Origin of the sequence: Bradyrhizobium sp. S3.2.6 (assembly GCF_040546885.1) — a bacterium.
In the GTDB taxonomy this organism is placed as follows: domain Bacteria; phylum Pseudomonadota; class Alphaproteobacteria; order Rhizobiales; family Xanthobacteraceae; genus Bradyrhizobium; species Bradyrhizobium cytisi.
On the sequence record NZ_JBEPOS010000019.1, the window covers coordinates 57,672 to 153,257 of the forward strand.

The 95,586-nt window shown below is 64.0% G+C and carries 88 protein-coding genes, 1 tRNA gene, 3 pseudogenes and 1 riboswitch (1 of these 93 cut by a window edge); of the genes and pseudogenes, 60 read left to right on the forward strand and 32 right to left on the reverse strand.

Annotated features, from left to right (window positions below):
- From ABID58_RS27430 to ABID58_RS27445, 4 genes are all read left to right on the forward strand, one after another.
- Positions 1–815, forward strand: partial view of a urate hydroxylase PuuD gene (locus ABID58_RS27430; protein ID WP_354035892.1) — the 3' portion only. Its footprint begins 379 nt before the window's first position; only the last 815 of its 1,194 coding nucleotides appear in the window; its start codon lies beyond the left edge, outside the window; its stop codon occupies positions 813–815.
- Positions 816–972: 157 nt separating this feature from the next.
- A complete protein-coding gene (locus tag ABID58_RS27435) occupies positions 973–1,830 on the forward strand; it encodes a VOC family protein (protein WP_354035894.1) in 858 nt (285 codons plus the stop codon).
- A gap of 317 nt (positions 1,831–2,147) precedes the next feature.
- Positions 2,148–2,750 (forward strand): hypothetical protein, encoded by a 603-nt coding sequence (locus tag ABID58_RS27440; protein WP_354035895.1) that lies wholly within the window; start codon positions 2,148–2,150, stop codon positions 2,748–2,750.
- Between the two features lie 23 nt (positions 2,751–2,773).
- A complete protein-coding gene (locus ABID58_RS27445) occupies positions 2,774–3,025 on the forward strand; it encodes an HGGxSTG domain-containing protein (protein WP_354036018.1) in 252 nt (83 codons plus the stop codon).
- A gap of 97 nt (positions 3,026–3,122) precedes the next feature.
- On the opposite strand, the gene ABID58_RS27450 is transcribed toward ABID58_RS27445, so the two are convergent.
- Positions 3,123–3,860 (reverse strand): metallophosphoesterase family protein, encoded by a 738-nt coding sequence (locus tag ABID58_RS27450; RefSeq protein ID WP_354035897.1) that lies wholly within the window; start codon positions 3,858–3,860, stop codon positions 3,123–3,125.
- 324 nt (positions 3,861–4,184) lie between these two features.
- Here ABID58_RS27450 and ABID58_RS27455 point away from each other — a divergent pair, with 324 nt between their 5' ends.
- Both ABID58_RS27455 and ABID58_RS27460 read left to right on the forward strand, forming a co-directional pair.
- Entirely contained in the window at positions 4,185–5,696 is a 1,512-nt protein-coding gene (locus ABID58_RS27455) for a CYTH and CHAD domain-containing protein (RefSeq protein ID WP_354035899.1), read from the forward strand.
- An 87-nt stretch (positions 5,697–5,783) separates the two neighbouring features.
- Positions 5,784–7,403 carry an inorganic phosphate transporter gene (locus ABID58_RS27460; protein ID WP_354035901.1) on the forward strand — a complete coding sequence of 540 codons (1,620 nt, stop codon included), beginning with the start codon at positions 5,784–5,786 and terminating at the stop codon, positions 7,401–7,403.
- Here ABID58_RS27460 and ABID58_RS27465 read toward each other — a convergent pair.
- Positions 7,404–7,529: pseudogene (locus tag ABID58_RS27465) on the reverse strand (IS5/IS1182 family transposase); the annotation flags it as partial. It lies immediately after the preceding gene.
- Between the two features lie 68 nt (positions 7,530–7,597).
- On the opposite strand from ABID58_RS27465, the gene ABID58_RS27470 reads away from it, so the two are divergent.
- The 9 genes from ABID58_RS27470 (at position 7,598) to ABID58_RS27510 (ending at position 18,778) form a co-directional block, all read left to right on the forward strand.
- The gene (locus tag ABID58_RS27470; protein WP_354035903.1) at positions 7,598–8,569 is read left to right on the forward strand and encodes an MBL fold metallo-hydrolase; all 972 of its coding nucleotides are present in this window, start codon (positions 7,598–7,600) and stop codon (positions 8,567–8,569) included.
- Positions 8,570–8,991: 422 nt separating this feature from the next.
- Positions 8,992–10,239, forward strand: coding sequence for an MFS transporter (locus ABID58_RS27475; protein WP_354035905.1), 1,248 nt, complete (start codon positions 8,992–8,994; stop codon positions 10,237–10,239).
- Positions 10,240–10,342: 103 nt separating this feature from the next.
- Positions 10,343–11,536: a M20/M25/M40 family metallo-hydrolase gene (locus ABID58_RS27480; protein WP_354035907.1), complete on the forward strand. Its 1,194-nt coding sequence runs from the start codon at positions 10,343–10,345 to the stop codon at positions 11,534–11,536.
- Between the two features lie 40 nt (positions 11,537–11,576).
- Positions 11,577–12,665: a mandelate racemase/muconate lactonizing enzyme family protein gene (locus ABID58_RS27485; RefSeq protein WP_354035910.1), complete on the forward strand. Its 1,089-nt coding sequence runs from the start codon at positions 11,577–11,579 to the stop codon at positions 12,663–12,665.
- A 203-nt stretch (positions 12,666–12,868) separates the two neighbouring features.
- Positions 12,869–14,017 carry an amidohydrolase gene (locus ABID58_RS27490; RefSeq protein ID WP_354035911.1) on the forward strand — a complete coding sequence of 383 codons (1,149 nt, stop codon included), beginning with the start codon at positions 12,869–12,871 and terminating at the stop codon, positions 14,015–14,017.
- A gap of 69 nt (positions 14,018–14,086) precedes the next feature.
- On the forward strand, positions 14,087–15,238 hold the full coding sequence (locus ABID58_RS27495) for a caspase family protein (RefSeq protein WP_354035912.1): 1,152 nt from the start codon (positions 14,087–14,089) through the stop codon (positions 15,236–15,238).
- A gap of 225 nt (positions 15,239–15,463) precedes the next feature.
- Entirely contained in the window at positions 15,464–16,894 is a 1,431-nt protein-coding gene (locus tag ABID58_RS27500) for a sodium:solute symporter family protein (RefSeq protein ID WP_354035914.1), read from the forward strand.
- The gene (locus ABID58_RS27505; protein ID WP_354035916.1) at positions 16,891–18,096 is read left to right on the forward strand and encodes a sialidase family protein; all 1,206 of its coding nucleotides are present in this window, start codon (positions 16,891–16,893) and stop codon (positions 18,094–18,096) included. Before ABID58_RS27500 ends, ABID58_RS27505 begins: the two co-directional genes overlap by 4 nt.
- Positions 18,097–18,100: 4 nt before the next feature.
- Entirely contained in the window at positions 18,101–18,778 is a 678-nt protein-coding gene (locus tag ABID58_RS27510; RefSeq protein ID WP_354035918.1) for an SDR family NAD(P)-dependent oxidoreductase, read from the forward strand.
- A 16-nt stretch (positions 18,779–18,794) separates the two neighbouring features.
- Here the strand turns inward: ABID58_RS27510 and ABID58_RS27515 are convergent, their stop codons facing one another.
- Positions 18,795–21,902, reverse strand: coding sequence for a DEAD/DEAH box helicase (locus tag ABID58_RS27515; RefSeq protein ID WP_354035919.1), 3,108 nt, complete (start codon positions 21,900–21,902; stop codon positions 18,795–18,797).
- Here ABID58_RS27515 and ABID58_RS27520 point away from each other — a divergent pair.
- Entirely contained in the window at positions 21,901–22,098 is a 198-nt protein-coding gene (locus ABID58_RS27520) for a hypothetical protein (protein ID WP_354035921.1), read from the forward strand. The two genes, ABID58_RS27515 and ABID58_RS27520, sit on opposite strands and share 2 nt — an antisense overlap.
- A gap of 333 nt (positions 22,099–22,431) precedes the next feature.
- Here ABID58_RS27520 and ABID58_RS27525 read toward each other — a convergent pair whose 3' ends face one another.
- Positions 22,432–23,619 carry a CaiB/BaiF CoA transferase family protein gene (locus ABID58_RS27525; RefSeq protein ID WP_354035922.1) on the reverse strand — a complete coding sequence of 396 codons (1,188 nt, stop codon included), beginning with the start codon at positions 23,617–23,619 and terminating at the stop codon, positions 22,432–22,434.
- A gap of 186 nt (positions 23,620–23,805) precedes the next feature.
- On the opposite strand from ABID58_RS27525, the gene ABID58_RS27530 reads away from it, so the two are divergent.
- Entirely contained in the window at positions 23,806–24,693 is an 888-nt protein-coding gene (locus ABID58_RS27530; protein ID WP_148752451.1) for a VOC family protein, read from the forward strand.
- Between the two features lie 56 nt (positions 24,694–24,749).
- On the opposite strand, the gene ABID58_RS27535 is transcribed toward ABID58_RS27530, so the two are convergent.
- The 3 genes from ABID58_RS27535 to ABID58_RS27545 form a co-directional block, all read right to left on the reverse strand.
- Positions 24,750–25,811, reverse strand: a complete 1,062-nt coding sequence (locus ABID58_RS27535) for an ABC transporter permease (protein WP_354035923.1) — start codon at positions 25,809–25,811, stop codon at positions 24,750–24,752.
- Positions 25,808–27,334, reverse strand: coding sequence for a sugar ABC transporter ATP-binding protein (locus ABID58_RS27540; RefSeq protein ID WP_354035924.1), 1,527 nt, complete (start codon positions 27,332–27,334; stop codon positions 25,808–25,810). Before ABID58_RS27540 ends, ABID58_RS27535 begins: the two co-directional genes overlap by 4 nt.
- 61 nt (positions 27,335–27,395) lie before the next feature.
- A complete protein-coding gene (locus ABID58_RS27545) occupies positions 27,396–28,361 on the reverse strand; it encodes a sugar-binding protein (RefSeq protein WP_354035926.1) in 966 nt (321 codons plus the stop codon).
- A gap of 256 nt (positions 28,362–28,617) precedes the next feature.
- On the opposite strand from ABID58_RS27545, the gene ABID58_RS27550 reads away from it, so the two are divergent.
- The 6 genes from ABID58_RS27550 (at position 28,618) to ABID58_RS27575 (ending at position 36,526) form a co-directional block, all read left to right on the forward strand.
- Entirely contained in the window at positions 28,618–29,886 is a 1,269-nt protein-coding gene (locus ABID58_RS27550) for an ROK family protein (protein ID WP_354035927.1), read from the forward strand.
- Positions 29,887–29,993: 107 nt separating this feature from the next.
- Positions 29,994–31,094 (forward strand): DNA polymerase IV, encoded by a 1,101-nt coding sequence (gene dinB / locus ABID58_RS27555; RefSeq protein ID WP_354035929.1) that lies wholly within the window; start codon positions 29,994–29,996, stop codon positions 31,092–31,094.
- 182 nt (positions 31,095–31,276) lie between these two features.
- Entirely contained in the window at positions 31,277–32,929 is a 1,653-nt protein-coding gene (locus ABID58_RS27560; RefSeq protein WP_354035931.1) for an ABC transporter substrate-binding protein, read from the forward strand.
- A 38-nt stretch (positions 32,930–32,967) separates the two neighbouring features.
- Positions 32,968–33,978 carry an ABC transporter permease gene (locus tag ABID58_RS27565; RefSeq protein ID WP_354035932.1) on the forward strand — a complete coding sequence of 337 codons (1,011 nt, stop codon included), beginning with the start codon at positions 32,968–32,970 and terminating at the stop codon, positions 33,976–33,978.
- Positions 33,975–34,823, forward strand: coding sequence for an ABC transporter permease (locus tag ABID58_RS27570; protein ID WP_354035934.1), 849 nt, complete (start codon positions 33,975–33,977; stop codon positions 34,821–34,823). The genes ABID58_RS27565 and ABID58_RS27570 overlap by 4 nt, the downstream gene beginning before the upstream one ends.
- Positions 34,802–36,526, forward strand: coding sequence for an ABC transporter ATP-binding protein (locus ABID58_RS27575; RefSeq protein WP_354035936.1), 1,725 nt, complete (start codon positions 34,802–34,804; stop codon positions 36,524–36,526). Before ABID58_RS27570 ends, ABID58_RS27575 begins: the two co-directional genes overlap by 22 nt.
- Positions 36,527–36,619: 93 nt before the next feature.
- Here the strand turns inward: ABID58_RS27575 and ABID58_RS27580 are convergent, their stop codons facing one another.
- From ABID58_RS27580 to ABID58_RS27590, 3 genes are all read right to left on the reverse strand, one after another.
- On the reverse strand, positions 36,620–37,021 hold the full coding sequence (locus tag ABID58_RS27580) for a VOC family protein (RefSeq protein WP_354035938.1): 402 nt from the start codon (positions 37,019–37,021) through the stop codon (positions 36,620–36,622).
- A gap of 130 nt (positions 37,022–37,151) precedes the next feature.
- The gene (locus tag ABID58_RS27585; RefSeq protein WP_354035940.1) at positions 37,152–37,934 is read right to left on the reverse strand and encodes a class II aldolase/adducin family protein; all 783 of its coding nucleotides are present in this window, start codon (positions 37,932–37,934) and stop codon (positions 37,152–37,154) included.
- A gap of 16 nt (positions 37,935–37,950) precedes the next feature.
- Positions 37,951–38,943 (reverse strand): NAD(P)-dependent oxidoreductase, encoded by a 993-nt coding sequence (locus ABID58_RS27590; protein WP_354035942.1) that lies wholly within the window; start codon positions 38,941–38,943, stop codon positions 37,951–37,953.
- 218 nt (positions 38,944–39,161) lie between these two features.
- Between ABID58_RS27590 and ABID58_RS27595 the strand changes: the two genes are divergently transcribed.
- The gene (locus ABID58_RS27595) at positions 39,162–39,560 is read left to right on the forward strand and encodes a VOC family protein (protein WP_354035944.1); all 399 of its coding nucleotides are present in this window, start codon (positions 39,162–39,164) and stop codon (positions 39,558–39,560) included.
- A gap of 11 nt (positions 39,561–39,571) precedes the next feature.
- Here ABID58_RS27595 and ABID58_RS27600 read toward each other — a convergent pair whose 3' ends face one another.
- From ABID58_RS27600 to ABID58_RS27610, 3 genes are all read right to left on the reverse strand, one after another.
- On the reverse strand, positions 39,572–39,958 hold the full coding sequence (locus tag ABID58_RS27600; protein ID WP_354035946.1) for a 4Fe-4S dicluster domain-containing protein: 387 nt from the start codon (positions 39,956–39,958) through the stop codon (positions 39,572–39,574).
- Positions 39,955–41,517 (reverse strand): FAD-binding protein, encoded by a 1,563-nt coding sequence (locus tag ABID58_RS27605; protein WP_354035948.1) that lies wholly within the window; start codon positions 41,515–41,517, stop codon positions 39,955–39,957. Before ABID58_RS27605 ends, ABID58_RS27600 begins: the two co-directional genes overlap by 4 nt.
- Positions 41,518–41,578: 61 nt before the next feature.
- Positions 41,579–42,904 (reverse strand): O-acetylhomoserine aminocarboxypropyltransferase/cysteine synthase family protein, encoded by a 1,326-nt coding sequence (locus ABID58_RS27610; RefSeq protein ID WP_354035950.1) that lies wholly within the window; start codon positions 42,902–42,904, stop codon positions 41,579–41,581.
- Positions 42,905–43,157: 253 nt separating this feature from the next.
- On the opposite strand from ABID58_RS27610, the gene ABID58_RS27615 reads away from it, so the two are divergent.
- The 3 genes from ABID58_RS27615 to epsC are packed head-to-tail and all read left to right on the forward strand — an operon-like array spanning position 43,158 to position 44,819.
- Positions 43,158–43,295 (forward strand): hypothetical protein, encoded by a 138-nt coding sequence (locus ABID58_RS27615; RefSeq protein WP_354035952.1) that lies wholly within the window; start codon positions 43,158–43,160, stop codon positions 43,293–43,295.
- A gap of 44 nt (positions 43,296–43,339) precedes the next feature.
- A complete protein-coding gene (locus ABID58_RS27620; protein WP_354035954.1) occupies positions 43,340–43,912 on the forward strand; it encodes a flavin reductase family protein in 573 nt (190 codons plus the stop codon).
- Positions 43,902–44,819, forward strand: a complete 918-nt coding sequence (gene epsC, locus ABID58_RS27625) for a serine O-acetyltransferase EpsC (RefSeq protein ID WP_354035956.1) — start codon at positions 43,902–43,904, stop codon at positions 44,817–44,819. The genes ABID58_RS27620 and epsC overlap by 11 nt, the downstream gene beginning before the upstream one ends.
- On the opposite strand, the gene ABID58_RS27630 is transcribed toward epsC, so the two are convergent.
- From ABID58_RS27630 to ABID58_RS27645, 4 genes are read right to left on the reverse strand one after another with little or no spacing between them, the layout of a single operon-like run.
- Entirely contained in the window at positions 44,816–45,682 is an 867-nt protein-coding gene (locus ABID58_RS27630; protein ID WP_354035958.1) for an ABC transporter permease, read from the reverse strand. The two genes, epsC and ABID58_RS27630, sit on opposite strands and share 4 nt — an antisense overlap.
- Positions 45,675–46,535 carry an ABC transporter ATP-binding protein gene (locus ABID58_RS27635; protein WP_354035960.1) on the reverse strand — a complete coding sequence of 287 codons (861 nt, stop codon included), beginning with the start codon at positions 46,533–46,535 and terminating at the stop codon, positions 45,675–45,677. The genes ABID58_RS27630 and ABID58_RS27635 overlap by 8 nt, the downstream gene beginning before the upstream one ends.
- Positions 46,532–47,590, reverse strand: a complete 1,059-nt coding sequence (locus ABID58_RS27640) for an ABC transporter substrate-binding protein (protein ID WP_354035962.1) — start codon at positions 47,588–47,590, stop codon at positions 46,532–46,534. Before ABID58_RS27640 ends, ABID58_RS27635 begins: the two co-directional genes overlap by 4 nt.
- Before the next feature lie 19 nt (positions 47,591–47,609).
- Positions 47,610–48,536, reverse strand: a complete 927-nt coding sequence (locus ABID58_RS27645; RefSeq protein ID WP_354035963.1) for a TauD/TfdA dioxygenase family protein — start codon at positions 48,534–48,536, stop codon at positions 47,610–47,612.
- A 564-nt stretch (positions 48,537–49,100) separates the two neighbouring features.
- On the opposite strand from ABID58_RS27645, the gene ABID58_RS27650 reads away from it, so the two are divergent.
- The 5 genes from ABID58_RS27650 (at position 49,101) to ABID58_RS27670 (ending at position 52,561) form a co-directional block, all read left to right on the forward strand.
- Positions 49,101–50,444 carry an LLM class flavin-dependent oxidoreductase gene (locus ABID58_RS27650; protein WP_354035965.1) on the forward strand — a complete coding sequence of 448 codons (1,344 nt, stop codon included), beginning with the start codon at positions 49,101–49,103 and terminating at the stop codon, positions 50,442–50,444.
- 45 nt (positions 50,445–50,489) lie between these two features.
- Positions 50,490–51,305, forward strand: coding sequence for a MetQ/NlpA family ABC transporter substrate-binding protein (locus ABID58_RS27655; RefSeq protein WP_148752473.1), 816 nt, complete (start codon positions 50,490–50,492; stop codon positions 51,303–51,305).
- 9 nt (positions 51,306–51,314) lie between these two features.
- Entirely contained in the window at positions 51,315–51,641 is a 327-nt protein-coding gene (locus ABID58_RS27660) for a hypothetical protein (RefSeq protein ID WP_354035967.1), read from the forward strand.
- Between the two features lie 212 nt (positions 51,642–51,853).
- Complete coding sequence (locus tag ABID58_RS27665) at positions 51,854–52,006, forward strand: hypothetical protein (protein ID WP_187434980.1); 153 nt, start codon at positions 51,854–51,856, stop codon at positions 52,004–52,006.
- A gap of 45 nt (positions 52,007–52,051) precedes the next feature.
- Positions 52,052–52,561 (forward strand): Lrp/AsnC family transcriptional regulator, encoded by a 510-nt coding sequence (locus tag ABID58_RS27670; RefSeq protein WP_354035969.1) that lies wholly within the window; start codon positions 52,052–52,054, stop codon positions 52,559–52,561.
- Positions 52,562–52,700: 139 nt separating this feature from the next.
- Here ABID58_RS27670 and ABID58_RS27675 read toward each other — a convergent pair whose 3' ends face one another.
- From ABID58_RS27675 to ABID58_RS27690, 4 genes are all read right to left on the reverse strand, one after another.
- Positions 52,701–54,527, reverse strand: a complete 1,827-nt coding sequence (locus ABID58_RS27675) for a tannase/feruloyl esterase family alpha/beta hydrolase (protein ID WP_354035971.1) — start codon at positions 54,525–54,527, stop codon at positions 52,701–52,703.
- 287 nt (positions 54,528–54,814) lie between these two features.
- Positions 54,815–55,795 (reverse strand): tripartite tricarboxylate transporter substrate binding protein, encoded by a 981-nt coding sequence (locus tag ABID58_RS27680; protein WP_354035973.1) that lies wholly within the window; start codon positions 55,793–55,795, stop codon positions 54,815–54,817.
- Positions 55,796–55,869: 74 nt separating this feature from the next.
- A complete protein-coding gene (locus ABID58_RS27685) occupies positions 55,870–56,775 on the reverse strand; it encodes a VOC family protein (protein WP_354035974.1) in 906 nt (301 codons plus the stop codon).
- Between the two features lie 17 nt (positions 56,776–56,792).
- On the reverse strand, positions 56,793–57,785 hold the full coding sequence (locus ABID58_RS27690) for a zinc-dependent alcohol dehydrogenase family protein (protein ID WP_354035976.1): 993 nt from the start codon (positions 57,783–57,785) through the stop codon (positions 56,793–56,795).
- 113 nt (positions 57,786–57,898) lie between these two features.
- Here ABID58_RS27690 and ABID58_RS27695 point away from each other — a divergent pair, with 113 nt between their 5' ends.
- The 9 genes from ABID58_RS27695 to ABID58_RS27735 all read left to right on the forward strand — a co-directional run bounded on the left by ABID58_RS27695 (position 57,899) and on the right by ABID58_RS27735 (position 66,368).
- Positions 57,899–58,600 (forward strand): GntR family transcriptional regulator, encoded by a 702-nt coding sequence (locus tag ABID58_RS27695; RefSeq protein WP_148752479.1) that lies wholly within the window; start codon positions 57,899–57,901, stop codon positions 58,598–58,600.
- Positions 58,601–58,692: 92 nt separating this feature from the next.
- Positions 58,693–59,556 (forward strand): fumarylacetoacetate hydrolase family protein, encoded by an 864-nt coding sequence (locus tag ABID58_RS27700; protein WP_354035978.1) that lies wholly within the window; start codon positions 58,693–58,695, stop codon positions 59,554–59,556.
- A 6-nt stretch (positions 59,557–59,562) separates the two neighbouring features.
- The gene (locus tag ABID58_RS27705) at positions 59,563–60,144 is read left to right on the forward strand and encodes an amino acid synthesis family protein (protein WP_354035979.1); all 582 of its coding nucleotides are present in this window, start codon (positions 59,563–59,565) and stop codon (positions 60,142–60,144) included.
- A gap of 331 nt (positions 60,145–60,475) precedes the next feature.
- Positions 60,476–61,141 (forward strand): helix-turn-helix transcriptional regulator, encoded by a 666-nt coding sequence (locus ABID58_RS27710; protein WP_354035980.1) that lies wholly within the window; start codon positions 60,476–60,478, stop codon positions 61,139–61,141.
- 143 nt (positions 61,142–61,284) lie between these two features.
- Positions 61,285–62,229: an ABC transporter substrate-binding protein gene (locus ABID58_RS27715; RefSeq protein WP_354035982.1), complete on the forward strand. Its 945-nt coding sequence runs from the start codon at positions 61,285–61,287 to the stop codon at positions 62,227–62,229.
- Positions 62,226–63,029, forward strand: coding sequence for an ABC transporter ATP-binding protein (locus ABID58_RS27720; RefSeq protein ID WP_354035983.1), 804 nt, complete (start codon positions 62,226–62,228; stop codon positions 63,027–63,029). Before ABID58_RS27715 ends, ABID58_RS27720 begins: the two co-directional genes overlap by 4 nt.
- Complete coding sequence (locus ABID58_RS27725) at positions 63,010–63,792, forward strand: ABC transporter permease (RefSeq protein WP_354035985.1); 783 nt, start codon at positions 63,010–63,012, stop codon at positions 63,790–63,792. The genes ABID58_RS27720 and ABID58_RS27725 overlap by 20 nt, the downstream gene beginning before the upstream one ends.
- Positions 63,789–64,550 carry an ABC transporter permease gene (locus tag ABID58_RS27730; protein ID WP_354035986.1) on the forward strand — a complete coding sequence of 254 codons (762 nt, stop codon included), beginning with the start codon at positions 63,789–63,791 and terminating at the stop codon, positions 64,548–64,550. The genes ABID58_RS27725 and ABID58_RS27730 overlap by 4 nt, the downstream gene beginning before the upstream one ends.
- A 33-nt stretch (positions 64,551–64,583) precedes the next feature.
- Positions 64,584–66,368: an SDR family NAD(P)-dependent oxidoreductase gene (locus tag ABID58_RS27735; RefSeq protein ID WP_354035987.1), complete on the forward strand. Its 1,785-nt coding sequence runs from the start codon at positions 64,584–64,586 to the stop codon at positions 66,366–66,368.
- Positions 66,369–66,411: 43 nt separating this feature from the next.
- On the opposite strand, the gene ABID58_RS27740 is transcribed toward ABID58_RS27735, so the two are convergent.
- Together ABID58_RS27740 and ABID58_RS27745 are read right to left on the reverse strand one after the other, a co-directional pair.
- Complete coding sequence (locus ABID58_RS27740) at positions 66,412–67,311, reverse strand: MBL fold metallo-hydrolase (RefSeq protein WP_354035989.1); 900 nt, start codon at positions 67,309–67,311, stop codon at positions 66,412–66,414.
- Between the two features lie 47 nt (positions 67,312–67,358).
- A complete protein-coding gene (locus ABID58_RS27745) occupies positions 67,359–67,991 on the reverse strand; it encodes a DsbA family protein (protein WP_354035991.1) in 633 nt (210 codons plus the stop codon).
- A 113-nt stretch (positions 67,992–68,104) separates the two neighbouring features.
- On the opposite strand from ABID58_RS27745, the gene ABID58_RS27750 reads away from it, so the two are divergent.
- Complete coding sequence (locus ABID58_RS27750; protein WP_354036019.1) at positions 68,105–68,998, forward strand: LysR family transcriptional regulator; 894 nt, start codon at positions 68,105–68,107, stop codon at positions 68,996–68,998.
- Here ABID58_RS27750 and ABID58_RS27755 read toward each other — a convergent pair.
- Together ABID58_RS27755 and ABID58_RS27760 are read right to left on the reverse strand one after the other, a co-directional pair.
- Positions 68,990–69,088: pseudogene (locus ABID58_RS27755) on the reverse strand (GMC oxidoreductase); the annotation flags it as partial. The gene ABID58_RS27750 and the pseudogene ABID58_RS27755 overlap by 9 nt on opposite strands.
- A gap of 575 nt (positions 69,089–69,663) precedes the next feature.
- Positions 69,664–69,738: transfer RNA gene (locus ABID58_RS27760), tRNA-Gln, on the reverse strand.
- Between the two features lie 239 nt (positions 69,739–69,977).
- Between ABID58_RS27760 and ABID58_RS27765 the strand changes: the two genes are divergently transcribed.
- Positions 69,978–71,756 (forward strand): acyl-CoA dehydrogenase family protein, encoded by a 1,779-nt coding sequence (locus tag ABID58_RS27765; RefSeq protein ID WP_354035992.1) that lies wholly within the window; start codon positions 69,978–69,980, stop codon positions 71,754–71,756.
- A gap of 160 nt (positions 71,757–71,916) precedes the next feature.
- On the opposite strand, the gene ABID58_RS27770 is transcribed toward ABID58_RS27765, so the two are convergent.
- Positions 71,917–73,146, reverse strand: coding sequence for an MFS transporter (locus ABID58_RS27770; RefSeq protein ID WP_148752564.1), 1,230 nt, complete (start codon positions 73,144–73,146; stop codon positions 71,917–71,919).
- 299 nt (positions 73,147–73,445) lie between these two features.
- On the opposite strand from ABID58_RS27770, the gene ABID58_RS27775 reads away from it, so the two are divergent.
- The 8 genes from ABID58_RS27775 to ABID58_RS27810 all read left to right on the forward strand — a co-directional run bounded on the left by ABID58_RS27775 (position 73,446) and on the right by ABID58_RS27810 (position 82,415).
- A complete protein-coding gene (locus ABID58_RS27775) occupies positions 73,446–74,204 on the forward strand; it encodes an enoyl-CoA hydratase-related protein (RefSeq protein WP_148752565.1) in 759 nt (252 codons plus the stop codon).
- Between the two features lie 49 nt (positions 74,205–74,253).
- Entirely contained in the window at positions 74,254–75,912 is a 1,659-nt protein-coding gene (locus tag ABID58_RS27780; RefSeq protein WP_354035993.1) for a bifunctional metallophosphatase/5'-nucleotidase, read from the forward strand.
- Positions 75,913–76,046: 134 nt separating this feature from the next.
- Positions 76,047–76,976: a histone deacetylase family protein gene (locus ABID58_RS27785; RefSeq protein ID WP_148752567.1), complete on the forward strand. Its 930-nt coding sequence runs from the start codon at positions 76,047–76,049 to the stop codon at positions 76,974–76,976.
- A 74-nt stretch (positions 76,977–77,050) separates the two neighbouring features.
- Positions 77,051–77,302: an exodeoxyribonuclease VII small subunit gene (locus tag ABID58_RS27790; protein ID WP_148752568.1), complete on the forward strand. Its 252-nt coding sequence runs from the start codon at positions 77,051–77,053 to the stop codon at positions 77,300–77,302.
- 593 nt (positions 77,303–77,895) lie between these two features.
- Positions 77,896–79,824 (forward strand): 1-deoxy-D-xylulose-5-phosphate synthase, encoded by a 1,929-nt coding sequence (gene dxs / locus ABID58_RS27795; protein ID WP_354035994.1) that lies wholly within the window; start codon positions 77,896–77,898, stop codon positions 79,822–79,824.
- Between the two features lie 38 nt (positions 79,825–79,862).
- The gene (locus tag ABID58_RS27800) at positions 79,863–80,417 is read left to right on the forward strand and encodes a nucleoside 2-deoxyribosyltransferase (protein ID WP_354035996.1); all 555 of its coding nucleotides are present in this window, start codon (positions 79,863–79,865) and stop codon (positions 80,415–80,417) included.
- A 26-nt stretch (positions 80,418–80,443) separates the two neighbouring features.
- Positions 80,444–81,178 carry a TlyA family RNA methyltransferase gene (locus ABID58_RS27805; protein WP_354035997.1) on the forward strand — a complete coding sequence of 245 codons (735 nt, stop codon included), beginning with the start codon at positions 80,444–80,446 and terminating at the stop codon, positions 81,176–81,178.
- A complete protein-coding gene (locus tag ABID58_RS27810) occupies positions 81,171–82,415 on the forward strand; it encodes a class I SAM-dependent RNA methyltransferase (RefSeq protein WP_354035998.1) in 1,245 nt (414 codons plus the stop codon). Before ABID58_RS27805 ends, ABID58_RS27810 begins: the two co-directional genes overlap by 8 nt.
- Here ABID58_RS27810 and ABID58_RS27815 read toward each other — a convergent pair.
- Positions 82,412–83,002, reverse strand: coding sequence for a hypothetical protein (locus tag ABID58_RS27815; RefSeq protein WP_354036020.1), 591 nt, complete (start codon positions 83,000–83,002; stop codon positions 82,412–82,414). The genes ABID58_RS27810 and ABID58_RS27815 overlap by 4 nt on opposite strands.
- 253 nt (positions 83,003–83,255) lie before the next feature.
- On the opposite strand from ABID58_RS27815, the gene ABID58_RS27820 reads away from it, so the two are divergent.
- On the forward strand, positions 83,256–84,314 hold the full coding sequence (locus tag ABID58_RS27820) for a class I SAM-dependent methyltransferase (protein ID WP_354036000.1): 1,059 nt from the start codon (positions 83,256–83,258) through the stop codon (positions 84,312–84,314).
- A gap of 116 nt (positions 84,315–84,430) precedes the next feature.
- Here the strand turns inward: ABID58_RS27820 and ABID58_RS27825 are convergent.
- Positions 84,431–85,060, reverse strand: a pseudogene (locus ABID58_RS27825) (hypothetical protein).
- A gap of 125 nt (positions 85,061–85,185) precedes the next feature.
- Positions 85,186–86,064, reverse strand: coding sequence for a DUF1194 domain-containing protein (locus tag ABID58_RS27830; RefSeq protein ID WP_148752576.1), 879 nt, complete (start codon positions 86,062–86,064; stop codon positions 85,186–85,188).
- 239 nt (positions 86,065–86,303) lie between these two features.
- Positions 86,304–86,382: riboswitch (Fluoride riboswitch) on the forward strand.
- Positions 86,383–86,472: 90 nt separating this feature from the next.
- Between ABID58_RS27830 and ABID58_RS27835 the strand changes: the two genes are divergently transcribed.
- The 5 genes from ABID58_RS27835 to clpS are packed head-to-tail and all read left to right on the forward strand — an operon-like array spanning position 86,473 to position 89,215.
- On the forward strand, positions 86,473–87,678 hold the full coding sequence (locus ABID58_RS27835; protein WP_354036002.1) for an MFS transporter: 1,206 nt from the start codon (positions 86,473–86,475) through the stop codon (positions 87,676–87,678).
- 22 nt (positions 87,679–87,700) lie between these two features.
- Positions 87,701–88,099, forward strand: a complete 399-nt coding sequence (gene crcB / locus ABID58_RS27840; protein ID WP_354036003.1) for a fluoride efflux transporter CrcB — start codon at positions 87,701–87,703, stop codon at positions 88,097–88,099.
- Positions 88,096–88,524 (forward strand): fluoride efflux transporter CrcB, encoded by a 429-nt coding sequence (gene crcB, locus ABID58_RS27845; RefSeq protein ID WP_148752579.1) that lies wholly within the window; start codon positions 88,096–88,098, stop codon positions 88,522–88,524. The genes crcB (ABID58_RS27840) and crcB (ABID58_RS27845) overlap by 4 nt, the downstream gene beginning before the upstream one ends.
- A gap of 2 nt (positions 88,525–88,526) precedes the next feature.
- On the forward strand, positions 88,527–88,868 hold the full coding sequence (locus ABID58_RS27850) for a DUF190 domain-containing protein (RefSeq protein WP_148752580.1): 342 nt from the start codon (positions 88,527–88,529) through the stop codon (positions 88,866–88,868).
- A 41-nt stretch (positions 88,869–88,909) separates the two neighbouring features.
- Positions 88,910–89,215, forward strand: a complete 306-nt coding sequence (gene clpS / locus ABID58_RS27855) for an ATP-dependent Clp protease adapter ClpS (protein WP_148752581.1) — start codon at positions 88,910–88,912, stop codon at positions 89,213–89,215.
- A gap of 4 nt (positions 89,216–89,219) precedes the next feature.
- On the opposite strand, the gene ABID58_RS27860 is transcribed toward clpS, so the two are convergent.
- Complete coding sequence (locus ABID58_RS27860; protein WP_354036004.1) at positions 89,220–90,209, reverse strand: LysR family transcriptional regulator; 990 nt, start codon at positions 90,207–90,209, stop codon at positions 89,220–89,222.
- A gap of 82 nt (positions 90,210–90,291) precedes the next feature.
- Here ABID58_RS27860 and leuC point away from each other — a divergent pair, with 82 nt between their 5' ends.
- The 3 genes from leuC (at position 90,292) to ABID58_RS27875 (ending at position 93,687) form a co-directional block, all read left to right on the forward strand.
- Positions 90,292–91,716: a 3-isopropylmalate dehydratase large subunit gene (gene leuC, locus ABID58_RS27865; RefSeq protein ID WP_354036006.1), complete on the forward strand. Its 1,425-nt coding sequence runs from the start codon at positions 90,292–90,294 to the stop codon at positions 91,714–91,716.
- The gene (gene leuD, locus ABID58_RS27870; protein WP_354036007.1) at positions 91,713–92,312 is read left to right on the forward strand and encodes a 3-isopropylmalate dehydratase small subunit; all 600 of its coding nucleotides are present in this window, start codon (positions 91,713–91,715) and stop codon (positions 92,310–92,312) included. Before leuC ends, leuD begins: the two co-directional genes overlap by 4 nt.
- A gap of 61 nt (positions 92,313–92,373) precedes the next feature.
- On the forward strand, positions 92,374–93,687 hold the full coding sequence (locus tag ABID58_RS27875) for a 2-hydroxycarboxylate transporter family protein (RefSeq protein WP_148752584.1): 1,314 nt from the start codon (positions 92,374–92,376) through the stop codon (positions 93,685–93,687).
- Positions 93,688–93,726: 39 nt separating this feature from the next.
- Here ABID58_RS27875 and ABID58_RS27880 read toward each other — a convergent pair whose 3' ends face one another.
- Positions 93,727–94,221, reverse strand: a complete 495-nt coding sequence (locus ABID58_RS27880) for a GNAT family N-acetyltransferase (RefSeq protein ID WP_354036009.1) — start codon at positions 94,219–94,221, stop codon at positions 93,727–93,729.
- A 16-nt stretch (positions 94,222–94,237) separates the two neighbouring features.
- Positions 94,238–95,428 (reverse strand): adenylate/guanylate cyclase domain-containing protein, encoded by a 1,191-nt coding sequence (locus ABID58_RS27885; RefSeq protein WP_354036010.1) that lies wholly within the window; start codon positions 95,426–95,428, stop codon positions 94,238–94,240.
- Between the last annotated feature and the right edge of the window lie 158 nt (positions 95,429–95,586).

Sequence of the window (95,586 nt, forward strand, 5' to 3'; positions counted from 1 at the left end):
GTAGTCTCGCGCTGGCGTGGCTGCTTTACGAGGCTGCCTGCCGCACCGGGCTCGCACAGCGCGAGCTCCCGTTTGCCATCGGCGGCTATCTGTTCCTGGTCGCACTGACCTACGCCTTCACGCATGTCCTGAGCGGGCGCGGCGCCTTCAACCAGATCGCGGCGATCATCGGCACCATCATGGTCGCCAACGTGTTTGCGGTGATCATCCCGAACCAGAAGAAGATCGTCGCCAGCCTGATCGCGGGCTGGGCGCCCGACCCGAAACTCGGCAAGACCAGCAAGGAGCGATCGGTCCATAACAATTATCTGACGCTGCCGGTCGTCGTGCTGATGATCAGCAACCACTATCCCCTGCTCTATGCGACGCGCTTCAACTGGATCATCGTTGCGATCGTGCTGGCGCTGGGACCGGTGATCCGCCACTTCTTCAACGAGGGGCATGCGGGGCGCAAATCGCCGTGGTGGGTGTGGGGCGTCGCAGCAGCGGGCGCGATCGCGATCCTGTTCCTGTCTGCGGGCGGCCCGCGCGAGGCGAAGACGGGCGCGCTGTCGGCACAGCCGACGCTCGCCAATGTCGAGGAGATCGTGATGTCCCGCTGCAGCATGTGCCACGCGGCCGAGCCGGTCTGGGCCGGCATCGTCACCGCGCCAAAGGGGATCCTGCTCGACGCGCCCGAGCACATCCACCGCAACATCCGCCTGATCGGTCGCGTGGCGGCGTGGTCCAATGCGATGCCGCCGGGCAACATCACCGAAATGACCAGCGAGGAGCGCGCCATCCTCGCTGCCTATATCAGCGAGCAGGATCGCTGACGCCGTTGGCCTTCGCGTCGATGCAGCGTTTCGCGGAATGATATTCCGCATGTCCCGAAGATTTGAAAATGACTTGATCGCCCATCCGGCGTAGACAGGACCGGCGGCCACGGGCCGCCGTCCAAGCTCGGTTTGCATTCGTTGCGGGGAAATCACAGTGGCTCTCAAGAACATCATCGGTATCGACCACGCCGTGGTCATGGTGAAAGACCTCGACAAGGCCGCCGAAAATTACAGGCAGCTCGGCTTCACGCTGTCGCCGCGCGGCACCCACAGCGCGCACATGGGCACCGGCAACTACACCATCATGTTCGACCCGGACTATATGGAGCTGCTCGGCGTGCTGGTGCCAACCGAACACAACGCGCCTGCGCGCGCCTTTGTCGAGCGGCATGGTGAAGGCATCGAGCGCGTCGCTTTCACCGCAGTCGATTCCGCCGCGGGCGCGGAGGAGATCCGCGCGCGCGGGCTCACACCGATCGGTCCGACCGATTTCGAGCGGCCGGTCACGCTGCCTGATGGCACCGTCGCGGCCGCCAAATTCCGTACCTTCATGTGGCCGACGGCAGAAGCCCCCGGCGGCGTGCGCATCTTCGCCTGCCAGCACAAGACCCGCGAGACGGTGTGGATCCCCGAACTGATGACGCACGCCAATGCAGCGAAGCGGATCAGCGAGGTGCTGATCGCGACCCCCGAGCCCGCGAAGGAAGCAGCCCATCTGGCGCGGTTGATTGATCGCGAGCCGAAAATAGAGATCGACGGCGCGGTGACGGTGACATCGGGTGGCGACCGCGCCGACTTCGTTTATCTGACGCTCGACCAGCTCGGCCAACGCTATCCGGGCGTACCGCTCGCCGGCCTCTCCGAGCGCGGCGGCGCGGCGCTGGTGCTTGTCAGCGGCGATCTCGCCGCGACCGAGAAAACGCTGGGCTCGGCGGGCATCCGCAGCGGAGCCGCGGTCGTCGTGCCCCCGGCCAAGGCCAACGGCACCCTGCTCGCCTTCATTGCCGGCTGATTTTCCGGTCCCCGGACAAGACTCGCGAAAACAACCCCATGCACAGTAGCCGCCGCCAGTCGGAACCGGGACTTGCGAGGAGACGACTTACGTAATCCCGAAATTCCGTTTGACACGTCGGGCAAAACAGGCGCACGATGGCATCATCGCGACAATCGCCCGTGTCCACGCCCGCCCAATCATGGGCGCGCTCGATACATGGCCGCGCGTAAGCTTCTCATCGACATCTGAACATCTCAACCGCCGCATAGCAGGCACGCGATCGGCTTCGCGCGGCCTGCGAGCCCTCGCGCCTGCACCGGCAAAGGACCCGCCGCATGACGACACTTCCGACACTGACCGAGACGATGAACATCGCGCCAACCGATCATGCCCCGATCATCGCAAGCCCAAAGGTAAAACTCCGCCGCCGGCGCATCGTGATCGACCATCCCGACCCCAGCACCGGCGAAAAGCTGCTGGCCGAGGCGCTCGGCGCCGTCGATCGCGAGGCGCTGCATGGCCTGCTGAGCCAGCTGGTGAAAGCCAGCGCGGTTGCGTGCAGGCCGGACCAGGGCAATCTCGCCTTCATGGTCTCGATGCTGAAGAGCATTGCGCCAAAGGACTCGCTCGAGGCCATGCTGGCGGCGCAGATGGTGAGCATTCACGTCGCGTCGATGCGCTGCGCCTGCCGCCTCGCCTGCACCGACGACGTGCCACAGCAGGAAAGCCTCACGCGCGCACTGACCCGGCTGGCCCGCACCTATGCAGCCCAGATGGAGGCCCTGAACCGCCATCGCAGCAACGGCGCGTGTGCGATCACGGTGCAGAATTTGTCGGTGCAGGACGGCGGCAAGGCCGTCGTCGGCCATTTCACGCAGCATGCGAGCCTGATCGCCGCGCAGCCGGGCCTGGCGGACGCAGCGGCCGTCACCGCGTGAGCCACGTCCGCAACACCGGCGCGATGCAGGCGAGCCTCCGTTGCGGAGCGACCACGCGCAACGGTGGGACTTGTCGCGCGCCGGCGCTTCGCGGCAAGACGCGCTGCCGCATGCACGGCGGCGCTTGGGGATCGGGGGCGTCATTTGGAAACAGGAATTCGCTCAAGCATGGGTTCTTCACCGGCGAGGCTATCGACGAGCGAAAGCTTGTCCGCGCGGTGTTGACGGAAGCAGAGGATTTGTTGCGCGAACTGTCTACCCGACGGCGCTGCTGAGGGAAGCGGCGCCATAGAAAGAGGTGTGTTGCCGTAGCGAAGGCTTACCCTCAAATCCACGCAGCGAGCCGCTTGGCCGACGCGTCCTTGTCAGCTCTCACCGTTCGACCCAGCCACTGGCAATCGCGCTTGCCCAGCTTGGCATGCCCTTGTCGCGAGCGAGTTCAGCCATGGCCGTGCTGTCGTAGGGCACATAGCGGATCGTCGCGGACCAGCCTGCGCGGGCACGCTCCAGAATGGCGTAGCAGGCGTGAGGGGTGCCGACCTCGACCACATAAGGAACGGGCGCCCGCCCATCGTAACCGGGCAGTCCGACGCTGCCGGGATTGACGATCATCCGCCCGTCCCGCAGGCGGATCACGCGCGGGATGTGGGTGTGTCCGCAAAGAATGAGTTTCGCGTCGATGCCTTCGGCGCCGGCCTCGATCATGTCGATCGGGCTGGCGCGGACGCTGCCGTCGGCGGCGACGCGATCGAGCCAGAAGGCGGCATCATCCCTGGGGGATGCATGACAGAGAAACACGTCTTCGCGATAGACGAGCGTCGGCGGCATGCTGGCCATCCAGTCGAAGTGCCTGCGCTCCAGCTGCCGGAAATCGCTGCGGGCCGATTTGTCGGCCCGCGAGAGGCCGACGAGAATGCGGTCCTGGTCGCCCTGCACCGATGGAAAGCCCCGCGCGATCAGCAGATCCGCAGTCCGGGCCGCCTCGAGCGGGCCGCTGACGTGATCGCCGAGGTTCACGACGTCATTGATGCCGAGGTCGGCGATATCCGCCAGCACCGCCTCAAGTGCCGGGCAATTTCCGTGGATGTCCGCGATCGCGGCAAATTTCATCGACCCCTCCTCTCTTCAGGACGGCCGACGACATTCCGGTGCGGGACGATGCAGACGTGACGCTTCGCTTTAGCTGCATTTGGAGAAGCGCCCGCAAGCTGAGTGTCAAATCGGCGCTGTCCTCAAAACTATCACCGCCCGGCGCGCGCAAGCAAGCGACGGCTTGGGCCTCTTTCGGATCACGCGCCTCCCGCCCCCAACCGGCCACTCTCCCGCCCGGTTCCGTGAAGCTTTCATGACGCCGCAGATCCAGATTGAAATGTCGGCAGCTCCGGAACTTCCCGCAGTTGCGCCACTTTGAATCGGGCAACGGAAGCTCTGACGATGAATGCTGAAACGGAACTGAAATTCCGCGTCGCACCGCGAAGCTTGTCATCCATCTTGCGGACCGGCGCAAACGGACGTGGGCGCGAACGGGCAGAACAGGCGCTCGTGTCGACCTACTACGATACGAGCAAGCACAAGCTCAGGCGGCATGGTCTCACGCTCCGGGTCCGCAAGGTTGACGGACGCTACGTGCAGACCGTGAAAGCGGGCAACGCGGGAAGCGTTACGCGCGGCGAATGGGAGAATGAGGTCGCAGGCGCGAGACCGGAGCTCGAGAAGGCGAGAAAGACGCCGCTCGAGGACCTCACGACCAAGAAGCTTTCCCGCAAGCTCAAGCCGGTCTTCCAGACCGAGGTTCGTCGCACCACGCAGACCAGGCGGGTCCGAAAGAGCCAGATCGAACTCGCCGTCGACCGCGGCCGGATCGGCGCGGGACCGCGGGCGCGGCCGATCGCCGAGCTCGAGCTGGAATTGAAGTCCGGAGACGTCGCAGACCTGTTCCGGCTGGCACGCAATGTCGAGCGCAAAGCGGGCGCCGAGCTCGATCTCCGTTCGAAAGGCGAACGAGGTTACCAGTACGCCACAGGCGGCGGCCGCGGGGCGCAACGCGCCGAACCGATCGAGCTGAAGTCCGAACTCTCGCCGCGCGATGCGTTCCGGGTTATCGCGCTTTCGACGCTGCGTCATTTCACGGCCAACGCCGATCCGGTGCGCGACCGGGACTCCGAGGGAGTGCATCAGATGCGCGTCGGCCTGCGGCGGCTGCGTGCGGCCATCTCGTTGTTCGACGATATCCTGCCACGGGCGAGCACTGCACGGGTGAAGACCGAACTGAAGTGGCTTACTGACGAACTGGCACCGGCACGTGAAATCGACGTGTTCTTGAAGGAAAGCGTTCAACCGGTCGCCGAAAAGGGCGTCCCGAAGCGGGGGGCGCGCGCGATCCGCGAGAAATTCTCCAGACAACGAGCGGCGGCCTTCGGACGTGCCCGCAATGCGGTGACGTCGGCCCGTTACCGCCGCCTGCTGATCGACGTGATCGAGTGGATCGAAACTGGACAGTCTCGCGCCGATGATGACCGGTCGATCGCCGCCTACGCCGCGGCAGTGCTCGACCGCCGCCTCCGGAAGGCTCGAAAGCAGGGCATGCGCCTGAACGATCTCGACGCGACGCAGCGCCACAAGCTGAGGATCAGGATCAAGAAGATCCGCTATGCCGTCGACTTCTTCAGAAGCCTCTACGGCAATCGCGCCCGGCAGCGGCTCGCGGATCTTTCCGACCGGCTGAAGCGGATTCAGTCTGCCCTCGGATCGCTCAATGACTTCATGGCGCACCGCGAATTGGCGATGGAAGCGGCGTTGGCAGCGCCGCCTGCGAACCGGCGCGCCCAGGCGTTCGCATCGGGATTCATCGTCGGCCAGGAACACGAGACCGCGGTCGGGCTGAGGAAGGACGCCGCCAAGGAGCTTCATCGGTTGCGGCGCCTGCGCGTCGATCCCGACGGCTGAGTCACAAATCTGAAAGCAGCGCCGGGACGCCGCGACGTCCGGGTTCACAGGGATCGTTGCTGACCGACCGACCAACGAGCAATCCACATGTCCGATCTTGCACTGAACGATCGACCGCTGGGCTCCGAGTCCGCCGCCAAACCCGACCTCGATCGCAAGCCGCATGTGAGCGTGGTCGCGGCCTTCCTGCTCTTCCTGGTCAGCGGGATCGGCTACGCCGCCTATGGCGTGTTCACCGACACGCATAACGTGGGCGAGCCGCTTGCGCTCGGTGCTCTGCTCCTCCTCGGCGTCGCCCTCATGATCGCGCTCGGGTTCGAGTTCGTGAATGGATTCCACGACACCGCGAATGCGGTGGCGACCGTCATCTATACGCACAGCCTCCCACCGCTGACCGCGGTGATCTGGTCGGGCGCGTTCAATTTCCTCGGCGTGCTGGTCTCCACCGGTGCGGTGGCCTACAGCGTGATCACGCTCCTGCCCGTCGACCTGATCCTTAATGTCGGCAGCACCGCCGGTTACGCCATGATCTTTGCGTTGTTGATCGCGGCGATGATCTGGAATCTGGCGACGTGGTCGATGGGCATCCCGAACAGCTCCTCGCATTGCCTGATCGGCTCGATCATGGGAGTCGGCCTTGCCAACGAACTGGTCGCGCCCGCCGCGCAGGCGACTTCCGGCGTCGACTGGTCTCAGGCCGTCAGCGTGGGCAAGGCTCTCCTGTTCAGCCCGGCAGTCGGCTTCGCGCTGTCGGCTCTGCTGCTGCTCCTGCTGAAAGTCATCGTCCCCGTGCGTAAGCTGTACGAGGAGCCGAGAGGCAAGACGCCATGGTGGATCCGCGGCATCCTGATCCTGACCTGCACCGGCGTGTCGTTTGCGCATGGCGGCAATGACGGGCAGAAGGGCATGGGCCTGATCATGCTGATCCTGATCGGCGTGGCACCGACGGCCTATGCGCTGAACCGGACCATGCCGGACTCGAGCACGCCTGTATTCATCGACATCACCGGCAAGGCAAAGGGCGTTTTCGCCGCCCATGCCGAGGGCGCACAGCCGGCCGATCCCAACGATGCCAGAGGCCTGATCGGCGACGCGCTCAAAAGGCGCGACCTGAACCGCGCTGAGGTGTATGCGGCATTGGCGGCCCTTTCGGATGATGTCGCCAACGGCGTGAAGAGCTACGGCTCGATCAGCCGCATCCCGGCCGCGGCCACGCCGAACATGCGCAACGATATGTATCTGGCCGCCGATGCCATCCGCCTGCTGCCCGACGCTGGTGCGAATTTCAGCGCCGGTGACGCCGCGATCCTGAAGGACTATCGCTCCAGCCTGGAGGCCGGGACGCGCTTCATCCCGAACTGGGTCAAGGTCTCGGTCGCGATCGCGCTCGGGCTCGGCACCATGGTCGGCTGGCGAAGGATCGTGATTACGGTCGGCGAGCGCATCGGCAAGCAGCATCTGACCTACGCACAGGGCGCGTCGGCCGAACTGGTGGCGGCGGGAACGATTCTGGGTGCCGAGCTCTACGGCCTGCCGGTGTCCACCACGCACATCCTCTCGAGCGGCGTCGCCGGCACCATGGCGGCCAAGGGCTCCGGGCTGCAGACCCCGACGATCCGGAACATCGTGCTGGCGTGGATCCTCACCCTGCCGGCGGCGATGATCATCTCCGGCTGCCTGTATTTGATCTTCCGTTCCGTCATTTGACTAGGACGCGGACTCATTAAGGCGCAGCCATAGCCAGATCGACGCGAGTTGAACCAAGGCAAGATAGTTGGCGGCAAGCCTGTCGTAGCGCGTCGCCACCCGAAGACATCGTGAAAATGACCCAAAGCCGAGCTTGTGCAGTGCACATCCCCATTGATATGCTCGATCCGTTCAGTCAGCGGGGAGTCCGAACGATGTCCGATATCTCGCGTCGGGACCTGACACTTGGCGCAGCCGGTGCTTATGCCGCGTTTGGACTCGACAAGCCGATCACGTTTGTCGACGCGGCTCACGCTCAACAGTCCGTCACTCAACCTTTCCGCAAATACAAGATCGGCGACATTGAAATCTTCTCTCTGATCGATGGCATGCGTGACGTTCCGCTGCGGGAGGGCATGGTCAGGAATGTCAGCGTCGAACAGGTCAAGACCGTGTTGCGTGGTGCCGGTTTTCCCGACAATAAGGCGCCCCTGCGGTTTATCGTCATGGCGCTCAAGCTGCGCGATCAAGTGGTCCTGATCGACTCGGGTACGGGCGGTCATCCGATTTATGGTGAGGGGAACGGCCGGTTATTCGAGAGCATGGCGGCGGCGGGCCTTGACCCCAAGGCAGTCAAGACGATCCTCATCTCCCATCTCCACGGCGACCACATTTATGGCCTCATGAGCAATGAGAGCGATGCGCAGGTCTTCCCGGATGCCGACATCGTGGTGCCCGCCGCGGAATTGAAATGGTGGACGCGCCCGGGGGTCGAGTCGATCGATCTCGGACCGACGCGCAAAGGCCTCGCCCAGCGAATTCAGGCCACGGTGGCGACTTGGAAAAACGTCAGGACCTTTGAGGGAGAACCAGAACTCCTGCCCGGTGTGTACGCCGTTCAGGCGCCCGGCCATAGCCCGGGAATGGTCGCGCATCTGGTCACCTCCGGCGGCGAACAGTTCCTGATCAGCGCTGACGTGGTCAATCTTGCGCCACACATTTCAACAGATCCCGAGTGGCAGCTCGCTATCGACCAGGATCCGCAAATGGCTGTCGAAACGCGAAGGAAGATCTTCGATCGCGCGGTCGCCGACAAGCTCACTATTTCGGGTACTCACTGGTTGATGCCGAACGTCGGCACGCTGGCCAAGGATGGCAACAGGTACGTATTCGTAGCCGAGGGGTAATATTCCCGCGACACTATCTGGTAATTCGAACACGACTGCTGCTCGTAGCGGAGAACCGGTCGGCATCTGAGTCAGCTTGTTGTCCCATCGCGACATATTGCGCCGCCGCACGAACTCAGCCGAAACCGGAATGGCTTTAGGCTGAATCAACCGGCCGCGGGCTCGTTCACCTCTCCCGCTTGCGGGCAGGGCTATCGCATGTGGTGTGCACGATGCGGCGGCATCGGCAGTAGGCTCCCTCTCCCGCTTGCGGGCCCGCAAGCGAGGGAGGGAGCGCATCTCGCTCGTTGCGACATCGAGCCTGCGCTTTAGGTCTGAGATTTCCGCTGCACAATCCGGAATGATGGGGCTGCAGCTGCCGCCATTGGCACGCCTTCGCCAATCATGTACCCCACCCAAAATACTCCTGGGACGGGACGCTCATGACCACCGCCACCACTGACGATGCGGGTGACAGCACCCGCGCGCTGATCTTTGCGCTGGTGGCGCTCGCCTGCGGGCACATGCTGTCGACCTTGCTGCGCACGATCCCGGCGCTCAGCCTCGATCTGATGGCGGCGGATTTCCACGTGCAGCCACAGGCGCTGGCGAGCCTCACCTCGGTCTATCATTTCGCCTTTGCGGCCTCGCAGATCCCGGTCGGCGCGGCGATGGATCGCTTTGGCGTGCGGCCGGTGTCGCTGAGCCTGCTCGCTGGCACCGTGGTCGGCGCGATCGCGTCGGGCTTTGCGACGGGGCCTTCGAGCTTTGCGTTCGGGCAGTTGCTGCTGGGGATCGCGACCTCGGGCATGCTGATGTGCCCGATGACACTGGCGGCCAAGCAATTGTCGGCGGCGCGGTTCGGGCTGTGGTCGGGCGCGATCCTGTCGATCGGCAATATCGGCATGCTGCTGTCGTCGAGCCCGCTCGCTTTCGTGGTCGATCACTACGGCTGGCGCGCCGGGTTCTGGATCGCAGCAGCCGGTGGCGGCGCGGTGGCGCTCGCTGTGCTCGCGCTGGTGCCGAACCAGCCGGCCGAGCACAAGGACGAGGCTTCGCCGCTCTCGCAGATGATCGAGGTGCTCAGGCTCGGCCTGTCGCGGCCGTTGCGTGGGCTGATCGCGCTGGCGCTGGTGTCGCTGGCAACCTCGCTGGTGCTGCGCGGATTGTGGGGCGGGCCGTGGCTGATGCAGGTCAAGGGATTGACGCGGGTCGAGGCCGGCAACCAGCTCGGCGCCTACACGCTGGCGATGATCGCGGGCCCGCTGTGCATGGGCATGATCGACCGCAGGATCGGCCGCCGCCGGGAGCTAGTCGCCGGCACGCACACGATCGCCGCGCTGCTGGTCGCGCTGATGGCGCTTGGTGCGCCGCATTTTGCGGTTGCATGGCTGTTCGGCGTGCCGGTCATGCCGCCGCAATACGATCTCGTGCTGTTCGTGCTGATCGGGCTTGCGACCTCCGCGCAGCCTCTGTTGTTCGGCATGTGCCGGCAACTGGTCGACGCGCAAGTAGCAGGCAAGGCGCTGGCGGCGGTGAACCTCGCCTTTTTCCTCGGCACCGCCCTGATGCAGTCGACCACCGGCGCAGTCGCGGCGTTTGCGGGGCTGCCGGCGGTGCTGCTGTTCATGGCGGCGGCGCTTCTCGTGGGGGTGATGATCTTTTTGACTTGTACCTCGCCGCGTTCGTAGGATGGGCAGAGCGAAAGCGAAACCCATCATTCTTGCCGGAAAATGATGGGTTTCGCGAAGAGCTCTTCCCATCCTACGAGTCTGCGCATCAAGGAAATGGATCATGCCTGTCGACACCAAAGCCGCCACCGACCGCCTCATGCGCTTCCTCGCGATCGAGGGCGTCACCGGACAGGAGGCGGCGATCGGGCGTGAGCTCACCGCCGCGCTGAAGGAGAGCGGCGTGCCGGCCAAGGCGATCCGGCTCGACGACGCCAACACCCGCATTCCCGTGCCGACCGAGACCGGCAACCTCATCGTCGACCTGCCCGGCCGCGGCGCCCTGCACAACCAGCCGCGCATCATGTTCATGACCCACATGGACACCGTGCCGCTCTGCGCCGGCGCCAGGCCGAGGAAATCCGGCCGCAGAATCGTCAACGAGGCCAGGACCGCGCTGGGCGGCGACAATCGCTGCGGCTGCGGCGTGCTGGTGACGCTGGCGGCCGAGCTCGAGAAGCAGAAGCTCGACCATCCGCCGATCACGCTGCTGTTCTGCGTGCGCGAGGAGAGCGGGCTCTACGGCGCGCGCCACGTCAAGCTCGACGCGCTCGGCTCGCCGGTGATGGCCTTCAACTATGACGGCGGCCCAGCCTCCAATGTCACCATCGGCGCCGTCGGTGCCGATCGCTGGAGCGTCGAGATCCTTGGCCGCGCCTCGCATGCCGGCGTCGCGCCGGAGCGCGGCATCTCCTCGACCATGATCATGGCGCTGGCGCTGGCCGACGTGAAGGCCGGCGGCTGGTTCGGCAAGGTGGTGAAGGGCAAGCGGCAGGGCACCAGCAATGTCGGCCCCGTCACCGGCGGCGAGGGCCGCCCCGCGGGCGATGCCACCAATGTCGTCACCGACTACGTCCATGTGCGCGGCGAAAGCCGCAGCCATGACGGAAAGTTCTTCAAGGAGATCACCAAGGCCTACAAGGCCGCGTTCGAGAAGGCGGCCAAGAAGGTGACGAATGCGCAAGGAAAGTCCGGCAAGATCAAGTTCAAGGCCGAGACCGACTATTATCCGTTCCGCATGAAGGACAGCCAGCCCGTGATCAAGCGCGCGGTCGAGGCGGTGTCCGCGGTCGGCGGCACCCCGAACGTCCGCACCGCCAATGGCGGCCTCGACGCCAACTGGATGGTCCGCCACGGCGTTCCCACCGTGACCTTCGGCGCCGGCCAGAACGAGGCGCACACGATCGACGAGTGGATCAATCTCGACGAATATGATCGCGCCTGCGCGCTCGCCGTGCAGCTTGCGACGATGCGGTGAGGGATTCGTAGGAACCAAAAAACGAAAATCGGGAGGCCATATGCCACGCATCGCGACCATCGAGACCGGGCTCTACCGCATCCCCCTCCCCGTCACGCTGTCCGACTCCACCCATGGCGAGATCGCGGCGTTCGAGCTGATTACCTGCCGCGTCCGTGATGCCGACGGCGCCGAGGGCGTCGGCTACACCTATACGGTCGGGCGCAATGGCGGCGCTGTCGCCGATATCCTCAAGCGCGAGATCCCGCCGCTGGCCGAAGGACGCGAGGCCGACGACACCGAAGCCGTCTGGCATCACGTCTGGTGGGGCCTGCATTATGGTGGTCGCGGTGGCCCTGTGGTGCTGGCGTTGTCCGCGCTCGACATCGCGCTGTGGGATTTGAAGGCGCGGCGCGCCAGATTGCCGCTGTACCAGTTGCTCGGCGGTTTTGATGCGCACGTACCGTGTTATGCGGGCGGCATCGATCTCGATCTTTCGGTCGAAGCGCTCTTGAAGCAGACCGACGGCAATCTCGCAAAGGGCTTTCGCGCCATCAAGATGAAGGTCGGCCGGCCCGACCTCAAATCCGATGTCGCGCGCGTCGCGGCGATGCGGCAGCATCTCGGCGACGGCTTTCCGCTGATGGCGGATGCCAACATGAAGTGGACCGTCGAGGAGGCGATCCGCGCCGCCCGCGCCTTCGTGCCCTACGACCTCACTTGGCTGGAAGAGCCTGTTATCCCCGACGATGTCGCGGGCCACGCGCGCATCATGCAGGCCGGTGGCGTGCCGATCGCAGCGGGTGAAAATCTACGCTCGCTGTGGGAGTTCAAGAACTACATCACATCAGGCGCGGTGTCCTATCCCGAGCCCGACGTCACCAATTGCGGCGGCGTCAGCACCTTCATGAAGATCGCGCGGCTGGCGGAGGCCTTCAACCTGCCCGTCACCAGCCACGGCGCCCACGACATCACCGTGCATCTGCTCGCGGCCTGCCCGAACCGCTCCTATCTGGAGGCGCATGGCTTCGGGCTCGACACCTATATCGAGCATCCGCTGGCGCTCGAGGACGGCAAGGCGCACGCGCCGGCCCGCCCGGGCCACGGCATCAGCTTTGACTGGAACGGGCTGGCGAAGCTGGCGGCGTAGCCCATGAGGTCGTCATGCCCGGGCTTGTCCCGGGCATCCACGTTCTTTGTGCCGCAAGCAAGACGTGGATGGCCGGGTCAAGCCCGGCCATGACGATAGAGCGGCGTACTTTGCTGCACGCGAGGCATTCCAAGGGGCTTGATGGACCGCGCGGATAATCGGCTAGAGTGCCGGCAGCCGTCACCCTTCGAGAGAGCCACGCCTTGACCCCCGAGTTGCATCAAAAACTGACCGCGTGGCGCCAGCATCTGCATGCCCACCCCGAGCTGTCCCTGCAGGAAAAGGCGACCGCGGCCTTCGTGCAGGAAAAACTCACCGAGCTCGGCATTGCCTTCGAGGCCGGCATCGGCGGTCACGGCGTGGTCGCGACGCTGACGCGCGGGTCGGCGCAAGGGCGCGTCGGCCTGCGCGCTGACATGGACGCGCTGCCAATCACCGAGGATACCGGGCTTGCCTACGCCTCGAAAACGCCCGGCGTGATGCATGCCTGCGGGCATGACGGACACACGGCCTCGCTGCTCGGTGCAGCTGCGCTGCTCGCCGCGGATACCGACTGGAGCGGCACCGTCGACTTCATCTTTCAGCCGGCCGAGGAAGGTTTTGGCGGCTCGCGCGCGATGGTCGCGGCCGGGCTGTTCGAGCGATTCCCGATGGACCGCGTGTTCGGCTTCCACAACTGGCCGGGCCTAGAGGCCGGCACCATCGCGGTCCATGACGGCGTGGTCATGGCCTCCGGCGGACGCGTCACCATCACCATCGAGGGCCATGCGGGACACGCCGGCATGCCGCATCTGACCCGCGATCCCGTGATGGCGGCCGGCCATCTGATCGTGGCGCTGCAATCGATCGTGTCGCGCAGCGTCGATCCGCTCGACACCGCCGTGCTCTCGCTGTGCACGATCGAGGGCGGCACCGCGCCCAATCAAATCGCGGGCAAGGTCGTGATCCGCGGCACGCTGCGGCATCACCGCAATGACGTGAAGGACATCCTTCTCGCTCGCATCGCAGACATCTGCGCCGGCATCGCCACGAGCTTCGACGTCAAGGTCACGCCCGACATCGTCATGGGCGTCGGCGTGACGATCAACACGCCGGAAGAGGCCGGCTTCGCGCGCATGGCCGCGGACAAGGTGCAGGCGCCGATGCGGCGCGATCTTGCGCCCAGCATGGCCGGCGAGGATTTTGCCTTCTATCTCCAGCAGCGCCCCGGCGCGTTTGTCTGGATCGGCAACGGACCCTTGCGCGACGGCGCCGAGCTGCACGGCCCGCGCTACGATTTCAACGACGCGATCCTCCCGGTGGCATCGACCTGGATGGCCGAAGTCGCCAGGACAGCGCTGTCGGCGAACTGAGGCGGGCCCCGTGGCTCCCCCGGATCGGTTGCGCTAGGATCAAAGCTCCTTCGAACCAGCGAGATCCGGATGAACCGGCGCGAATTCGTGTCAAGGTTGACGGCGGCAACCGCGTTTGCGGGCGTGGCGTCGCCGGCGGCAGCAGCGGAAGGCAGGCGGGTCGCGCTGGTCATCGGCAACGGTGCCTACAGCAACGTGCCCGCGCTGCTCAATCCGCCGAACGACGCGAGCGACATCGCCGCGGCGCTGAAGCGGCTTGGCTTCACCGTCTCCCTGGCTGCGAACGCCGGCTTCGACGAGATGCGCCGCGGCCTGATCGCATTAGGGCGTGACGCCGCCGGCGCCGACATGGCGGCTGTGTATTTCGCCGGCCATGGCATGGAGATCAATGGCGAGAACTGGCTGATCCCTGTTGACGCAGAACTGAAGCGCGACACCGACGCGGCGAATGAAGCCATCAACCTGCAAAGCGTGATGCTGCAGGTGTCGAACACCACGAGCCTTGGCCTCGTCATCCTCGACGCCTGCCGCAACAATCCGTTTGCCGCCAGGATGAATCGCTCGATTGCCACGCGGGCAGCCACCATGAGCGGGCTCGGCCGCATCGAGCCGGTCGGTAACGTTCTCGTCGCCTATGCCGCACGCGACGGCACCACGGCGCTTGACGGCGACGCGCGCAACAGCCCGTTTGCAGCGGCGCTCCTGCGCAACATCGAGCTGCCCGGTGTTGAGGTGACGTTCATGTTCCGCAACGTCCGCGACGACGTGATGGAGGCGACCCGCAACGCGCAGCAGCCGTTCGTCTACGGTTCGCTGTCGCGCCAGGCGATCTACCTTGCCGGCCGGCCAACGGCCGGTGCCGATGGAGCGCCGAACCCGCTTCCGGCCGTCGCCTTGCCTGCTCCACAGCACACGCCGACCTCGCCAACGATCGATCCCGCGCTGGTCGGCACCTGGGAGATCATGGTGCCGAGCGGCCGCGGGCAGTCGCGCTGGATCTGGCAGATCATGGGCGACGGCACCTACAGATTCCACGCCGAGCCGCAGCGCTCGGCTCGTCCGCACGAAGGCACGATCACGGCCGCGAACGGCCACTGGACGCTGCACGCCCTCAGAGGCCTGTCGGGCTACAGCGACGGCGGCGCCTACGAGATCCGCAATGCGCTGGCTGTCATCACAGGCAAGCTGGGCACCGGCGCCTGGAAGCGCAGCGCCGAGTAGATGCTCCTGCGCGCGATGATGCGACCCGAAGGGCCGCGTCATGGCTGCCACCCTGCTCGCTGGAACCCGGATGTCCCCGGCGCCTTGACGCGTGCGCTTGACGCACCGCGCCCGGGCAGCTTTAATGGATTACAAGAACATTTGTTCGCATTCCGAACATTCTGCCGTCGGGCAAAAAGCGGGCTCACAACACCGCGTCCCGCACCACCAGAGGAAACGTCACCGATGCAAGCCCTCCTCTCCGGCGAAAGCACGCTCGTCGTCACGATGATCGTCGCCTATATCGCCTTCACCTCCTGGCTCACGCTGAAGCTGCGCAGCCGGACCAGCGATCAGTTCATGACCGCGTCCCGCGCGATGCCGGCCGTCGTCGTCGGCGTGCTGATGATGTCCGAATTCGTCGGCGCCAAATCCACCGTCGGCACGGCGCAGGAAGCGTTCCAGTCCGGCATGGCTGCGGGATGGGCCGTGCTCGGCGCCTCGCTCGGCTTCCTGCTGTTCGGCCTGTTGATGGTGAAGAAGCTCTACAATTCCGGCGAATACACCATCTCGGCCGCGATCGCGCAGAAATACGGCAAGTCGACCATGCTCACCGTCTCCGTGATCATGATCTATGCGCTGCTGCTGGTGAATGTCGGCAACTATGTCAGCGGCGCAGCCGCGATCGCCACCGCGCTGCATGTCAGCCTCCCCGTTGCGATGTGCATCATCGCTGCGGTTTCGACCTTCTACTATGTGTTCGGCGGGTTGAAGGGCGTCGCCTGGGTGACGATCCTGCACAGCGCCTTCAAGGTCGTCGGCATCATCATCATCGTCGCGGTCGCGATGTCGCTGACCGGCGGCATCGCGCCGATCAAGGCCAAGCTGCCGGCGTATTACTTCTCGTGGGACGGCAAGATCGGCTTCACGACGATCTTCGCCTGGACCTTCGGCACCGTCGGCGCGATCTTCTCGACCCAATTCATCGTCCAGGCGATCTCCTCGACGCCAAGCGCCGCCGAGGCCCGCAAGGCGACGTACTATGCCGCAGCGTTCTGCCTTCCGCTCGGCTTCCTGCTCGCGCTGATCGGGGTTTCCGCAAAATATCTCTACCCCGACATGAACAGCCTCTACGCGCTGCCGGTGTTTCTGGAGAAGATGCCGCCGCTGGCCTCCGCCTTCGTGACGACCTCGCTGGTCGCCTCGATCTTCGTCAGCGTCTGCACGGTCGCGCTCGCGATCGCCTCGCTCGTGGTGCGCGACTTCTACGTGCCTTACTGGAAGCCGACGCCGGAGCGCGAGCTGAAGATGACTCGCGTGTTCTCGATCGTGATCGCGATCGTGCCGCTCATCTTCGTGTTCTTTATTCCGGAGATCCTGAAGCTGTCGTTCTTCACGCGCGCGCTGCGCCTGTCGGTGACGATGGTGGCGATGATGGGCTTCTATCTGCCGCTGTTCGCCAGCAACCGCGGCGCCACCGCCGGCCTGATCGGCGCTGCCGTCGCGACCACGGTCTGGTACCTGCTCGGTAACCCCTTCGGCATCGACAACATGTACATCGCCGCCGCGTCGCCGCTGGTGGTGATGGCGATCGAGCGCATGGTGATGGGCCAGGCGCCCGCGGCCACGCCGCAGGCGGCGCAACCCAATGCTTTCGTGGAAAGGACTTCGACATGACCATCGGTGCCGAGGTCGCGATCGCCGACATCGAGATCACCGCCGACGGCACCGTTCGCCCAGTGGCCGGCGATCCCGACCGGTTCGACGCGTTCATTCCTTCGCCTTGCGTGCAAAACCACGCCGCCAACCTGATGCCGCTCGCCAATGGCGATCTCGCCTGCGTCTGGTTCGGCGGCACGCAGGAGGGCATGTCGGATATCTCGGTGTATTTCTCGCGGCTTCCGCGCGGCGCGACGCAATGGTCGGCGGCCGAAAAGCTGTCCGACGATTCCGGCCGTTCCGAGCAGAACCCGGTGCTGTTCCCGGCCCCCGACGGCACGCTGTGGCTGATGTGGACGGCGCAGCTGGCGGGCAACCAGGACACCGCGCTGATCCGCCGCCGCCTCTCGCGCGACCATGGCAAGAGCTGGGGCCCGATCGAGACGCTGTTTCCGGAGCATCGCGGCCGCGGCACCTTCATCCGGCAGCCAATCGTCGTGCTCGACAATGGCGACTGGCTGTTGCCGGTGTTCTATTGCCACAGCACGCCGGGCAAGAAATGGAACGGTGACGAGGACACCAGCGCGGTGAAGATCTCGACCGATGCCGGCGCAACCTGGCACGATGTCGACGTCCCCGGCAGCCGCGGCTGCGTGCATATGTGCATCGAACGCCTCGACGACGGCTCGCTGATTGCGGTCTATCGCAGTCGCTGGGCCGACAACATCTATCAGAGCCGCTCGACCGATCACGGCCGCAGCTGGTCGGCGCCGGTTGCGACCGCGCTGCCCAACAACAACTCCTCGATCCAGCTCACGCGGCTCGGCAACGGTCATCTCGCGCTGGTCTTCAACGATTCCAGCGCCAGGGATGCGAGCGGGCGCCGCCTGTCGCTCTATGACGAGATCGAGGACGACCTTCCGCCCGTGCTCGCCGGCGATGGCGGCAAGTCGGATGGACGCACCGCATTCTGGGGCGCGCCGCGGGCGCCGATGACGCTGGCGATCTCGACCGACGGCGGACGCTCGTGGGCCAAGCGCAACGTCGAGACCGGCGACGGCTATTGCATGACCAACAATTCGCGCGACCAGACCAATCGCGAGCTGTCCTACCCCTCCGTCAAGCAGACTGCCGACGGCGCGATCCACACGGCCTTCACCTTCCATCGCCGCGCGATCAAATATGTGCGCGTGACCGAGCCATGGGTGAAGCGGGGCTGAGAGGATGGACAAGAGGCACGCACTCGTCACGGGCGCCAGTTCGGGCATTGGCGCTGCGATCGTCGAGCGCCTGTTGCGCGACGGCTGGCGCGTCACCGGGATTAGCCGGCGCCCTGTAACGTTCGACCATCCGGCGTTCGATCATCTATCGCTTGACCTGAACGACCTCGGCGGCATTGCGAACGCCGTCTCGGGCCTCACACCGACGGCGCTCGTTCATGCCGCGGGCATGCTGAAGGTCGCTCCGCTGGGATCGCTTGACCATGACGACGGTGCTGCGATGTGGCGGCTGCATGTCGATGTCGCCGCACGCCTCGCCGACGCGCTGGCGCCGCGCCTGCCGCAGGGCGGGCGCATGATCTTCATCGGCAGCCGCACCGCATCGGGCGTGGCCGGCCGCGGCCAATATGCGGCGACGAAAGCTGCGCTGGTCGCGATGGCGCGGTCGTGGGCGAGCGAGCTCGCGCCGCGCGGCATCACGGTCAATGTCGTTGCGCCCGCCGCGACCGAGACGCCGATGCTCAACGACCCGGCGCGTGCCAATGTCACACCAAAACTGCCGCCGATTGGCCGCTTCATTAGACCTGACGAAGTCGCAGCCGCCGTGGCATTCCTGCTCTCAGGCGAAGCTGCCGCCATCACCGGACAGCAGCTCGTCATTTGCGGCGGCAGCTCGCTCTGAGGCGGCAGCTCTCCCGTCACGCCTCGTCGAGCAGCTCGAACAATTCCTCGACCATGTCGAACGGGGCATCGCGCGTCTGGCTGTGGTAGACGACGCGATCGCCGTCGCGTTGCAGCGATTTTCCTTTCGACTTCCGCAACCGTCCCGGCAGGAACGTCGCGGCCACGGCGCTTTGCCCGACGTCGAGGCGGACGATGCCTCTGCGCTTGCAGTCGAGCCTCAGCCGCGCGGCTGCAAAGACGTCGCGCGCAGCCAGCGGCAATGGTCCGAAGCGGCGCGAGGTTTCCTCCTCGAGATCGTCGAGGTCGTCCTCGCTGGCGCAGCGCGCGGCGCGGGCATAGAGCTCCAGCCGCACCGGCGCGGATTGCACATAGCTCTCGGGTAGCATGTCCGCGACCGGCAGGTTGAGGTCGGGCACCCACACCACGGACCTGCCGTCATCGACCTTCTCCGAGGCCATTTTCAGAAGATGACTGTAGAGCACGGGGCCGAAGACCTGGACGTGGCCGGATTGCTGCTCCGAGAACAGATCGCCTGCGCCCCGGAGATCCAGGTCGCGCTCGCTGATCGCAAAACCTGCGCCCGGCCGGCTGAACTCCTCCAGCACGGCCAGCCGCTTCTCGGACTGTCCCGAGGCCGACTCGGTCAGCAGAAATGCGAAGGCGCGGATGCCGCCGCGCCCGACGCGTCCGCGCAGCTGATGCAGCTGAGCGAGGCCAAACTTTTCGGGCCAGCACACCACGATGGTGTTGGCGCGCGGGATATCGAGGCCACTCTCGACGATGTTGGTGGCGAGCAGGACGTCGGCGTTGCCTTCGACGAAGGTCATCATCCGGTCGTCGATCTCGTCGGCCGGCAATCTGCCGTGCAGGCAGACGATCTTGAGATCGGGCGCCACCGCCTGCACGCGCGCCAGCATGGGCTCGAGATCCTGGATGCGCGGGCAGATCAGGAAGCTTTGCCCGTGCCGCCGCTGCTCGCGCAGCAAGGCCGAGGCGATGGCGGCATCCGACAACGGCGCGATCTTGGTCGCGACCGGAAGCCGGTGCACCGGCGGCGAAGCGATGACACTCAGGTCCCTGAAGCCGGCAAGACCCGCGGCGAGCGTGCGCGGGATCGGCGTGGCGCTCATCCAGAGCGTATGCGCATTCCTGGCAAGCCCGGAAAGCTTTGCCTTCTCGGCGGCGCCAAAATGCTGCTCCTCGTCGATGATGACGAGACCGAGGTCATCGAATTTCACGTCCTTCGAGGTGAGCGCCTGCGTTCCGACCACGACCTTCACCCGGCCGCTGCGCAAGCCCTCCCTGGTCTCCCGCGTCTCGGCACCGGAGGTGGCGCGCGACAGGTTGCCGACCTCGATGTCAAAAGGCGCAAACCGCTTGCGGAAGGTCGCAACGTGCTGCCGCGCCAGCACCGTCGTCGGCACCGCGATCGCCACCTGCTTTCCCGACAGCACCACGGCGGCCGCCGCCCGCAGCGCCACCTCGGTCTTGCCGAAGCCGACATCGCCGCAAATCACCCGGTCCATGGGATGCCCCGACGCGAGATCATCCAGCACGTCGTTGATCGCCTTGGCCTGATCGATCGTCGTGAAATACGGAAAGCGCGCGACGAATTTTTCGTAGGCCGATCCCGGCGGGACCAGCTTGGCCGCCTTCCGCCGCTTGCGCTGGCTGATGTGCTTGGCGAGGGCCTTGCCGGCGAGCTGGATCTCCTGCTCGGCGGCGGTGCGGCGGGCCCACCATGTGCTGCCATCCGCCTTGTCGAGCGCGAGCTTGCCGCGCTCCGCTGAATAAGGCCACATCTGCGCCAGATCGGGCGGCGGCACCAGCACCGCGTTGTCGCCGGCGAAGGACAACCTGACCATCTCGCGCAAGGCGCCGCCGCCGGTGTTCACGGTCTGCAGGCCATCGAGCACGGCAAGGCCGCGCTGAAGATGCACGACCACCGTGCCCTGTTCCGGCACGTCGGCATGATCGAAGGCCGCGATCCAGCTTCGCGCCATCGGCTGCGGATGATGCGCACGGCTGCCGAGCACGTCACTCGCCGTCAGCACGACGGCAGCTTTCTTGCCTGGAATGACGAAGCCGGCGTCGAGATCGGCGATCAGCGCCACGTCGCGATGGCGCGCACTCGCGGCCTCGTCCCAATCCGCGACGCGCTCCGCGCGCACGCCGCTCATCCGCTCCATCGCGCGCAGATCTTCCTCCTGGGCCGCGACGAGGATCAGGCGCGAACCGGCGCGCCTGGTGTCCTCGACAAAGGCGCGCAGGGCTTTCCTGGCGGATGTCAGCTTGGAGAATTCCGGCGTCGGCTGAAACGGCGCGCTACGCGGCAGCACCTTCATGCCACGGGTTGCCTGCTTCCAGTCGGGGCGTCCCAGATATTCGCGCTCCCTGTCCGCGCGACCCGCGCCCTCCTCGATCGTGCTCAGCCAGGCATCGGCATGCACCGAAACGCCGGCATCCGCGATCCACCTGGCCTTACCGCAATAGTCGAACAGCGTCGCGCGCTTGGCCCGAGCGCCAGCGATGGCGAGCCGCTCCGACATGGGATCGACGAGAAGCTCCCTGGTCTCGAAGATGATGTCATGCTCTTTCGGATCGAATGCCACGATGCGGCGGATGGCGCGCGCGGAATGCTCCACCCGGAACGGACCCAGCGCGCCTGCGGGAAATATCTCGAAGGTCTGGCCGTGAAACAGCACGCCGCCCGGATAATCCGGCTCGTCATCGAGGTCATAGCCCAGCTCTTCGAGACGGACGCGAAGCTCGCTCTCGGAGAAATGGCCGCCGACCTTCAAGCCCGTGTTCAAGCGCAACAGGCTCGCCGGCGTCGGCAGGCGCTCCATCACCGCTTCCGCCGTCGAGATGAGAAAGATCGGCTGCTTGGATTTTGCGAGGCGCCGCAGCACCGAGGCGCGACGGCCGGCGATCTCGCGCGATGGCTCCAGTTGATCGAACGGCAGGGTGTTCAGCCGCGGAAACACCAGCACTTCGCAGGACGGATCGAGTGCATGAATGACGCTGCCGAGCCGTTCTGCCCTGTTCTCGCTCTCGGCGAGGAACACGAGACCGCTGCGCCCGGATTCCTTCCACTGCGCCAGCAGATGCAGCGCCATCATGCCGAGCGGCGACGACGACGAGATCGTGGCGCGCTGCGAGCCCTTGCTCGTCGTCGGAGAACTTTTGCTTAGCGGGCGCCTGCTTGTCGAACTTTTGGCGGGCGAACGCTTTTTGGGCGAGCTTTTGACTTGCGAGCCCTTCTTTAGAGAACTCTTGCTTAGTGAGCCCTTGGCTGGCCGCAGTTTTTTGGAATGACGCACGTTAATCCGTTTCTCGTCGTAGGCAGTCGCTAATGGCACGCGCAGCCGAGTTCGTCCCGATTCGGTTGCGAATGGTCATGCATATGGGACGGGGCGTGCGAACGCGCGCCTCCCAAAACATCTCGCGCGACATAGAAGTCGCCGGCACACGCAAAAGCGCGAGGCCTCAAGCGCGATGAGATTCGGACGAATCGTCATCGCACTTTAATTGGTTGTTTGAGCATGATCTTCTTCGGAAAACCGCTACGCACTTTTCCGGATCATGCTCTTGCCGCCAGTCGTCTAGCAGACGCGCCGGCGCATTTCCACTCTTGTGATCAGGCAGCGGCTAAATGATGCCGCTCTGCCGAAGCGCTGCAATCGCAGCCGTGTCGTAGCCGAGTTCCGCCAGCACGGCATCGGTATGCTCGCCGAGCGTCGGCGGGCGCGTCGCGATTTCGCCCGGCGTTTCCGAGAGTCGAATCGCGGCGCGGGCAACCGGAGCCTGCCTCGGCAAGCCGGGATAGTCGACGTCTTGCAAGAAGCCGGCGGCGCGGATGTGGGGATGGTCCAGCGCCTGCTGCGGGCTCAGGACCGGCCCGGTCGGAATCATCGCCTTGCCGAGGGTGTCGACCGCCTCCTGCGTGGTACGCTCGGCGCACCAGCGCGCCATCCGCTCGCTGATGACGGGTCCGTTGTTGCCGCGGCTGATGTCGTCGGCAAAGCGCGGATCGTTCAGCCACTGCTCCTCCTCGCCCATCAGCCTGGCCCAGCGCTTGAACAGCGGATGACCGGTGACCTGGCACAGCACCCAGCCGTCCCGGGTGCGGTAGATGTCTGCGGGCGCGGCAGTCTGGCCGAGATTGCCTGATGGGACGCGATTGACGTTGATGACGGCCTGCTCGATCAGCGTCGCATTGGTGAAGGACAGCGCGGTCGCCAGCAGCGCGCCCTCGACGATCTGCCCGCGCCCGGATTTGCCGCGCTCGATCAGTGCGGCGAGCGTCCCGAAGGCGCAATGCAGCGCGGTGCCGAAATCGACCCAGTTCACCGCCGCGCGGTAAGGCGGATTGCCCGCGCCGGTCATGTAGACCGAGCCCGACATGACCTGGCCTACGCCATCGAAACCGACGCGGTCGGACCACGGCCCCGGCCCGCCGAACGCAGTGGCCGTGGTGAGGATGATGTCCGATTTGATCGCCTTCAACGAGTCGTAATCGAGCTTCATGGCGCGCAAGGTCTGTGGTGGCAGATTGGCGACGACGACATCAGCGGTCTTGACCAGCCGGCGCATCACCTCCTGCCCATCAGGCGTCATCGGATCGAGCGTGATGCACTTCTTGTTGCGGTTGACCTGGAGGAACAGCGCGCCCTCGCCGCCTTCGCCGACCGGCGCCACGAAGCGATCCTCGCTGCCGTCACGCTTCTCGACGCGAATGACCTCGGCGCCGAACTCGGCCAGCAATGTCGCGCAATACGGCCCCGCGATGTAGCGCCCGAAATCAAGGACGCGCACGCCTTCCAGAACTCCCCCCATCGACCTCTTCTTTCCTTCACTACTTCCGGTCAGATTACAGGGAATGGGTGCCACGGCAAGGTGCAGCGCACACGATGCCTTGTCGCAAGATGCTGCCTTCAAGATGTCATCATCCAGCCGTTTCGGCCGGCGGAAATTCTGCTCTAGTATAGGCCTGTCGGTCCCTCCAGCCAGAAGCGCACATCCATGCCGCAACAATTCGATCGATCCGCAGAAGATCTCGGCAACGCCATTCATTTCGAGCACGTCAACATCCAGGTTCCGGACCAGCGCCTCGCCACCCTGTTCTACGTCACGGGGCTTGGACTGACCCGCGATCCCTATCTGATGGTGTCCGACACCAACATGTGGATCAATGCCGGAAGGAGCCAGTTTCATCTGCCGAGCGGCAAGGCGCAGGTGCTGCGCGGCCATACCGGGCTCGTCATCGAGGGCCGCGAGGCGCTGCTGGCGCGATTGGCCTCGGTCGCCGGGAAGCTCGAAGGCACCGCCTTCGCATACGCCGAGCACAACGATTATGTCGAAGCGACCTGCCCCTGGGGCAACCGCCTGCGCATCCACGAGCCGGACGCGGCACGCTTCGGGCGCATCACGCTCGGCATCCCCTATGTCGAGTTCGAGGTGCCGGCCGGATCGGCACAGGCAATCTGCGCCTTCTATCCCGAGATCATGGGCATGCCGGCGAGCTTGCGCAACCGCGGCGGCAAGGTTGCCGCGGTGAAGACCGGCCGCGACCAGCATCTGCTGTTCCGGGAGACCGATCGGCCGCAGCCCGCCTATGACGGCCACCATGTGCAGATGTACATCACCGATTTCTCCGGCCCTTATCGCAAGCTGCTGGCGCGCGACCTGATCTCCCGCGAGGACAACCAGTATCAGTACCGGTTCTGCGACATCGTCGATCTCGACAGCGGCAAGCATCTGTTCACGGTCGAGCACGAGGTACGCAGCGCGACGCATCCGATGTTCATGCGGCCGATGGTCAATCGCAATCCTGTCGTCAACAACCGCAACTACGCCTACGGCCACGATCAGGCATCCTGGGCGATGGGGCCGGATCAATATGAGGGATAGGGCTCCCGCGACAAAGCCGCCGACGAAGCGGCTTTGTCAGCTCGAGCCTGGATCCGTCACACCTGGTCGCCCGTCCTCGCCGGCACCGCGTCCACGCCGCGCGGCGGTGCGCCCGGCTGTCCTTGCACAGGTGTCGATCTCGGCGCCGTACGGGCGATGCCGGCCAGCGCCTGCTTGCGCCGGCGTCGTTCCTGCAATTGCTGGTCTGCCAACACGCCGATCAGAATCACCGTCCCCATCACCGCGAAGTTCAGCGAATTGGGGATGCCGAGGATATTCACGAGGTTCTGGAGCACCTGCAGCAGCGCAGTCCCCAGCACGATACCGAGAATAGAACCCTCGCCGCCGCGCAGGCTGCAGCCGCCCAGCACGGCAGCCGCGATCGCGTAGAGTTCATAGAAATTGCCGAAGGAGCTCGGAGACACCGAGTTCGTGTAGAACACGAACAGGACCGTCGCAACTCCGGCGAGCCCACCGCTGATGATATAGGCGGTTGCGATCACCATGTTGGTGTTGATGCCGGAGAAGCGCGCCGCCTCCTCGTTCTTGCCGACGGCATAAAGCCAGCGTCCGTAGACCGAGCGGTGCAGCACCACGCTGAGGACGAACGCAAGGACGATCAGGAGGATGAAGGTGTTCGGGATGCCCGCCACATGGCCGGAGGCAATGTTGCTCAGTGTCGCTGCCTCGTCGCCGTAGCCGAAGCCGCGTGTCGAGTCGGTCGTGTAGTAGCGGGCGGCGCCGCGATAGATCAGCAACCCGCACAGCGTCACGATGAAGGGCTGCATCTTCAGCCGGGTGATCAGGACCCCCTGAATGGCCCCCAGCACCAGTCCACCCAGCAATACGGCCAGCAGCGCCAAGGGCCAGGGAACCTGGTACGTCGTCAGAAGGTCGACGAAGACGACACCGAGCAGCGCGAACATCGAGCCGAGCGAAAGGTCGATGCCGCCGGTGATGATCACGAGCCCTTCGCCAAGCGCAAACACGCCGAACAGGCCGATCAGATTGGCCATGTTGAGCAGATTCACCACCGACAGGAAGGCCGGATTGATCATGCCCGTGATGACGGAAATCACCACGAGCAGCAGGCCGAGACCGAGTTCTTTCTTGTTCATGGGGCAGCGGCTTCCACGGTTTCCAGCGCCTGGCCCATCGCAAGCCGCAGCACGTTGTATTCACTGAATTGCGGTCGCTCCAGCACACCGCTGACGCTGCCTTCATGCATCACCGCGACCCGGTCTGAGACACCGATGACCTCCTCCATGTCCGAGGAGATCATCACGATCGCGACGCCCTGGTCGGCGAGCTCGCGCATCAGCGCGTAAATCTCGCTCTTGGCACCGACATCGATGCCGCGGGTGGGCTCGTCGAAGAACATCACGCGCGGCTGCATGGAGAGCCACTTGCCCAGCACGACTTTCTGCTGGTTACCGCCGGAGAGGGTCACGGCCTCCATATCGACGCTCGGCACCTTGATGGAGAGCCGCCTGACCTGCTCCTTCGCGACATTGTGCTCGGCCGCGCCGTTGACCAGCCACATCCGCGCGTAATTGCGCAGGCTCGCCAGCGTCACATTCTCGCGGATCGGCAGCTCCAGCACCAGCCCGGTTTTCTTGCGGTCCTCCGGCACCAGATAGATGCCTTGCCTGATCGCATCCCGGGGCGATGCGACATCGACCGGCGCGTTGTCGATCCTGATCTCGCCACCCAGCACCGGATCGATGCCGAAGGCCGCGCGGGCCAGCGAGGTACGACCAGCGCCCACCAGTCCTGCCAGTCCGAGGATCTCGCCATGCCGCACGGAAAGATCGATCTGCCGGTCGGGGAAGGCTGACGTCACGAGGCCGACGATGTCGCAGCCGCCCGGCTGCGGCGGCCGTTTCGGCGGCGTATGCAGCGCTTTCAGGTCGCGGCCGATCATCAGCCGGATCATTGTGGCATGGCTGAGCTGGTCCCGCGCCAGCTCTCCCACCGTGCGCCCGTCGCGCAGCACCACGACGCGGTCAGCGCAGGTCATGATCTCGCCGAGCCGGTGGGAGATGTAGATCACGGCGATGCCGTGCGCCTTCAGATCGGCAATCACCGCCAGCAGCCGCTCGGTCTCCGAAATCGTCAGGCTCGAGGTCGGCTCGTCCATGATGATCACGCGGGCGTCGATCGAGAGCGCCTTGGCGATCTCCACCATCTGACGTTCGGCGATCGAGAGATTTTCGACCAGCGTGTCAGGGCCGAAATCGGCGCCCAGCCGCTGCAGCAGCGGCGTCACGCGGGCGCGCATCTGCGCGCTGTCCACCAGCTTCAGCGGGCCGCCGACGAGCTTCTCGCGTCCGATGAAGACGTTCGCGGCGACGTCGAGATTCTCGAACAGGTTCAGCTCCTGATGCACAAAGGCGATGCCGGTCTGCGTCGCCTCGTTCACCGTCATTTGGGCATGGTCAGTGCCGCCGATGCGGATCACGCCCGCGCTCGGCTCAATCACGCCGCCGAGCACGCGCATCAATGTCGACTTGCCGGCGCCGTTCTCGCCGATCAGGCCCAACACCTCGCCGTGGTGCACGCGCAGGCTGACATCGTTGAGGGCCATGACCCCGGGATAGGACTTGCTGATCCCGACAAGTTCGAACAGGATTTCCGCCATTCACTTCCTCCTGCTCGACGCCCGACGGCTATGGCCGCCGGGCGTCGAAAGGCACTCAAAGTCACTTCTTCAGCAGATCCTTCATGTGAGCGGTGAAATCCGCGACGTTGGTCTTGCTGATCACCTGGGTCGGCACGATCAGCTTGCTGTCGGCCGGAATCCAGGACTTGTCGCCGTTCAGCGTCTTGATGATGTTGGTGGCGGAGAGATAGCCGAATTCGAACGGCTGCTGCACCACCGTCGACTCGATCGTGCCGTCGGAAATTCCCCGCAGCGTGCGCTGATCCTCGTCGAAGCCGACGATCTTCACCTTGCCGGCCTTGCCCGCCGCCTTGACCGCATCATAGATCAGCGGGGTCTCGTAGCTCCAAAGGCCGGACAACAGCGCAATGTCGGGATATTTGACGAGCACGTTCTCCATGTTCGCCTTGGCCTTGGCGGAGTCGACCTGATCGGTGAACACGTCGACCAGCTCGATCTTGGTGCCGGCGATCGCTTCCTTGATACCCTGCACCCGCTCGCGGGCGTTGTCCGCGTCCATCGTGCCGACGAACAGCGCGATCTTGCCGCCGTTCGGCAACGCCTTCTTGAACTCCTCGCCCGCTTGCCGCCCGGCCGCGACGTTGTCGGTGCCGATATAGGCGAGACGCTTGCTCTGCGGCGCGTCGCTGTCCGTCGTGATCAAGATGGTCTGGGAGGCGACCTTGTTGAGCTCTTCGGTTGCATGCGGCGCATCGTCGACCGAGATCGAGATGCCGGCGACGCCGCGCACCAGCAGGTCGTCCAGCTCGCGCCGCTGGCCCGCCGCGGTCGCATCATTGGTGACGATCAACTGGATATCGTATTCCGGGTGCTCCTTCTGAGCCTTCTCGAGCCCGCGGCCGGCGATGACCCAGAAATCGGCCGCTGCATTGGTCACCAGCGCGATGGTCTTCTTCTGCTGGGCCTGCGCCGCACCCGTGGCCAGCGCGAACGCAGCGGCGGTCGCGAGCAACGGCACTAGCAATGTCTTCATTGATCCGTTCATGTGTACCTCCCTTTGGTCCCCCCAGATGCGGGGCTTTACAGCGCTTTTGCGCTCTATTTTATTCACGCAGCGAAGAAATGTTGCAGAGCAGAACATCAAAATCAGGATGCGCTGGCCACTTCTTCAAGCGGAAATAGTACATGAGGCATGATATTAGTAAATATGGCCGCCTCGTCGCGCTCCGCGCTGTGCTTTTCCAATCACACCGCCCCAATACGCGCCCATTAAATTCATGCTCTGAATTAAATAGGACAGCATGACTGACCAGACTGAGTTGCCGAGACGAATTTTAGGCATGACCCGTGGCTCGAACCGGGGCCGCCTGGTGGAAGTCCTGCGACGCCACGGGCCGTTGCCGCGTGTGGAACTGGCCCGGAGCACGGGACTGAGCTTCCCCGCCGTTTCCGGCCTGACCTCCAGGCTGATCGCGGAAGAGCTGCTGTGCGAGACCGAGACCGCGGCCCCCCCATGGTCCGACGATCCCGACGAAGAGGATCCGGATGGGCTGAATGGCCGCCGCCGTGGCCGGCCGGCCGTGCTGCTGACCCTGAACCCGAAGTTCGGCCGCGTCATCGCGGTCTCGCTGCGCATGAATCTGATCGAGACACTGATTGCGGATTTCAGCGGCTTCAGCCTGGCCCAATCACGACTCGAAATCGCGACCCGGGCTCTCGATGCGGGCGCATTGTGCGACCTCGTGATCACGCAAATCAATGCGATGCTGGCGGCGACGGCCACACCGCGCCATCGGCTGCTGGGAATAGGGATTGCGCTTCAGGGTATCGTGGACGCGGATACTGGCCGGCATCTGTGGAGCCCGGTGTTGTCCGTCACCGACATCGATCTGGCGAAGCCGGTGCGCGAGGCTTTCGGCACCGAAGTCGTGATGGCGAATGATGCTGTCGCGGTTGCGCTCGCTCTCGCCGCCGCGGAGCCGTCACTGGCGCAGGGCCTGATGGCCACGATCCTGATCGGTCACGGCGTCGGCATGGGCGTCGTGGTCGACGGTGAAGCGCGGCTGGGCGCCGGCGCCGGCAGCGAGATCGGCCATACCAAGCTGGGATCGAACGGGCCGCAATGCCGCTGCGGCCAGCGCGGCTGCATCGAGGCCCATCTCGCCGACTACGCGCTCTACCGCGACGCCCGCACCTTTCTCGACTTGCCGCCGGCGGCGTCGCAGCAGCCTTCCGAGGCGCAGATGACCCTCCTGCATGAGCGGGCACGGAGCGGTGATCCCCGTCTCGAGCACGTCTTCCAGCAGGCAGGTCGCGCGCTTGCCGAGGCGGTCGCGGCAACGATATCCGTGCTGCGCCCGCACCATGTCGTCCTGGCAGGTCGCGGCCTGCAGGCATTTGACATGATGCGCCACGCCTATGAGGAGCGGCTCGAGCAGGCGGTGTTGCCTTGGTTGCTCAAGTCCACGACGATCCATCTGCGGCCAAGCGATTCGGCGGCCATCGTCGATGGCATGATGCAACGGACGCTGCGGGTCGTGGACCGCAACCACATGGAGACAACCGAATAGGCAACGGCCCGGCGCCGACCATGAAGGCGATCCGGCGAAGTTGAGGGCGAACTGCGGCAGCCCGCGATCATCTCGCGATTCCCACGGCCCGATTGTATTATCCGCGCATGAGCGAATCCGGCACCGTGGAAGGCGACGCAAGGCGCGTTCGCAAGATCATCCATATCGACATGGATGCCTTCTACGCATCGGTGGAACAGCGCGACAATCCGGAACTGCGCGGCAAGCCCGTCGCTGTCGGCGGCTCGGCCGAGCGCGGCGTGGTTGCCGCGGCGAGCTATGAAGCGCGTAAATTCGGCGTTCGGTCCGCGATGGCGTCGGTGACCGCGAAGCGGCAATGTCCCGACCTGATCTTCGTGAAGCCTCGCTTCGAGGTCTACAAGGCGATCAGCCGGCAGATCCGCGAGATTTTTGCCGAGCACACCGAGATCATCGAGCCCTTGTCCCTCGACGAGGCCTATCTCGACGTGACGGAGAACCTGCAAGGCATCCCGCTCGCGCGCGACATCGCGCTGCGGATCCGCGAGAAGATCAAGGCGGAGACCGGCCTCAACGCTTCGGCGGGCATTTCCTACAACAAGTTCCTGGCCAAGCTCGCCTCCGATCACCGCAAGCCCAACGGCCAGTTCGTGATCTCCCCGGAGATGGGACCCGCCTTCGTGGAGACGCTGCCCGTCGGCAAGTTCCACGGGATCGGGCCGGCAACAGCTGCGAAGATGAACGCCCTCGGCCTTTTTACCGGTCTCGACATCCGCAATCAGACGCTCGAGTTCATGAACGCGAACTTCGGCAAGTCGGGCGCCTATTATTACTGGATCTCGCGCGGCGTCGACGAACGGCCTGTGCGGGCCAACCGGATCCGCAAATCCATCGGTGCGGAGACCACGTTCTCGACCGACCTTGCCGAATTCGACGCGCTGGTCGCCGAGCTTCGCCCCCTCGTCGACAAGGTCTGGCGCCATTGCGAGACGACCGGCAGCCGGGGCCGCACCGTCACCTTGAAGATCAAGTTTGCCGACTTCGAGATCATCACGCGCAGCAGGTCTCTGCTCGCGCCGGTCGCAGGCCGGGACGAGCTGGAGCGCCTCGCCTGCGGCCTGCTCGACGTCGAGATGCCGCTGCCCAAACGCGTCAGGCTCCTGGGTGTAGCGCTGTCCACCCTCCAGCTCGCAGACGATGCGGAGCCGCAACTGACCTTCGGCATCTGATCCAGAGCCGCATGCGGCAAATGCACAGCTTTGTCCGCGCACGCGGCGGGAGGGAGCGGTGGTCCTCATCTTGATTCAGAGGCATTTGTTGCCCGCCTTAAACGAAATTTGGAATGGCCAGGCCGCTCCATTTCGCTTCTCCTACGCATCTCGCCATCCGCCTGGTGCAACAGGAGCTATTCGTGACCGAACGCCTTCCTTCGTTTTTGACCTCCCGGCGTCGCCTATTGATCGCGACGTCCGTGATGGCGGCCGCTGCCCTGACGGGAATGGCGGGTCTGTCATCGGTTCGAAGTGCCGGCGTCTCATCGAACGGCGGTGACATCACCTTCCTTATCGACTCGCTCGGCGGCACCTGGATTCCGAACAACAGCTCCATCTCCAGCTTCCAGGGCCACATCTGGGGCCACGTGACCGACAAGCTCGTCTATGTCGATGCCGACGGCAAGGTCAGTCCCTGGATCGCCGAGAGCTGGGAGCAGAGCAGCGACGCCACCCAGTTCACCCTACACCTCAAGAAAGCTGTGACGTTCTCCGATGGCACCGCACTCGACGCATCGGCTGTCGTCGCCAATCTCGACATCTGGTACGCCGGACGGAAGAGCGAGGGCATCAACCCGGTTGGCCTCTTCCCGAAGACCTACGACCGCGCCGAGGCCGTCGATGCAACCACCGTGAAGGTCTTCTTCAAGGCGCCGACACTCGGCTTCATTCCGACCCTCGGCTATCACGGCTCGATTCTCATCTCCCCAAAGACGCTCGCGCAGCCGGCCGCCCAGCAGGCCGACCTTGGCAAGACATCCGGCAGCGGGCCGTATGTGGTCGCCTCCTGGAAGGAGGGCGACTTCGTAAAGCTGGTCAAGCGCAAGGACTACAATTGGGGTCCCGCAGCCGTCGGCCACACCGGCCCGGCCTATCTTGACTCGATCACATACAAGATCGTCTCCGAACCATCGTTGCGGGTCGCCGCCGTCCAGTCCGGCCAGGCCGATGTCGCCTACAGCCCCTCACCGCAGGAATTGAAATCGCTCAAGGATGCCGGCTTCACCACCGCAACCCCACGCTATCTCGGCTTCGTCAACGGCCTTGCGGTCAACACCAGGCTGGAGCCGTATAACGATGTGAAGGTACGACAAGCGCTCCAGGCCGGGATCGACCGGAAGGAGATCATCGACACCATCTATACGCCCGACTGGAAGCTGGCGACGTCCTTCATCCAGAGCAACGTGCCCGGTGCGACCGACCACAGCGACCTCCTGGCCTACAACCCAGGCAAGGCCGAGAAGCTGCTCGACGAAGCTGGCTGGGTCAAAGGGGCCAATGGCATCCGCACCAAGGACGGCAAGCAGCTGTCGCTCACGCTTCACTCCAACCCCTACCTTGCGACGGCGAAGTCGATCGACGAGCTCATCGCCCAGCAGCTCGGCAGGATCGGCTGGAAAGTCACCATCCGCGCCTATGACGTCGTGACGTTCGGCGAGAAGGTGCGGTTCGGCGGGCCAGCCGTGCCGGCCTACGAGGTGACCCGCAGCTTCATCGATGCCGGCACGGTCGCCAGCATCCTCACCGACGCGAACAATGGCGAGAACTGGTTCAATCTCGGCGACAGCGACAAGAAGCTCAACGAGCTACGCGACAAGATTGCCGGCGCCGCCTCTCTCGACGTTCGCAATCCGCTGCTCGATGAGTTGCAGACCTACGTCCTGGAGCAGGGCTACTTCATCCCGCGCACGCAGATCGTCCAGCGGATCTACGTGCAGTCCCCGAGGCTCAAGGGTGAGGTCTACAACGGCATCGCGTACGCCAGCTATTACACGGCCACGAAGGGCGAGTGAGGCACCATGCGAGCGAATAACGCGACGAGGGCGCCGGCATGAGCAATGCTTACCTTGCCGACGCCGCAAGGCGCCTCGCGCAGGCCTTCATCGTGATCCTGCTCGCTTACGTCCTTACGTTCGTCGTCGTCAGCATTTTGCCGGGCGACCCCATCACGAACGTCCTGCGTGATCCCCAAAACGGGTTCAGCGAGGACGAGATCAAGGCGATCATCGCCGCGCAGGGCCTGGACCAGCCGATTCCGGTTCAGCTCTGGACATCGCTGTCCCACTTCGTCATCGGCGACTTCGGCCTGTCGATGCGGTCCAGCCGGCCCGTCGCAACCCTGATCGCCGAGGTTCTTCCTTCAACCCTGATCCTCGCATCCGCCGCGTTCGCGATCGCGCTGCTGCTGGCGATGACGATCGCCTATGGTACGCAATTCATTCCGAAGCAATTGGGCCAGGGTTTGCTGCGCGGCTTCCCGTCGTTTTTCCTGTCGGTGCCCAATTTCGTCATCGGCCTGATGCTGATCCACGTGTTCGGCTTCCAGCTCGGCCTGTTCCGCGTGATCGCACCCAACAGCTTCTGGGCGACCTTCTTCGCCGCGGTCGCGCTGGGCATCCCCGTCTCCGCGCGGATCGCCGAGGTGCTGATCGCGAACCTCGACAAGGAGTCCGAGCAGGAATACGCGGCGGTCGCGCGCGGCCGCGGTCTGACGCAGATGCGTCTCTTTGCGAAACATTTGCTCAAGCCGTCTTCGCTCCCGGTCGTCACCGTGATCGCACTCGCCATCGGCGAACTTCTCGGCGGCTCGCTGATCACCGAGACGGTGTTCGGGCGCACCGGCATCGGCAGCCTGGTGCAACGCTCGGTGAGCACGCAGGATTTGCCTGTCCTGCAGGCGGTCGTTTCGCTCGCGGCAGTCGTGTTCGTGCTCGTCAATTTGATCGCGGATCTCGTCTATCCGCTGCTCGACCCGCGCGTGAAGCTGGTCGACGGTCCCGGGGTGCGTCCGACCACCGCTGACGACAGCGCGACTGCGAAATCCGCGGCGGTGACATCATGACCCTCGCCTCCTTCTCCTCTGCTTCGCGTGTCACGTCGATCGGCCGGCAGACAGCTCTTCGGGTAGCGCCGACCGTAGCGCTTTCCTTTGCGGTCATCGCGATTGTGATTGCCTGGTCTGTGGCACCAAGCTTGTTCACGGGCCATAGCCCGATCGTCGGCGTCCCCGCCGACAAGCTGCTCAGCCCCAGCACGGCGCACTGGTTCGGCACCGATCACCTCGGCCGGGATCTCTATACCCGCGTCGTCTACGGCACAGCGTCCTCGGTGACGAGCGCGCTCATCGCCGTCGTCATTGCCGCCGTAGCAGGCGGACTCATAGGCCTCCTGGCGGGCTTTCTCGGCGGCCGGGTTGACATCGTGCTCGCCCGCCTGGTCGACGTGCTGCTGGCGATCCCGAATTTCCTGCTGGCAGTCATCGTCGTCACCGCGCTCGGTTTCGACACGACGAACGCTGCCATTGCGACCGGCGTCTCGGCGGTGGCCGTGTTCGCGCGGGTGATGCGCGCGGAAGTGATCAAGACCCGACAAGCGATTTTCGTCGAGGCGGCGTTCCTGTTGGGCGGCTCACGCTGGCACATCCTGTTACGACATGTGTTGCCGAACGCGTCGCGCTCTGTACTCCCGCTCGCGGTGCTGCAATTCGGCCTTTCGATCCTGGTGATCGCGAGCCTCGCTTTCCTCGGTTACGGCGATCGGCCGCCCGCTTCCGACTGGGGCCTGCTGATCTCGATCGGCAAGGACTACCTCAAATGGCCGTGGCTGGTGTATGCGCCCGCCTTCGTGACGATCGCGACCGTCCTCTCCGTGAACAGGATCAGCCGATGGCTGCGCAAGACAGACTGACCGCCGATACACTGACGCGCGCCGAGCTCATCGCGCCGGTGCCGTTGCGCCCGCTTCCGCTGCTCCGGGTCGATGGCCTGTCGGTCTGCTACGGGCCGCACGAGGTCGTGACCAATGTGGGGTTCGAGCTCGGCCGCGGCGAGAGCCTTGCTCTCATCGGAGAGTCGGGCTCGGGCAAGTCGACGATCGCCCGCGCGGTACTGCGGCTGCTCCCCAGCGGCGGGCACGCCACCGGCCGCGTGGCCTTCGACGGTCAGGAGGTGCTGGGGATTTCCGAGCGCGGCTTCCGGCCGCTGCGGGGACGAGCCATCGGTTTCGTGCCGCAGGATCCCGCCAACTCACTCAACCCGGTGCGTGCGATCGGCGCCCAGGCGCAGGAGGCGGCCGCGCTGCTCGACGAGGCCGACAAGGCGATCCGTAAGCAGCTCATCCTGGAGACGTTCGCCGAGGTCGGTCTCGACAATCCCCGGCGGGTCTACGACTCCTACCCACACCAGCTGTCCGGCGGCATGCTCCAGCGCGTGCTGATCGGCCTTGCGATCCTGCCACGGCCAGCATTGCTGGTCGCGGACGAGCCGACCTCCGCGCTGGACGTCACGATCCAGAAGCGGATTCTCGACCTGCTCACGCGGCTGCAGCACGACCTCAAGATCAGCTTGCTTCTCATCACCCACGATCTGGCGATCGCGGCCGAGCGTGCGAACGCGCTGGTGGTGCTCAAGGACGGCGTCATTCACGAAGCCGGCCGGACCGCTTCCGTCTTCTCCTCGCCTGAGTCGGCCTACGCCAGAAAGCTGCACGCGGATGTCCCGGCGCTCAACCCTGACCGTTACGCAGCGTTGCGCGATAGGGGTTTTCATGCCATCAAGACCGGCTTCGGCGACACACCGAAGATCGACGTTGGCGCCGTCACGAAGACCTTCATCGTCGACGGCAAGACGCTGACGGCCGTCGACGACGTCTCATTCACCGTCCCGGCCGGCACCACGCACGCACTGGTCGGCGAGTCCGGCTCGGGCAAGACGACGGCGGTCCGGCTGCTGCTGGGCCTCGAGCAACCCGACACCGGGACCATCTCGGTCGCCGGCGAGCAGATCACCGGCCGCTCGCCGGAGGCGCTGCGCGCGGCGTGGCGCCACCTTCAACTCGTCTATCAAAATCCGTTCACCTCGCTCGATCCGACCTGGACAATCGAGCGGCTCGTGCGCGAGCCGCTCGACCGTTTCAGGGTCGGAACCAGCAAGGAGCGGGTCGCGCGCGTGCGCGAGGCGCTGGCCGATGTCGGGCTCGGCGGGCACCTGCTTTCGCGCAAGCCTGGAACCCTGTCAGGCGGCCAGCGCCAGCGCGTGGCTATCGCCCGGGCGCTGGTTCTCAAGCCTGATGTGATCGTGCTCGACGAGCCCACATCCGCCCTCGACGTCAGCGTCCAGGCCGACATCGTCGAAGTCCTGCTCTCGCTACAGGCCAATTTGGGCCTGACCTATGTGTTCCTCTCTCACGACCTCGCCCTGGTGCGCCAGCTCGCTCACACCGTTTCGGTGATGCACCGCGGACGCATCGTCGAACATGGGACCGTCGCCGAGATCTTCGACAATCCGCAGCAGCCCTATACGAGGTCGCTGCTGGCATCGATCCCGTCGGGTATCGCCGGCGCCGCACACCTACCGCAGGCGCGCCTTCGGCTGATGGCGACTGCGGATTGAGTGACCGCAGTAAACTTCTGCTTGCTCACTTCTCATCATCCAGCGCGAGAACGGCGAAGCTCGCGAGCCAGTGCTCTCCCATGTAATGTTTCTCTATCCCCGTTCGAGCACCTGTGCGATCTCCCAGACATGACCTGAAGGATCGGCAAAGGACGCGGTTCGCCTTCCCCAAGGGCGATCGATCGGTCCATTGAGCAGATCGACGCCGATCTCCCGAAGGGCCGTGCACACTTGGTCGACGTCGACAACCCTGATCGTCAGGAGCACGCGCGGGCCGGCGGAGGACCCCCCGACGCGCAGCGGCTCAACGAGCGGAGACGCCTGCGAAACGTCGAGAAGGTTGACCAACAGCCCACCAAATCTGAGCACGGATGAGACCTTATCCTCCCAGATGGTCTCACATGCGAAAACCCTCGTGTAGAAGGCCCGTGATGACGCGATGTCATCGACGAACAATGTGATGACTTCGACCTCGCTTGGTAAACCAATGGCCATGTCGCTCTGCTCCTCGCCGTTGCAGTGTCGACTTGCGTGAACAAGGCAAGCCGCCGGCCATCATATTTCACGATGTCAGGGCGCGGCGCAATTCCGGCGGACCATCGGCCCGGCCCAGAAGCCTCGAGCCCTAGTTGAACAAATCCGGCTCGGCCTCGGTGATCCAGTCCCACAACGGTTGAAAGCTGAAATAGCCGCCCTTGTGCGTGCCGACCTGTCGCGAGGTCAGGCTGGCGATCTCGTGAGGGACCGGCTTTGGCGTGCCGGCGGCCTCGGCGAGCAACTGGGCGCGCGCGGCATTGTCCATCGCGATGTACCACCAGGCGGCCGCCTCGATCGTCGGTCCGACCGTGAGCAGGCCGTGGTTCTGCAAGATGGCGGCCTTCTTGGACCCCAGCGCTTGCGCGATCTTGCGGCCCTCTTCCGCCTCCAGCACGACACCCGAGAACGGATCGAACAGCACGTGATCCTCGTAAAAGGCGCAGGAATCCTGCGTCAGCGGATCGAGCAGACGGCCGAGCGCCGACCAAGCCTTGCCGTAGGTCGAATGGGTGTGGGCCGCCGCGATCACCTCCGGATGCGCGGCGTGGATCGCAGAGTGAATCACGAAGCCGGCCTGGTTGATCGGCTTGTCGCCGATCAGGATGTTGCCGTCGTGGTCGACGAGTTGGAGGTCCGAGACCTTGATCTGGCTGAAATGCCTCGACAGCGGATTGATCCAGAAGCGTTCAGGGAATTCCGGATCGCGCACGGTGACGTGACCCGCCAGACCCTGATCGAAGCCGTAGCGCGAGAACAGGCGGAACGTTGCCGCGAGCCGCTGCTTGCGATGCAGACGTTCCTCCTCGAACGACGCCGCGGGCGTGCGCTCGATCAGCGAGTATTTCCTGGGCTTCTCGACGACCTTGTTCATTGCAGCGGCTCCTTTTCTAGTATTCGAGATTCCTGTCGAAGACGTCGGCCAGCGGCACGCCATGCGCATAGGCATCGAGGTTGACCAGCGTCTTGTCGGCCAGCCGCTTGACGTCCCCTCCTCCCGTCCACGACACGTGCGGGGTCAGGACGATCTTGGGATGGTCATAGATCGGGTCGTTGTCCGGCGGAGGCTCCGGATCGGTGACATCGAGCGTGGCACCGGAAATTCGCCCCTCGTCCAGCGCCTGCAACAGGGCGTTCTGATCGACGATGCGGCCGCGCGCGACATTGATCAGGTGCAGCGATCTCTTGGCGCGCGCGAGCACGGCGGCGTTGATCAGACGCGCCGTCCTGGTCGTCGCCGGCAGCGCGAGAACGAGATGATCGGAGACCTCGACGAGTTTCTCGATGCTATCGGCGGGCTCGATGCCGGGAATGACATATGGCCAGGCCGAGCGCCGCAAAACCCTGATGTTGACGCCGAACGGCTTGAGCCGCTCCACGACGGCGCGGCCGATCGCACCGAAGCCCGCGATGCCGATCGTCTTGCCGCTGAGCGAGCCCAGCGGGGTGATCTTCCATTGCTCGCGACTGCGCGGCCGGATGTCATGGATACGTTTCTCGAAGCCGAGGATCGCTGCAAGCACATATTCCGCGATCGGATCGGCCGAGATGCCACGGCCGACCGTGACCACGGGACCGTCGAGCAGCCAGGTCGGGAAGAAATCGACGCCCGTCGATGCGGTCTGGATCCAGCGCAGGCCGAACGGCCAGCCGGCAGGCTTCTCCGCAGGCGCCTTGTGCCAGCCCGCCAGCGGCCGCGTCAGCAGCACGTCCGCCTCCGGAGCCACCTCCCACGGCGCGCGATCGGCAGGATGATCGATGATCAGCGGACGCGACCAGTGATCGGCCAACGCGGCACGAATGTCCGGACCAAGCTGATTGACGATGATCGGAGATCGCACGCTGGTGGAGGCGCGCCGGCTTTCAATTCGGGGGCTGTTCATGTCACGCGTTCATGATGGCTTTGATGCGGACATGCTAGGCGCTCGGCGCAAGATAGTCTTTTCAAAGATCATCGGCATCGGGCAACAACAGGATGACGCTTCCGATCGAGGCATAAGAATTCGTCTTCTGCACGCGGCCCGCCGACGGCGCCCCGGCGCTCACGCCTTGACATCGCCGCTAGCGATCCAATCTTGAGTGGAGATCAAGGACCTGGCTCATGAAAATCCTCAACATTCTGACGCGGCGCTGCCTGCCGCTCGAAGAACTGGATGCGGCCGTCGCCTTTTACGAAACGCTGATCGGCCAGAAAGCGCGCCTTCGCTTTGACTACCCCGAGTACGACCTGAGACTGGCGCAGGTCGCATCGATCCTGCTCATCGCCGGAACCGAGCATAGCCTGAAGCGGTTCGCCGCGACGCACATGACTTTCATGGTGGAGGGCATCGAGGCTTTTGCCGCGTATCTTCCGACGGTCGGCGCGACGATTCTGGAAGCGCCGAAGCCGGTCCCGACAGGCCGCAACATGCTGGTGCGGCACCCCGACCAGACGCTGGTCGAATATGTCGAGCACAACGACAAGCATCCGGCAGACGTGCCGTCGTCGGCCTCCCGCTGATCTGACTGCCTCTATTTCTTGCCGCCGAGGCCCTCAGGCCGCTCAGCCCGCGATTGAGCCGCTGCCTCGCCGGCGCGGCGGAAGACGGTCTCCATCAGCCATTGCTCGTTGGGAAAGTGCTCCGCCCATTCATCCCAGCCGGAGTGCCTGCGATATTGTCCGAGACGTCCGGACGCCAGCACATCCTCCCTGCTGACCGAGACGCGGCGGTCGCAATCGGGTGCGACGTAGATCGCATCTGCACGGCAATAGAGCTCGCACATGAAGCAGGTCTGGCAATCCTCGACGCGCGCGAGAACCGGCAAGCCGTCGGTGCCGGGATCGAGCACATTGGCCGGGCACACCTCGATGCAGCCCCCGCAATCCGTGCAGCGCTCCGCGACGATGAGCTCGATCATGACGTCGCCTCGAGTTGACCAGGTTGGGCGCTTGCAGATGGACGATCCAGCGCGACCCAGACCTGGTCCAGTCCGCCGCTGAGCAGGCGCGCGGCCAATCGCGGATCTCGTGCGGGATAATCCTCACGACGGTGAAGTCCCCTGCTCTCATCACGCGCTGCCGCGGTCGCAACGGACCACCGCGCCGTGGCCAGCAACGCCGCTGTCTCGCGCAAGGCGATCGAGCCCGCCTGTCCGTGATTGGCCACCTCACTCCATAAATCTTCGAGTGTTTGCGAAGAGGCCGCGAGCCCTGCCCCGGTGCGGAACAAGTTCTTGTCGAACGGATGCATCTCGGCGCGCACGCGGTCCCTGGTTGCGGCCACGTCAATGTCCTGTGGCCGGCCATGCGGACGTAGCCCGGCACGTCCAAGCGGGGTGAGCTCCGCAGAACGACTCTTCATGCTGCGCGCGACGCGCGCGGCCGCGGTTCCTGCGAATACGCCGGACGACAGCGCCCACGCCGAGTTGACATTGCCGCCGCCGGAAATCGCGCCCGCGACCTTTTCGCGCGATGCATTGTCGCCTGCGACGAACAGTCCCGGCACCGACGTAGCGCCGTTCACATCATGGACGCGCACACCGCCAATACCGCGGATTGTGCCGTCGTTGTGCAGGGTGACTTCGAACCGGTCGCGGTAGGGATCGATGCCCCAGCGGTCGAACACCAGCGGCACGTTCGGCGAGATCGTATGCAACCGCGCCTTGACGTCATCAGGCAGACGCTGCAGCGTGCAATAGACCGGGCCGCGCTGGAGCGCGCGGGCCAGGCGGACGGTCTGGTCGGGGCCGAAGGGAAGATCGAGCTCGCCCCCGTCGGCGTCGTAATAAGTCGCGAACGCATAGGCCATGCTTCGCGTCATCGTCGAATGCGCCGGCGCAATGGTGTAGGCCGCAGTGAACTCCATGCCGGACATCTCGGCGCCGGCCTCCGCCGCGATGAGATAGCCGTCGCCCGTGTTGGTTCGCGATCCCAGCAGATGGGACAGGAAGCTGGTCCCGCCGGCCGCGAGCACCACAGCCCCTGCCTCGACCCGATAAGCGCGGCTGCCATCCTGCCGACGCTGGCCACGGGCACCGCCGATCGAGCCGTCGCATCGTGCCAAAAGTTCAAGAACGGGCGATTGATCGAGGATCGTGACGCCGTAGCTCAGCACCTGCTGCCGCAGGGCGCGCATGTATTCGGGCCCGCGCACGGCGCGGTAGTTCACCCGCCCTTCGTCATCGGTCCCGAACTTATAATAGCGCGCGAGGGTCGGCAGCGTGCGCCAAGTCTGGTCGAGGATGCGATACATCCAGTCTGCTTCGCCAAGACCGAGGCCGGCGGCGATACGATTCGCGACGGCCGCGTCTCGCGCCGCGGCAGGATCCGGCGGCACCCACCAATGGCCGGGCCCCGCGGCAGCCGTGACGCCGCTGGTGCCGCAATAACCCTTGTCGGCCAGCACGACTTTCGCCCCGGCCTGCGCGGCGGATGTCGCGGCCCAGGCCCCCGCCATGCCGCCACCGACAACCAACACGTCGGCCGTTATCGACAACTGTTCTGGAAAAGCGGCCAATTTGCTCAACCGGGTCCGGGTTTCACGCCGCCTTGCGTGTACCAGCGCCGGCGTCGGCCTGTGCCAGCGCCTGACCGAGATCCGCGAGGATATCGTCGGGATGCTCAATCCCGACCGACAGGCGGACGTAGCCGGGCGTGACGCCGGCGGCGAGTTGCTCAGCGGCAGTCAGCTGCTGATGCGTCGTTGAGGCCGGATGAATGGCCAGCGAGCGGGCGTCGCCGATATTGGCAACGTGATAGAATAGCTTGAGCGCATCGATGAATCGCCGGCCGGCTTCGACGCCCCCTTTCAGCTCGAAGCCGACCAGCCCGCCAAAGCCGCCCTTCAGATAGGCGTCCGCCCTGCGCCGGTTCTCCCCGCTTTGCAGTCCGGGGAAGATCACGTTCGAAACCAAGGCGTGCCTGGCGAGGAAGTTCGCGACCTTGACCGCATTCTCGTTGTGCTGCCGGATGCGCAGCGGCAGGGTTTCGAGACCCTGAATGAACTGAAAAGCATTTTGTGGCGCGATCGACGCGCCCAGATCCCGCAACAGCTTGACGCGAGCCCGCAGGATGTAGGCGATCGGACCGAGCGGCTTCGCGGCCTCAGTCCAGATCGCGCCGTGATAGGCCTCGTCGGGCTTATTCAGAAGCGGGAAGCGGTCCGCATGTGCCGCCCAGTCGAAATTGCCGCCATCGACGATGGCGCCACCGATCGCGGTGCCATGGCCACCGATATATTTGGTCGTGGAATAGACAATCACGGCAGCGCCGTGCTCAAACGGTCGCGCGATCAGGGGCGACGCCGTGTTGTCCAGGATGAGCGAAACGCCGAGCGAGCGGCCGATATCCGCGACTTCCTTGATCGGAAAGACATTCAGCTTCGGGTTTGGGAGCGTCTCGCCGAAATAGGCTCGCGTCTTTGCGTCCGTGGCCCGACGAAAATTCTCGGGATCGGAAGGATCGACAAAGCGGACCTCGATGCCGAACTGCTTCAAAGTCTGCGACAGCAACGTCCAGGTACCGCCGTAAAGATCAGTGGAGGACACGATGTTGTCGCCGGCCTGGGCAATGTTGAAGATCGCGAAGGCGGAAGCCGTCTGCCCGGAGGCAACTGCGAGGGCGGCCGCCCCGCCCTCAAGTGCGGCAAGCCGATCCTCAAAGGCCTGCTGGGTCGGATTTCCTATACGGGTGTAGATCGGACCAAGCTGCTCGAGCGCAAACAGGCGCGAGGCGTGATCCGTGCTTTCGAACTGGAATGATGTGGTCTGGTAGATCGGAACCGCCACCGCACCGGTGGCGGGGTCGGTGCGGTACGATCCGCCATGCAACGCCAGCGTCTCGAAGTTCCGGGTCTCCAACGCCATCTGCAATTCCCTTTCGATCTCCAGAGCGCGCGTCGCGCGCGGCAAGCCGTGCTTGTCGACGAAGATGATGCGGTTGGATTCTTCGGCTGTCGAGCGTGTCAGAAAAATAGCGATGCGCGTCCTGTATCAACGCCGCTTCGTAACGCGTTTCTTTCCACGCCTCCGCTGAATTGGAAAAAAACTCGCCCACGCAAAATGCTAAAAATGGTCGGGCGCACGAGATGTTCTTCGCAATTGACGATCGGACTAGACCATGACGAGACCGCGCGAGCTGCGCGTCAACGCTTTCAACATGACTGCGCCGAGCCACAACTGGGCCGGCCTATGGTCTCATCCGCGCGGCGAGCACGAGATCAACGGCACGCCGCTGCCCGCGAAGAGCTTCTTCTGAGAGCGAACAGGCCGATCCACGGCGTCCGATGCGAGGAGCGACAGATGGGAAAGTCCGACATTCATCTGGTCAGCGGCGATGACGAGGTCGAGAACCAGTTTCGAGCCGTGATGCGGCGCCTGGCCGGCGGCGTCACCATCATCACGGCCGGCTGCGACGAGGACATCACCGGCATGACGGTGACGTCCCTGACGTCGCTCAGCGCCAGTCCGCCGCGGCTGCTGGTCAGCGTCAACCAGCAGGCCTCGTCCTTCGCTCGAATAGCGCGTTACGGCGTATTCGGCGTCAACGTTCTTGGATCTGACCAGCAGGCTCTTGCCGGGCGTTTCAGCGACGGCAGCTTGAAGGGCCACGAGCGCTTCGACGGGATCCGATGGTCCGCGGGGGCGGCCGGCGTGCCGCTGCTTGGCGACACCCTCGCAACCATCGAATGCAAGGTCGAGGAAATCATCGAGCGGCACTCGCATGGCATCATTATCGGCAGTCTGTTGAGCTTCGAGCTATCCCGCGAGCTGTCGGGCCTGGTGTACTGGAACGGCCAGTACATCAGGATCACACATGATTTCGACCTTGACCTCCTCGCCGAAATCAGCATTCCGTTGGCCCATGTCAGATAACCCTCCGGAATCGCCCAGCGGCGGGCGCTGGCAGCTTGACAGGATTGTCGCCGAGCTTCGCCTCTCGCGCGAAGAAACGCACAGCATCAGGCGCGACGGAGAGGCGCGGCGCGCGCCCTCGCGCGAGGCGCTTCAGGCCATTCTGGATGGCCTCACCGAGGCGCTGTTTCCGAGGCATTACGGTCAGTTCGACCTCGACGGCGAGAATATCGACTACTTCGTCGGCAATCGCCTGAGTATCGCCCTCGACGGGCTTTGCGACCAGATCCACCGCGGCGCGCGATTCGTCGGCGACGAGCTGATCCCGGGCTACCGGCGCGAGGACGCGGTCGCGCTGACGCGGCAGTTCGGCGAGCGCCTGCCCGTGGTGCGCGGCCTGCTGATCTCCGATTTGAGAGCCGCCTTCGTCGGCGATCCCGCAGCCAGGAATTTTCCGGAGATCCTGATCGGATATCCGGGCATGACGGCGATCATCCATCACCGGCTGGCACATATCCTTGATGGGCTCAATGCGCGCTTGATCGCCCGGCTTGTCGCGGAGATCGCTCATACCAGAACCGGGATCGACATTCATCCCGGCGCCAGCATCGGATCCGGCTTCTTCATCGATCACGGCACCGGCGTGGTGATCGGTGAGACCGCGATCATCGGCGACAATGTCCGTATCTATCAGGCCGTGACGCTCGGCGCGCGCCACTTTCCGACCAACGATGATGGCCATCTGATCAAGGGCGATGCACGGCATCCGATCGTCGAGGACGACGTCGTGATTTATGCCGGTGCAACCATCCTCGGCCGGATCACGATCGGCCGGGGCGCGACGATCGGCGGCAACGTCTGGGTCACCCAGGACGTGCCGCCGAACAGCATCGTGACGCAGGCCACCGCCCGCAACAAGCAGGGTTAGGCGGCCGGCGCCTTCCAGCGCATCAGGCGGCGTTCCAGCGCCTCGATGATCGCGTTGAAGACGAGGCCGATCACGGTAATCCCCAGGATGCCAAAATACATCTGTGGGATCAGAAAGCTGTACTGGCTGTTGATGATGAGATAGCCGAGCCCGGATTTCGCGCCGACCATCTCGGATGCGACCAGCACCAGCATCGCGGAGGCGCTCGCCAACCGTATACCGACGAAGATCGTCGGCAGCGACGCCGGCAGGATCACTTTGCGAAACAGCTGGCTTGGCGTAGCCCCCATCGTCCGTGCGGACTTAATCAAGAGCGGATCAACCTGACGCACGGCCGCGATTGTATTGAGCAGCAGCGGCCATGCGCAGCTATAGACCACCATGGTGACCTTCGAGAGCTCGCCAATCCCGAGCAGCAGGATGAAGACCGGCAGCAACGCCAGCGGGGCCGTGTTGCGCGCAATCTCGATGATCTGGTTCAGGAAGTCGCCGAGCCGGGCGTACCACCCGGTGACCAACCCGAGCGGCACGACCAGGACGACTGCGATCAGGAAGCCGCTGAGCGCTCGTAGCATGCTTGCGGCAACATCGTCGTAAAGCTCTCCCGTCTGAGCAAGCTGCCAGCCGGCCGCGATCACCTCCGAGAACGGGGGCAGGAACGTCACATCCACCAGCCCGAGCCGCGGAACGATCTCCCATGTCGCCAAAAACAACAGCACCAACAGAGAGCGCTGCCCAATGGCGCCGAACCCTTTCACGAGGCTCCCCGTCGCCGCGGAGAGCGCGCCAGCGCGTTGCCTAGCCCGATCCTTCGGGCTCCCCTCGGCGAGCTCCAGCAGCGTCAGGATCTCCAGATTAGACATGAGCCACCTCCTTCGTCTTTGCGGCAAGCTCGCCTTCAGCTGCAATTACCTGAGCCCCTTGCGCCTTCAGCACCTCGTCGCGCAGCAAGGACCACACCGCGTGCCTGACATGCCCGAACTGCGGCAGTGACCGGACGTCTTCGGTCTCGCTGTGCAGCTCATCGGGAATGTCGACGATCTGCTTGATGCGGCCGGGACGCGAGGTCATCACCGCCACGCGCTGGCCGAGCACGACGGCCTCATCGATGCCGTGCGTGATGAACAGGATGGTCTTCCCGGTGCTGCGCCAGATCCGCAGCAGCTCGCCCTGAAGCGTCTCGCGCGTCTGTGCGTCCAGCGCCGCAAAGGGCTCGTCCATCAGCAGCACCTCGGGGTCGTAGGCGAGACTGCGCGCGATCGCGACGCGTTGCTTCATGCCGCCGGAGAGCTCGTGCGGATAACGGTCGGCAAAGCCGGACAGTCCGACCAGATCGAGGTAGTGCAACGCCTTCTCCCGCCGCTCCCTGGCTTTCAGGCCGGCAATGTCGAGCCCGAATTCGACGTTCTGCGCGGCCGTGCGCCAGGGGAACAGCGCGTATTGCTGGAATACAATACCGCGATCGCGCGCAGCTCCTTCGATGACCTTGCCGTCGAGGAGGATACGCCCGCTACTCGGCGCCGTCAGGCCACCGAGCAGGTCCAACAGGGTTGACTTGCCGCACCCGCTCGGCCCCACCAGGGCAAGGAATTCGCCGGTCCGAACATCCAGCGTAATGTCGTCCAGCGCGGTGAAGCGTTGCGCTGGCCCACCATCCTTGCCGCGCACCAAAAACTCCTTGCAGACGTGCTCGAAGCGGATCTTGGCCCTCGTCATTTGGCCTCCGCGGTCTTGCCCGGGCGGAAATAATTGAACTCGTTGGTATAGAGGTCCGACGGCTTGAACTGGTCCTGCTTCAACAAGCCATCCTTGACCAGCCAGTCGATCCACACCTGCAGCTCGGCGTCGCTGATCACTCCGCCTCTGGTCGCTATGCCCGTGCTCTTCCAGTATTTGATCGGCGTGGCGTCCTCGTTGCGCTTTCGCTCGGCGATGATGCGTTCGAAGCGGGCCCGGACCTCCTCAGGCGGGGTGGTCTGCGCCCAGGCAATGGCCCGCGAGACGCCTTCGATCAACGCCCGGGAGGTGTTGGGATTGTCCTTGATGAATTTGTCCCGGAGCACGTAAGATCCCCCGGTGAAGTTTCCGAAGATGTCCGTATCCGCAAACAGCCTGCGGATGCCGCCGCGTTCGAGTGCCTTGTCGCGCAACACGCCATTGAGCGTGCTGACCTCGACCTGTCCCTGTCGCAATGCCTGCTCGCCGGTGACGGGCGGAATCGCGACCAGCGTCACCTGCTTTGCCTCCGCCGGCGTCAAACCGTTGCGGGAGAGATATTCGCGCAGCACGAACTCGAGATGCGCCCCTAACGTGTTGACAGCGACCTTCTTGCCGATCAGGTCCCGAGCGGTCCTGATCGGGCTGTCCTCCTTCACGTAATAGCCGTTATAGGTGTTGTCGTCCGATCCGTAGTAGCCGACCACGGCCTTGATCGGCGCCTTGGCCGCGATCAGCTTGATGATCGCGCCATAGAAAGCGCCGCCGATGTCGATGTCACCGGTGACGACAGTCTGGATGTCCTGCGGACCGCTGATGGTGCTGCCGACCCATTTCAGCTTCAGCGGCGCGAGATAGCCGAGGTCATCGGCCAGCTCGATGAACGTCACCTGGCCAGCCCAGCCCTGGTAGCGGATTTCGGTCTTTTCGAGCTGCGGCTCGGCCATGGCTTGGCCAACCAGGCCGGCCAGCGCGATGCTAGCGAGAGCAAGCTGGCGGCCTCTTGCGCGCAGGCCCGCAACCAGACGGCGCAATGTGGAGATAGCGATTATCATTCTCATAACTCCAACTCGTTCAGGCGGCTCTCGCCTGCGGCTTCGCCGCCTTGATGCGGGTGACGCTGTTGCGACCGTCGGTGCTGACCGGCACCTCGCCATCGATGGTGGCCCGCCGGACCACGCGGTGCTGGTCGCCGTAATCGTTCACGGCGTAGTGTTGGGTGGCACGATTATCCCAGATCACCACATCGCCTTGACGCCAGCTCCAGCGCACCGTGTTCTCGGGTGCGGTGATGTGGGATTGGAACAGGTCGAATAATTTCTGGCTGTCGTATTTCGACAGGCCGACGAAGCGCTGCACGAAATTGCCGAGCACCAGCGTGCGCTCTCCGGTTTCGGGATGGACGCGGACAACGGGATGCTCAGTCTCGTAGACCGTCGCCGTGAAGACCTCCTCGAATTGCTTCCGATCGGCTTCGCTTGCGCGGGTCTTGACCGCGTAGTCGTAGGCATTGCTGTGCACCGCCCAGAGCTCGTCCGCGAGCTTTCGCAGCGGCGCCGGCAGATCGAGATAGGACGCGGCCGTGTTCGACCAGATCGTATCGCCACCGACCTCGGGGATCACGACGCCGCGCAGAACCGAGATCTTGGGATAGGCGTCGACGAAGGTGACATCGGTATGCCACTGGTCGGCGCGACCACCGCCGCGTCCAGAATCGAGCTCCAGGATCGATGCCGTTCCTTTTGTCGCGCCAACCGTCGGATGCGGCACCAACTTGCCGAGCCGATGGGCAAAGCGCTCTTGCTCGGCGTCATCCAGATGATTCTGATCGCGGAAGAAGATGACCTTGTGTTCGAGCAGCACCCGGTTGATCGCCGCGATCGTCTGGTCCGGCAGATCGCCCGAGAGCTCGATGTTCCTGATTTCGGCGCCGATGCGGGCCGACCGCTTGACGATATCCGAACGCGGAATGACGTTGTCGATGGTGATTCCGTCAGTCATGTCATCTTCCCCGAGACCGCGATCCATTTGGACAAGGCTCCGCCGTTCGCCGATCGCTGATGCGACGGCGGAGTGAAAGACAGTAATGTTGCGATCGATCCTCTTGCGGGACTGCCGTCTGCTCTGACGACAATCGCATCTTGCGGGATCTTCCGTGGAGGCTGCATCAGTGCAGCCTGTGTTCAGTTACAGGATGCTAACGCAAGGGCTTCGGAAATAGCTTCCAAAGTTGAAGGCAAGCAGGAAACAGATGCACCTGCGGTGACGGCGTGTCCGTTCGTTATTTGCATTGACCGCGTGGAATGAGCCCTGGAGAGCACCGGACATTTGCCCCGGCGCAGCGCCTTCTAATCGAGATCATGAACCCGCAACATCATCTCTTTCGCTCGCTGCCGCCGCTAGATTCATGCTCGCATCACGCCGAACAACGCAAATCCATTTCATCGACATTTCTCGTTCCGGCAACATAGAGTTGGTCGCGATCACGCCGTCTCTACGGCGCGTAGGACATTTTGGATAGAACGATGTCGACACCAGGCGCCATCGAATCTGGGCACTCGAACCATGAGCAACCAACGGCAGCTTGTACTCAATCTCTTCATCTACCCCGGCGGCCACCACGAAGCCGCGTGGCGCTACAGGGGATCTGAACCAGACCGCATTCTCGACATCACTCATTATCAGGAGCTGGCGCAACGCGCCGAGGCGAGCAAGTTCGACGCCATCTTCTTTGCCGATGGGCCAGCACTGGCCGACAACGTCCGCTACGCCCAGCGCTTTCGTTTCGAGCCGATCACCTGGCTCGCGGCGATCGCCGCGGTGACCCAGCGCATCGGCCTGATCGCAACCGCATCGACCACCTATACCGAGCCCTACAATCTCGCACGCCTGTTCGCTTCACTGGATCATCTGAGCCGGGGGCGCGCCGGCTGGAACATCGTGACCACCAGCGCACCGCAGGCCGCACAGAATTTTGGATTGCCAGAGCACCCTCCTCACCACGAACGCTACGAACGCGCCCGCGAGTATCTCGATGTCATCTCGCGACTCTGGGATAGCTGGGAGGACGACGCGCTCGTCAACGACCCCGAATCCGGCATCTTCGCCGATACCAGCAAGATCCACACGCTCGACCACGTCGGGAAGCATTTTCGTGTGCGCGGCCCGCTGAACATTTCGCGCACGCCACAGGGCCGGCCGGTCTATGTGCAGGCCGGCTCCTCCGACGACGGCCGTGCCTTCGCCGCCCGATACGCCGAGGCGATCTTCACCGCGCACCAGACCCCGGACTCGGCCAAGGCCTTCTATGCGGACATCAAGCGCCAGGCCCGCAGCTTCGATCGCGGTCCCGACGAGATCAAGATCCTGCCCGGCATCAGCCCCTTCATCGGCAGCACGCAGGCTGAAGCCGATCGGCTTCAGGACGAGTTCAACGCGCTGATCCAGCCGGAGTATTCCCTCACGCAGCTCCGCCAGATGATCGGGCTCGATCTCACCGGCTACGATCTCGACGGTCCCGTCCCGCGCCACCTCATCGACACCGCGAGCGCGCGCGGCGCCGCCAGCCGCTTCAAGCTCGTGGTCGACATCGTCGATCGCGAGAAGCCGACCATTCGACAGCTGGTGCAGCGCCTTGCCGGCGCGCGCGGCCACTGGGTCATTGCCGGAACGCCGGAAAAGATCGCCGACAACATCCAGACCTGGTTCGAGAACGGCGCGGCGGACGGCTTCAACGTGATGCCGCCCTGGCTGCCCGGCGGCTTCGATGTCTTCGCCGAGCAAGTCGTCCCGATCCTGCGCAAGCGCGGCCTGTTCCGCGAGGACTACACCGGCACGACGCTGCGCGAGCATTACGGCCTCGCCCGTCCCGCCAGCATCTACTCCAACGCGGTCAAGGCGATCGCCTGACACCGCTTCCGTACTGACATCCCAACTCGAGACCAGCAAGAAGACATGAAGACAGCGTTTTTTCTCCTCTCGGGCCTTTTGGCTCTCTCCCCCTTAGCCGCGGGAGATGCCTCGGCACAGCAACCCGCAAAGCCGGAGCTGCGGGTCGGCTTCGTGCCGGGGCCATATATCGATGAGTTCAAGGTCGGCGTCGAACCAGAGCTGAAGAAGAAGGGCTACAAGATCCGCTATGTCGAATTCTCGACCGGCCTTGAAGCCAACAACGCTGTGTTCAAGTCCGAGATCGACGCCAACGTGATGCAGCACACGATCTTCCTCGACTCCTACAACGAGCGCCAGAAGACCGATCTTGTCGGCGTCGTCCACGTCCCGACGCCACCGATGGGCCTCTATTCGAAGAAGCACCCGCTGGGGACGCCGATCAAGCCGGGCTCCAGCGTCGCGGTGCCGAACGATCCGGTCAATCTGCAGCGCGCGCTGTGGGTGCTGCGCGATCTCGGCCTCATCGAGATTCGCGACAGCAAGCCGGTCGACGTCACCGAGCTCGATGTCATCAAAAATCCCGGCGGCATCAAGATTGTGCCGCTCGAGGCCGCACAGGCGCCACGGGCGCTCGACGACGTCGACTTCGCGGCCGTCCAGGGCAATTTCGCGATCTTCAGCGGGCTAAAGCTGACCAACGCCTTCGCGCTCGAGAAGATGACGACACCCTATATCAACGTGCTGGCCGTAAAGAAGGCCAATGCCACCGCCGGATGGGCTCAGGACATCGTCGCCGGCTACAAATCGCCTGCGTTCAAGGCAGCGATTCAGGCCGACCGGTTCTATGACGGGTTCACTTTGCCTGATTACATGAAGTGAGCGGAGCGCATGTTCGAATTCACGCTTGAATGGGCCAGCCGCCGCTCCGTCGCCGAGCGCGCGACCGACGCGCGAGCGGTGACTGATCAGCTCCGGTTCCGCGAGGCTTTCATCTTCCCGCCGGTCCTGCTGATCACCTGCCTGTTCGCGCTGGGCATCGTCACCGACGCGCATTTGCACGGACGAGGCAACGACGCCTTGCCGTATCTCGTGTCAGGAGGCATGGGCATGCCGATGCTCTATGCTGCATCGGGGTCCTGTCGCAGGCCATCGAACCTCGGTTCCGTGCCCCGGCTCAGGCAGGCCGAAGTGCTCGCGCTACTGACGGCTGACTAGCGGCAAGGCGACGCCTTCCATGCGTTCGGCGCGGCGATGGCATCAAAACCACCCATCTCCGACAAGCGCCGTGGAATTTTCCATCCGCGCCCGCGACGACGTCAGCATGATTCAACCAAACTGATCCCGACGAGTATGTAGCAATGTCCAACGCCATCCCTGCCGTGATAGCGTTCCCGCGTTCTCGCCCTACACCGTTGTCCGGAGTGAACATGAGCTATCTCATCTCGCTGCAGTCAGGCTGCGCTCGTTTGATCGAACAGGCACGCGGATGGTTCCAGCGCTCGCTGCAGCCGCGGACAGGCGGCCCGGACAACACACAGGACGATCTCTACGAGATCTTCCTGTTCGGGCCTCACGGCTGACGCCAGGCAACGCCGTCCAACTTTCATCACACTGAGGTTTCAGACATGACCGACGCTGCGCTGCAGCTCGTCGAGACCGGCCGCCGTCTCGACGCCATCGACCGCAAGATCCTGGCCGTCCTCCAGGAGGACGCTTCGCTCTCGGTTGCGGAAATCGGGGACCGTGTCGGCTTGTCCTCGACACCGTGCTGGAAGCGCATCCAGAGGCTGGAAGCCGACGGCGTGATCCTGAGACGGGTTGCACTGGTCGATCCGAACAAGATCGGGCTTGGGCTCTCGGTATTCGTCTCCGTGGAGAGCTCCGACCATTCGGATGCCTGGCTGAAGCGCTTCGCCGAGGCTGTCAGCGCCATGCCCGAAGTGATGGAATTCTACCGGATGGCCGGCGATGTCGACTATATGCTTCGCGTCGTGATTCCGGACATGCAGAGCTACGACGTGTTCTACAAGAAGCTGATCAACGCCGTGCCGCTCAAAAACGTCACCTCGCGCTTCGCGATGGAGAAGATCAAGTCGATCACGGCGCTGCCGGTGCCGCTGGTGGTGGCGGACTAAGGAGCGAGCGGAGACGACTCTGCCCTCCGCGCCGAGCGGCTGGGCTAACGACAGCACAGTACCCGCACGCACGCATTGCATCGTGCCCAACCTGTTCGGAAGTTTTCTTCATGTCGCCACGTTAACGGTTCCCTGATACTCACGGCGCCGACGGCGTGCACCGATAGCTTTCCGCTCGCAGGCGATCACCGGACGTGTAGCGCGGATAGTCCGGATAGCGGCACATCGGACGTGAGCCCAACAGCTTGAACGGCGGCGAGTTCTCCTTGACTGTCTGAATCAGGGCATCAGGCGGCGGCGCGCCATCACTCACCCAGCGATCCAATGGATCTAGCAGATCGACCATGGTTGGCACCGGGCTGCCGTCGGTCACGCTGGCCGCTGGACCGCTATGGGTCGAGGCAGGTGAAATAAACAGGCGCGCCGAGCGATCGACCGTCGCCTGCCCAACCCTTGCAGACACCGAATTGAAGTAGTTGATCGCGGCCAGGGGACTCAAGGCAAGGTCGCCGGTGTTGGAGCGCATGATCAGCTTGCCGCCGCGTGCGAAAAACGCCGACAGATCGGGATTGGTGGAGTCGAGCAGTTCCGATAGCTCGCGAAGGCGGTCGCGAAACTTGTTCGGATCGAACGTGCTCGGATCGAAGAGCGCGTCCTTCGCCACAAAGAATCGAACAAAATTCGCGGCATAGAGCCAATGGATCGAGGACGTATCGATGTCGACGGCCGCGTTCGGCGCCGCCGTCCCTGTGATCCAGCGCATCATGTGCGAGCTGCGGCCATCCGGCGTAATCTCGTTGCCGTAAAGCCATTGCGGATAGGCAGCGAGCCCGTTTGGTACCGCGAACGGCAGTTCATAGGGCGAATGAAGCGCCACGACGGTCGCGATTTGTGCATCGGACAGGCAGGATTCACCGCTGTCAGCGCCGTTCGCACAGCGCAGTTCCTTCAGATCAACATGCGAGGGACAAGCGAGATAATTATTGACGACGCCGTCGACCAGCCCGTCCAAGGCGTCACAACGATCGGCGACGAATTTCGCAAACATGCCGAGCTTGGCAGGCGGTATCCATCCGCCGTGGACCTGCGGGATCTCGTGATGCAAGAAGGCTCCGCCAATCATTGACAGCTGAATGGCGGGCACCACGCTGACGATGCCGTCGTAGTCGGCCGGGAATCGCTGCGCCATCGTCAGGCCTTCGCGCCCACCCTCCGAGCCGCCGAAATAATACACCCGCGACGGCGGCTGTCCGTAGAACATGCCTATCATGTTCACGCTGACGTCCCTGACCTTCTTGTAGGACGCATAGGCGTAATTCACCACCATCTCGTCATTGAGGCCGAACTGTCCAACGCTATTTGGCGCAAACGCTGACGCCTGATGGCCCGAATCGGTTCCGAAGGTCACGTAGCCGCGCGTCAGCGGCAATGGATCGTCCGATGCAGCATCGCGCAACGGCGCAAGTCCGGTGATAAGCGTGCCGTTGTAGCCGCCACCGCCGTACTGCACTGCCTTGCCGTTCCACGCGATCGGCAGATTGATCTGGAAATTGATCAATTGCGCCGCGGGATCGACCGGCGCGATGCTGCCATTTACCCTGCAAAACTCGGGCGTGGCCGGCGTGGCAGTGGCGTTAGCGGCAACAATCGTCCCGGAAGCAATGGTAGCTTCCCCGCTCGGCAGTCCAATCGACGCTGCGGGAATCACACGGCCGGCGAGCGTCGAACAGATTGCCTTGAGTTGCTCGGCACTTGGCAAGGCCGCAAGGGCTTTCTTGGCACAGATCGTCTCACTACCCAGGAGGATCGAAAGCACGAGCAATGCCAGTCGGAGTGGTGAGCGGTAGTTCATCTGATCCCCATTTTTTCGTTTCTTGTGCCAACGAAGACTCGAGTCGATGAGGATAGCGCGCTGCTCCGCGTTGCGCCAATTTAAACGCCCGCTCTTCAGCTGTCGTGAACGCATTGAACGAACTCCCGAAGTCGCATTAATCAATGACGTTCAGCAGAAGGGTTGCTGGTCAGGTGCGCACGAACCCGATCTTCTGGAACAAGTAATCGCGGGATTCGGACGCGAGGCGCTTCGCTCGTACAACGAGAGCATCGCCGAGAATCCGGCCGCCAAACTTTCATGGGCCTGTCGGCGACGAAAGCCGCCTCGATGCAACCGGCATCCGCCGCGCCGACGATCGCATCCACCGACACTCCCTCCCCGTGTAAGCCTCTTTTCATCTTCCGCGGCGGACGCGCGGATCAGATCTTCGGGATCTTCGCCCGCTCAACCACACCCGACCACTTCACGATTTCGGACTGGATCAGCTTCTTCATCTCTTCCGGAGAGCTGCCACGGACTTCGCCGCCGACGGCCGTTTCCAGGCGCTGCCTGATCTCGGGCTCGTTGAGGATGTCGAGTGTCGCCGAATTGAGTGCGGCGATGACGGCAGACGGGGTGCCCTTGGGAGCGAGAACGCCCGCCCAGGTCCGCACGTCATATCCCTTGACGCCGGCTTCCTCGACCGTTGGAACATCCGGCAACAGCGCAGTCCGCGTTGACGAAGTCACCGCCAACCCGCGAATGGCACCGCTCTGGATTTGCGCTGCGAGCAGCACGGGCGTGCCGACGATGACCGGAACCTCTCCGCCAAGCAGCGCGGTGACGGATTGAGAATCCCCGCGATAGGGTACATGGACCATGTCGATGCCGGCCATCGCATCGAGCAGCTCTCCCGCGAGATGATGCGTGCTGCCGAAGCCGACCGAGCCGAAGCTGAGCGCGCCGGGCTTCTGCTTTGCCATCGCGATCAGTTCGCCCAGCGATTTGGCCGGGTAGTCGTTGCGCACCGCAATGACCAGCGCGTAGTAGACCAGCGTCGAGATCATGTCGAAACTGTCGGCCGGCTGGTAGCTCAGGCTCTTGTACGTCGCGGGCGATATGGCGTGGGCGCCTGTGACGAGTCCGATCGTGTAGCCGTCGGGCTCAGCCTTGGCGATCGCGTCCGCCCCAATGTTGCCGCCGGCACCGGGCTTGGCTTCGACGACGATCGGTTGCCCGAGCTTCCTGGAGAGCCCGTCGGCGATAATGCGCGACAGCGTGTCGGCCGCGCCGCCGGCGGCAAAGCCGTGAATCAAGCGTATGGGGCGCGAAGGATAGTTGTCCGCCGACTGGGCAGGGCCGGCCGCCATAAAGCTGCCGAGCAGAAATCCGGTCGCAGCAAACCGCTTCATCCACCTCATGGATGCATCCTCCCTTTGACTGTTGTCTCGTTGGCCGCGGCGAAGCGGCGGTCTTCAAACGAGTGCCGGGCCTCCTAGCGGGCGAACTCGACGCATTCCGGTGATGGCGGCAGACCCCAGACGTCGCGCGGCAGCCCGACCCAGACTTTCGGCCGCTGCGGACGATCGCGATGCCAGGGACGCGGATCGAAATAGCCAAGCTCCTCATCGATCATGCGATCGAGATCGTGGAACAGCTCGACGAGATGGCCATCCGGATTGCGGTGGTAGACCGCAGTGTTGTGGCCGGGGCCGTGACGGACCGGTCCCCAAAGGATATTGAGCTTGTGGCGGGCGAGATGATCGCAAGCCTGCTGCATGTGAGAAGGGCCGCGCAACTCGAATGCGAGATGATGCAGGCTGCGCACGGGCGCACGGGCGAAGTTCAGCGTATGATGTTCGTAACCGCTGCGCATGAAGACGAAGCGGTCCTCGACCCAGTCGGAGACCCGCAGGCCCATGACGTTCGCATAGAACTCCGACGCCGCAAGCGGATCTGGCGTACGAAGCGCGACATGGCCGAGCTTGGTGACGGCGAGCGCACTGATCCGCTCCTGCGCCGGTGTCGGCGTCCAGCCCTGGATCAGTTCGAACCGCGTTCCTTCGGGATCGGTGAACGATAACAGCCTGGAGATCCCGGGCAGAGGATCACTCCGCAATTCGGGATGCAAATCCGCGCGTTTCAGAGCAGCCCCCAGCGCGTCCATCTCGACATTCGGAGAGATCTCGAACGCGATACTCGTCAACGCCGCCGCGCCGGGCTCGATCACGAGCGAAAGCTGCTCGGAATCGCTGGCGAGAAAAATGCGATCTCCATCGCGACCGACCAGGCCAAGACCGATCACGCCGCGGTAGTAATCGAGCAATCGCTCGGAATCCGGCAAGGTGAAAGTGGCGTGTCTCAGCCGTGTGAATCGGGCAATCGGTGCCTGGGTCGTCATTGTACTGGTTCACTCTCTCATGGCGTCATGATGATCTTGCCGAGCGCGGAGCCCTGCTCGAGCAAGGTGTGAGCTTCCCTGACCTGGTCGAGCTTCAGTGTCGCCGAGATGGCCGGCTTGATCGCGTTGCGGCTCAAGGCGTCGATCACGTTGCGCATCAGGGCGCGACGGCCCTCGCGATCATGGTCATAGATGTGGAAGGAGAAGCAGCGCACGGCCGGGCAAATGTCGAGATGATTGCGCATCGCCGCCATCAGATTCTCTTCCGGCAGCCCGGCGAAGGCGTTGTACGACAGCAGCGTGCCCCATTTGCCGAGCGCGCCGAGATAGGAGGTAAACTCCGGTCCGCAAACGTGGTCGAGCACGAGGCCGACGCCCTCGCCTTTGCTCAGTTCGCGGGTCCGCGCCACGACATCCTCGCGGCGATAGAAGATGACGTGATCGGCACCGTTGCTTCGCGCGAAGGCGGCCTTCCCGTCGGTGGAGACCGTGCCGATCACGGTCATTTGTGCGAGCTTGGCCAGCTGCACCAGCGCGGTGCCGACACCGCCGGCCGCGCCGATCACCAGCACACTTGCGGGCGCGCGCGGATGGCGGCACTCGTGCAGCAGTGCGTAAGCCACCTGATAATTCGACAGGCACACTGCGGCTTTCAGATCGACATTGTCGGGAAGTGCATGAACGGCATCGGCGGGGGCGACGACGTATTCGGCGTAGCAGCCGCCGCGCTGCGACAGGTCACGCGCGCTCAGCAGGACCTTCTGGCCGACCTGCAAGCCTTCAACGCTCGACCCGAGCGCGGAAATACGGCCAGCGACATCATTGCCGGGATTGGCCGGCAGCGGCGGCATCCATTTGTAGACGCCGCGGCGGATCAGCACGTCGGGCTGCCCCACGCCGAATGCTTCGGCGCGGATCTGAACCTGACCGGCACCGGGCGCTGGCACCGGCACTTCGACCAGCTCGAGGGCATCCGACCCGCCCGGCTGACGTACCAGAACCGCTCTCATGAGCTCATCCCCTCTCCCTCGGACCATATTTTCGAAAATACTAGCTGTTACGAAAATTATTGCAAGATGGTCGTTGGCGCGGCATCTTGGGGCATCAATTGATCGGCAGAACCATGCCTGAGACCGCCATTCGCTCCCGCAAGGAATTCGGCAAGACGATTGCCGCCGATATTACTCATCGGCTGCGCGAGGAGATCGTGACCTGCGGTCTGCCCCCCGGCGAGCCGTTGCGGTTCGACGTGTTGCGCGAGCGCTTCGGCGCGAGCTTCACCACATTGCGGGAAGCGCTGACCGCCCTTACCGCCGAGGGACTTGTCGACGCCCAGGAGCAGCGCGGATTTCGCGTGGCGCCGGTCAGCCACCAGGATCTGGTGGAGGTCACCGATGCCAGGGTGCTGATCGAGGTGGAGTTGATCCGCCGCTCGATTGAGAAGGGCGATGACGACTGGGAGATTGCCGTCATCTCGACCCTGCACAGGCTGAAGCGGATCGAGCAACGCGATCCCGAGCATCCGCTGCGCGATCCCGAATGGAAGATCGCCCATCGCCAGTTCCATCAGGCGCTGGTCTCCGCCTGCGGCTCGGCGACGCTGCTCTCGATTAGAGCCGAGCTGTTCGATCGCGCCGAGCGCTACCGGCATCTGTCGGCCAATTTCCGGCCGCGCCCGCGCGACAAGGCTGGCGAGCACCAGGCGATCATGCAGGCCGCCATCTCCCGCAACGCTGATCAGGCCGTGCAACTGATCGAGACACATATCCGCACTACCGCCGACAATGTCGCGAAATACGCCGGGCACCTGTTGGACGCCGAATAGACGGCGCTTTTTCAGGTCCCGCGGGCTTGCGCTCCGGACAATTTTCGAAAATACTATAAATCATCGAAAATTCTCACTGGTGGATCACAATCATGAAGCTGCTGTCGTTCCTGGACGGAAATCGGGAAAGCTGGGGAGCCATTGTCGAAAACGGTGTCGTGGATCTGGGCCGCGCCCTGCCCCAGTATCCGATCCTCGCAGACTTCGTCGGCAGCGACGACTACGCGCGCCGCGAGGCCATCGTCGCCGGGCACAAGCCCACGATGGCGCTCAGCGACGTCGAATATCTCCCCGTGATCCCGCGCCCGGAGAAGATCGTCTGCGCCGTGCGCAACTATCTCGACCACCACAATGAAGCGGTCGCCTTCGGCATGAAGCGCGAGATCACCGAATTCCCGCCCATCTTCCTGCGAGTCTGGCGTTCCCAGGTCGGCCACAACGCCCCCGTGATCCGACCGAAGGTCTCGGACAATTTCGACTGGGAGGGCGAACTCGCCGTCGTCATCGGCAAGGGCGGCCGTCACATCAGCCAGGCCGACGCCTGGGATCACGTGGCGGGCTACTCGATCTACAATGACGTCAGCGTCCGCGACTGGCAACGCCATGCCCAGCAGATCGCCTCCGGCAAGAACTTCGTCGGCACCGGCCCGTTCGGACCCTGGCTGGTCACGCCGGACGAGATCGGCGATCCCACCAAATTGAAGCTCGAAACACGCGTCAACGGCGCGGTGGTGCAATCCTCCGACACCTCGATGCTGATCTTCTCGATCCCGCGGCTGATCGAATACTGCTCGACCATTTTCGACCTCGTCTCCGGCGACGTCATCGCTACCGGCACGCCGGCCGGCGTCGGCTTCACCCGCAAGCCGCCGATCTTCCTCAAGCCCGGCGACGTGGTCGAGGTCGAGATCGAGAACATCGGCGTGCTGCGCAATCCGGTCGTGGATGAGGCATAGGCTCGCATGTCCTCCTATGACATTCGCAAGACCGCGCTCAGCGTCGAGACGGTCTGGCACGAACGCGGCCCCCGGCTGGAAAAGCCGCTCCTGATCGGGACGGCCGTTGCGGTCGTCGCCAATCCCTTCGCGGGACGCTACGAGCCGAACCTGATGCCGTTTCAAGCTTCGTTGCGAGAGCTCGGGCGCGAGCTCGCAACGCGCCTGATCGCGCAGCTCGGGGGCGCTGCGCATATCGAAGCCTATGGCAAGGGCATCATCGTCGGCGAGGACGGCGAGCTCGAGCACGGCGCCGTCTGGCATGAAGCCGGCGGCCAGGGTATGCGCGAAGTGCTCGCTCAGCCCAAGGCGATCGTCCCGGCGGCGAAGACCATCGGCGGTCCCGGCACGCGCCTGATGGTCCCGCTTGGACACATCCATGCGTGCTATGTGCGCAGTCATTTCGGCACCGCGGAGATGACGCTCTGGGACGCGCCCAGGCGTGACGAGATCTGTTTCGGCCTGGTGATGGCGACCGGCGGCAGACCGCATGCGAGGATCGGCGGGCTCGCCGTATCGGACATCTCTGTGCACGATGGGCAGCGCTAGGCAAACGAAAGAGACATTGACCGCAGCAGCAACCCGGCGCGCTTCCGTCGGCTTTGCTCAACGTCATCGACGGTCCTGGATCCCGTTTCATCGGATTTGGACGCAGGTATTCATGCTTTCCTCCTCATACTGTCGAGCTGCTGAAGAGTTCTGAGGCGAGCGCGGACGACCTCCAGCTGGACAGTCGAACTCCCCTTGAATTATGCTCCCAAAGGGGAGGACGGCGATGAACATAAGCACAAAGAAGCAGCGTGTTCTGTCCCGCGTTATCGGGCTGCTTTCCGCGCAGCATGCAAGCAATCAGGAACTCAGAACCATCATTGGACCGTTGTTGCTCGACCTGCTCGATGCCGATTTCTATGCGTCCTACACCTGGAACTCACGCAAACAAGCGTTCGAGCTCGGGGTCTCCGTCAATCTGGACGACGCCTGCGTCCCGAATTACGAGCGCTATTTCCAGCACCGGCACAAGGCGGGACTGTCCCGCTGGTTACGCCAAGGCGTCAATCCCGTCAGCGCGCTGATTTCGCACCGCGACTTGATGCGAACGGAGATCTACAACGAGTTCTTGCGTCCCTTTGGCCACTACTACGGCATCAACCTGTTTGCGTTCGATGGGCGTGAAAGCATCGGCGACGTCAGAATCTGGCGGAGAAACGGACGGCCCGATTTCGACGACAACGAAATCGAGCTGCTTAAGCTGATTGAGCCCGGATTTACGCAGGCGCTGAAGCGCACTGCGCTCTCATGCGCACCCAGGCTGCTGCCAGGCCTGCAGGCCAAATTGTCGCCGCGCGAGGCGGCCGTTGCCGGCCTGGCCGCGAAAGGCCTCGCCGACAAGGAAATCGCCCGACGCCTCGCCGTGACCTTTGCAACGGTCAGGGCTCATCTCGACAGCGCATTCGCCAAGCTCGGGGTTCGAAACCGCACCCAGCTTGCTTCTCTCCTGCACGCTGCCGACGTAACGCAAGGCACGCAGAGCCGCACCAAGCACTGAACGGATCGGACGCTCCGGCGCTTTGCAGCTCGATCCAGCCTGTTGACCTCCCTCAAGCCTGCACCTCCCCAATCTTGGGGAGATGGTCTCACTCGCGCGCGCTGTTATCCTCACCGAGCCATTTCGGATAAGCAGACGCCATCATGCGAAACGCCCTCTCAACTCTTCTCAGGACCGCGCTGGCGGCTCTCATCGTTCAGCTTGCGCTGATCAGCTTCGCCACAGCTCAAACCAAGATCACCATCGGGGTGCCGCCGGTACCCGAATTCGTGCTGCCGATGATCGCGGTCGAGCAGGGCTATTTCCGGGATCACGGCATCGACGCGACGATCAAGATCATTCCCGGCGGTCAGTCGATGCCCGCGGCTCTGCAGTCCGACTCGCTTCAGATCGCCGCGCTGAGTACGGCGTCCCTGATCCAGGTAACAGACAGCGGTCTCGATCTCGTCATTGTTTCGGGAGGCGCCATCGCGTCGGTCAACGACACCAACTACGGGATCGTCGCCGGTGCTAACTCGGGCATCGAGAAACCGGAAGACTTCGTCGGCAAGAAGATCGGAACGCCGGGTCTGGGCAGCTTCTTCCACATCATGGCACGCGAATGGTTTCGGCGGAGCGGCGTCGACTGGCAGAGGATCACCTTCGTCGAAAGCACCTTTCCGCAGCTCGCCGATCTCTTGAAGGCCCGTACGGTGGACGCCGTACTCTCGACAAACCCCTTTCTACAGCGAGCTGCCGCACCGGGGATCGGCGGGAAGATCTTCTACATTGCCGCCAACCTCCCCGACCGCCTGCCCCCATTCGTCTATGCCAGCAGCAGAGCCTGGACTGACGCGCATCGCGAGGCAGCCGCCGGATTCAAGCTCGCCCTGGACAAGGCGATTGCCTTTGAGCAGAGCGACTTGCCGGCGACGCTCGAAATCTTCGGCAAATACGTGAAGATGCCGCCCGAGGTGCTGAAGACGCTGACGATAAACAAGCTGGACACAGATGTGACGCCGCAGCAGGTCCAGCTCTGGGTCGACATGATGGACAAGCAGGACATGCTGCGGAACTTCAAGTCACCCGAAAAGCTCTTCGCGAAATGAACAAAATCAGCTCCCGGCTCGCGCCCGCCGCCGAGGCTTGCGCGCAGCCTGCTATTGCGTTCGACGGCGTCCGGCTCGATTTCGGCGGCAAGTGCGTCGTGGACGGCCTTTCGTTCACGGTCGCTCCCGGTGAGTTCGCGTGCGTCGTCGGCCCTTCCGGCTGTGGCAAGACGACCTTGCTGCGGCTCGTGACAGGTTTGCTGTCGCCGAGCCGGGGCGAAGTGCGTCGCCTCGGGGTAACCGTCGACGGCCCGTCGCGTGACGTGGCGATCGTGTTTCAGGATTATGGGCGGGCTTTGCTGCCTTGGCGGACCGCAGCAGGCAACATTGCCCTCGCGTTGGAAGCAATGGGCGTGCCGCGCCTGGCGCGCACCGAGCGCGTTACCGCCCTGCTCGACAAGGTCGGTCTCGCCGGACATGGCGACAAGTATCCGGCGCAACTGTCCGGCGGCATGCAGCAACGTGTGCAGATCGCCCGCTGCCTGGCCCAGGGGCCGCGCGTTCTTCTCATGGACGAGCCGTTCGGTGCCCTCGATGCACTCACCCGCCAGGCTCTCCAGGACGAGATCGCGAGGCTTGTGAGGGACAGCGGAGCAACCGTCCTCTTCGTCACCCATGATCTCGATGAAGCCATCTATCTTGGCGATCGGGTGTTCGCACTGCAAGCCAATCCCGGCCGATTGGCGGAAGTGATCGAAGTCGGATTGCCGCGGCCCCGCGACCAACTCCGGACCCGCGAGCATCCGGAATTCCTTCGGCTTCGCCACGTGCTGTTCGACCATGTCCAGAAGACACATTGATATCGTGCTGCGCGCCTTGCCAGCGTGGCTGGTCCCGCTCGCATTTCTCGGCATCATCGAACTCGCCATGCGCGCCTCAGGCATCGAGAGCGATGGGCTCGCACTACCGAGCCAGACCGCGGCCGCCCTGCTCGGCCTGATCACCGATGGCGAGATCTTCCTGCGAACGGCGGAGACGATCGGCGCAATCGCGGTCGGTGTTCCCATCGGGGGCACGCTCGGCTTGCTGCTTGGCGTGTGGCTGGGCCTTTCCCCCACAGCCGCACGCCTCGCCTCGCTGTCGATCGAATTGTTTCGTCCGATCCCACCGGTTGCAGTCATTCCCTTGATGATGCTGATCTACGGTCTCGGCATCAGAATGGAAGCGGCGATCATCGCCTTTGCATGCTTCTGGCCGATGCTGCTGCTGACTCGCGACGCCGTGCTCGGCGTCGAGCCGCGATTGATCGAAGTCGCCCGCATGCTCGGCCTGCCGCGCCGCAAGCAGATCACAAAGATCGCGCTGCCAGCAGCGGTTCCGCGAATCTTCACGGCGCTGCGATTGACCCTCGGCATCGCTCTGATCGTCGCAGTCACGACCGAAATTGCGGCCAACCCGATCGGCATCGGCTACGCAATCATCTCCTCCGGGCTCAGTCTCCGTCCCGAGGTCATGTATGCCTTCCTGGTCTGGCTCGCAATCCTCGGATGGCTGCTCAATGAGAGCCTGATTGCCATGCACCGGCGCCTGTTCGGCGCGGCGTACGGGGACGCGGCGACATGAGCAACTGGTCCCTGCGGGCAGGCTCCGTCCTCGTCACCTTGTCGATCCTTCTGCTCTGGCAGTTGGTGACGACCACCGGGTTGGTTCAGCCGATTTTCCTGCCTTCGCCCTCCTCGACATTCGCCAACCTCTTGCGGGGCCTGACCCGTGGCGACCTGCTCGCGCTCACCATCTCGACCATGGAGCGCATGATCTATGGCTGGACGCTGGCATCGCTCGGCGGCATCCTGCTGGGTGCCCTGATCGGCCTGTCGCCGCGCGCGCGCTATTGGCTGACGCCAACGCTCGAGCTCCTGCGTCCACTGCCTGCATCGACGCTCCTACCCGTGGGCATTGCGCTGTTCGGACTACATCCGAACATGCTGCTGGGTATCATCGCCTTTGGCGCAATCTGGCCCGTGCTTCTGCCGACCATTCACGGCTTCAGCGCGATCGACCCACGGCTGCGCGAAGTTGCGAAGAATCTCGGCATCGGCCCGCTGGCATTTGCGCTCAAGTTCGGACTGCCGAACGCGCTGCCGGACGTGACCGCGGGGATGCGGCTATCGCTGACCGCCTGCCTGATCATCACGGTGGTCGGTGAAATGATCACGGCGCAGCAGGGGCTCGGCTCCACCATCATCATGGCGGCGCGCTCGTTCCGCAGCACCGACCTCTATGGCGGGATCGTCCTGCTCGGAGCGGTGGGTGCAGCCAACAACGCGCTACTTGGACTTGTCGAACGCGCGCTCACGCCGTGGCGTAGGGCTCGAGCCTGATCTTTATGAATCTCTCTTGGAAGGACTTCGCCGATGAATGAGATGGCTGGCTTCAATCGCGACACGACCGCAGACGAGGTACTCGCGGGCATCGATCTGTCCGGCAAGGTCTACCTCGTGACGGGCGCATCGTCTGGCCTGGGCCAGGAGACCGCTCGCGTGCTCGCGTCGCGCGGCGCAAAGGTCATCATGGCCGTCCGATCGCGCGACAAGGGCGAAGCAGCCGCCACAGCGATCAGGACGGTCGTGCCGGGCGCTGCGCTGGACGTCCGCCTGGTCGATCTCGCCTCGCTTGCCAGCGTGCGCGCGTTCACGGCGACCCTTGCAGGTTCGTACGGCGGCCTCGACGGCATTGTGGCCAATGCCGGCGTGATGGCGATCGACCATGCCATCACCGCGGACGGTTTCGAGATGCAGTTCGGGGCCAATCACCTCGGGCACTTCCTGCTCGTCAATCGGCTGGCGCCGCTTCTCGAGGCGCGCGCGCCCTCGCGGCTCGTCGTGATGACATCGGGCGCCCACCGCTTGCACAATGTCGACCTTGAAGATCCGAACTTCCATCACAAGCCGTATGACCGCTGGGACGCCTATGGCCAGTCGAAATCGGCCAATGCTCTGTTCGCATTGGCGTTCGACGCGCATCACCGCGACGCAGGCGTGCGCGCGTTCACAGTTGCCCCAGGAATCATCACCGATACCAACCTCCACCACCATCTGACCCAGGATGATTTCGCGCCGCTGCGCCGCCGTCAGCCGGAGGTCGCCAATCTTCCGCGAAAAACTCTGGCCGCCGGAGCTGCAACGATGCTCTGGGCGCTCGTTCATCCCGAGCTCGATGGCCTGGGCGGCCGCTTTCTCGAAGACTGCGGCTTCTCCGAGGTGAACCCGGATCCACGCCTGCCCAACGGGATCATGCCATGGGCCCTCGATCAGGCTCATGCCGAAGCGGTCTGGGGCTTGTCGGAGCGCCTCGTCGGCGAGTTCTTTGCAAGAACTGCAGATTCGGGCGTCAAGACGTCCGCGACGGCTCTTCCCTCGTCGGCTGCTGTTGCCAGCGGGCTGTCCGTGAACCGGCAGCCCAGCACGAACCGGCTGCAAGGCCGGACATTGGAAGTCGCACTCGAAGCAGACAGCAAGATAATCCTGGAATTTCTACCAGATGGCGTGCTGCGCTGGCGCGGCCTGCCTGGTCTCGCGCTGGATCAAAGCGGGTTCTGTCCGGTCGACGTGGTGGAGGCGGCTCCAGACGTGCTGCTCATCGTGGCGATGCTGCCGGCACAGGGCCGCGAGACCATGGCCATCGTGCTCGACCTCAGCACGCATCACGTGTTGTTCGTCGCATCGCAGCTTGCCGACGGTCGGCGCCCGTTCGAAAGAAAGACCAGAGTGACGCAAAGATTCACGAAGGGACAAATTCGCAGCTCTCGACCTTCGTTGCAATCCTCTGCCCCCGAGCCTACACGCGACCTCATCGGAACGCGGGCGATCTACCGCTACAGCGAGGACACTGTTTACGAGCACCTATATCTGAACACGCACTGGTACTCATATCAGTGCCTGAAGGGCGTACGCCGGGGCGATTGCGGCACGGACGAAGCGAGTTATTGGAAGATCCGGGATGACATCTATGTCGTCACCTGGCGGGAGATCCTGATCGATCTCGCCGCCACTTTCGTCTACGACATGAAGGCCCGTCGGAGCACCGGCTGCGCTTGGGGAACGCCGGGCGGATCGCCGGAGCCCCGACATATCCTGACGGGAGCCTTCTTTGAGAAGCTCAAGGACGCGGGCTATCCTGCCGACATCGAGCTCATTTGACCTGTGGCTGAGAGGCGGATCAGCCCGATCCGCCCTCCCTTTCTTAGCCCCACTTCATCTCGCCCTTGGCGACCTTGGAGCCGATATCGAGTGCCACGCCCATTCCGACATTCGGGAAGCGGGCTTCCATAGCCGCCTTGAGCGCGGCACCGTCAGCTGCCTTGGCGAACTCTTCATCGAACGCGAGCAGATATTTTTTGGTGTGCTCGACGGCGGAGAGATCGACGGCAACGCTCGGCGCCATGTGACCCGCCACGACGATAGACGGCCTGCGGGCGGCGATCTTGTCGAGGTTCGCGACCCAGGCCGCGCGCTGCTCCTTGGTCGGCGTATCGGCGGTCCAAACGTGAACACCGGAGAAGATCATCACACCGCCGAACACGGCGTTCAGGGAGGGAACGAAGAGATAGCGGCGGTTGGCAAGGCCGTCGGCATTGACGATTTCGATCGTCTCGCCGTCAACCGCGAAAGAGGTTTCATCGAAAGCTTCCGGCAACACGATGTCTGCCAGGGTCTGCGGACCGTTCTCCTTCAACTGCGGGCCCCAGACGGCGAGCTTTTTCTCCACATTTCCCTTGATGGCCGCAAGCGTCGCGGATGCCGCCAGCACCTTGGCATTCGGAAAGGCTTCGCGCACGGGCTTCAGGCTGAAATAGTAGTCGGGATCAGATTGGCTGATGTAGATGGTCGTCAGCTTCTTGCCGGTCGCCTTGATCGCCTCGGCCAGCGCACGTCCGTCGGGATAGGAGAATCCGCCGTCGATCAGGACCGCCTCGGTGGGACCTTCGAGCAGCACCGGAGCACGAAAAAACCCGTTGGGGCCGGCGGGAAAATGCTTCCAGCTCAGCTTGGACTCAGCGGAATACCCAACATCAGCGGGAGCAAATACGGCGGCGGCGCTGGCAGCAAGGATCGTTTTCACGATCTGTCTCCTTGAGAACATCGGTCTCTCCATCAAACTTCGTCAGTGGGATAAGTCGGTCTTGAGCATCAAGCCGCGCGCAACTGGGCAGCCAGCAGATCGAAGCGCCCGAACAACAAGCTGCTGCTCAGCAACCGGCGCCCGGCACCTTCGCCGGCCACCAGCGCCGGCACGCCATCGACGGCAAATCGCGCCATCTCGGAACGGGCAGCTTCGACCCGTCCCCGGTAAGCCGCGAGAAGGGCATTGTCTGGCGCCCGAACGCGGCCAGCCGCATCGGTGAATTGCGCTTCGTCGAGCAGGTCGGCGACGACCTGAAGACTGGAATTGTCCCGACCGTCGACATAGCGAGCGCGCTGCAGCAGTTTTAGCGCCTCCAATTCGCGAGCGGGCTCCGCGAGGCCGACTGCGACCAGGCCAAGGGTTGCGGGGGCGGAGTCGAACATGTCGCCGATATTGCTGAGGATCTGGTTGCGATAAGGCTCAGTGAAAGCTTGGCCCGTGAGTCGCGCAATGCGCTGATCGTTCTGCCAGGCATAGGCCGCAAAATGCTGGTCCATTGGTCGGGCGGCCTCACCTGCAAACATGCCGGTCGGTGCGAGCTCCAGCCTCGTGTCGGCCAGCCGCGCAAGCCGGTCCAAAACCGGTCCAGCGCCGTAGCACCAGCCACACAGAGGGTCGAAGAGATAGGTGATCCGCATGATTTCAAGCCGCTGCGATTCCATGTGCCGCAGAATTAGCCGACGCCAATTGATTGATAAACGCAATATAATGATACATATTGTTAGCTATTGGCTTACAATCACTGAGTCCAATGGAAACGATCAACCTCAATCGCCTGGCCTATTTCGCGGCAGTGGTTGACGCGGGCTCCTTTACCCGCGCGGCCGAGCGGCTCGGCATCACCAAGACGGTCGTCAGCCAGCAGGTCGCGCGGCTCGAGGCCGAACTGAAGACGGCGCTCCTGCTGCGGACGACCAGAAGAGTGGGGCCGACCGAGGCCGGACGCCTGCTGCACGCCCGCTGCGTCATGATCCTGCGCGAGGCCGAGTATGCCATAGACGAGCTTGCCCAGACGAACGCCGAGCCCATGGGGGTACTGCGGATCGCCGCGCCGAACGACTACGGTGCATCGACCATTGCGCCGGTCGCGGCCAAATTTGCGCGGAAGTACCCGGCATGCGGCGTCGATCTGGTTCTCTCGGATACCAGGACGGATCTCATCGCCAACCAGATCGATCTGTCGATTCGCGTCGGCTGGCTGAATGACTCAAGTCTTCAAGCCCGACGGCTCGGGACGTTCCGCCAGTTATTGGTAGCCCCGCCGGAGATCGCCGTGGCGGTTCGCGTGGACAAGCCCGATGACCTTGCGGCTTTGCCGTTCATCGCCAATGGGGCGCTCGGTGAGCCGCTGGTCTGGCGCTTCACGAGAAACGATATCGAAGTCTGCACAGTTCGCATGCGACAAGCGATCGCGATCAACACGACGCCAGCAGTGCTTGCGGCGGCACTTGCCGGCGGAGGCCTGTCCGTGCTGCCCGACTTCCTTGTTTCGGAGCATCTGAAAGCCGGACGGCTTGTCCATGTCCTGCCGTCCTGGGCCCTGCCATCAGGCGGTATTCATGTCGTCTATCCCGCCGCCCGTTTTCGCGCGCCCAAGGTCACGGCATTCGTTGCGATGCTGTCGCGGGTCGCAAGCTCATCTTAGTTCTTTTATCATCATCGTCGGAGCGTTGGTGTTGCCGGAAACGAGACGCGGCATGATCGACGCGTCGGCGATCCGGAGGCCTTCGACCCCTCAGATCCTCCGAGACGACCGACATCGGATCATCGGCCGCCCCCATGCAGTCCTCGAGGCCGCCAGTTCATTCATTGATGCAACAAGGTCGATCAAGCAGCATCCTTGATGGATCCCGCGCCCAACCTGCGTGACAGAAACCTTCGGATTTTCTCAACCATCATGAACTTGTGAAGAAATCTTTTGTTTGAACTACTCTGCTTAACGCGGCGGCCACCAAACGAACGCCGCTTGTCTGAGCTGCTTTTGGACTCGATACGGCACTTGGCACTGAATGTGTGCTGGCGACCTTGCTTCACCGAGCTACACCATCATCGTGGACACGACAGGTTGTCCGATTTGTGCGCCGTAATGAGCTATTCTACGATGAGCGCATCACAGATCTGTCGGCGTGGCCTCCCCGCGGTATATGTTGCGGATGAAAGCCACGCAGATAGGCCAGTATGGTCGCTGTAGTGCACACCACACCGTTTAGTTCGATTCTGGAACGAGCATCAGAAGCTCCATTTCCAGACCCGCCCAAAAATTCGGCGGGAATAGAGCTGTTACATAACGAACTTAGCAGCTTTAAGTGCTGGCTGGGGCGGGAGGGATCGAACCTCCGAATGGCGGAATCAAAATCCGCTGCCTTACCGCTTGGCTACGCCCCATCAGGCGACGAAGGGAACGGCGGAAAATTGGCACCCGCAGATTCCCTCTGGTCGCAGCCGGTCTATAGGGTGCGGCGCGGCATTTCAATCGCCTGGAGAGGCAAAATACCACAGGTCCGGGGGCCGCCCGGGCCACACTCTATAATAAATGCGGTCCGCGCCCTTCCCGTCCCTCAGGCCATTGAGACGACAGGCGTTTCATGGGAATACGGCGCCAAACCTGTCCTCGGGAGTGAGCCATGACCTACCGCGCGCCGATCTCTGACATGCTGCTGTCGCTCAACCATGGCGCCGGCCTGAAGGCCGCCATCGAGGCCGGCCATTACGGCGATTTCGACACCGATATCGTCGCCGCGGTGCTGGAAGAGGCCGGCAAGTTCGCAACCGATGTGCTGGCGCCGCTCAACCGCGTCGGCGACGAGCACGGCATCAAGCTTAGCGACGGCAAGGTCACCACCGCGCCGGGCTGGCCGGATGCCTACAAGCGCTGGACCGCCGGCGGCTGGAACGCAGTGTCCGGACCGGAAGGTTTCGGCGGTCAGGGCCTGCCGACCGCGATCAACGCCGCCTGCACCGAGATCTGGAGCGCGTCGAACGTTGCCTTCGGCCTCTGCCCGCTGCTCACGGCCTCCGCGATCGAGGCGCTCGATGCGCATGGCAGCGACGAGCTCAAGACGATCTATCTCGAGAAGCTCGTCACCGGCGAATGGACCGGCACGATGCAGCTCACCGAGGCGCAGGCCGGCTCCGACGTCGGCGCGCTGCGCACCCGCGCCGAGAAGCAGGCCGATGGCACCTATCGCATCAAGGGGACGAAGATCTTCATCACCTATGGCGAGCACGACATGACCGACAACATCGTGCATTTCGTGCTGGCGCGCCTGCCGGACGCACCCGCCGGCACCAAGGGGATTTCGCTCTTTCTTGTTCCCAAGTTCATGGTCAATGCCGACGGCTCGCTCGGCGCGCGCAACGACATTTTTGCCAGCGGCGTCGAGCACAAGCTCGGCATGCATGCCTCGCCGACCTGCACCATGACCATGGGCGATCATGGCGGGGCGATTGGTTTCCTGATCGGCGAAGAGAACCAGGGCATGCGCTGCATGTTCACGATGATGAATCAGGCCCGTCTCGGCGTCGGCCTCGAAGGCGTCGGCGTCGCGGATCGCGCCTATCAGCAGGCACTGGCCTATGCGCAGGAGCGCAAGCAGGGCCGCGCGATCGGCAAGAAGGGCGACGGGTCGGATGCGATTTTCGTGCACCCCGATGTCAAGCGCATGCTGATGCGGATGCGGGCGCAGACGGCGGCCGCGCGCACCATCTGCTATGCCACAGCAGTCGCGATCGACGTCTCGACGCGTGCCAGGGATCCGAAGGTACGCGCCGATGCGGCCGCTCGCGCCGCGCTGCTGACACCGATGGCAAAAGGCTATTCCACCGATATCGGCAACGAGGTCGCCTATCTTGGCGTGCAGGTGCATGGCGGCATGGGCTTCATCGAGGAGACCGGCGCCGCGCAGCATTATCGCGATGCCCGCATCACCGCGATCTATGAAGGCACCAACGGCATCCAAGCGATCGACCTCGTCACGCGCAAGCTTGCGGCGAACGGCGGGGCATCGGTGTGGGCGCTGCTCGACGATCTCGCGGCCACCGTCAAGCAGGTCGAAGCCTCGAACGATCCCGCTTTCGGCACCACGGGCGTGAAGTTGCGCGAGGCGCTGGAGGCGCTGACGCGAACGAGCAAGTGGCTGCTGGAGCGCGTCACATCCGCGCCGAACGAGGCGCTCGCCGGCGCGACGCCGTATCTGCAGCAGTTTGGCTCGACGCTCGGCGGCTGCATGCTGGCCTCCGAAGCGCTCGCCGCCAAGGCCGGCGGCAATACCGAGGCCGCGCGCTACGTCTCGCTCGCGCGCTTCTTCGCCGAGAACATCACCGTGCAGGCGCCCGCGCTCGAGCGCACCGTGACGGAAAGCGCGGAGTCGGTTGCGGCGGCGGATGCGGTGCTGCTGGGGTAAAGAAGCCTCCCTCCTCCTTGCTGTCATTCCCCGCGAAAGCGGGGAATCCAGTACGCCGCTGCTTCTCGATCAACGACGGACGTCTCGGAGTACTGGGTCGCCCGATCAAGTCGGACGATGACACCGAATGTGTAGGACGCGCGTGCCACGCTTATCCGTCCTACGAAGCTGCGACCTCGGCTCTTTTTCCCGGCCGCCACAGCACGATGCCGGCTGCGACGACATCGAGCACAACGCACATCGCGAACGCCATGGTGTAGTCACCACTCGCGCTGCGCACGAGGCCGACGATGCCCGGGCCGAAGGCGCTGACGACGCCGCTGATCGACGTCCCCAACCCCATCGCGGCCGCGAAAGCCGTGCTGCCGATCTCGCGCTGGATGATCAAGGGGGGGAACGTGATCATGTTGCCGATCGAGAAGCCATAGACGGCGCAGCACATGAGCAGCACGGTCGGGCTCTGGCTTTGCAGGAGAACGAGCAGCGCCGCCGCCTGGCTCGTCATCGACGCCGCGCAGGCAAGCCGCGGATCGAGCCGGTCGACGAACAGGCCGAGCGACAGCCGGCCGACCACCGCCATCGCCGCCATGATGGTGACCGCGAGGCCTGCACTGGCGCGGCCGATCAGCGGCTCGAGAAACGTCACCTGGTGGATGATGAATCCCATCTGCGCCAACAGCGCGATCGCGATCGGCAGCACCATGGTCCAGAATGACGCGTTGGCGAGCAGCTCCTTCCGCGAATGACGCGCGGCCTTGCCCCCAGAGACACCTGCTCCATTCGGCGACGCGTCGACCGGCCAACCGGTGAAGACGATGACCACCGGCAGCACCAGCACCACCATCACGATGGTGGCCGCCAGCATGGCTGAACGGAAACCGATACTGCTGCTCAGCGCCAGCAAAACCGGAACGAGGATGATGCCGCCGAAGGTGGCGCCGTTGAAGGCGAGGCTGAGCGCGAGCCCGCGGCGCCGCGCGAACCAAGCGTTCAGCACCGTCGCGATCACCACCGATCCCATGCCGGTCCAGCCGACCGACATCAGCGCATAGGCAAGATAGAGCTGCCAGGGCGCCTGCATCAGTCCCAGCAGCGCCGTCGATGCGCCAAGCGCCGTCAGCCCGCACAGGATCAGCGCCCGCAACCCGATGCGGGCGAGCAGATCATCGGTGAAGATGACGAGGACGGAGGTCAGCAGGAACGAGAAGGTGCTGGCCGCGGACACCAGCGTACCGGGCCAGCCATGGGCGCGCTGGAGCTCGGCGAGATAGACACCCTGGCCGTAAAGACCAAAGCCGAACATGAAGAAGGCCATCAGGAAGCAAGCCAGCACCACGCGCCAGCCGCGGTAGTGAAGCGAGGATTCGTCAACGCCCGTTGCGGCAATCATCGATCAAGTATCGACCTCATGGAACGAGACGGCTGATCGTGACGCACAACCACCGGTTTTTCAATCGAAACATTGTAGCCGATTGTTGCAATGCGCAAAACTCCGCAGCACATGTGATCCAGCTTTTCGCGCCACGGTTCCCGGACGAGCGCCATCATCGGACGGGTGTCATGCGACCGCTCGCGGGTATCACCACCGAAATGGTTGAGCCGCAGGATTGGCACGCCTGCCCGATCATGTAGGCTGCGCCTCGCAAGAGTCGCCGATGGCAGGCGCCGCGGCGGCCGGAGGGAGTCCTCATGCCGAACGGCAATATCGTCGTCACCGAAGAGCGTGGAACGCGCGTGATCACCCTGCGCCGCCCGGGCAAGAAGAACGCGATCACCCAGGACATGTATCGCGAAATGAGCCGCGCGATCGACACCGCGCAGAACAATCCCGACATCCGCTGCATGATCATCACGGGCGGCTCCGGCGTGTTCACGGCCGGCGACGACATCGACGATTTCATCAAGGCCGACGCGTCGCGGCCCGAGACGCTGTCGGACGGCGCCAAATTCCTGTATTCGCTGGCCCTCAACGTCAAGCCGATCATCGCAGCCGTGGACGGCGCCTCGATCGGCATGGGCACCGTGATGCTGTTTCACTGCGACTACGTGCTCGCCTCCAACGCCGCGACCTTCTCGGCGCCTTACATCAATCTCGGGCTCGTGCCGGTCGGCGCCGCCAGCCTGCTGATGCCGAGCACCATGGGTTACCAGCGCGCCTTCGGCATGCTGGTGATGGGACGCAGCTTCACCGCCGCGGAGGCCCATGCCGCCGGCTTCGTCAACACCGTGGTGTCGCCGGGACATACCGAGGTCGAGGCCCGCAAGGTGGCGCGCGAGATCTGCCGGCTGCCGGCGGAGGCGGTCGCAATCTCGCGCAAATTGCTGCGCCCAGCCCCGGAAGAGCTCACCCGCCGCATCGACCAGGAAGCCCATTTATTCGGCGAACGGTTGAAATCGGACGAGGCCACGGCCGCGTTCAATGCGTTTGCGAACAGGAAGAAGAGGTAGGCAAGAGAACTTTCGTGAAATCTTCGCGCGGAATGACTAATCTTGTTCCATGCGACATCTTCTCCGCCTGACCAGCTTCGCCCTCGCGCTCGCCGCCCTGCCCGCCGCGGCCCAGACCGCGGCGCCCGTCGAGCTGCGCATTCTCGCGATCAACGATTTCCACGGCAATCTCCGTCCGCCGCCGGGCGGCATCCGCATCAATGATCCCGAAGACAAGAGCAAGAAAGTGATGGTCGCCGCCGGCGGCGCCGAGTACATGGCAACGCTGGTCAAGCAATTGCGCGAGGGGCACAAGAACACCATCTTCGTCGCCGCCGGCGACCTGATCGGGGCGAGCCCGTTCCTGTCGGCGATGTTTCACGACGAGCCGTCGGTCGAGTCGCTCTCGATGATGGGGCTTGCGATCACCTCTGTCGGCAATCACGAATTCGACGAAGGCAAGACCGAGTTGCTCAGGATGCAGAACGGCGGCTGCCATCCGGAGGACGGATGCCAGGGACCGCATCCTTTCACCGGCGCAAAATTTCATTATCTTGCGGCCTCCACCATCGAGACTGCGACCGGCAAGAGCGTGTTGCCGCCTTACGAGATCAGGGAGTTCGAGGGCGTCCCGGTCGCCTTCATCGGGCTGACCTTGAAGGACACCGCCGGCATCGTCTCTCCGTCAGGCATTGCCGGGCTCGAATTCCGCGACGAGGCCGAGACCGTGAACGCGCTGGTGCCGCAATTGAAGGCGCGGGGCGTCGAGGCGATCGTGGTGTTGATCCACCAGGGCGGCGAGCCAAGCGGCGATTACAACGAATGCCCGGCGATTGCGGGGCCGATCGTCGACATCGTCAAGAAGTTCGACCGCGCCGTCGACGTCGTGGTCAGCGGCCACACCCATCGTGCCTATGTTTGCCAAATCGACGGCCGGCTGGTGACGAGCGGCGACAAATACGGCACGCTCGTCACCGCGATCGACCTCAAGCTCGATCCCGCAACACGCGACATCGTCAGCGCCAGGGCCGAGAACGTCATCGTCGCCAACGCTTCGCTCGCCAAGGATCCCGAGCAGACCGCTCTGATCGACGCCTACGACAACCTCTCGGCGCCGATTGCCAACCGGCCGGCCGGATCGGTGACGCAGACGCTGTCGCGCGTGCCGAACGAGGCTGGCGAAAGCGCACTCGGCGACGTCATCGCCGATGCGCAGCTTGCCGCAACCAGGGACGCCAAGGATGGCAGCGCTGTCATCGCGTTCACCAATCCCGGCGGCATCCGCACCGACATCATCCCGAAAGAGAACGGCGCTGTGTCCTACGGCGAGCTGTTCGCGAGCCAGCCGTTCCGCAACCGCCTTGTCACCATGACGCTGTCAGGCAGCCAGCTCAAGGACATGCTGGAGCAGCAATGGCTCGATCCGAAGCGGCCTCGGATTCTCCAGGTGTCGATCGGGTTCAGCTACAGCTGGGACGCATCAAAGCCGCTCGGCGAGCGCGTGATAGCCGACAAGATGACGCTCAATGGCAAGCCGATCGAGCCGGGTACCGGCTACCGTGTGACCGTCAACGATTACCTCGCCGTCGGTGGCGATGGTTTTACGGTCGCGAGACAGGGCGCTTCGCCGCAATATGGCGGCTATGACGCCGATGCGCTGTTTGCCTTCTTTAAAGCACATGGTCCGATCGGCCCGCTGCCGCCGACCCGCATCCTGCGGGTGAATTGATCCGGATCAAACCTGGGTGGAACGGGACGCCCTTTGCCATTCGCGATGGAACGCATAGATTGGGTTTTGCATTGCGTTTTGTCGTTGGATGCGCCAAGCGACGTCGAGAGTTCGTTCCCAGTGAGGCCGACCTGATGAGCACTCTTCTCCTTTCCCACAAGGCCTGCCTCGACCACGTCACGCCGCCGGGACACCCTGAAAGACCCGACCGCCTGCGCGCGGTGGAGGAGGCGCTGTCGGTTGAGCGCTTCCAGTTCCTGGCCCGCGACCTGGCGCCGGAGGGCGATCTCGACCTCGTCACACTGTGCCACAACGAAGATTACGTCACCGAGCTGCGTCACATCGCGCCGGCCAGCGGCCAGGTCTATATCGACGGCGATACCTCGATGTCCCCCGGCACGTGGGAAGCGGTGATGCGCGGCGTCGGCGGCGCCGTGGCTGCGACCCAAGCGGTGATGAACGGCGAGCACCGCAACGCCTTCGTCGCCGTGCGCCCGCCCGGCCATCACGCCGAGATCGGCAAGCCGATGGGCTTCTGCTTCTTCGACAATGCCGCGATCGCCGCGCGCCATGCGCAGCGCAAATATGGCATCAAGCGCGCGGCCATCGTCGATTTCGACGTGCATCACGGCAACGGCACCCAGGACATCTTCTGGTCGGACCCGACCGTGATGTACTGCTCGACGCATCAAATGCCGCTGTTTCCGGGCACCGGCGCCAAGGGCGAACGCGGCGATCACGACACCATCGTCAACGCACCGCTCGCTTCGGAAGACGGCGGGCCCGAATTCCGCAGTGCGTTCGAGAATTTGATCCTGCCGCAACTCGAAAAATTCAGCCCCGAATTGCTCATCATCTCCGCGGGCTTCGACGCGCATTACCGCGATCCGCTGGCCTCGCTGAATTTGCGTGCTGAGGACTACAGCTGGGTCACGCGCAAGCTGATGGACCTTGCCGACAAGTCCGCTGGCGGGCGCGTTGTTTCTGTGCTCGAAGGCGGCTACGACCTGCAAGGACTGAAAGAATCTGTTACGGCGCATGTCGGCGCCCTGATGGGCGCCTAGACAGACCCGCCACATTAAGCCCGCAAAACTCTGCTGTTTTACACGAGAAGCGAATCGGGCAATCGGAAACGGATATGGCCGAAAATACCCAAGTCGACGTCTCCCGGCTCACCTTCGAGCGCGCGATCGAGGAACTCGAAACGATCGTGAAGCGGCTTGAGGACGGCAAGGTGCCGCTCGAGGAATCCGTCACGATCTACGAGCGCGGCGAAGCCCTGAAGCGCCGCTGCGAGGAGCTGTTGCGCCAGGCGGAGGCGCGCGTCGACAAGATCACCATCGATGCGAGCGGCCAAGCCAACGGCACTGCACCGCTCGACGTGCAGTAAACGCCGTCGCACAAAAGCCGCCCGTTTTGGGCAATGGCCGCCTGCAATTTTTCATGATCGCACGCTGCCCTTCCCTTCAAGGGCTAAATGGCTGGGCCCATGAAGATTGGGGAACTGCCCCGCGAGGGAACCTCCGGCCTCTCGAATCCATCCGAAAAAGCCTCGCGCTTGCCCAAAATCCTGCCAAGGAACTGGGCAAGGCTGGAACCGTCCGCCGGCGCCAGGATTAACCACCCTGGCCCACGGGTTGCACGGGCATGCCCGTAATCGGTCGGGCCGGGTTGGCTTTGGCCCAAGCTTTGGTGTAAAGCTGCGCAGAGTGTGGCTTTTTGTTAGCTTTGACGTGGGGACCGATTTCCGACGACAAGCGCTTCAAATCGCTAATGAAATTGGCTGGGACGGACGAAGCCGATCTACGTGACAAGGATCACAGAGACTGAACCGGAGCGCACTTAAGCTCACCTAAGCTTGAAGACGGGGCTTTTGCCCCATGCAGGTGGCTCCGACGGTTTAAGGACTCGCGCTGCGCCGACATTGTGCAAACCCATCGCGCACCGGAACGATCTTCCGGCGCTGACAAATTGGAAATCGCCGTGAACGCATATAGTAAAACGCCGCTTCTCGACACCATCCGGACGCCGGACGACCTTCGCAAGCTCAAGGTGGAACAGGTTCGCCAGGTTGCCGACGAGCTGCGTCAGGAGACCATCGACGCCGTCTCGGTGACCGGCGGTCACTTCGGCGCGGGCCTCGGCGTGGTCGAGCTCACCACCGCGATCCACTACGTCTTCGACACGCCGCGCGATCGGCTGATCTGGGACGTCGGCCATCAGGCCTATCCGCACAAGATCCTCACCGGACGCCGCGACCGCATCCGCACGCTGCGCACCGGCGGCGGCCTCTCCGGCTTCACCAAGCGCAGCGAGAGCGATTACGATCCGTTCGGCGCCGCGCATTCCTCGACCTCGATTTCCGCCGGCCTCGGCATGGCCGTCGCACGCGACCTCGCCGGCGGCAAGAACAACGTCATCGCAGTGATCGGTGACGGCGCGATGTCGGCGGGCATGGCCTACGAGGCCATGAACAACGCAGGCGCCATGAACTCGCGCCTGATCGTCATCCTCAACGACAACGACATGTCGATTGCCCCGCCGGTCGGCGCCATGAGCGCCTATCTGTCGCGGCTCTACTCCGGCAAGACCTATCGCACGCTGCGCGAGGCGGCCAAGCAGATCAACAAGCGCCTGCCGAAGATCCTCGCCAACCGCGCCAACCGCGTCGAGGAATATTCCCGTGGCTTCATGATGGATGGCGGCACGCTTTTCGAGGAGCTCGGCTTCTATTACGTCGGCCCGATCGACGGTCATAACCTCGATCACCTGCTGCCCGTACTGAAGAACGTGCGCGACATGGAGACCGGCCCGATCCTGGTCCACGTCGTGACGCAAAAGGGCAAGGGCTACGGCCCGGCGGAAGCTTCCGCCGACAAGTACCACGCCGTCGTCAAGTTCGACGTCGCGACTGGCACCCAGGCGAAAGCCAAGCCGAACGCGCCGGCCTACCAGAACGTGTTCGGCCAGAGCCTCGTCAAGGAAGCCGAGAAGGACGACAAGATCGTCGCCATCACCGCGGCGATGCCGTCCGGCACCGGCGTCGACATCTTCAACAAGGCCTTCCCCGACCGCACCTTCGACGTCGGCATCGCCGAGCAGCACGCGGTGACGTTTGCCGCCGGTCTCGCGACCGAAGGCTACAAGCCGTTCTGCGCGATCTACTCGACCTTCCTGCAGCGCGGCTATGATCAGATCGTGCATGACGTCGCGATCCAGAACCTGCCGGTCCGCTTCGCCATCGACCGTGCGGGCCTCGTCGGCGCCGACGGCGCAACGCATGCCGGCTCGTTCGACAATGCCTATCTAGGCTGTCTGCCGAACATGGTGATCATGGCGGCGGCAGATGAAGCCGAGCTGGTGCACATGGTCGCCACTCAGGTTGCGATCAACGACCGCCCGAGCGCGCTGCGCTATCCGCGCGGTGAAGGCCGCGGCATCGAGATGCCCGAGGTTGGCGTTCCCCTCGAGATCGGCAAGGGCCGCATGATCCGCCAGGGCAGCAAGATCGCCCTGCTCTCCTTCGGCACGCGTCTGGCCGAGTGCGAGAAGGCAGCCGACGAGCTCGCCGCCCATGGCCTCTCGACCTCGATCGCGGATGCGCGCTTCATGAAGCCGCTCGACACCGAGCTGGTGCTCAAGCTCGCCCGTGACCACGACGTCCTGATCACGGTCGAGGAAGGCTCGGTCGGCGGCTTCGGCTCGCATGTCGCGCAGTTCCTGACCGACCAGGGCGTGCTCGACACCGGGATGGTCAAGTTCCGCACGATGGTCCTGCCCGACGTGTTCCTGGACCACGACACGCCGAACGCGATGTACGCCCGCGCCGGTCTCGACGCCAAGGGCATCGTCGCCAAGGTGTTCGAGGCGCTCGGCAAGGACGTCAAGACCGAGACGGTCAAGCTCGCCTGAGGGCGAGCTTCGGCCTGACGCGAAGCAGCGCGACGTTCATGAAAATCTATCTGGCAGGTCCCGACGTGTTCCTGCCGGATGCGGTCGAGATCGGCCGGCAGAAGGCCGCGATCTGCGCTGCCCATGGCCTCACCGGCCTGTATCCGCTCGACAACGCCATCGACCTCGCCGCGCCTGACGCTTCGCGGCAGATCTTTGCCGGCAACGAGGCCATGATGGACGATGCCGACGCCATCATTGCCAATCTGACGCCGTTCCGCGGCGCCGGCGCCGATCCGGGCACTGTCTACGAGCTCGGCTACATGGCCGGCCGCCGCAAGTTTTGCATGGCCTATTCCAACGATGGCACCACCTACGCCGACCGTGTCGGCCGCTTCATGCACGTCGCCTCCGAGGACGGGCGGCTGGTCGACGCACAGGGGCTGACGGTCGAGGATTTTGGCCTCGTCGACAATCTCATGATGATCCATGCGCTGGAGCTGCACGGCTGCCCGCTGGTGACGCCGGCCAAGCAGCCCGTCGACGTTTGGCACGATCTCGCCACGTTCGAGACTTGCGTCCGGATGGCAGCCGCGCGATTGATCGCTAGATAAGCGCTTCAGTCGTCTTTGGAGAACCGATGTCCCCTGCCCGCAAGCGCGCGGATGTTCTGCTGGTCGAGCGCGGCCTGTTCGAGAGCCGGGCGCGGGCGCGCGCGGCGATCGAGGCCGGCCTCGTCAGGGCTAACGACAAGCAGGTCGCAAAGCCCTCGGAGACGATCGCCGAGGACGCGGTGATCCAGGCCGAGCCTGCGCACCCTTACGTCTCGCGCGGCGGCGTCAAGCTCGCGGGCGCACTGGAGCGCTACCCAATCGACATCGAGGACCATGTCTGCCTCGACGTCGGCGCCTCCACCGGCGGCTTTACCGAGGTGCTACTGGCTAACGGCGCGAGCCTGGTGTTCGCCATCGACGTCGGCACCAGCCAGCTGCATGCTTCGCTGCGCGATCATCCCAAGATCGTGTCGATAGAGGAGACCGATATCCGCAGCTATGAAGGCAAGCGACTACCGGCGCGGCCCGATGTCGTCGTCATCGACGTCAGCTTTATTTCGCTCAAGGCGGTGCTGCCCGTGGCGCTGTCGCTCGCGGCTGCGCCGATGAGCCTGCTCGCCCTGATCAAGCCGCAGTTCGAGGCGGATCGGAAGCACAACAAGAAAGGCATCATCCGCCACGCCGCGGTGCATCAGGAGATCTGCGACGACATCGCGGCCTTTGCCGCGTCGCTCGGCTGCACCGACATCGAGGTGTTTCCCTCCCCGATTGCGGGCGGGGACGGCAACATCGAATTCTTCCTGGGCGCGCGCCGTGGTTGAACGCGTCACGATCGATCATGTCGGCCATCGCGGCGATGGCGTCTCGCTGACGACCGGCGATGCGGTCTACGTGCCCTACACGCTTGGCGGCGAGAGTGTCGAGGCAGACCATGTCGCGGGCCATCCTGACCGCCGCAAGCTGCTCGCGGTCGACGTCGCAAGTCCCGAGCGTGTTGAGCCGTTCTGCCCGCATTTCGGCATCTGCGGCGGCTGCGCGATCCAGCATTGGGCGGCCGAGCCCTATCATGCCTGGAAGCGCAACATCGTGATCGAGACGCTGGCGCAGGCCGGCATCGATTGCGAGGTGGCGCCGCTGGTCGATGCCCATGGCGTTGGCCGCCGGCGCGTGACGCTGCACGGAAGGTTCGGCACGCATGACGTGCTGAAGGTCGGGTTCTCGGCGGCAAGCTCGCACGACGTGATCCCGATCCATCGCTGCCCGATCCTCGATCCCGCGCTCGATGGCGCGCTCGATGCCGCCTGGGCGCTCGCGGAACCGCTGACGTCAAAAATGCCAGTGACGAAGCCGCTCGATATCCAGGTCACCGCGACCGCCAGCGGCCTCGATGTCGACGTGCGCGGCTCCGGCCCGCTGCCGACGCCGCTGGTCACGGCGCTGTCGCGCGTCGCCGAGCAGCATCGCCTGGCGCGGCTGACGCGGCATGGCGAGCTGGTGCTGCAACGCGTGCCGCCGACATTGCAGATGGGCCGCGCCGAGGTGACGCTGCCGCCGGGCTCGTTCCTGCAGGCGACGGTGGCGGGGGAAGAGACCCTCGCTGCACTCGTTGCCGAGCGCGTTGGCAAGGCAAAGGAGGTTCTCGACCTCTTCTGCGGCGTCGGCCCGTTCGCTCTGAGGCTCGCCGAGAAGGCGCGTGTCGCGGCTTACGACAACGACGCCGGCGCGATTGCCGCGCTCGCGAAGGCCGCGCGCACGCCGGGGCTCAAGCCGATCAAGGCCGAGCCACGCGACCTGTTCCGCCGTCCGCTGGTGCCGCCGGAGCTGCGCGATTTCGATGCCGTGGTGTTCGATCCGCCGCGCCAGGGCGCACAGGCGCAGGCGCTCAAGCTTGCCGCGAGCAAGGTGCCTGTCGTGATTGCGGTATCCTGCAACGTCGCAACCTTTGGCCGCGACGCGCGGCTCTTGATCGACGGCGGCTACAAGATCGACGCGGTAGTGCCCGTCGACCAATTCCGCCACACGCCACATGTGGAGCTGGTGGCAAAGTTTACGCGTTAGCGCCGAAGCGCGCCCAACGCCGGCGACTCGCCCGGCAGCATGTTCGACCTGATGTCGCTGTCCATACGGCCCGAGTCCCGCTGGGTGAACCCGGCTCCGAACGACAGGCTGAGGTTAGATGTCGGCCTGAATTCGACACCGCCAAATGCGCCATAGCCGGGTGCAGCGCCGGAGGTCAGCGGCGCAACCGAACTGCCAATGCCGTTGCCATATTTCAGTGTGTCGAAACCGGCAAAGAACGTCACGGGCATGCCGCCCGCGCTCTTCATGTTGTAGCCGAACTGAGTGCTGTCGTAGGACAGCGCGCTGAGATTGCCGGCCAGACCTGCCTGGCTGAAACCGCTCAGACCGAGATTGCCGCTCTGGCTTCCGACAAAGAAACCGGGGCGAAAGCCGTAACCGTCGCGGGCATCGCCGGCATTGAAGCTTGGAAAGTTGCCGTAGCTGTCGGCGCTGCTGCCAAGACCGAAAGCCCCGCCCGGGATCCAATACTGCAGGGGTGCGACCTGCGCATGAATGGGCGCCCCGCCGAGGCAAAGCACGGCGAGCAAAGCTGCAAAACCACAAGAGCGTGCGAGGCTGGACATTCCGGCTACCGTCAAAAGTGCTCCGATTATACCCTCCGAACATCGCGAATGCCAGCGGAGCAGCGCCGGCTGGCGCGTCATCAAGTTCCGGGATTACGTCTTGCCGACACGTTGAACCTCGCCCTCGCCAGATTGACCCACATAGAGGACGCACATGCTCAGGCCGCGGCTTTGACCGCGAAAGCCTGCGCAGTCCTGCACCGCGCAATTGCGCAGACCCTTGAAAATGCCCAGCGTTTGTATGGAGGCTGTCATGGAGGTCAATTCCGACAGGTTGAATGCCTTTATGGGAAAGATGATCACCGAGGTTGGGGCCGCGATCAACGCGTCGCTGGTCCTGCTGGGCGACAAGCTCGGTCTCTACCGCGTCCTCGCCGCCAAGGGACCCATGAATTCCGCTGAGCTGGCAAGAGCCACCGGAACGAACGAACGCTACGTCCGCGAGTGGCTGGCGAGCCAGGCGGCTTCCGGTTACGTGGAATACGACTCCGTTTCCGGCAAGTTCTCGATGCTGCCGGAACAAGCAATGGCGCTTGCCGACGAGGACAGCCCGGTGTTTCTCGGCGCAGTCGGCAATGTCATCGCCGCGGCGTTTCTCGACGAGCCGAAGATTACGGATGCATTCAAGTCCGGTAAGGGCGTCGGCTGGAACCGGCGCAGCGAGTGCCTGTTCTGCGGCACCGCCCGCTTCTTCCGCACCGGCTACATGCATCATCTGGTGCAAGAATGGTTGCCCGCGCTCGACGGTGTCGTGGACAAACTGAAGCGCGGCGCCAAGGTCGCCGATGTCGGCTGCGGCCACGGCGTCTCGACGCGGCTGATGGCGGAAGCCTTTCCGAACTCGCGCTTCTATGGCTTCGACTATCACGAGGGCTCGATCGAGGCGGCGCGCAAGGCGGCAGCCGAGGCCAAGCTCGGCGATCGCGTCAACTTCGCGGTTCACTCGGCCAAGACCTATCCGGCCGAGGGCTACGATCTCGTCTGCTTCTTCGATTGCCTGCACGACATGGGCGATCCCGTCGGCGCCATCAGCCACGTGCGTCAAACCATGGCGAAGGACGGCACCTGCATGCTGGTCGAGCCGTTCGCGGGCGACCGCCTCGAGGATAATCTCAACCCGGTCGGGCGCGTCTACTATGCGGCGTCGACCATGATCTGCACGCCGGCCTCGCTCGATCAGGAGGTGGGCCTCGCGCTTGGCGCGCAAGCCGGCGAGGCAAGGCTGCGCAAGGTCGCCAGCGAAGGCGGCCTGTCGCGCTTCCGTCGCGCCGCCGAAACACCCTTCAACCTGATCCTGGAGGCACGGATCTGATCTTCACCGGGCGCCGCAATCCAGACTGTCACTGAGGAGAGATTCTGGATTGCTTCGCTGCGCTCGCAAAGACGATGCGGAGACAATGCAGCCCAACAGGAAGCAGCCGTAAGCGGCTACGCCGTCACGTCGACCGAGGACGATGAATCCGCCGGCGGATATTTCGTCACGGGCACCATGAAGGACCTCGTGCCGACCTGATAGATGATCTTGCCGTTCTGCCCGTCATCCGTCGCGATCTGGGATTGCCCGAACATGATGACGTTCTTGTAGACGATGCCGGTGCCCTGGCGGGTGATGCCGTCGGTGGTGACGCTGACCTGCGCTTCGTTGCCGTTGACGGACAGCACGCGAAAGCTCGCGCTCTTGCCGTTGTCACTGGAATAGCCCCCCAGCTTCCCATAAGACGGCTGTCGGAGGCCGGTGGCGCCTGTTTCGCCAGCGTCGCGGTCTGCTTGCCGGCGCCTCCCGCCGAGAACAACAGCACGAGGTTCTTGCCGTCCTTGGTGCCGACCGTCACCGAAGGTGATGAGCGAGCCGGTAATCTGTGCAAAACCACGCTCGGTGTGCCCGTTATGGGTGTACTCGACCTGTGCACGGCTGCCGCGGATGTTCACGACCTTGAAGCCGACGGGCTGGTTATTGCCTGCCCAATTGCCCTTCCATTCACCGAGCAGAGCGCTCTGGTGATACATCCGCTCATTGGCGGGCGAAATCTGGCTGGTGCTTTGCGTGACGATGGCCATGAATCTGCTCGGAAGCAGCGTCAGAAACATTCAGAAACACATCGAATAGGCCACGCCGCAGTCAACCAACGGTTAATCCAACCGTCGCGCGCGGCGAGACAATTGGCCTCACCGGGGGTGGGACTTTAGCGGCCCCAGCGGTCCGACCAGATTTTCTCGCCGATCAGGCAGTTCACGCGCGGCTCCTTGTCCTTCTCCGCAACGTGCACGACCGGATGCTCGGGTGTGCGGCCTGCAACTTCCATCAGCAGCTTGGTGCGGATCGCTTCCTTGAACTTTTCGCGATCCTTGATCGAGATCACGAAGGAGCCGGGACCGCCGATGACGCAATCCTCGTAATAGTAATCGAGGTTGTCGATATCCATGGTCGAATAGGATGGCTCCTTCACCATGATCGGCAGGCCGTTGATGATGATGCCTTTCTCGAGCGCAGCATCCCGCGCCAAGGTGACCGGGCTGCCATTGTTGTTGGGGCCGTCGCCGGAGATGTCGATGACGCGGCGAATTCCGCGATAGGGATCCTCATCGAACAGCGGCATCGCAAATCCGATCGCGCCGGAGATCGAGGTGCGTGAGGCGCGCCGGATTGGCGTCTTCATGATCTCGGTTGCGACCGCGTCCGCCGTCTCCGGTCCGTCGATGAGACGCCACGGGATGATGATCTTCTGATCGGAGGACGCGGCCCATTCGAAATAGGTCACCGCGATCCTGCCGTTGGGGCCGACCTTCAGCGCCTGCAAAAACTCCTTGGACTGGATCGCCTGCGCATAACCCTCGCGCTGAATCGCGAGTTCGTCCATGTCCATGGAGTAGGAGACGTCGACCGCGAGGATCAGCTCGACATCGACCGACTGCGCGTCACCGTCGGCCGCCTGTCGCTGATGTCTTGACGGTTCAAATTTCGGCGGTTCAAATTTAGGACTTGGTGCCGCGATGCCCGCGACATCCCCTCCGGCAAGCACGCCGGCCACCAGCACAGCCCCGATCGAGAACAGCAAGCGCATCGCAGCCTCCCGTCGTATGACGCGATGGTGACATGCAAACGGCTTGCCGCAAAGTGCGAAGATCGCTTGTGCTTCACATTCAGGTTAGAGATTTGCAGGTTAGATATTTGCCAGGTTAGAGATTTGCGCGTTGGGATTTTCGTGCGTTGTGCGAAACCACCGCCATATAGCCACGCTGGCGCCGCCATGGGACAGAGCGCCCGCCTACTTGTTCCCTGTGATTTCCATGCTAGGCTGACCATGCAGATGGGGATGGAGTCCCCCGACAACCGCCCGGCGGCCGAACGACCGTAGTGGGCTGATGACTCCTGCTTGAGGTGAGGCATTCATGAGCCTCTGCCTTAGGCGGGAGCATGGACAAGCCCGCCGCTGGCGGGTTTTTTGTTGTCTGAATACGAAGGTCAGGACGTGACGACGACCACACCGAATGCTGCGCGCACCAGGCTGCCCAGGGGAATCTGGGTGCTCGGCTTCGTCTCGATGCTGATGGACATCTCCTCCGAGATGATCCACGCGCTGCTGCCGGTCTATCTCGTCACCGTGCTCGGCGCCTCCACGCTCACCGTCGGCTTCATCGAGGGTATCGCGGAGGCAACCGCTTCGATCACGAAAATCTTCTCCGGCGCGTTGTCGGACTGGCTCGGCCGGCGCAAGCTGCTCGCCGCCCTCGGCTATGGCCTGGCCGCCCTGACCAAGCCGCTGTTCCCCCTTGCCCCCAGCGTCGGCTGGCTGGTCGCGGCGCGCTTCATCGACCGCGTCGGCAAGGGCATCCGCGGCGCCCCCCGCGATGCGCTGATCGCCGATATCTCGCCAGCGGGCCTGCGCGGCGCGAGCTTCGGCCTGCGACAATCGCTCGATACGGTCGGCGCCTTCGTAGGACCACTCGCCGCGATCGGCCTGATGTGGTGGACGGCGGATCATTTTGCCGCGGTGTTCTGGGTGGCCGTCGTACCGGCGTTTTTGTCCTTTGGCCTGATCGCATTCGCGGTCAATGAGCCGGAGCCGGACGCAAGTCGAAAGCCTGCCAAGAACCCTCTCAACACCGCCGCCATGCGGCAGCTGGGGCCCGTATACTGGCGCGTCGTCGCGGTCGGCGTCGTCTTCACGCTCGCCCGCTTCAGCGAGGCCTTCCTGATCCTGCGTGCGCAGAACATCGGCCTCAATGCGATGTGGGTGCCGGCGGTGCTGGTGCTCATGAACATCACCTACGCGCTCTCGGCCTATCCGGCCGGTGTGCTGTCGGACCGGATCAACCGGACTGCCCTGCTCGCGCTCGGCCTCGTTTTTCTCGCCGGCGCCGACCTCGCACTCGCACTGCTGCCGAGCCTCCCCGGCCTCGCACTTGGCGTCGTGCTCTGGGGTCTGCACATGGGACTGACGCAAGGCTTGCTCTCGGCCCTCGTCGCCGATACTGCACCATCAGCGCTGCGCGGCACCGCCTTCGGCTATTTCAACCTGTTCACGGGGCTTGCCTTGCTGGCGGCGAGCGTGATCGCCGGCGCGCTGTGGGACGCCTATGGTCCGGTCGGCACCTTCTTCGCAGGGCTTGGCTTCGCGCTGGCCGCGCTCGCGGGACTGCTTGCCGTCGGCAACGACTTGAGGGCGGAGAGCTAGGAATGACGGGAGACGGTTCATCGTGCTGAGCGGAGTGATCGCAATCGTGGTCGGCTGCGTGCTGGGCGGCTGCGCCCGCTATTTCGTTTCCGGCGTGATCGCGCGGCGGCTGGGCGAGACCTTTCCCTGGGGCACCATGACGATCAACGTCACTGGCGCCTTCCTGATCGGCATCTTCGGCGCGCTCGCGACCCATCCCGGCTCGGTGTTCGCCGCGCCCAACCCGTGGCTGTTTGCAGTGACGGGGTTCCTCGGCTGCTACACCACGGTGTCTTCGTTCAGCCTGCAAACGCTGACACTCGCCCGTAACGGTGAGCCGGCGCACGCACTCGGCAATGTCGTGTTCTCGGTTGGACTGTGCCTCCTCGCCGTCAGTTGCGGCTTCTTCCTCGCCGACGGCTTTGGGGCTAGAGGCGGATGAAATTGCCCTCTTTCACCGACCGCTGGCCCAGCGCGATGCTTTATGCCTGGGTTTCCTTCGGGAGCATCCTTGGCGGGCTGGCGCGCTATTTCGTCTCGCTCGTGCTCGAGACCGGCCCGGGTTTTCCGTTTGCTACGCTGTTCATCAACGCCACGGGATCCATGATCATTGGCTTTTATGCGACATTGACAGGTCCTGACGGCCGCGTGCTGGCGCGGCCCGAGCACCGGCAGCTCGTCATGACCGGGTTCTGCGGCGGCTACACCACGTTCTCGGCCTTCAGCCTGGAAACCTTCCGCCTGTTCCATGGCGGCATGAAATTGACCGCGCTCGCCTATGTCGCCGCGTCCATCGTCTGCTGGCTGGTGTCGGTCTGGCTCGGCCATATGATGGCGAGCCGCTACAACCGCTTGAAAAGGAGTTGACCATGCAGATCCCCAATCAGGCTGTTTCACTCCGCATTTTCATCGGCGAGAGCGACTATTGCGAGGGCAAGCCGCTCTATGAAGCAATCGTGCTAAAGGCGCGCGAGCTGCACCTTGCCGGTGCCACAGTGCTGCGCGGCCCCATGGGCTTCGGCAAGTCGAGCCGGCTACACACCTCGAAGATCCTGCGGCTGTCGGAGGATCTGCCGTTGCTGATCGAGATCGTCGACAGCGAGGACAACATCAACGCATTCCTGCCCATCCTGGATGGCATGATGTCGAGCGGGCTGATCACCTTGGAGAAGGTGCAGGTCCTGCAATATGGTAAGAAGGCCGCGAGCTGATCGCCGGCAGGAACCCAAGCCCGCCGTTTCCGGGAGGCGGAATGAACGACACTGTCACCACGCCGAAAACCAGGACCAGGACCAAGGTCGAGCGGCCAAAGCTGCACAAGGTCATCCTGATCAACGACGACTACACCCCGCGTGAGTTCGTAACCATGATCCTGAAGGCCGAATTCCGCATGACCGAGGATCAGGCCTACAAGGTCATGATCACCGCGCACAAGTTGGGCGCCTGTGTGGTCGCCGTGTTCACCAAGGACGTCGCTGAAACCAAGGCCACCCGCGCCACCGACGCCGCCCGCACCAAAGGCTATCCGCTGCTGTTCACGACGGAGCCGGAGGAATAGGGCTTTAGCCCCGGCTCCGACGCACACGAGGCGCCTTGCGCGGGCTGCTCGGGGGCGGATGCTCCTGAACGTGCGTCCAGAACGCTTCGGCCGCCGGCGTCAGTCGCGATCGCGGGCGGAACACGCGGATCTCGATCGGTATCTCCCACTCCTGTCCGCCGGCCTTCACCAGCGCGCCCGATGCAAGCTGATCAACGATGAGGCTCTCGGGAAGCCAGGCCATGCCGCGGCCGGCCTGGACCATGGTGACGAGAAGCTTTGCAAGATGCGACGTGAACGCCGGTTTCAGATGCGCGCCAAGCGGCGAGGTCGAACGTACCGCGTCGAGGATTTTTCCCATTCCGGACTCCTGACGGTAGCTCAGGACCTGCACCGGTGCGGCTTCCGTTCCAGGAAGCCTGAAGCGCGCGGCCCTGCCTGATCGCGATGCCGGCACGGATGCCGGGATCAGGCAGTCGTCGCCGACATGAGCCGAGCGGAATTGCGAGGTCGTCAGCGCTGTGACGACGGCGGGATGATGGTGGCAAAGCAAAAAGTGCACCTCGCCCGCAAGCAGCATGCGCTCGCACGCCTCCATGTGGTTGGCGACCAGCTGGACGTTCGGCACGAATGACAGCATCGTTTCGATTCCGCGCAGCCAGTCCGGAAAGAACGTCAGCGACAGCGCATTGGTCGATGCGAATTTCAACACGTCGGAAGCGCCGCGCGCGAGCTCCTGTGCCTCCAGGCGGCCGGCGGACAGGCGGCGGACGATGTCCTCGGCGGTCAGGCGGAATGCATCACCGGCGGGCGTGAGGCTGACCGCGTGGGTCGTGCGCTCGAACAGCGCCGCCCCGGCCCACACTTCCAGCGCCTTGATCCTGCGGCTCAGAGCCGGCTGCGACGAATTCCGCTGCTCGGCCGCGCGCGAAAAGCTGCGGGCCGATGCCACCGCGATGAAATCGTGCAGCCAGTTGATCTCCATGGCACCGCCTTGCTTATGCAAATACCGCATAATCATATCACGAGGTGACATTGGATTTCCAGAAGGCCGTCCTGCACCCTCGAAGAAAGTCAGATTTCTCTGGAGAGGCCGAATGTCCGGGCGCACGCTCTACGACAAGCTGATCGATACGCATATGGTTCGGCGCCTCGACGATGACGGGCTGGTGCTGCCCTATGTCGATCGTACCGTGCTCAACGAATATACCAGCCCGCAGGCCTTTGCCGGCCTGCGCGCCGCCGGACGCAAGGTCTGGAATCCGTCCGCAGCGCTGATGGTGGTCGATCACGTCAATCCGACCGCGGCTCGCCGCACACGACAGATGCCGGATGCCGACGCCGCGCGTCAGGTCGATTATTTCGCCGACAACGCCCGCGACTTCGGCATCGAATATTTCGACATCCTCGATCCGCGCCAGGGCATCGAGCATGTCGTCGCCCCCGAGCAAGGGTTGGTCATGCCGGGCATGGTCATCGCCGCCGGAGACAGCCACACCACCGCGTACGGCGCCTTCGGCGCGCTCGGCTACGGCATCGGCACCTCCGACATCGAGCATTATCTGGCGACGTCGACGGTGTGCTACCGCCGACTGAAGACGATGCGCATCCATGTGACCGGGCATCCACCGCTCGGGGTGACGCCGAAGGACATCGTCATGGAGATCATCCGCCGCATCGGCGCCGATGGAGCCACCGGCTATGCGGTGGAATTCGCCGGCCCTGCCGTGACAGAGATGAGCGTCGAGGGACGCATCGTGATGTCGATCATGATCGTCGAAGCCGGCGCACGCGGCGTCGTCATCGCGCCCGACCAGAAGGTGCTCGATTATCTCAAGGGGCGGCCACGTGCGCCGAAGGGCGAGATGTGGGACCGCGCCGCAAAGACCTGGTTGCAGCTTCGCTCCGATTCCGACGCCCGCTTCGACCGGGAGATGACGATAGATGCCGGCGCTGTCGCACCGCTGGTGACATGGGGCACCAGCCCGGACCAGGCGATCGCCGTGACCGATCGCGTGCCGGATCCCGACAGCAATGTCACGGCGGAGCGCAAGACGGCGGACACACGTGCGCTCGCCTATATGGGCCTGACGGCGGGAACGCCGATCCAGTCGGTGCCGATCGATTTCGCCTTCATCGGCTCATGCACCAATTCGCGCATCGAGGATCTGCGCGATGCGGCGCGCATCTTCAGGGGCCGTCACGTCGCAACCGGCGTCCGCGCCATCGTCGTTCCCGGATCGACACAAGTCCGCGCGCAAGCCGAAGCGGAGGGGATCGCGCAGATCCTGATCGATGCGGGCGTGGAGTGGCGGCAATCGGGCTGCTCGATGTGCCTTGCGATGAACGACGACATTCTCGCGCCGGGGCAGCGCTCGGCCTCCTCGACCAACCGCAATTTCGAGGGCCGCCAGGGGCCCGGCGCGCGCACGCACCTGATGAGTCCGGCGATGGTCGCGGCCGCCGCGGTCACCGGCCGCATCACCGATGTGCGCGACCTGATCGGAGGAGATTTGCAATGACGCCGTTCCATCGCGTCTCCGGCGCTGCTGCACCGATGACGACGCCCAATATCGACACCGACGTGATCATGCCAAAGATGTTCCTGAAGGGTGTCGACCGCAGCGGTCTCGGCGACGGCGCCTTCAACCTGCTTCGGTTCATCGCGGGAAAGCCCAATCCAGATTTCGTGCTGAATAGGGACGGCTATCGTGACGCCAGCTTCCTGATCGTCGGATCGAATTTCGGCTGCGGGTCGAGCCGCGAGCACGCCGTATGGGGCCTCCAGCAACTCGGCATTCGCGCCCTGATCGGCACCACCTTCGCCGGCATCTTCAACGACAATTGCGCCAATAACGGCCTGCTGACGATCAGCCTCGATGCCGCCACGGTCGGCACCCTCGCCGGCATCGTCGCGAGCCCTGCGAGCAACAGGCTCACTGTCGACCTCGAGCAGCAGACCATCCGCAGCGACGGCGGCACCATTTTCTTCGCGATCGAGTCGGCGCGGAAGGAGGCGTTCCTCACGGGGCGCGATGCGATCAGCTCGACGTTGGTCTTTTCCGATGACATCCGCGCCTTCGAGGCGCGGCACCGGGCGGACAATCCCTGGTTCTGAGCGCGAGCGGAGCGCGCAGACCGGCAACCAAACAAACATAAAACGACAGAGGGAGGCATTGTTGACCGACACCACCATCAAGCTCACGGAGACGACGCAACCATCCGCGCTCACCGCGTTGAAAATCGGTCCGCTCCCGATCACCGTCTATTTTCCCGCAGCGCTCGTCTGCGCCGCCGCGGTCTATTCCGGAAAACTGCCAAATGATGTGATCGGCGGGCTCTCGGTGCTGATGCTGCTCGGCTTCCTGCTCGGCAAGCTCGGCCAGACCATTCCCGTCGTGAAGCGGATCGGCGGCACCGCGATCATGTGCCTGTTCGTGCCGGCCGCGATGGTTGCCTACGGCTTGATGCCGGAGACGGCGCTCAAGGCGATCACCACGACGTTCCGCACCGCCAACTTGCAGTATTTCTTCATTGCCTGCCTCGTCGCCGGCTCGATCCTCGGCATGCCGCATCGCGTCCTGGTGCAGGGGTTTCTCCGGATGTTCGTTCCGCTGCTGGTCGGCACAATCAGCGCCATCACCATCGGCATCACGGTCGGACTGCTGTTCGGTCATAGCCCGAGGGAGACGTTCTTCTTCGTGATCATGCCGATCATCGGCGGCGGCCTCGCCGAAGGTGTGCTGCCGCTATCCATTGCCTATTCTGAAATGCTGCACCGGCCGCAGGCCGAGCTCGTGGCGCAGATGGTGCCTGCGGCGCTGCTCGGCAACGTCGTCGCCATCGTCGCGGCCGGACTTCTCGCCCGTCTCGGCGAAAAACGGCGCGACCTCAACGGCCAGGGCATGCTGGTGAAAACAGGCGATGACGACATTCTGGGCCCGGCGCGATCCGACCACCCGATCGATCTCAGCCTGTTAGGTGCCGGCATTGTGCTGTCCTGCGTACTGTTCGTGCTCGGCATGGTGCTCGCGCCCTATACCGGCATTCCCGGCCCGATCCTCATGATCATCGCCGCGGTCGCGCTCAAGCTGACAAAGCTGTTGCCGGCCGAGATGGAGCTCGGCGCCTACCAGATCAACAAGTTCATGTCGACCAGCCTCACCTTCGCGATCCTGGTGGCGATGGGAACGCTGCTGGTGTCGTGGCAGCAGCTCGTGGCGTCGTTCAATCCCGGCTACATCGCGATCTGCACGACGACGGTGCTGGCGATGGTCGCATCCGGCTTCTTCGTCGGAAAATGGCTGAACATGTATCCGGTCGAGGCGGCGATCGTGACGGCCTGTCATTCCGGGCTCGGCGGCACCGGCGACGTCGCCATTCTCGGCGCCGCGGACCGCATGGGACTGATGGCCTTTGCCCAGATCGCAACCCGCGTCGGCGGCGCCATCATGATCGTGATCGCAACGCTGGCGATGAAGATCGCGTACTAGGGTCTTCACGCGACGGCCGGCATTGCCGCGCAACGCCGGCTAGCCCTTGAGGCGCGCCATGATGATTTCGTCGTGATAGGTGCCGTCGATCACGATCGCCATCCGCTTGATGCCCTCCTCGACGAACCCAACCTTGCGATAGAGGGCGGCAGCGGCGGTGTTGGTCGCGAAGACGCCGAGCTCGATACGCCTGAAGCCGAACACATCTGCCGCCTCAATGGCTTGCCGCAACAGCCGTTCGCCAAAGCCTTTGCCACGGAACTCCGGTACAAGCCCCATGAAGAGATCGCCGACATGCGCCGAGACCGCACGACTGGCCGGCGGCACGTTGCACCATCCGACCACGGCGCCGTCGACGACGGCGACGATTTGCGGATAGCCGCGCTCGACATTGCGTGCGACGAAGGCGCGGACCTGCTCGATCGGCGGCGCCTCCACCAGCGCGATGTATTTGCGCTCGCGGGCGACAATGTCGACGGCCGCACGAAAGGCGTCGGTGTCAGCGATCTCGATCTGGCGGAATTCGACATTCATGGGCGGCTTCGGTGCCTCACGCCATCACCACCGGCGTCTCCTCGGCGAGCCCGTATACCCGCTGCGCCTTGGAAAATCCTGCGATCGGAAAATCGCCGAGATCGCGCCAGTCATGCTGGCAGACATTGGCGAAGCCCTCTGACGCCACGACGGTGCGTCCCAAGCGGCCGGCGATTTTCTCCATTCTTGCCGCGAGATTGACGGCGGGGCCAATGCAGGTGAAGTCGAGCCGGTTGCCGCCGCCGATATTGCCATAGAGGATGTTGCCGACATGCAGTGCGACGCCGAAACGGAAGCGTTCGATGACGTCGCCGACCGGGAAAGCGAGCGCCTCGACGCTGGCGCGGGATTCGCGTGCGGCTTCGAGCACGCGCGCGCAGACATGTGCGGCATCGCCGACATATTCGTCGATCGGAAACACCGCGAGCAGGCCGTCGCCCATGAACTTCAAGACTTCGCCGCCGTGGCCGCGGATCGCCGCGACCTGACAATCAAAATAATGGTTGAGGATCTCGACCACCGTCTCGGCCGGCAGCCGGTCCGACAGCGCGGTGAAGCCGCGCAGATCCGACAGCCAGATCGCAGCCTGCATGGTGTCGTTGTGACCGCGGCGGATCTGGCCGCCCAGGATACGTGCGCCGGCGCGGTTGCCGACATAGGTGTCGAGCAGCATCTCGGCGGTGCGGCGCAAGCTGATGATCTCGCTGACGCGCGCGAGCGGCGCCACGAGGGTCCGGATCGCGGCGATGTCGTCTTCGCTGAAACCGCCGGGACGTCGCGTGACCCAGCTCGTCGCGTGGATCGAACCGTCGAGATATGGCATCGGCATCGCGAAATAGTCGGTCACGCCTTCGGCGCGCATGTCGTCCAGGAACGGAAACCGCTTGCTGTCCGGATCGTCCATCCGTCCCCGGACCTCCAGCCCCTCCTCGAACACGATCCGGAGCGGGCTCCTGGCGAATTCGGGCGTGTCCAGGATCTTGAAATCGACGGTGCCGATCTCGACCTTCTGGCCTTCCCGCCAGATGAAATTGCGGCCGAAGATTTCCGGATGCAGCGTGCGGATGAAGATGCCGAACCGCCACAGCGGCAGCCCGGCCTCGACCAGATGCTCGCAGACCTCGGCGATCATCTCGGAAGGGGTTCCGGATGACCTTGCGCCGTCGATCAGCCAGTTGGTGATGCGCTGAATCTCGGAGTTTTGCATGCCCGCATTTGCCGACGAAGTTGTGGAGCCGTCAAGCTGCGCGGTAGGCTGGTGCCGTTGGCGCTAGAGCGTTAGCCGATCAGGTTGCAAGTACCCTGCGGCCACGAAGTAGTTTGTGGATTCTGCGGGCGTGTAGGTGTCGACGATGCGACCAATAG

Excerpts from the sequence above, each read along its gene's own strand:
- ABID58_RS27655 (WP_148752473.1), top strand. The coding sequence starts at position 50,490 with ATGAAGACAGCGTTTTTTCTCCTCTCGGGCCTTTTGGCTCTCTCCCCC.
- ABID58_RS27725 (WP_354035985.1), top strand. The coding sequence starts at position 63,010 with ATGTCCAGAAGACACATTGATATCGTGCTGCGCGCCTTGCCAGCGTGG.
- ABID58_RS27550 (WP_354035927.1), top strand. The coding sequence starts at position 28,618 with ATGACTGACCAGACTGAGTTGCCGAGACGAATTTTAGGCATGACCCGT.
- ABID58_RS27885 (WP_354036010.1), bottom strand. The coding sequence starts at position 95,428 with ATGCAAAACTCCGAGATTCAGCGCATCACCAACTGGCTGATCGACGGC.
- ABID58_RS27575 (WP_354035936.1), top strand. The coding sequence starts at position 34,802 with ATGGCTGCGCAAGACAGACTGACCGCCGATACACTGACGCGCGCCGAG.
- ABID58_RS27495 (WP_354035912.1), top strand. The coding sequence starts at position 14,087 with ATGAACCGGCGCGAATTCGTGTCAAGGTTGACGGCGGCAACCGCGTTT.
- ABID58_RS27460 (WP_354035901.1), top strand. The coding sequence starts at position 5,784 with ATGTCCGATCTTGCACTGAACGATCGACCGCTGGGCTCCGAGTCCGCC.
- ABID58_RS27640 (WP_354035962.1), bottom strand. The coding sequence starts at position 47,590 with ATGATAATCGCTATCTCCACATTGCGCCGTCTGGTTGCGGGCCTGCGC.
- ABID58_RS27670 (WP_354035969.1), top strand. The coding sequence starts at position 52,052 with ATGACCGACGCTGCGCTGCAGCTCGTCGAGACCGGCCGCCGTCTCGAC.
- ABID58_RS27455 (WP_354035899.1), top strand. The coding sequence starts at position 4,185 with ATGAATGCTGAAACGGAACTGAAATTCCGCGTCGCACCGCGAAGCTTG.
- ABID58_RS27700 (WP_354035978.1), top strand. The coding sequence starts at position 58,693 with ATGAAGCTGCTGTCGTTCCTGGACGGAAATCGGGAAAGCTGGGGAGCC.
- ABID58_RS27645 (WP_354035963.1), bottom strand. The coding sequence starts at position 48,536 with ATGACTGACGGAATCACCATCGACAACGTCATTCCGCGTTCGGATATC.
- ABID58_RS27545 (WP_354035926.1), bottom strand. The coding sequence starts at position 28,361 with ATGAACGGATCAATGAAGACATTGCTAGTGCCGTTGCTCGCGACCGCC.
- ABID58_RS27450 (WP_354035897.1), bottom strand. The coding sequence starts at position 3,860 with ATGAAATTTGCCGCGATCGCGGACATCCACGGAAATTGCCCGGCACTT.
- dinB (WP_354035929.1), top strand. The coding sequence starts at position 29,994 with ATGAGCGAATCCGGCACCGTGGAAGGCGACGCAAGGCGCGTTCGCAAG.
- ABID58_RS27590 (WP_354035942.1), bottom strand. The coding sequence starts at position 38,943 with ATGAACAGCCCCCGAATTGAAAGCCGGCGCGCCTCCACCAGCGTGCGA.
- ABID58_RS27800 (WP_354035996.1), top strand. The coding sequence starts at position 79,863 with ATGAAAATCTATCTGGCAGGTCCCGACGTGTTCCTGCCGGATGCGGTC.
- ABID58_RS27585 (WP_354035940.1), bottom strand. The coding sequence starts at position 37,934 with ATGAACAAGGTCGTCGAGAAGCCCAGGAAATACTCGCTGATCGAGCGC.
- ABID58_RS27510 (WP_354035918.1), top strand. The coding sequence starts at position 18,101 with ATGGACAAGAGGCACGCACTCGTCACGGGCGCCAGTTCGGGCATTGGC.
- ABID58_RS27750 (WP_354036019.1), top strand. The coding sequence starts at position 68,105 with ATGGAAACGATCAACCTCAATCGCCTGGCCTATTTCGCGGCAGTGGTT.
- ABID58_RS27650 (WP_354035965.1), top strand. The coding sequence starts at position 49,101 with ATGAGCAACCAACGGCAGCTTGTACTCAATCTCTTCATCTACCCCGGC.
- ABID58_RS27765 (WP_354035992.1), top strand. The coding sequence starts at position 69,978 with ATGACCTACCGCGCGCCGATCTCTGACATGCTGCTGTCGCTCAACCAT.
- ABID58_RS27440 (WP_354035895.1), top strand. The coding sequence starts at position 2,148 with ATGACGACACTTCCGACACTGACCGAGACGATGAACATCGCGCCAACC.
- ABID58_RS27570 (WP_354035934.1), top strand. The coding sequence starts at position 33,975 with ATGACCCTCGCCTCCTTCTCCTCTGCTTCGCGTGTCACGTCGATCGGC.
- ABID58_RS27730 (WP_354035986.1), top strand. The coding sequence starts at position 63,789 with ATGAGCAACTGGTCCCTGCGGGCAGGCTCCGTCCTCGTCACCTTGTCG.
- ABID58_RS27780 (WP_354035993.1), top strand. The coding sequence starts at position 74,254 with ATGCGACATCTTCTCCGCCTGACCAGCTTCGCCCTCGCGCTCGCCGCC.
- ABID58_RS27740 (WP_354035989.1), bottom strand. The coding sequence starts at position 67,311 with ATGTTCTCAAGGAGACAGATCGTGAAAACGATCCTTGCTGCCAGCGCC.
- ABID58_RS27880 (WP_354036009.1), bottom strand. The coding sequence starts at position 94,221 with ATGAATGTCGAATTCCGCCAGATCGAGATCGCTGACACCGACGCCTTT.
- ABID58_RS27680 (WP_354035973.1), bottom strand. The coding sequence starts at position 55,795 with ATGAGGTGGATGAAGCGGTTTGCTGCGACCGGATTTCTGCTCGGCAGC.
- ABID58_RS27805 (WP_354035997.1), top strand. The coding sequence starts at position 80,444 with ATGTCCCCTGCCCGCAAGCGCGCGGATGTTCTGCTGGTCGAGCGCGGC.
- ABID58_RS27600 (WP_354035946.1), bottom strand. The coding sequence starts at position 39,958 with ATGATCGAGCTCATCGTCGCGGAGCGCTGCACGGATTGCGGGGGCTGC.
- ABID58_RS27520 (WP_354035921.1), top strand. The coding sequence starts at position 21,901 with ATGCCGAGCGGCGACGACGACGAGATCGTGGCGCGCTGCGAGCCCTTG.
- ABID58_RS27515 (WP_354035919.1), bottom strand. The coding sequence starts at position 21,902 with ATGATGGCGCTGCATCTGCTGGCGCAGTGGAAGGAATCCGGGCGCAGC.
- ABID58_RS27475 (WP_354035905.1), top strand. The coding sequence starts at position 8,992 with ATGACCACCGCCACCACTGACGATGCGGGTGACAGCACCCGCGCGCTG.
- ABID58_RS27735 (WP_354035987.1), top strand. The coding sequence starts at position 64,584 with ATGAATGAGATGGCTGGCTTCAATCGCGACACGACCGCAGACGAGGTA.
- ABID58_RS27715 (WP_354035982.1), top strand. The coding sequence starts at position 61,285 with ATGCGAAACGCCCTCTCAACTCTTCTCAGGACCGCGCTGGCGGCTCTC.
- ABID58_RS27500 (WP_354035914.1), top strand. The coding sequence starts at position 15,464 with ATGCAAGCCCTCCTCTCCGGCGAAAGCACGCTCGTCGTCACGATGATC.
- ABID58_RS27675 (WP_354035971.1), bottom strand. The coding sequence starts at position 54,527 with ATGCGTTCACGACAGCTGAAGAGCGGGCGTTTAAATTGGCGCAACGCG.
- ABID58_RS27660 (WP_354035967.1), top strand. The coding sequence starts at position 51,315 with ATGTTCGAATTCACGCTTGAATGGGCCAGCCGCCGCTCCGTCGCCGAG.
- ABID58_RS27595 (WP_354035944.1), top strand. The coding sequence starts at position 39,162 with ATGAAAATCCTCAACATTCTGACGCGGCGCTGCCTGCCGCTCGAAGAA.
- ABID58_RS27850 (WP_148752580.1), top strand. The coding sequence starts at position 88,527 with ATGCAGATCCCCAATCAGGCTGTTTCACTCCGCATTTTCATCGGCGAG.
- clpS (WP_148752581.1), top strand. The coding sequence starts at position 88,910 with ATGAACGACACTGTCACCACGCCGAAAACCAGGACCAGGACCAAGGTC.
- ABID58_RS27485 (WP_354035910.1), top strand. The coding sequence starts at position 11,577 with ATGCCACGCATCGCGACCATCGAGACCGGGCTCTACCGCATCCCCCTC.
- ABID58_RS27665 (WP_187434980.1), top strand. The coding sequence starts at position 51,854 with ATGAGCTATCTCATCTCGCTGCAGTCAGGCTGCGCTCGTTTGATCGAA.
- ABID58_RS27820 (WP_354036000.1), top strand. The coding sequence starts at position 83,256 with ATGGAGGTCAATTCCGACAGGTTGAATGCCTTTATGGGAAAGATGATC.
- ABID58_RS27770 (WP_148752564.1), bottom strand. The coding sequence starts at position 73,146 with ATGATTGCCGCAACGGGCGTTGACGAATCCTCGCTTCACTACCGCGGC.
- ABID58_RS27745 (WP_354035991.1), bottom strand. The coding sequence starts at position 67,991 with ATGCGGATCACCTATCTCTTCGACCCTCTGTGTGGCTGGTGCTACGGC.
- ABID58_RS27445 (WP_354036018.1), top strand. The coding sequence starts at position 2,774 with ATGCAGGCGAGCCTCCGTTGCGGAGCGACCACGCGCAACGGTGGGACT.
- ABID58_RS27505 (WP_354035916.1), top strand. The coding sequence starts at position 16,891 with ATGACCATCGGTGCCGAGGTCGCGATCGCCGACATCGAGATCACCGCC.
- ABID58_RS27530 (WP_148752451.1), top strand. The coding sequence starts at position 23,806 with ATGCCGCAACAATTCGATCGATCCGCAGAAGATCTCGGCAACGCCATT.
- ABID58_RS27860 (WP_354036004.1), bottom strand. The coding sequence starts at position 90,209 with ATGCGGTATTTGCATAAGCAAGGCGGTGCCATGGAGATCAACTGGCTG.
- ABID58_RS27565 (WP_354035932.1), top strand. The coding sequence starts at position 32,968 with ATGAGCAATGCTTACCTTGCCGACGCCGCAAGGCGCCTCGCGCAGGCC.
- ABID58_RS27790 (WP_148752568.1), top strand. The coding sequence starts at position 77,051 with ATGGCCGAAAATACCCAAGTCGACGTCTCCCGGCTCACCTTCGAGCGC.
- ABID58_RS27830 (WP_148752576.1), bottom strand. The coding sequence starts at position 86,064 with ATGCGCTTGCTGTTCTCGATCGGGGCTGTGCTGGTGGCCGGCGTGCTT.
- ABID58_RS27540 (WP_354035924.1), bottom strand. The coding sequence starts at position 27,334 with ATGGCGGAAATCCTGTTCGAACTTGTCGGGATCAGCAAGTCCTATCCC.
- ABID58_RS27635 (WP_354035960.1), bottom strand. The coding sequence starts at position 46,535 with ATGACGAGGGCCAAGATCCGCTTCGAGCACGTCTGCAAGGAGTTTTTG.
- ABID58_RS27690 (WP_354035976.1), bottom strand. The coding sequence starts at position 57,785 with ATGAGAGCGGTTCTGGTACGTCAGCCGGGCGGGTCGGATGCCCTCGAG.
- ABID58_RS27695 (WP_148752479.1), top strand. The coding sequence starts at position 57,899 with ATGCCTGAGACCGCCATTCGCTCCCGCAAGGAATTCGGCAAGACGATT.
- leuC (WP_354036006.1), top strand. The coding sequence starts at position 90,292 with ATGTCCGGGCGCACGCTCTACGACAAGCTGATCGATACGCATATGGTT.
- ABID58_RS27775 (WP_148752565.1), top strand. The coding sequence starts at position 73,446 with ATGCCGAACGGCAATATCGTCGTCACCGAAGAGCGTGGAACGCGCGTG.
- leuD (WP_354036007.1), top strand. The coding sequence starts at position 91,713 with ATGACGCCGTTCCATCGCGTCTCCGGCGCTGCTGCACCGATGACGACG.
- ABID58_RS27535 (WP_354035923.1), bottom strand. The coding sequence starts at position 25,811 with ATGAACAAGAAAGAACTCGGTCTCGGCCTGCTGCTCGTGGTGATTTCC.
- ABID58_RS27470 (WP_354035903.1), top strand. The coding sequence starts at position 7,598 with ATGTCCGATATCTCGCGTCGGGACCTGACACTTGGCGCAGCCGGTGCT.
- ABID58_RS27615 (WP_354035952.1), top strand. The coding sequence starts at position 43,158 with ATGACGAGACCGCGCGAGCTGCGCGTCAACGCTTTCAACATGACTGCG.
- ABID58_RS27610 (WP_354035950.1), bottom strand. The coding sequence starts at position 42,904 with ATGGCGTTGGAGACCCGGAACTTCGAGACGCTGGCGTTGCATGGCGGA.
- ABID58_RS27480 (WP_354035907.1), top strand. The coding sequence starts at position 10,343 with ATGCCTGTCGACACCAAAGCCGCCACCGACCGCCTCATGCGCTTCCTC.
- ABID58_RS27815 (WP_354036020.1), bottom strand. The coding sequence starts at position 83,002 with ATGTCCAGCCTCGCACGCTCTTGTGGTTTTGCAGCTTTGCTCGCCGTG.
- ABID58_RS27580 (WP_354035938.1), bottom strand. The coding sequence starts at position 37,021 with ATGGCCATTGGTTTACCAAGCGAGGTCGAAGTCATCACATTGTTCGTC.
- ABID58_RS27720 (WP_354035983.1), top strand. The coding sequence starts at position 62,226 with ATGAACAAAATCAGCTCCCGGCTCGCGCCCGCCGCCGAGGCTTGCGCG.
- ABID58_RS27785 (WP_148752567.1), top strand. The coding sequence starts at position 76,047 with ATGAGCACTCTTCTCCTTTCCCACAAGGCCTGCCTCGACCACGTCACG.
- crcB (WP_148752579.1), top strand. The coding sequence starts at position 88,096 with ATGAAATTGCCCTCTTTCACCGACCGCTGGCCCAGCGCGATGCTTTAT.
- ABID58_RS27620 (WP_354035954.1), top strand. The coding sequence starts at position 43,340 with ATGGGAAAGTCCGACATTCATCTGGTCAGCGGCGATGACGAGGTCGAG.
- epsC (WP_354035956.1), top strand. The coding sequence starts at position 43,902 with ATGTCAGATAACCCTCCGGAATCGCCCAGCGGCGGGCGCTGGCAGCTT.
- ABID58_RS27685 (WP_354035974.1), bottom strand. The coding sequence starts at position 56,775 with ATGACGACCCAGGCACCGATTGCCCGATTCACACGGCTGAGACACGCC.
- ABID58_RS27630 (WP_354035958.1), bottom strand. The coding sequence starts at position 45,682 with ATGTCTAATCTGGAGATCCTGACGCTGCTGGAGCTCGCCGAGGGGAGC.
- ABID58_RS27525 (WP_354035922.1), bottom strand. The coding sequence starts at position 23,619 with ATGGGGGGAGTTCTGGAAGGCGTGCGCGTCCTTGATTTCGGGCGCTAC.
- ABID58_RS27705 (WP_354035979.1), top strand. The coding sequence starts at position 59,563 with ATGTCCTCCTATGACATTCGCAAGACCGCGCTCAGCGTCGAGACGGTC.